Annotated in this window: 94 protein-coding genes and 2 pseudogenes (2 of these 96 cut by a window edge); 41 read left to right on the forward strand and 55 right to left on the reverse strand. The window is 60.3% G+C overall.

Annotated elements, in window-relative coordinates; genetic code table 11:
* A protein-coding gene (locus tag H8K11_13935) for a Slp family lipoprotein (protein ID MCS6264851.1) crosses the window boundary here: on the forward strand, nucleotides 1–441 show its 3' portion. It extends 111 nt beyond the left edge of the window; 441 of the gene's 552 nt are visible here — the last part of the coding sequence; its start codon lies off the left edge, out of view; it ends in the stop codon at nucleotides 439–441.
* 109 nt (nucleotides 442–550) lie between these two features.
* Here H8K11_13935 and H8K11_13940 read toward each other — a convergent pair whose 3' ends face one another.
* The 20 genes and pseudogenes from H8K11_13940 to H8K11_14035 form a co-directional block, all read right to left on the reverse strand.
* Nucleotides 551–1,030 (reverse strand): hypothetical protein, encoded by a 480-nt coding sequence (locus H8K11_13940; GenBank protein MCS6264852.1) that lies wholly within the window; start codon nucleotides 1,028–1,030, stop codon nucleotides 551–553.
* Nucleotides 1,031–1,046: 16 nt separating this feature from the next.
* Nucleotides 1,047–1,391 carry a hypothetical protein gene (locus H8K11_13945; GenBank protein ID MCS6264853.1) on the reverse strand — a complete coding sequence of 115 codons (345 nt, stop codon included), beginning with the start codon at nucleotides 1,389–1,391 and terminating at the stop codon, nucleotides 1,047–1,049.
* 256 nt (nucleotides 1,392–1,647) lie between these two features.
* A complete protein-coding gene (locus H8K11_13950; protein MCS6264854.1) occupies nucleotides 1,648–1,953 on the reverse strand; it encodes a hypothetical protein in 306 nt (101 codons plus the stop codon).
* Between the two features lie 222 nt (nucleotides 1,954–2,175).
* The gene (locus H8K11_13955) at nucleotides 2,176–2,703 is read right to left on the reverse strand and encodes a hypothetical protein (GenBank protein MCS6264855.1); all 528 of its coding nucleotides are present in this window, start codon (nucleotides 2,701–2,703) and stop codon (nucleotides 2,176–2,178) included.
* A gap of 29 nt (nucleotides 2,704–2,732) precedes the next feature.
* Nucleotides 2,733–3,887, reverse strand: a complete 1,155-nt coding sequence (locus H8K11_13960; GenBank protein ID MCS6264856.1) for a tetratricopeptide repeat protein — start codon at nucleotides 3,885–3,887, stop codon at nucleotides 2,733–2,735.
* A 303-nt stretch (nucleotides 3,888–4,190) separates the two neighbouring features.
* Nucleotides 4,191–4,742 carry a cytochrome P460 family protein gene (locus tag H8K11_13965; GenBank protein MCS6264857.1) on the reverse strand — a complete coding sequence of 184 codons (552 nt, stop codon included), beginning with the start codon at nucleotides 4,740–4,742 and terminating at the stop codon, nucleotides 4,191–4,193.
* Between the two features lie 130 nt (nucleotides 4,743–4,872).
* Nucleotides 4,873–5,118, reverse strand: a complete 246-nt coding sequence (locus tag H8K11_13970; protein MCS6264858.1) for a helix-turn-helix domain-containing protein — start codon at nucleotides 5,116–5,118, stop codon at nucleotides 4,873–4,875.
* A 375-nt stretch (nucleotides 5,119–5,493) separates the two neighbouring features.
* Complete coding sequence (locus H8K11_13975; GenBank protein ID MCS6264859.1) at nucleotides 5,494–5,826, reverse strand: hypothetical protein; 333 nt, start codon at nucleotides 5,824–5,826, stop codon at nucleotides 5,494–5,496.
* A 150-nt stretch (nucleotides 5,827–5,976) separates the two neighbouring features.
* Nucleotides 5,977–7,146 (reverse strand): ABC transporter permease, encoded by a 1,170-nt coding sequence (locus tag H8K11_13980; GenBank protein ID MCS6264860.1) that lies wholly within the window; start codon nucleotides 7,144–7,146, stop codon nucleotides 5,977–5,979.
* Between the two features lie 17 nt (nucleotides 7,147–7,163).
* Nucleotides 7,164–8,330 (reverse strand): ABC transporter permease, encoded by a 1,167-nt coding sequence (locus tag H8K11_13985; protein ID MCS6264861.1) that lies wholly within the window; start codon nucleotides 8,328–8,330, stop codon nucleotides 7,164–7,166.
* Nucleotides 8,327–9,010: an ABC transporter ATP-binding protein gene (locus tag H8K11_13990; protein ID MCS6264862.1), complete on the reverse strand. Its 684-nt coding sequence runs from the start codon at nucleotides 9,008–9,010 to the stop codon at nucleotides 8,327–8,329. Before H8K11_13990 ends, H8K11_13985 begins: the two co-directional genes overlap by 4 nt.
* Before the next feature lie 9 nt (nucleotides 9,011–9,019).
* A complete protein-coding gene (locus H8K11_13995) occupies nucleotides 9,020–10,294 on the reverse strand; it encodes an efflux RND transporter periplasmic adaptor subunit (protein MCS6264863.1) in 1,275 nt (424 codons plus the stop codon).
* Nucleotides 10,295–10,359: 65 nt separating this feature from the next.
* Entirely contained in the window at nucleotides 10,360–11,577 is a 1,218-nt protein-coding gene (locus H8K11_14000; GenBank protein MCS6264864.1) for a PepSY domain-containing protein, read from the reverse strand.
* 182 nt (nucleotides 11,578–11,759) lie between these two features.
* Entirely contained in the window at nucleotides 11,760–12,137 is a 378-nt protein-coding gene (locus H8K11_14005; GenBank protein ID MCS6264865.1) for a hypothetical protein, read from the reverse strand.
* 224 nt (nucleotides 12,138–12,361) lie between these two features.
* Nucleotides 12,362–14,734 carry a TonB-dependent siderophore receptor gene (locus H8K11_14010; protein MCS6264866.1) on the reverse strand — a complete coding sequence of 791 codons (2,373 nt, stop codon included), beginning with the start codon at nucleotides 14,732–14,734 and terminating at the stop codon, nucleotides 12,362–12,364.
* 166 nt (nucleotides 14,735–14,900) lie between these two features.
* Nucleotides 14,901–15,290, reverse strand: coding sequence for a hypothetical protein (locus tag H8K11_14015; GenBank protein MCS6264867.1), 390 nt, complete (start codon nucleotides 15,288–15,290; stop codon nucleotides 14,901–14,903).
* 220 nt (nucleotides 15,291–15,510) lie between these two features.
* On the reverse strand, nucleotides 15,511–17,886 hold the full coding sequence (locus tag H8K11_14020; GenBank protein ID MCS6264868.1) for a TonB-dependent siderophore receptor: 2,376 nt from the start codon (nucleotides 17,884–17,886) through the stop codon (nucleotides 15,511–15,513).
* Nucleotides 17,887–18,107: 221 nt separating this feature from the next.
* A complete protein-coding gene (locus tag H8K11_14025) occupies nucleotides 18,108–18,503 on the reverse strand; it encodes a hypothetical protein (GenBank protein ID MCS6264869.1) in 396 nt (131 codons plus the stop codon).
* Between the two features lie 309 nt (nucleotides 18,504–18,812).
* Nucleotides 18,813–20,855, reverse strand: a pseudogene (locus H8K11_14030) (TonB-dependent siderophore receptor).
* A gap of 512 nt (nucleotides 20,856–21,367) precedes the next feature.
* Entirely contained in the window at nucleotides 21,368–21,778 is a 411-nt protein-coding gene (locus tag H8K11_14035) for a hypothetical protein (GenBank protein MCS6264870.1), read from the reverse strand.
* A 271-nt stretch (nucleotides 21,779–22,049) separates the two neighbouring features.
* Between H8K11_14035 and H8K11_14040 the strand changes: the two genes are divergently transcribed.
* Nucleotides 22,050–22,559, forward strand: coding sequence for a DUF4188 domain-containing protein (locus H8K11_14040; GenBank protein ID MCS6264871.1), 510 nt, complete (start codon nucleotides 22,050–22,052; stop codon nucleotides 22,557–22,559).
* A gap of 317 nt (nucleotides 22,560–22,876) precedes the next feature.
* Here the strand turns inward: H8K11_14040 and H8K11_14045 are convergent, their stop codons facing one another.
* From H8K11_14045 to H8K11_14150, 22 genes are all read right to left on the reverse strand, one after another.
* Nucleotides 22,877–23,476, reverse strand: coding sequence for a YceI family protein (locus H8K11_14045; GenBank protein ID MCS6264872.1), 600 nt, complete (start codon nucleotides 23,474–23,476; stop codon nucleotides 22,877–22,879).
* A 389-nt stretch (nucleotides 23,477–23,865) separates the two neighbouring features.
* Nucleotides 23,866–25,224: a PepSY domain-containing protein gene (locus H8K11_14050; protein ID MCS6264873.1), complete on the reverse strand. Its 1,359-nt coding sequence runs from the start codon at nucleotides 25,222–25,224 to the stop codon at nucleotides 23,866–23,868.
* A 333-nt stretch (nucleotides 25,225–25,557) separates the two neighbouring features.
* Nucleotides 25,558–27,900 carry a TonB-dependent receptor gene (locus H8K11_14055; protein ID MCS6264874.1) on the reverse strand — a complete coding sequence of 781 codons (2,343 nt, stop codon included), beginning with the start codon at nucleotides 27,898–27,900 and terminating at the stop codon, nucleotides 25,558–25,560.
* Between the two features lie 44 nt (nucleotides 27,901–27,944).
* The gene (locus tag H8K11_14060) at nucleotides 27,945–28,319 is read right to left on the reverse strand and encodes a biopolymer transporter ExbD (protein ID MCS6264875.1); all 375 of its coding nucleotides are present in this window, start codon (nucleotides 28,317–28,319) and stop codon (nucleotides 27,945–27,947) included.
* Nucleotides 28,309–28,734, reverse strand: a complete 426-nt coding sequence (exbB, locus tag H8K11_14065) for a TonB-system energizer ExbB (protein ID MCS6264876.1) — start codon at nucleotides 28,732–28,734, stop codon at nucleotides 28,309–28,311. Before exbB ends, H8K11_14060 begins: the two co-directional genes overlap by 11 nt.
* 327 nt (nucleotides 28,735–29,061) lie before the next feature.
* Nucleotides 29,062–31,035 carry a S9 family peptidase gene (locus H8K11_14070; protein ID MCS6264877.1) on the reverse strand — a complete coding sequence of 658 codons (1,974 nt, stop codon included), beginning with the start codon at nucleotides 31,033–31,035 and terminating at the stop codon, nucleotides 29,062–29,064.
* 206 nt (nucleotides 31,036–31,241) lie between these two features.
* Nucleotides 31,242–33,503 carry a TonB-dependent receptor gene (locus H8K11_14075; protein MCS6264878.1) on the reverse strand — a complete coding sequence of 754 codons (2,262 nt, stop codon included), beginning with the start codon at nucleotides 33,501–33,503 and terminating at the stop codon, nucleotides 31,242–31,244.
* A gap of 74 nt (nucleotides 33,504–33,577) precedes the next feature.
* Nucleotides 33,578–34,987: an amidohydrolase family protein gene (locus H8K11_14080; protein MCS6264879.1), complete on the reverse strand. Its 1,410-nt coding sequence runs from the start codon at nucleotides 34,985–34,987 to the stop codon at nucleotides 33,578–33,580.
* Between the two features lie 74 nt (nucleotides 34,988–35,061).
* The gene (locus H8K11_14085) at nucleotides 35,062–35,256 is read right to left on the reverse strand and encodes a helix-turn-helix domain-containing protein (protein MCS6264880.1); all 195 of its coding nucleotides are present in this window, start codon (nucleotides 35,254–35,256) and stop codon (nucleotides 35,062–35,064) included.
* Between the two features lie 59 nt (nucleotides 35,257–35,315).
* The gene (locus H8K11_14090) at nucleotides 35,316–37,667 is read right to left on the reverse strand and encodes a TonB-dependent receptor (GenBank protein MCS6264881.1); all 2,352 of its coding nucleotides are present in this window, start codon (nucleotides 37,665–37,667) and stop codon (nucleotides 35,316–35,318) included.
* Between the two features lie 108 nt (nucleotides 37,668–37,775).
* A complete protein-coding gene (locus H8K11_14095) occupies nucleotides 37,776–38,096 on the reverse strand; it encodes a hypothetical protein (protein ID MCS6264882.1) in 321 nt (106 codons plus the stop codon).
* Entirely contained in the window at nucleotides 38,093–38,626 is a 534-nt protein-coding gene (locus H8K11_14100) for a TlpA family protein disulfide reductase (protein MCS6264883.1), read from the reverse strand. Before H8K11_14100 ends, H8K11_14095 begins: the two co-directional genes overlap by 4 nt.
* A gap of 24 nt (nucleotides 38,627–38,650) precedes the next feature.
* Nucleotides 38,651–39,940 carry an exo-alpha-sialidase gene (locus H8K11_14105; GenBank protein MCS6264884.1) on the reverse strand — a complete coding sequence of 430 codons (1,290 nt, stop codon included), beginning with the start codon at nucleotides 39,938–39,940 and terminating at the stop codon, nucleotides 38,651–38,653.
* A 63-nt stretch (nucleotides 39,941–40,003) separates the two neighbouring features.
* Complete coding sequence (locus H8K11_14110; GenBank protein MCS6264885.1) at nucleotides 40,004–41,092, reverse strand: hypothetical protein; 1,089 nt, start codon at nucleotides 41,090–41,092, stop codon at nucleotides 40,004–40,006.
* 145 nt (nucleotides 41,093–41,237) lie between these two features.
* Nucleotides 41,238–41,546 carry a hypothetical protein gene (locus H8K11_14115; protein MCS6264886.1) on the reverse strand — a complete coding sequence of 103 codons (309 nt, stop codon included), beginning with the start codon at nucleotides 41,544–41,546 and terminating at the stop codon, nucleotides 41,238–41,240.
* Between the two features lie 5 nt (nucleotides 41,547–41,551).
* A complete protein-coding gene (locus H8K11_14120; GenBank protein MCS6264887.1) occupies nucleotides 41,552–42,133 on the reverse strand; it encodes a redoxin domain-containing protein in 582 nt (193 codons plus the stop codon).
* A 26-nt stretch (nucleotides 42,134–42,159) separates the two neighbouring features.
* Nucleotides 42,160–42,528 (reverse strand): TonB-dependent receptor plug domain-containing protein, encoded by a 369-nt coding sequence (locus tag H8K11_14125; GenBank protein MCS6264888.1) that lies wholly within the window; start codon nucleotides 42,526–42,528, stop codon nucleotides 42,160–42,162.
* 66 nt (nucleotides 42,529–42,594) lie between these two features.
* Nucleotides 42,595–43,737, reverse strand: coding sequence for a TonB family protein (locus H8K11_14130; GenBank protein ID MCS6264889.1), 1,143 nt, complete (start codon nucleotides 43,735–43,737; stop codon nucleotides 42,595–42,597).
* 34 nt (nucleotides 43,738–43,771) lie between these two features.
* Nucleotides 43,772–44,230 carry a hypothetical protein gene (locus H8K11_14135; GenBank protein ID MCS6264890.1) on the reverse strand — a complete coding sequence of 153 codons (459 nt, stop codon included), beginning with the start codon at nucleotides 44,228–44,230 and terminating at the stop codon, nucleotides 43,772–43,774.
* Nucleotides 44,231–44,480: 250 nt separating this feature from the next.
* Nucleotides 44,481–45,755 carry a hypothetical protein gene (locus tag H8K11_14140; protein MCS6264891.1) on the reverse strand — a complete coding sequence of 425 codons (1,275 nt, stop codon included), beginning with the start codon at nucleotides 45,753–45,755 and terminating at the stop codon, nucleotides 44,481–44,483.
* Nucleotides 45,756–45,887: 132 nt separating this feature from the next.
* Nucleotides 45,888–46,160, reverse strand: coding sequence for a hypothetical protein (locus H8K11_14145; GenBank protein ID MCS6264892.1), 273 nt, complete (start codon nucleotides 46,158–46,160; stop codon nucleotides 45,888–45,890).
* Nucleotides 46,161–46,289: 129 nt separating this feature from the next.
* Entirely contained in the window at nucleotides 46,290–47,369 is a 1,080-nt protein-coding gene (locus H8K11_14150; GenBank protein ID MCS6264893.1) for a tetratricopeptide repeat protein, read from the reverse strand.
* A gap of 255 nt (nucleotides 47,370–47,624) precedes the next feature.
* Between H8K11_14150 and secA the strand changes: the two genes are divergently transcribed.
* From secA to H8K11_14230, 16 genes are all read left to right on the forward strand, one after another.
* Nucleotides 47,625–50,330 carry a preprotein translocase subunit SecA gene (secA, locus tag H8K11_14155; GenBank protein ID MCS6264894.1) on the forward strand — a complete coding sequence of 902 codons (2,706 nt, stop codon included), beginning with the start codon at nucleotides 47,625–47,627 and terminating at the stop codon, nucleotides 50,328–50,330.
* A gap of 216 nt (nucleotides 50,331–50,546) precedes the next feature.
* Nucleotides 50,547–51,722: an SAM-dependent methyltransferase gene (locus tag H8K11_14160; protein MCS6264895.1), complete on the forward strand. Its 1,176-nt coding sequence runs from the start codon at nucleotides 50,547–50,549 to the stop codon at nucleotides 51,720–51,722.
* A gap of 72 nt (nucleotides 51,723–51,794) precedes the next feature.
* Nucleotides 51,795–52,166 (forward strand): NADH-quinone oxidoreductase subunit A, encoded by a 372-nt coding sequence (gene ndhC, locus H8K11_14165; GenBank protein ID MCS6264896.1) that lies wholly within the window; start codon nucleotides 51,795–51,797, stop codon nucleotides 52,164–52,166.
* A 97-nt stretch (nucleotides 52,167–52,263) separates the two neighbouring features.
* Nucleotides 52,264–52,743: an NADH-quinone oxidoreductase subunit B gene (locus tag H8K11_14170; protein MCS6264897.1), complete on the forward strand. Its 480-nt coding sequence runs from the start codon at nucleotides 52,264–52,266 to the stop codon at nucleotides 52,741–52,743.
* 30 nt (nucleotides 52,744–52,773) lie between these two features.
* The gene (locus H8K11_14175) at nucleotides 52,774–54,525 is read left to right on the forward strand and encodes an NADH-quinone oxidoreductase subunit D (GenBank protein MCS6264898.1); all 1,752 of its coding nucleotides are present in this window, start codon (nucleotides 52,774–52,776) and stop codon (nucleotides 54,523–54,525) included.
* A 108-nt stretch (nucleotides 54,526–54,633) separates the two neighbouring features.
* Entirely contained in the window at nucleotides 54,634–55,173 is a 540-nt protein-coding gene (gene nuoE, locus H8K11_14180; GenBank protein MCS6264899.1) for an NADH-quinone oxidoreductase subunit NuoE, read from the forward strand.
* A 73-nt stretch (nucleotides 55,174–55,246) separates the two neighbouring features.
* The gene (gene nuoF / locus H8K11_14185) at nucleotides 55,247–56,554 is read left to right on the forward strand and encodes an NADH-quinone oxidoreductase subunit NuoF (protein MCS6264900.1); all 1,308 of its coding nucleotides are present in this window, start codon (nucleotides 55,247–55,249) and stop codon (nucleotides 56,552–56,554) included.
* 111 nt (nucleotides 56,555–56,665) lie between these two features.
* Nucleotides 56,666–59,335 (forward strand): NADH-quinone oxidoreductase subunit NuoG, encoded by a 2,670-nt coding sequence (gene nuoG / locus H8K11_14190; protein MCS6264901.1) that lies wholly within the window; start codon nucleotides 56,666–56,668, stop codon nucleotides 59,333–59,335.
* Between the two features lie 24 nt (nucleotides 59,336–59,359).
* Entirely contained in the window at nucleotides 59,360–60,427 is a 1,068-nt protein-coding gene (gene nuoH, locus H8K11_14195; GenBank protein MCS6264902.1) for an NADH-quinone oxidoreductase subunit NuoH, read from the forward strand.
* A 9-nt stretch (nucleotides 60,428–60,436) separates the two neighbouring features.
* Nucleotides 60,437–61,012, forward strand: coding sequence for an NADH-quinone oxidoreductase subunit NuoI (gene nuoI, locus H8K11_14200; protein ID MCS6264903.1), 576 nt, complete (start codon nucleotides 60,437–60,439; stop codon nucleotides 61,010–61,012).
* Nucleotides 61,013–61,143: 131 nt separating this feature from the next.
* A complete protein-coding gene (locus H8K11_14205; GenBank protein ID MCS6264904.1) occupies nucleotides 61,144–61,656 on the forward strand; it encodes an NADH-quinone oxidoreductase subunit J in 513 nt (170 codons plus the stop codon).
* Nucleotides 61,657–61,670: 14 nt separating this feature from the next.
* Nucleotides 61,671–61,976: an NADH-quinone oxidoreductase subunit NuoK gene (gene nuoK, locus H8K11_14210; protein MCS6264905.1), complete on the forward strand. Its 306-nt coding sequence runs from the start codon at nucleotides 61,671–61,673 to the stop codon at nucleotides 61,974–61,976.
* A 16-nt stretch (nucleotides 61,977–61,992) separates the two neighbouring features.
* The gene (gene nuoL, locus H8K11_14215; GenBank protein ID MCS6264906.1) at nucleotides 61,993–63,891 is read left to right on the forward strand and encodes an NADH-quinone oxidoreductase subunit L; all 1,899 of its coding nucleotides are present in this window, start codon (nucleotides 61,993–61,995) and stop codon (nucleotides 63,889–63,891) included.
* 30 nt (nucleotides 63,892–63,921) lie between these two features.
* Nucleotides 63,922–65,490 carry an NADH-quinone oxidoreductase subunit M gene (locus H8K11_14220; protein MCS6264907.1) on the forward strand — a complete coding sequence of 523 codons (1,569 nt, stop codon included), beginning with the start codon at nucleotides 63,922–63,924 and terminating at the stop codon, nucleotides 65,488–65,490.
* Nucleotides 65,487–66,962 (forward strand): NADH-quinone oxidoreductase subunit N, encoded by a 1,476-nt coding sequence (locus H8K11_14225; GenBank protein ID MCS6264908.1) that lies wholly within the window; start codon nucleotides 65,487–65,489, stop codon nucleotides 66,960–66,962. The genes H8K11_14220 and H8K11_14225 overlap by 4 nt, the downstream gene beginning before the upstream one ends.
* 133 nt (nucleotides 66,963–67,095) lie before the next feature.
* On the forward strand, nucleotides 67,096–67,956 hold the full coding sequence (locus H8K11_14230) for a YihY/virulence factor BrkB family protein (protein MCS6264909.1): 861 nt from the start codon (nucleotides 67,096–67,098) through the stop codon (nucleotides 67,954–67,956).
* Nucleotides 67,957–68,013: 57 nt separating this feature from the next.
* Here the strand turns inward: H8K11_14230 and H8K11_14235 are convergent, their stop codons facing one another.
* Nucleotides 68,014–69,186, reverse strand: coding sequence for a site-2 protease family protein (locus tag H8K11_14235; protein ID MCS6264910.1), 1,173 nt, complete (start codon nucleotides 69,184–69,186; stop codon nucleotides 68,014–68,016).
* A gap of 117 nt (nucleotides 69,187–69,303) precedes the next feature.
* Between H8K11_14235 and H8K11_14240 the strand changes: the two genes are divergently transcribed.
* The 18 genes and pseudogenes from H8K11_14240 (at nucleotide 69,304) to H8K11_14325 (ending at nucleotide 91,946) form a co-directional block, all read left to right on the forward strand.
* Nucleotides 69,304–69,981 (forward strand): polysaccharide deacetylase family protein, encoded by a 678-nt coding sequence (locus tag H8K11_14240; GenBank protein MCS6264911.1) that lies wholly within the window; start codon nucleotides 69,304–69,306, stop codon nucleotides 69,979–69,981.
* Complete coding sequence (locus tag H8K11_14245; protein ID MCS6264912.1) at nucleotides 69,948–70,439, forward strand: GNAT family N-acetyltransferase; 492 nt, start codon at nucleotides 69,948–69,950, stop codon at nucleotides 70,437–70,439. The genes H8K11_14240 and H8K11_14245 overlap by 34 nt, the downstream gene beginning before the upstream one ends.
* Before the next feature lie 90 nt (nucleotides 70,440–70,529).
* Nucleotides 70,530–70,928: a VOC family protein gene (locus H8K11_14250; GenBank protein MCS6264913.1), complete on the forward strand. Its 399-nt coding sequence runs from the start codon at nucleotides 70,530–70,532 to the stop codon at nucleotides 70,926–70,928.
* 160 nt (nucleotides 70,929–71,088) lie between these two features.
* Nucleotides 71,089–71,958, forward strand: coding sequence for a diaminopimelate epimerase (locus tag H8K11_14255; GenBank protein ID MCS6264914.1), 870 nt, complete (start codon nucleotides 71,089–71,091; stop codon nucleotides 71,956–71,958).
* Nucleotides 71,959–72,037: 79 nt separating this feature from the next.
* Complete coding sequence (uvrC, locus tag H8K11_14260) at nucleotides 72,038–73,846, forward strand: excinuclease ABC subunit UvrC (GenBank protein MCS6264915.1); 1,809 nt, start codon at nucleotides 72,038–72,040, stop codon at nucleotides 73,844–73,846.
* 361 nt (nucleotides 73,847–74,207) lie between these two features.
* A complete protein-coding gene (locus H8K11_14265) occupies nucleotides 74,208–74,840 on the forward strand; it encodes a hypothetical protein (protein ID MCS6264916.1) in 633 nt (210 codons plus the stop codon).
* On the forward strand, nucleotides 74,837–75,586 hold the full coding sequence (locus H8K11_14270; GenBank protein MCS6264917.1) for a hypothetical protein: 750 nt from the start codon (nucleotides 74,837–74,839) through the stop codon (nucleotides 75,584–75,586). Before H8K11_14265 ends, H8K11_14270 begins: the two co-directional genes overlap by 4 nt.
* 10 nt (nucleotides 75,587–75,596) lie before the next feature.
* A complete protein-coding gene (locus tag H8K11_14275; GenBank protein ID MCS6264918.1) occupies nucleotides 75,597–76,118 on the forward strand; it encodes a hypothetical protein in 522 nt (173 codons plus the stop codon).
* A gap of 23 nt (nucleotides 76,119–76,141) precedes the next feature.
* The gene (locus H8K11_14280) at nucleotides 76,142–76,909 is read left to right on the forward strand and encodes a hypothetical protein (protein ID MCS6264919.1); all 768 of its coding nucleotides are present in this window, start codon (nucleotides 76,142–76,144) and stop codon (nucleotides 76,907–76,909) included.
* 18 nt (nucleotides 76,910–76,927) lie between these two features.
* A complete protein-coding gene (locus H8K11_14285) occupies nucleotides 76,928–77,908 on the forward strand; it encodes a hypothetical protein (GenBank protein ID MCS6264920.1) in 981 nt (326 codons plus the stop codon).
* Nucleotides 77,909–78,160: 252 nt separating this feature from the next.
* Nucleotides 78,161–78,958: an autoinducer binding domain-containing protein gene (locus H8K11_14290; GenBank protein MCS6264921.1), complete on the forward strand. Its 798-nt coding sequence runs from the start codon at nucleotides 78,161–78,163 to the stop codon at nucleotides 78,956–78,958.
* A 222-nt stretch (nucleotides 78,959–79,180) separates the two neighbouring features.
* On the forward strand, nucleotides 79,181–80,452 hold the full coding sequence (locus H8K11_14295) for a hypothetical protein (GenBank protein ID MCS6264922.1): 1,272 nt from the start codon (nucleotides 79,181–79,183) through the stop codon (nucleotides 80,450–80,452).
* Between the two features lie 41 nt (nucleotides 80,453–80,493).
* Nucleotides 80,494–81,819 carry a beta-ketoacyl-[acyl-carrier-protein] synthase family protein gene (locus H8K11_14300; protein ID MCS6264923.1) on the forward strand — a complete coding sequence of 442 codons (1,326 nt, stop codon included), beginning with the start codon at nucleotides 80,494–80,496 and terminating at the stop codon, nucleotides 81,817–81,819.
* A 242-nt stretch (nucleotides 81,820–82,061) separates the two neighbouring features.
* On the forward strand, nucleotides 82,062–82,718 hold the full coding sequence (locus H8K11_14305; protein ID MCS6264924.1) for a response regulator transcription factor: 657 nt from the start codon (nucleotides 82,062–82,064) through the stop codon (nucleotides 82,716–82,718).
* 105 nt (nucleotides 82,719–82,823) lie between these two features.
* Complete coding sequence (locus H8K11_14310) at nucleotides 82,824–87,653, forward strand: PAS domain S-box protein (protein ID MCS6264925.1); 4,830 nt, start codon at nucleotides 82,824–82,826, stop codon at nucleotides 87,651–87,653.
* A gap of 191 nt (nucleotides 87,654–87,844) precedes the next feature.
* Entirely contained in the window at nucleotides 87,845–90,709 is a 2,865-nt protein-coding gene (locus H8K11_14315) for a PAS domain S-box protein (protein ID MCS6264926.1), read from the forward strand.
* A gap of 122 nt (nucleotides 90,710–90,831) precedes the next feature.
* A complete protein-coding gene (locus H8K11_14320; GenBank protein MCS6264927.1) occupies nucleotides 90,832–91,356 on the forward strand; it encodes a TIGR00645 family protein in 525 nt (174 codons plus the stop codon).
* Nucleotides 91,357–91,625: 269 nt separating this feature from the next.
* Nucleotides 91,626–91,946: pseudogene (locus H8K11_14325) on the forward strand (patatin-like phospholipase family protein).
* Between the two features lie 3,752 nt (nucleotides 91,947–95,698).
* Here H8K11_14325 and H8K11_14330 read toward each other — a convergent pair.
* The 5 genes from H8K11_14330 to H8K11_14350 all read right to left on the reverse strand — a co-directional run bounded on the left by H8K11_14330 (nucleotide 95,699) and on the right by H8K11_14350 (nucleotide 104,213).
* Nucleotides 95,699–96,082 (reverse strand): response regulator, encoded by a 384-nt coding sequence (locus H8K11_14330; protein ID MCS6264928.1) that lies wholly within the window; start codon nucleotides 96,080–96,082, stop codon nucleotides 95,699–95,701.
* Nucleotides 96,083–96,100: 18 nt separating this feature from the next.
* On the reverse strand, nucleotides 96,101–96,781 hold the full coding sequence (locus H8K11_14335) for a response regulator transcription factor (GenBank protein MCS6264929.1): 681 nt from the start codon (nucleotides 96,779–96,781) through the stop codon (nucleotides 96,101–96,103).
* A gap of 158 nt (nucleotides 96,782–96,939) precedes the next feature.
* The gene (locus tag H8K11_14340; GenBank protein MCS6264930.1) at nucleotides 96,940–97,578 is read right to left on the reverse strand and encodes a response regulator transcription factor; all 639 of its coding nucleotides are present in this window, start codon (nucleotides 97,576–97,578) and stop codon (nucleotides 96,940–96,942) included.
* Nucleotides 97,571–101,569: a PAS domain S-box protein gene (locus H8K11_14345; GenBank protein ID MCS6264931.1), complete on the reverse strand. Its 3,999-nt coding sequence runs from the start codon at nucleotides 101,567–101,569 to the stop codon at nucleotides 97,571–97,573. Before H8K11_14345 ends, H8K11_14340 begins: the two co-directional genes overlap by 8 nt.
* 148 nt (nucleotides 101,570–101,717) lie before the next feature.
* Nucleotides 101,718–104,213, reverse strand: coding sequence for an ATP-binding protein (locus H8K11_14350; GenBank protein MCS6264932.1), 2,496 nt, complete (start codon nucleotides 104,211–104,213; stop codon nucleotides 101,718–101,720).
* Nucleotides 104,214–104,417: 204 nt separating this feature from the next.
* On the opposite strand from H8K11_14350, the gene H8K11_14355 reads away from it, so the two are divergent.
* Nucleotides 104,418–105,305: a hypothetical protein gene (locus tag H8K11_14355; protein ID MCS6264933.1), complete on the forward strand. Its 888-nt coding sequence runs from the start codon at nucleotides 104,418–104,420 to the stop codon at nucleotides 105,303–105,305.
* 256 nt (nucleotides 105,306–105,561) lie between these two features.
* Here the strand turns inward: H8K11_14355 and H8K11_14360 are convergent, their stop codons facing one another.
* The 3 genes from H8K11_14360 to uvrA form a co-directional block, all read right to left on the reverse strand.
* Complete coding sequence (locus tag H8K11_14360; GenBank protein ID MCS6264934.1) at nucleotides 105,562–105,990, reverse strand: DUF3015 family protein; 429 nt, start codon at nucleotides 105,988–105,990, stop codon at nucleotides 105,562–105,564.
* Between the two features lie 270 nt (nucleotides 105,991–106,260).
* The gene (locus tag H8K11_14365; protein MCS6264935.1) at nucleotides 106,261–106,590 is read right to left on the reverse strand and encodes a DMT family protein; all 330 of its coding nucleotides are present in this window, start codon (nucleotides 106,588–106,590) and stop codon (nucleotides 106,261–106,263) included.
* 378 nt (nucleotides 106,591–106,968) lie between these two features.
* Complete coding sequence (gene uvrA / locus H8K11_14370) at nucleotides 106,969–109,476, reverse strand: excinuclease ABC subunit UvrA (GenBank protein ID MCS6264936.1); 2,508 nt, start codon at nucleotides 109,474–109,476, stop codon at nucleotides 106,969–106,971.
* A 205-nt stretch (nucleotides 109,477–109,681) separates the two neighbouring features.
* On the opposite strand from uvrA, the gene H8K11_14375 reads away from it, so the two are divergent.
* Nucleotides 109,682–110,473 carry a hypothetical protein gene (locus H8K11_14375; GenBank protein MCS6264937.1) on the forward strand — a complete coding sequence of 264 codons (792 nt, stop codon included), beginning with the start codon at nucleotides 109,682–109,684 and terminating at the stop codon, nucleotides 110,471–110,473.
* Entirely contained in the window at nucleotides 110,463–111,242 is a 780-nt protein-coding gene (locus tag H8K11_14380; protein ID MCS6264938.1) for an MBL fold metallo-hydrolase, read from the forward strand. The genes H8K11_14375 and H8K11_14380 overlap by 11 nt, the downstream gene beginning before the upstream one ends.
* A 58-nt stretch (nucleotides 111,243–111,300) precedes the next feature.
* Here H8K11_14380 and H8K11_14385 read toward each other — a convergent pair whose 3' ends face one another.
* The 4 genes from H8K11_14385 to H8K11_14400 all read right to left on the reverse strand — a co-directional run bounded on the left by H8K11_14385 (nucleotide 111,301) and on the right by H8K11_14400 (nucleotide 113,792).
* Complete coding sequence (locus H8K11_14385) at nucleotides 111,301–111,639, reverse strand: DUF86 domain-containing protein (GenBank protein ID MCS6264939.1); 339 nt, start codon at nucleotides 111,637–111,639, stop codon at nucleotides 111,301–111,303.
* Entirely contained in the window at nucleotides 111,623–111,922 is a 300-nt protein-coding gene (locus tag H8K11_14390) for a nucleotidyltransferase family protein (GenBank protein MCS6264940.1), read from the reverse strand. Before H8K11_14390 ends, H8K11_14385 begins: the two co-directional genes overlap by 17 nt.
* A 212-nt stretch (nucleotides 111,923–112,134) precedes the next feature.
* The gene (locus tag H8K11_14395; protein MCS6264941.1) at nucleotides 112,135–112,992 is read right to left on the reverse strand and encodes a hypothetical protein; all 858 of its coding nucleotides are present in this window, start codon (nucleotides 112,990–112,992) and stop codon (nucleotides 112,135–112,137) included.
* A gap of 20 nt (nucleotides 112,993–113,012) precedes the next feature.
* On the reverse strand, nucleotides 113,013–113,792 hold the full coding sequence (locus H8K11_14400) for a GIY-YIG nuclease family protein (protein MCS6264942.1): 780 nt from the start codon (nucleotides 113,790–113,792) through the stop codon (nucleotides 113,013–113,015).
* Nucleotides 113,793–113,980: 188 nt separating this feature from the next.
* On the opposite strand from H8K11_14400, the gene H8K11_14405 reads away from it, so the two are divergent.
* Nucleotides 113,981–114,757, forward strand: coding sequence for a class I SAM-dependent methyltransferase (locus H8K11_14405; protein ID MCS6264943.1), 777 nt, complete (start codon nucleotides 113,981–113,983; stop codon nucleotides 114,755–114,757).
* Nucleotides 114,758–114,853: 96 nt separating this feature from the next.
* A protein-coding gene (locus H8K11_14410; GenBank protein MCS6264944.1) for a radical SAM protein crosses the window boundary here: on the forward strand, nucleotides 114,854–115,343 show its beginning. 1,166 nt of this gene lie beyond the right edge of the window; only the first 490 of its 1,656 coding nucleotides appear in the window; its start codon is at nucleotides 114,854–114,856; its stop codon lies beyond the right edge, outside the window.

Here is a 115,343-nt window from a genome sequence, read left to right on the forward strand (position 1 = left end):
CCGCCGTTTTCTCAAATCAAAGCCGCACCGGACTCCTTCAAAGGACAGACCCTGGTGCTCGGCGGGCAGGTGCTCGCCGCGCGACGCATGAAAGACGGCACGCGGATCGAAGTGCTGCAGTTACCACTCAACGACTCGCAACAACCGACCCTCGATTTGATGAAATCCCAGGGGCGCTTTGTCGCGGTCCAACGGGACTTTCTGGATCCGGCCACCATTCCCCAGGGCACGTTCCTGACCATTACCGGTGAGCTCACCGGCTCCATCACCTTGCCGCTCGACGAGACCGACTATACGTATCCCGTGATCGACATCAAATCGTTCCGCACCTGGATTCCATCGCAAGACTCGAATCTGTCCCGTGTCCGCCCCTATCCGTACTACAGTCCGTTCTGGCATCCCTACTGGGGACCCTACGGGCGCTTTCCCTATTATTGGTAACCCCGGCCGTTTGTCGATCGTCGGTTCGACAGCGGTGAAGAAACGACAACGCCCCGTCCATCCACAAGGATGAACGGGGCGTGTCTACTCACCCAACAGACGGTGTCGGTTACTTGATCATCACCAACTTGCCGCCCGGCTGCTTCGGATTCAGATGGTCGTGGTAGCTCAGGGTGTTTCCCTGGGTGGCGTTAAACAAATCGCTGGTCGGCACGCCGATGTACTTCGTCTCGCCCGGCTTCAGCTTGACTTCGGCCTTGAAGACGAACGGCGACGCGGCATTGACCGTGTCGATCATTTGAAAGCCCCGCTCCGTCGCGGTGGTATTCGTCACCTTGATCAACAGCGGACGGCCCGGACGGACTTTGAAATCGATGACCGTGGTCGGCGGATACCAGGCCTTCAGCGTGCCCATTTCAATGGCATACAACTGCACATCCACTTCCAACTCCTTGAACGGCTGACCCACAACGGAACCGGTCTCAAGGTCACCGACCTCGACCCCGCCGGCCTGATGGGCCAACGCAGACGTTCCACTCGCCAATACGCTCAACACGCCCATGAAAAGAACCGCAATCCTGCTCAACATAGAACCTCCTGTCAGGTTAAAGAGATGAGGACGGACGATGCTCCTGTGCCAGGCACGGGGGAAGACCGGTGCCTTCCAACACCTGGCCACCGACAATGTGACCATCGATGATGAGAAACAGCACTTTCATACGTTTGGTATTGTCCGAAAATTTCCCGCTGGCCACCGCCAGCACTTCATGTGACCCGTCAGGCTGAGGCTGATCCGCCTCGATCCTGACGTAATACGAATCGAACCCCTCGAATTCCCGATTGAACGCCTGCGCCCGTAACAACCGCTCCAATGAATCGTCGGCGGCCCATACTCCTGACCCGCCGGCCAGCGTGAGGATCTGAACCACGGCCACGAAGAGTTTTCGCATGGGGGACCCCTCCTAGGGAGTCGAGTTATAGCCCCAGCACGCTCAACCGTCTACAGATGTACGCTCACGAATGCCTACCGATGCTACAGGATCGTGTCGTTGAAATGTGGCGTACGGAGGGGACCGGGATCTGGCCGGCTTTGCCCTGTCTCGCGAGGCCGAACACGTTCAACTCACGCAGGCAGAAGGCCCTTCGGCAGAGTTCCAAGGGGGAACGCCGGATGGGACTCGCCGCCCCCTTGGCACAGTGACCAGATTACTTGCCCTTGGCCTTGCCCTTGTGGCTCGAGGCCTGTTCCGCATGCGCCAGGGACTCTTCCGCATGTTTGACGGCTTCCTTCGCATGCTCCAACGCTTCCTTCGCATGCGGGTCGTTGCTCGCCTTGACCGACTCTTCCAGATGCTTGATCGCTTCCTTCTCGTGCTCCACGCCTTCCTTGGCGTGCTTGATCGTTTCCTTCACGTGCCCGCCGCCGTCGGCCAGCGCGTATCCCACCGGCGCAGTCGCCACCAGCGCGGACAGGGCGAACGCGAGCATACCTGAACGCAATACAGTCATCATGATTCCTCCTGTGTGATAAGTGGATGTGGCACTCGATTGGGCGGCATTGTACCGCATTTGTCGTGTCGTGTTCAGTAAGGAAAGAGGAGGCCGCACTGACCGTGAAGGCAACCCGGGACCGAGAAAAAGATGGTGGGAGAGGGAAGCGCATGGGCGTACGCTTCCCTCATCGGAGCTCACTGCGTGGTCAGCGCAGTCCAACCGTCGAGCCCCGTCCACCGATCATCGAACGTCGGCGGGCGTCAGCCAGGGCAGTCGGCAGACACCGCACCGGCCACGATCCGCCGTGGCCTGCTGAGCGGGCGAATCCCAGCTCGCATACAACCATGATTCATACTGGCGCGTCCCCGCGCCATTCATCGTGAGACCGGCGCACTTCTCCATCGCAAACAGGGACGGCCTGACCCGATAGGATCCGGGGCCTTCCGGATAGGGCTCGGACTCCACGACGAACGTGGTCCCCACGGGAAACGATTCATAGTCCGGCGTGAGCAGCGCCTTGGGGCAGACATAGAACCGGAGCCGTTTCCGCCCGCCGGGCGATTCCACCGCAGAGGTCACGCTCGGCCAATCCCGATACCCGAGCGGGATCAAGAGCGTGGCAGCGGGAGGCGCCGGGGACCAGCCCTCGCTGATATCGAGGGCGACCGCCAGCAATCGCACGACCGCCACGCTCAACCCCGCCCTTTCTTGAGCGCCCTGAGCCATCTCCGCACGACGCGGTGACGCCACCGCAGCACTAACCGGCATGGAGCACCTCCCTTCCTGTCGCCTTCTACTTATCGCGTGAGTTCTCCGACCGCAGGCCCCTGGCGCATGGCCGCACCCTGCCGCACGACTCCCGGCTGAATCCGCGCCCGGATCGATGCGGCCCGCGCAGCGAATAATCCGGCTTCAACCGGCTGCCCGAGAGTATCGAGCACGTGCGCATACCGCTCCACCAACAGCCCGACGGTGGGATGATGCACACCCAGTTGCGCCTGTTGAATGACGAGCGCGCGCTGATACAACAACTGCGCCTCCGTCCACAGTCCCTGCTCATCGGCGAGAAACGCCATATTGCCGACAATTGTGCCGGTCAAGGAGGCCTGGGGTCCGGATGTCCGTTCCGCAATGGCCAGTGCCTCATCGAAATATCGTTGCGCCGACGCGTAGAGTCCTTCAGCCTGGTAGAGGCAGGCGGCGTTATTCAAACTCATCGCCACCGCCGGATGTTCATCGCCGAATCGCAGGCGGCGCATCTTCAGCGCACGCAGGTAGAACGGTTCCGCCCAGGCATAGAGCCCGCGCCCCTTATACAGAACGGCAAGGTTGTTCAGCACGGGGCCCAGATCGGGGTGATCCGTGCCATGGGCTTCTTCCATGAGAATCAGGGCCAGGTGATACATCGATTCGGCCGCTGTCTCCCGTCCCTGCTTGCGGTACAGCTCGGCCAGGTTGTTCAGACTGATCGCCACATCGGGGTGCGCCGCGCCCAGGACCTTGCGCTCGATCGCCAGCACCCGTTCATACAGGGGCTCCGCGCGAGCCCAATCGCCTTCGGCATGGGCGATTTCCGCCAGGTTATTCAAGGCCGCCGCGACATCCTCATGTTCCGGTCCCACGTGTTGTTCCCAGATGGCGAGCGCACGGGTGTACAGCGATTGTGCCTCCTGGAGACGGCCCTGGTCGTGATACAGCAATCCGAGATTGTTGGCTGCCGTGGCGACGCGAGGGTCGTCGGGACCGACCTGCTCAGCCTCGCGGAGGGCGCGCTGCAAGAGTTGCTCAGCCTCGGCATAGTGCGCCGCTTCCCTGGCCTTCACACCGTCGGCGAACAACTGCTGCCAGGCATCGGGGCCGGCGGCCCGGCTCCCATCGACGCCGCACAAGGCCATACCGGCCACCAATGCCATGCGTAACCAGTACGGGGCTTTCTTCGTGCAATCAGCCATGTGCGCCGCTCCCTCTGCCGACTCCGTCGATTCTCTGTTCCGCATCCCTCGTGTCCGGCCTCTCCGCACTAACAGCCCGGAAAGCCCCGAAGGGCCGGGGTGGAGGGGGAGGCCATCCCGCTCACCCCGGGAGGCAGATCCTGAAGAAGGGTGCACAACCCCAGGATCCGAGGGACCTGTGACTCAATCGGCCGATGGGCGGGGAGCGGCCAACCACCGCTCCCCCATGGGACTCCTGCGAGGAGGTAGGTCAAGACCCGCACACAGGCCCCATCTATTTCCCCCCGATCCGGCCGCATCCTGCTAGTGCGCCTTATGGCCCTGCGCGCAAAACTCGTCATACCGGTGCACGAAATCTTTCTGTGCGAGCGGAGCATGGCAAGCCCGGCATTTTGTAAAATCTTCGGCCAGCGCCTTGCCGTCAGGCCCATAGGCTCCGAACACCCAGGCCCCGTTTCTCAAATTGTCCGGGACGTCCTGTCCCCACCCCTCGTTCTTCTCCATGACGAACACCTTCAGCAGGTCGCTTTTCACCAGCTTTCCGTCCGCCCCCTTGGCCAAGGCCTCGCCTTCCGCTTTGGCCTTGTACAACTCCATGACCAGTTGGGTGCCCTGAGGAAACGCCGCGGTCGGACAGGCCCTGGCGCCGGCGGGGCTGACGAACAATTCCCGTACCTGCTTGGCATCTTCACGCTGTACCTCGCTCAAAAACTTCGGCCAGCTTTTATAGTCGGCCGGGAGCGCGATGTCGCCGTCCTTGGGGGCCGCCCCCGCTTCAGCAACCGTCGTCACGATCCCGCCGTTCCACGCTACCCCCATCACCACAATGAGGCTTAGTATCTCTCTGACCATCATATTCATCTCCTTCCTCTCAGTCTTGCCGTCGGCCCCGAGGGGCCGGGGTGAAGGGGGAGGCCATCCCACTCACCCCGGGAGGCAGATCCTGAAGAAGGGTGCACAACCCCAGGATCCGTTTCCGACAGACCTATCGTTTCATCGCCCTGCGCCCACCGAGCGGCACCGCCTTCAGGTGCGGCGTCGGTTCAAGTGGACGCGGATCCGTTCGATTGCCTTCCACCAGCGCCGTCACGGAGACACGAAAAATGCGGAGGCTGCCTCCACCGATCTTCGTGGCATTGAGCCGTCCTTCATCGATCCACCGGTAGATCGTCCACTTACTGACTTGGAGCAATTGCGCGGCCTCTTTCACACGCAACAGCGGCTGTTCCACCATCTCGCTTACCCCTTCAACACCTTGGCGGTGGATAGGAGCGGTCCGTGACCGCTCCTCCCCCGACTGCAGGAAGGGGCACGAGCCTCCCGCACAACCGGGTCCACCATTCAGGACCGATGCAAAACACATCGCGGTTCCGTCGTGGGAACCGGCAGCGGAGGTCACAGGAAACGCGCCTGCGCTGCCGGGTGGTCCGGGATCGGAGGGCAATCCCATCCTCGGACTCAACATGCTTGAGTGAAATAGCTCGGGCCGAACGCCCGGACAAGGCGGAGCACAGGACCGACAGGACTCCCGCCTGGCACTTGGCCTGAACGACGGGATCGAATTTCTCTGTGCGATGAATCGGTGGCGACGCGCGCCCCGCCCGAACTATCCCCTCACGGGGATGGGCGGCGCACGGGCATGCAGGGACGAGGGATCCCCGGAAGTCAGAAGGAGCGGAGGGGCAATCAACGTGTGGGATTGAGCGACCCAGGCAGTCCCCACATCCCCCTGGGAAATCGGGCCGACATCCGATGTCGCCTGACAGGCCCAGGAGCAAAGGGTGGAATGGGATTCCGTGCCTGAATGCTGATGATGACTATCCGACGGGGTGGCATGGGCGAAAGAACAGCCCGGTGCCACGAGCGCCAATACCACATACACCCAGACGATTCCGAGTGCGAGGCCGGCAACTGTGGTTTGTGAAGTCCGTCGGATCATGGTCTGATAGCTCTCACCTGCCGTATCAAATACGCCGTTCCGCAGAAGTTGTCTACCGACGGATGCTCACGCGTGCTACAAAATGTGAGCCCTTGTTCAAACACCTGTCGATCGAGGGTGAAATATTCAAGCGATGCCCGCCCTCCCGCATCAGAGGGTGCGCTCACCCAGCGCCTGCACAATTTCGAGGCGAGAGGCCCGGGTGGCCGGAACGAGGCCGCCGACAATGCTCATGAGCATCGCAAACACGAGGGCGATCGCGATCATCTCGCCCGAGAGGTGAAAGCCGAAGACCAGTTCGGTGCCGGTGTCGAAGTTCATGGTGGAGATCGTCATAGACTGCAACCCCACCGCGGCGACGACTCCCAGCAAGCCCGCGATCGTGCCCAGCGCCATCGATTCCAGCAGAAACGCCTGCAGGATATCCATCCGCGTGAACCCGATGGTCCGCAGCGTGCCGATCTCGGTCGTCCGCTGCGCCACCGACGCCGACATCGTCATCGTCGCTCCGAGCACCGCGCCGACACTGAAAACCACGGTTAGAAACAGCCCCGTGACGCGAATCATTCTGGCGAGGCCTTCCGCCTTGCCTTCGTAATACTCCGGCTCGCGTTTCACCGAAAATTTAAACCGTGGATCCCGCTCGATCCGGTCCTTGAACGCAGGCAGCATCGCAGGCTGCACCAACCGGAGGGTCAGAGACGAAAAGGTGGTGCGATGGAACGTCGCCAGGAATTGTTCCGCATCGCCCCAGACCTCGGAGTCGAATCCGCTGCCGCCGGCCTCGAACACCCCGACCACAGTCCAGGCCCGATTCCCGAAGTGCAACACCCGATCGACGCGGGCGTCCGGAAACTGCCTGGCGATGGAGGCACCCACAACGATCTCGGTGGTGCCCGGCCTCCACAGTCGCCCCTGAATCAGGCGGATCGCCGGCCGCACCGCCAGCGCCTCGGGTGCCGTGCCCCGCAAGGTCACGCTGGTCAGACTGCCGCCCTGCCCCTTCCGCAGCGTCAATTGCAGTCCGACCTCAGCGACCGCCAGCGGCCGGCGATCCGCCGTCAGTCGAACCTCCGGCTGAGCTGCCACCGCGCGTATTTCCTCGCGGGACAGGCTGCTGCCGATTTCCGAGAGTGCGCCTTTGCGCAGAATGATCACGTTCTCCGGATCGCCCGTCTTCCCCAGTGTCCGCTCCAATCCATGGGCCAACATCAACACGGCCAACAACACGAACACCACCAGCCCCAAACCAACGACGGTCAACGCCGTCGTCACACGGCGAGCCCACAGATTTCTGAGGCTGTACAGACCCCACCGCACCATTTCCTTACCCCCGCCTATCCCGCATGCCGCAGCCCGTCCAACGTCGTCATCCGGATGAGACGGACCGCCGGCCAGATCGCCGCGCCCAAGGCCACCAGCACCATCATGCCCAGGCACAACCCCGCCGTCTCCAGCGACACCGCGTAGGCGGCCACGTACCCGTTCGATTGGGTCATCTGCGCGTAGAGCCGCGACGCGGGGACGAGCAGGCCCAATCCCAGGGCCCCGCCGCAGAGCGCCAGCAGCAACGACTCGCCCAACACCAGGACGCAAAAATGCCGCGGCTGAAATCCCAGCGTCTTGATCACGGCATATTCCCTGGTCCGTTCCCGGACCGCCATGGCCAGCGCGTTCAGCAGGACCAGGAGCGCGATCCCGTTGATGACTGCGGACACCGCTTCCAGGCCGTACAGCAGTGCGCTCGACCGCTCGACCCACCCGGCAATGAACGCCTGCTCCAGTTCCGTGCGTGTCTCGGCAAACGAGTTCGCAAACAGCGCATCGATCGCCAGGGCCACTGCCCGGGGATTACTCCCTTCGTTCACATCGATCGCGTACCACGACACCTGATCGGCGCGGTCGGGCTGGGTCGTCTTCACCTGTTCATTGAGATAGTCCCACTGCAGAAACAATTCCTGATCCGACCAGATCATGAGGTTGCTGCTGCGGTAAATGCCGCGCACGATCACTTCCCATTGCCCGGGATAGCTGGTCCCGGTCAGCGGAATGACATCGCCGAGTTTCCATCCGTACCGCTCGGCCAGGGACAGGCCGACGATGCACCCGCGGCGATCCTGCACAAAGGCCAGACGCTCCCCCTCGGAGAGCAGAATTTCCGGATATGTGGTCAGCAATGTCGCCGCCGGCTCGGCGAAGGAGGCCAACGGCTGCTTGGAATCCTTGTAGATCCCGCCGAACTCGACGCCATAGTGCACGGACCGCACCCCCGGCAGCACCGCCATGCGATCTCTGTATGCCAACGGAAGCGGCAAGGCCCCCGACATCGCATGGACCGTGATCAGCCGGTTCTTGCTGGCCGCTTTTGCCGCTCCCTGCCATTCGTCGAGCGTCAGACGGATGAGGCCGAACGCCAGCACGACCATGGCGAGCCCCCAGACCGTCAAGGCCAGCCGGACCGGGCGGCGCAGCGTATTGCGGAGCACGAGCCGGCCGAGCGTCATGGCGGAGATTCCAGGACGCCCTTTTCCAGATGACGAATCATCTGCGCACGCTCGGCGGCGCGGGGATCGTGCGTGACCATCACGATGGTTTTGCCCAGTTCCCGATTCAATCGACCGAACAGGGTCAGAATATCCTCGGCGGATTCACGATCGAGATTGCCCGTCGGCTCGTCCGCCAGAATCATGGTGGGGTCGCTGACGATGGCGCGGGCAAGACCGACGCGTTGCTCCTGCCCGCCCGAAAGCTGGCGCGGATAATGGTCCATCCGCTCCCCCAGGCCCACAAGCCGCAAGGCCGTCTTCACATGCTCCCTCCGTTCCTGCCGCGACAGATGTGTCAGCAGGAGCGGCAGTTCTACATTCTCCGAGGCGGTGAGCACCGGAATGAGATTGTACGATTGGAACACGTAGCCGATGTGCCGCGCCCGCCATCGCGCCATGTCGCCTTCCGAAAGATCGTCGAGTCGTGTGCCGGCCACGACGACCGACCCGCTGGTCGGCCGATCGATCCCCGCCATCACATTGAGCAAAGTACTTTTCCCGGACCCCGAGGGCCCCATGATGGCGAGGAACGTTCCCGCGGGAATCGTGAAGGAGAGATCGCGCAACACGGACACGTCCGTGCCTGCCCGCGAATAGGTTTTCGAGATCCGTTGGAGCGTAACGACGGGATCGTACACGGTGCAGCCTTACAATGTCCGCCGCCGGATGGTCACCGAGGCACCGGTCCGCAGATCGGCGGGCGGCGCCACGACGACCTCATCGGCCTGAGTCAACAGGCCGTGAACGGCTTGTATCGGCCCCGACGTCGAGACGGCCTCCACCACGCGTTCCGTCACCACCGCGTCTTTGACGACGAATACGATCTGACGGCCATCGCGACTCACGACGGCCGTCGGGGGAACGCCCCAGGATTCTCTGTCCTCCTCGACCGATCCGGGCTTCGGCCCGAACGTCACTTTTGCGCTGAGTTCGGCGCGGACCCGTTCATCCAATTCGAGGAATCGCACCCGCGTCAGAATCGTCGCCTTGGCCCGATCGGCAATGGGCATCACCTGGACCACTTCGCCGCGATACCGGTGTCCCGGAACGGAATCCAACTGAATCTCGGCGGACTGCCCGGCCTGGACGCGGTGGATCATGGCTTCCGACACCTCGGCATCGACCATCACGGACGCGGGATCGACGATGGTGACGACGGAGCCGCCGGAACGGACCGACGCGGTCATCGGAGAGACGACTTCGCCCAGTTCCGCCAGTTTCTTCACGACAATCCCGTCGAAGGGCGCGCGGATGTTCGTATTTTCAAGCTGAACCTCGGCCGCTTTCCGTTCTGCGTCCGCCGCCATCACGGACGCTTCGGCCGATCGGACCGCTGCGGCCGCGCGCCGGACTCGCGCCCCGGCGATATCGTATTCCGATTTGGTGATGAACGATTTCTCCAACAGCATCTTCACCCGTTCGAAGTGGAGCGTGGCGTCTTCCAGTTCCGGCTTCGCCGCACCCAGCTGCGCCCGCGCCACGTTGAGCTTCGCCACCATCTGCTGCAACAGCGCATCGATATCCGAATGTTCGAGCCGCGCAATGATCTGGCCTTCCTTCACCGGGTCGCCGACCTTGACCCCGAGATACTCCAGCCGGCCCGTGCCTTTGGAAGCGATCAACGCCTGGCGCTGCGCGACGACGTAGCCTGTGGCGGCGAGCCCTGAGACGCCGCCTGCCGGCATGCGCACCACCGGGGTCACCTCCACCGTGTCACCGGAGCCGGTGAGGCCTGATTTCCAGGCCAGAAACGCGCCGCCCGTCACCAGGATCAGCAGCAGGAGCCACAGCCACCACCGGCCCCGCCCGGTGCGCCGGGGCAGATGCGGTTCAGTTCGCCGGATGGCCAACCCGTCCAAGTCCGCGTCATGAATACTGGGCGTCCTCGGTTCCGGTTGTTCTATCGTCGGGTGTGCAGACACAAGACCTCCATTATCAGGCGGCTGAGAGTCTACCGCAGAGAAACGTCACTCCGCACACGCCCCCTTCAGGCCGGACGCATGCGGCGTGCTCGCCGCTTTCGCCACCACATCAGGACTCCGGTCCCATAGATGACCGGACAGGCCAATCCGCTCAGACAGACCATCAGTCGACCGGGCCATCCGAATGCCTGGCCGGAATGTAGCGGCCATTGCCAGTCGGCAAACGTCTCCCCGGCGCTTCGCCGGGTGGCGGGATCCCGCACATCCAGAATGGCGCCGCTGTACTGATCGATACTCACGGTTCGTTCAGACCAGAAAAGACTGAGGCCCGGCACCTCCTTCCGGCCCACCAGATAGATGCCCGCCGAATCCTCCGGCATCACGAGACTATTCAGCACCCCTTCAGGGTAACGAGCCGTCGCAATCGCCAGCGCCTGCGCGGGAGTGATCGATTGACGGCCTTCAAGGGAAATGGACACCGGAGCCTGCTCCGGTCCGCGGGTGGCAGGAGACAAGAGCCGGACCACCCACACGAACGGATCGTTCCAGTTCATCCAGATGCCCGAGAGCAAGACTGCACCGAGCACAAGACCGGTGTAGAGGGAGAAGGTCTTGTGCAGGTCGAAATTCAGGCGGACCGGAGTGCTGGGCCATCTCAAAGCGAAGGCCTGCCGCCACTGGCCGGTGAGCGGCCACCAGACCATCACTCCGCTGATCAACGACAGCAGCAAGAGTAATGCGCCCACGGCAACGATTATCAGCCCGTTCTCGCCCAGAAACAGCGCAAAATGAAGCTGAAAAACGACGTCCATCAGATAGTGCGGCACCCACTCATCGGCGCCGTAACTGCGGACGCCCGTCACAACGGCCCGGTAAGGATCGACATAGATTCGTTGCCAGGCTTTCGACGGATGCTCGGCATAGATCGCAAACACACCGGTACGATTCCGGGGGCCGTATAACTGCACGATCCGGCTCCCCGCGGTCGCCGCCTGCTGAGCCGCAGTCACAATGTCCTGCAGCGGACGAGCGGGAGCAGCCCCCGGCGACGGCACAGACACCGTCAGCAGGGCTGGATTCAGCCACTCATCGATCTCCTGGAAAAATACGAGGATACTGCCGGTCACGCCGAACACCACCAGCAAGGTCCCCACGGATAATCCCAAGTAGAGGTGCACCTGCACCCACCACGTGCGCCACACATATTTCCAGACAGGTCGCGCCTGCGTCTTCCCGGCCTGGTCTCCTGCCAGGGACGCCGGTGCGGCGATCTCTTGCGACATTGTTACTACTCCAACGAATCGAGCCGGAATGCGCCGCGAGGTTCCTGACACCGCCACGCGTCCACGCCCCGCCGACCCCGCAAGGAACGAGGTTGACGACAGTGAAACGACCCGGCACAGGACCGCAAGAAATGCGACCCGAGCCGGATTGGCGACGGTCCAAGAGCGTTGCGTAACTGAAATCAGGCGATGACAGGAGGGGGGCTACGGCCATGGGCCGCAATCAGCAGTCGGTTTCCATAGGACACCACGAGGAGCAACAGGGGAACAAACAGCGAGACCACGACCGGCAGCAGAGGAACATCGGGCAGGATGAACGCCGTGTCATCCTGCGTGACGGTGCAGGCCCAGTTGATGAGGGGACCGGCCTCGACCCGGCCATGGTGGCACGGATTCAGGTCTCCCCCGGCGTGGAGGTGAAAGCTGCGGCTGGTCGGCTTCTCGAAATCGGTAAAACAGGTCACACACACAAACCCGGCCGCCAATCGGATGGCAACCAGGAGACAGGCAAGTAAAAAGAGCAGCGACGGAGTTCGTCCCGTTCTCCCACGGAGGGACATGAGCCGGAAGATGTCGTTCACCCGATGAACCCCATATAGTTACAGGACTCTTACCATACGAAACTCCGATCCACATGTCTACCACTCGATGCTCATGGTTGCTACAGTCCGCACCGCGATTTCGCGGTGCAGACGGCATTCCTCGCCGGCAGCACGTGGAACGTCTTTTCCTCCGCACGTTTCACGTTTTACGTTTCATTTTTCACCTTTCACGCTTCACGCCGTCAGAACTCCATCCGGATCGACCCCATGAAGAAACGCGGGGTGCCGAACATGGCAGAGTTGAAACCATCGCTCCCCGCGAAATGGTTCGTGTCGAAAAGGTTGTTGACGTTCAGTTGCGCGGTGAGCCGCGTCATCCCGACATGCCACTGGTAGCTGGCCATCAGGTTGGCCGTCACGTACCCGGGCAACTGAAAGGTATTGGCGATATCGCCTTGCCGTTCGCCCACCGCCACCACACCGCCGCCGACTTTCAAGCCACGCAACGCCTCGTCTTGAAACTCGTAGGTGCTCCAGATGCTGCCGGAATCCTTGGCCGCCAGGAAGAGCCGATTGCCCGTGCCGCCGGCAGTCGGATTACCGGCACCGTCATCCGCCACATCGTGGGTAATCTTGGCAAATGGAAGGTACGAATAGGCGGCGATCACCTGCCAGCCGGGCAGGATCTCGCCCGTGATGTCCAGTTCGATGCCACGCGTTTGCGCCTCGCCGACCGGCCGCAAGCGCAACAGGTTCGTCGCGTCCGGAACCGCGATATTCTGCTTTGTCAGGTCAAAATAGGCGGCCGTCATGCGGAGGCGGCCGTCCCAGAATTCAGTTTTGACGCCGGCCTCCCACTGCTGCCCGCTTTGAGGTCGCATCTTGACCCCATCCGTTCGGAAAAAGACATTGGAGGGCCCTAAGCTCTGCGTATAACTTCCGTAGAGCGAGAGCCAGGACAGGGGCTGCCACAGCAACCCGCCGCGCGGGCTCAAGCGGTCTTCCGCATAGGTGGTCACGCCCAGCTGATTGTCCCTCCCCAACGCATAGTCGTATCGCGCCCCGGCCAGCAGATGCAGGTGATAGGGTAATTCGATCTGATCCTGCAGATACAGGCCGTGCCAGGTCTCCGCATTGCTGCCGTTGAAGGAGCCTTGATCGAAGACCGGCGCCGGATTGCTGAAGGTGGGCGCAAAGATGTTGAAGGGCGGAGCGGGCACCGCATTGTCGCCGGCGAACTTATTGAGAATATAGAAGAGGTCATAGCCGGCGAGGAGCGTATGCCTGGCGACTCCGGTGTTCAGGTGTCCGGTGAGGTTGAACGTCGCCTGGTAGTTCCGCTGTGTACTGGGTCCATTGAAATAAAACCGTTCGAGGTCGCCGTTGGCCTGCGCGAAGTTGAAGAACAGATTATTATCGACTGCCGTTTTCAGATGTGTGTACGAGAGGCGGAGACTGGCCTCCCAATCGGCACTCAATCGATGAGTTCCGTGAAGGCCGGCAAAATAGCGATCGCCCAGATTCTGGTTGAATCCAGGATCGATGACGGTATCATGGCGCCCGATCGGAGCCGGACGATTCCCGATCACCGGCGTGCCGAATTCCCGCGTCCGGTCGAAGTGTAGATATTCCAACTCGGCGGTGATCTGCGTCCGTGGGCTGATATTCCACTTCAGCACCGGCGCCACAAACAGGTTATCTTCCTTCATGAACCGCCGAAACGAGCCAGAGTCCTCGTAGGACACATTCACACGATAGAGCAGCGTGTCGTCCTTGGTCAGCGGCCCGGTCGCATCGGCCGTGGTGCGGTAGAAATTGTAGGAACCGAATTGTTGCTGAACGGAGTAATAGGGAGTCGCCAGCGGCTGTTTCGTCACGATGTTGACGATGCCGCCCGGCTCCGACCGTCCATACAGAATGGCCCCGGGCCCCTTGAGCACCTCGACCCGCTCCACATTGGCCATCTCGCGTTTGCCTTGCCCGTTGTTTCCCCCTCCTAACACCCCATTGCGATAGGTACGATCGACGTTGAACCCGCGAATCACGAACGAGTCGGACGTGTCGCCGTTGGCGCCGCGTTGCACGATGACGCCGCTGACGTTTTGCACGGCCGTCTCCAATCGGACCGCTTGTTGATCTCGAATGACTTGCTGCGGCACCACCTGGACAGAGAAGGGCGTCTGCATGATCGGCGTATCGGTCTTCGTAGCGGTGTTGGCCTGCGACACCTTGTACGCCTCGCTCTGTGCAAGCACCAGGACCGGTTTGACATCGACGACCGGCACCTCTGCCTGAGCGGATGGGGTGCCTGACGTTTCCACAGGAGTCCTGGCCATGGGCGGCGCAGGTAACGGAACGACCGGTACCGGTGCCGGCTCGGATCGAGCGGCCTCTCGATCCACTCGTTCCTGAGCAGGCTCGGCCTCTGTGGGAACCTGCGTACTCTGACTCCCCTGCGTCGGCACCGGCTTGTGCGGCCCGATACAGGCCGTAAAGGCCATGAGACAGAACAGCATGAGCAGAAACCTACTGGCGACGCGCCCGTTCCCGACGTATACCTTCGTGTCCGGACGGGTTCGATCACTCTGAATTCCTGGTAAGACTTCGAACGACATGACTCCCTCTCCCGCGCGCACCTGCCTTGGGCGCGCACAATCTGGCTGAGAGCCGGTAGCCGCGCGTGAACCGCCCCTGGCCTGTCGCCACCGGGCACTGCGCGCAAGCGAGATCGGATCGCGCGGGCGACCGGCTCGTGAATGTTCACCGACTGTCAGATTGACGTTACGGGCGCGGGACGGGAGGACTGCGGCCATGGGCCGCAATCAGCGAGAAACTACGGCAGGAAATCAGTAAGAAGACGAGCGGGGCAAACCACGAGACCAGAGGCGGCAGACGAGGGATCTCCGGAAGCGTAAACCCCGGCTCGTCTTGAGATGCCTCACAGCCCCATGCCGCCCAGGGATCGGGGGGAACCTGACCATGGTGGCAGCGATCGTGATCGCCCCCGCTATGGAGATAAAAGGAACGTGTCTGGGGTTTTTCCCAATCGAGATAACATGCGGCATGGATGACGCCCGCCGCCAATCGAATCCCGATCAGGAGCGAGGCGAGCAGTACCACCGCGCGTGACGCCTGCGCGGACCGTCGATGAGAGTGCAGATGGCGGAGCATGTCGCCTGAGACCTCACCCTTTCCGTAAGAACTCCGGCACTATATGAACGGGCCGGGCGACCTGTCTACGGATGCCTGCTCATGGATGCTACAGTCCGCACCGCGATTTCGCGGTGCGGACTGGGTTCTCCGCCGACGACTCGTGAAACGTAAGACGTGAAAGATAACTCGTTCGACGTGTTCTCTTCATTTCACGTTCATCGTTTCACCTTTCACGCCTCTAAAATTCCATGCGAATCGACCCCATGAAGAAACGCGGCATACCGGGCATGATGAAATACGGCCCGCCGATGGTGCCGGCATAGTAGGTCTTATCAAACAGATTGCTCACGTTGAGCTGAGCGGTCATTTTTGTCATGCCCATCCGCCATTCGTAGCTGGCCATGGCATTCGCGATGGCATATCCCGGGAGCTGAAAGATATTCCCGGCATCGCCTTGCCGTTCTCCAGCCGCCTGCATCCCCGCTCCGACCTTGAGGCCACGCAGCTTTACACCCCGGAGTTCCTCATCCTGAAACGCGTAGGTGGTCCAAAGACTGCCCATGTTCCTGGTCGTATTGAACAGCCGATTACCCGTATTGCCAGGGGTGGGATTGCCGCTCCCATCGTCGCCCACATCGTTGGTAACTTTGGCAAATGGCATATAGGTGTAGGACGCGATAGCGCTCCACCCCGGCAGAATTTCTCCGCTGACATCGAGTTCGATGCCGCGTGTCTGCGCCTCACCGATCGCGCGGGAGAAGAGCGTCCCTGGCACCGGCACGGCAATATTCTGTTTGGTCAGATCGAAATAGGCCACGGTCGCTCTCAAGCGGCCGTCAAAAAACTCCGTCTTGACGCCCGCTTCAAATTGCTGGGCCGTCTGAGGAGGCAGAGGCTGCCGACTTGCATCGAAGGCATTCTGGAGTCCGAAGTTCTCCGTGTAGCTACCATAGAGCGAGAGCCACGCCATCGGTTGCCACACCAGGCCAACCCTCGGAGACAGGCGATGATCCTTTCCGGTCTTCTCATTCAGCACGGTGTCATGCGACACGGCATCATCGTATCGAGCACCGGCGAGCGCATGCAGGTTGAAGGGCAACTTGACCTGATCCTGCACATAGACTCCGTGCCACGACCGGGACGACCCGAACGGGCCGTTGTCGGGGATTTGATCGAGACTCGGGATCCCCAGGCCATAGACCGGATTGAACACATTGATCGGGAAATTGGACGCCGGATCGGTATCACAGCATTTGGCCACACTATACTTGTCGGTCTGATACAGAAAATCGTACCCGACCAACAACGTGTGCTTGACCATGCCTGTATCGAAATGACCGGTCAGGTTGAAGGAACTTTGATAGCGATTTTCCTGCTGTCCCGGCGGAACGTCGGCCAGAAAACGCTGAACGGTGCCGTCCGGTTGAACGGAACTAAACGGCACGATCTCTCGATGGCCACGGCCGTGAATGAACTCCCCGGATAGCCGATGGGTGATTTTCCAGTCGTCATTAAATTCGTGCGACCAGTTGAGGCCCGTGAAGAACCGTTCATTGGCGCTTTTGCTGAAGCTCGGTTCATCCAAGTACCGACTGATCGGAATCGGAGCCGGACGGTTGCCGAGCGCCGGGAGGAGGCCATCCGATTTCGTATTGATGTTGTGATACTCCATCTCCGCCGTGATCTGCGTGCGGGGACTAATGTTCCATTTCACGACCGGGGCGAAAAAGATCGTCTTCCGATCGACGAAGTCTCGGAACGATTCCGAGTTCTCATAGGCCAGATTGAACCGGTAGAGGAGACTCCCGTCTTTGGTGAGTGGGCCGGTCGCATCACCGGTCGTCCGGAAGAAATTATACGACCCGATTTGCTGTTGAAACGAATAATAAGGCGTGGCCTGCGGTTGCTTCGTAACCACGTTGATGATGCCGCCTGGGTCTGCCCGGCCATAAAGAATCGACGCCGGTCCTTTCAACACTTCCACCCGCTCGATGTTCGAGGTTTCGACCATGCTGTTGGTCGGTCTCAATACACCGTTTCGATAATAGGCCAGCGAGTCGAATCCGCGGATCATGTAACTATCCGTTCCCTCAATCGAGCTTGGGAACACGCTGACGCCACTGACGTTCTTCAGCGCGGTCTCCAAGCGCACGGCCTGCTGGTCCCTCAAGACCTGTTGCGGCACCACCTGTACCGAATAGGGCGTTTCCATGATCGGCGTATCGGTCCTCGTCGCCGTGGTGGCACGGTCCACTTTGTAGGATTCGTGCTGCGCCACGACATAGACCGGTTTGACATCCACCACCGGAACGTCGCTGCCCGTCGGTGTCGATGCCTGAGCCGGCGCCTCCGCCATCGGCGGGACGGGAAGAGGCACAGGGGGCACTCCCGAGGGCGGCGCCTCAGCGGAAGCCGCATCGGGAGCTGGGGATGGTTCTGCAGTTCCGGCAGGGTGCGCTGCGGCCTCTTGGGTCCGTTGGGTCGGCACCGGTTTATGCGGCCCGATACAGGCCGTGAACGTCATCAGCATGGCGCAGGCAGCGGCGATCCGGCCGACCGGCCACAGACTTGGACAACATCGACGTACTTCTTGCACTGATTCGACTGACTTCATGACAAGACTCTCCTCCCTGTTCACGCCGGCATGCGGCAATGACAGGCTGACATAGCGGCGGCCGGTATCGAGTCCGTGACCGGGCCTGCAGGTGAACGGTGGCGATCTGAGAGCAGAACGCGCCCGCTCATATCGCAAGACATGAGCGCCACGGCACAGGCATGGCCCAAGACTCAACCGATGGCGGCTGGTGTTTCGTTGTGACGGTGTTACGTACCGGGCTAGCAGGCGCTGAGGGGAGGACCGCGGCCATTGGCCGCAATCAGTGCGAGGCTACGGTAGCTTGGCCACAAGAGCACGAGTGGCACGAGGAATGAGACCAGCACCGGCAGACGAGGAATGTCAGGCAAGATAAACGCCGATTCATCTTGCGTGACGGTACAGGCCCATTGCGCGATCGGCCCAGCTTGGGCCTGACCGTGGCTGCAGGGTTCGCGATCTCCTACAGCGTGAAGATGGGCAACCCGATCTTGCTGCACCTCCTCCGGCAGAATACAGGTCGAGCAGATGACACCGGCCACGAGCCTGATGCTCACGAGCAGGCAGGCGAGTGCACCCAGTCGGGACCTTCGACCGGAAGGCCGAGAGAGAAACATGTGGCGAATGATGGCGTTCACCGGCAGCGCTCTTGGAAAATTGAGGCCCTCACCGTACGAAACAGCAGGCGGAATTGTCTACCGACTCCTGCTCACAGTTGCTACAGTCCGCACCGCATTCTCGCGGTGCGGACTGCATTCACAGCCGACGTCGCCTGAGAGGTAAGACGTGAGACGAGTTCACGTCATGTCACGTTTGTCGTGTTTCCTTTCACACGTTACGCCCTCAGCTCACAATTGCCGGATGACCTCTTTCTTGCCACTGTTTACGTCTTACGTTTCACGCCTCACGTCCTACGTTTCACGTCTCACTTTTCACGTTTCACGCCCTCAGAATTCCATCTTCAGGGATCCCAGGAAGAAGCGCGGCGTTCCGATGTCGATCCGACCCCGGCCGAAGCCTGCGCTGCTCGGGAAGTACTCCTGGCCAAGCAGATTGTCCACATTCACTTGCGCGGTGAGTCGCGTGGCCCCGACATGCATCGTGTAACTTGCCATCAGATTGACCAGCACATACCCCGGCATCTGGTAGTCGTTCTCCCGATTCCCTTGCCGCTCTCCTCTGGCCACCAGCCCAGCCCCTACTTTCCATCCCTGGAGATGCGGCTCCTGGAACCGGTACGTCGTCCACAGACTGCCTGCATGTTTGGGGACATTCGGAAAGCGATTGCCGATCGTGCCGTCGTTCATCTGGGTGATTTCCGAATCGGTATACGCGTAGGTCGCAATCACATCCAGCCCCGGGAGCACTTCTCCAGCCACGTCCAGTTCGACGCCCTTGTTGCGCGCTTCGCCCGTTTGCACGGAGAACCCCAAAGCGGCGAGCACCGGATCGTGATGGCCCGTGGCCACATTCTGCTTGGTCAGGTCGAACCAGGACAGGGTCGCCGTCCACCGACCATCGAAGAGCTCGGTCTTGATACCCGCCTCCCACTGCTGGGACGTTTCCGCTCTCAGCGGCGCTCCGGTCACGCCCAGCGATCCGACATTCGGCACACCGAAGCCTTCGACATAGTTGCCGTACAAGGCGAGTTCCTTGATCGGTTGCCAGAGCAGGCCGACGCGCGGCGTGACGGCGGACTGTCGGCTGCTCGATACTGTCCGCACGCCGCCGAACGTATTGTCGGTCGTGATCTCGGCGCTGTCATACCGTAGGCCTGCCAACAGATGCAGGTGAAACGGCAATTCCACCTGATCCTGAAGATAGAGCCCGAACCATTTCTCGCGGAGATCGAACGCAAAATTGTCCGCCGGATCCGCAATAGGGTTCCCGCCATGGATCGGGTTAAAGATATTGATGGAGGGAAACGCGAAGTTGTCGACCAAGGTGGCAGTATTTTTGAACTGGTAATAGTCCGCTCCCGCCAACAACCGATGTTTGAGCCCGAAGGTGTCGAAGTGCCCGGTCAAGTCGAGACTGGTCGTATAGGTCTTGTGTTTGTTGCCTTGGAATCCGGCGAAGAAGCGATCCAGGGTTTCGTTGTCCGCTTGCAGGGCCAGCGGCAACACCACCTGGTCATCTTCCATCGTCGATTGCAGATAGGCCCGGTGCTGAATCTTCCACTGACTATTGAACTCATGCGACCAATTGAATCCGCCGAGCACGGCCGTATAGTCCGCCTTGGCAAACGACTCGCTCAAGTTGCGCTCGATCGGTAGAGAAGCCGGACGATTACCGAGAGCCACCGTGCCATAGTCCGGCCGCACTTTGCCTTTGCTGTATTCCCCGTCGAACGTGATCTGTGTGCGCTCGCTCAATTTCCATTGCACCACCGGCGCAAAGAACGCGCGGTCGTTCTGGACAAACTCCCGAAACGACCCGGAGTTCTCATAGGACATATTGAAACGATAGAGCAGCGACCCCGACTCATTGAGTTTGCTCGTCGCATCCAAGGCCGTGCGGTAGAAATCGTACGACCCGACCTGCTGTTGAATCGAATAGTAGGATTGCTCCAGCGGCTTCTTCGTGACGAGATTGATCATCCCGCCCGGTTGAATGCGGCCATAGAGAATCGATGCCGGTCCCTTCAGGACCTCGATCCGCTCCAGATTCGCCATTTCCCTCCGGCCGGTCTGCGTCAAGGCCGACTGAAACCGAGTCCCTTCCCGATAGTAGTCGAACGTTTCGAATCCCCGAATCGTAAAGGACTCGAAGAGACTGAGCGATTGATTGGCAAACACGCCGCTGACGTTGTTCAGCGCATTGTCCAGACGCGTCGTCTGTTGATCCTTCAACACCTGCTGCGGCACCACCTGGATGGAGAACGGGGTCTCCATGATCGGCGTGTCGGTCTTCGTGGCGGTGACGGCGTTCGTCATGTGATAAGACTCGGCCTGCGCCACCACATACACGGGTTTCACGTCTACCACCGGTGTGTCGCCTTTCTCCTCAATGACGGCCGCACGGTCGGCTCCGACTGCTGGTACCGGCAGCGGCGCGCCGACCGCGACGGGCGGCTCCGATGGTATCGGTTCGGTGGTCTGCTGAACTTCGGCTGGTTCGGAGGGCTGGGCCTCCGCCGCCTGGCGTGGCTGCGTCGGTACCGGTTGGTGCGGCCCAATGCAGCCCGCGAACACAATAAGACAGATAACTGCGCCTGTGGTCAGGCTGACGCCCGACCACACACTTCGAACGTGATCCTCGGCATTCTTGTTGCCTACGGCTGACTTCATGACAAGACTCCCCTCCTGGCTATTCCGGCATGTCGAAATAGCCAGGGTTGCATAACGCCGGTGGAACGGTGCCAAGACCGAGGCACAGCCTGTGAAAACAGGGCGGCGGTCCGAGATCAGACCGAGCCCACTCGCGTGGGACCACGCGAGTTCCACGACACAGACCTTGCCAAGGTTTCAACCGCCAGCGGCTGATGTTTTGTTGTGCGGAATTACGAGACGAACGAAACGGCGCTGAAGGGAGGGCCGCGGCCATTGGCCGTAATCGGTATGAGACTGCGATAACTGATCAACAGGAACACAAGCGGGACGAAGACCGACACCACCACCGGCAAGCGGGGAATCGCCGGCAGAACAAAGGCTGATTCATCTTCGTTGACGGAACAGGCCCAGAGGATCCACGGACTGGCGGGAACCAAACCATGGTGACACTGACTCCGATCCCACCCGCTGTGGAGATAGAAGGCCCGTGTCTTCGCCTGCTCCCAATCGGTGAAGCAGGTCGAGCAGACGATTCCCGCTGCGAAGCGAATCCCGATGAGCAGGCAGGCAAGCAGCGCAACCAGCCGAGGGGTCCGACCGGATCGGTCGGTCGCATGCATGGCGCGAAGAAACTCGTTCACGGAATAGTCCTACAGAAAAAGGAGAGTAGCCTACGACACCGCGCAGGAAATGGTCTACAGACGCTTGCTCACGGATGCTACAGTTCAGGCCGTGAAACGTCAGACGTGAAGGGTAAACCGTGAACCGTTGGATGTCCCGCACTCCTATCGTCGCCCGCGTCGTGGCCTCCTCGTTTCGTGTTCGACTTGTTCCTCAATTGACTCTCGCTAAGTTTGCCGATAGGATCTCCCCGATCCTGCCCCCACCGTGTCTGACCACAGGAGACCGGCCATGCCACCTCGTGTCGACCGGCGCACCGTCGATCTGTCCGCCTATCCTGACCTCGTCGTGATTTATCTAGGCATGCGGGTTAACCGGCTCACCGGCCTGAAAACCCTGTTTGGCTTCGGTCCGAAAATCGCGCAGTCGGTCGAGGCTCGGCCCGACGGACTGCTGCTGCACGAAAACCTGCTGTGGTCTCTCGCGCCCCCGCACGTCGGGATGCGCCAGTACTGGAGAGACTTCGCTTCACTGGAACGGTGGGCACGGTCCGATCCGCACCGCGCGTGGTGGCAGAGGTTTTTGCAAGATTCAGGGGGAACCGGTTTCTGGCACGAAACCTATTTCATGCGCGGAGGGATGGAAGCGATCTACGACGACATGGTACGCGATTTCGGATTCCTGCGATTCGCGCCCCAGCAACCGGCGCGCGGACCGATGTATTCGGCACGGGATCGAGCGCACCAGACCGGGGAAGCCGCCGCGCCGCTACCGGTGGATGAAACGCGCTACTATTCTTAGCCCGGACTATTCATGCACGCCCTCGCGCGGCGTTCGAGACCGGAATCCGTTGGGCTTCGCACACGCCAGGTCGGCGCAGGTGTACTGGCGGTCGCGGATGAAGGCGAACGAGAACCGGCCAGCCTGGCGGGAGGATCGGACGACGTGGAGGCATCCATGAATCGTCCGGATGTACCCTCGTGATGCATGCACAGGTCCGCGACAACCGCCGATCCGCGGCTCGAGAGCCGGCGTCGGTCGCGTGAAATCACGCGCTGTCCTCTCCGATCAAGGCGCCGTCCCCGCCGGGGTCGCCTCGCACATCACGGCAGTCGGTCCTACTGCTTGATGCATTCCACTTCCAACGTGATCTCCACCTCGTCGCCGACCGCCACGCCGCCGGTATCCAAGACCTTATTCCAGACCATACCGAAGTCTTTCCGGTTGATCTTTCCCTGGGCGGAAAATCCCGCCCGCGTGAGCCCCCGGGGATCTTTGGGCAAAATACCATTGAAGGTTCCGGTCAGCGCGATCTCCTTCGTGACACCCAAGAGGGTGAGATTGCCCTTGGCGACATACTGATCGCCCTCCTTAGCAAAGGAGGTCATGCGATAGGACAGCGTCGGATATTTTTCTACGTTGAAGAAGTCCGCGCTCCTCAGATGGGCGTCGCGCTTGTCATGATTCGTGGCGATCGACGCGGTCTTGATGTCGGCTTCGAGCGCCTTGACGGTCTTGACCTCGGGATCCATCTCGATGAACCCCGTGTAGTCCATGAACCGTCCCGTGGTCTTGGACACCACCATGTGGGCCACCTTGAATCCGACGATCGTGTGATCAGGATCAACATGATACCGTTCAGTGGCGGCCTGCAAAGGAACCGCCGCGAGCACACCGGTCACCATCAACGCGAACCGAAACCAAGATTGTGGGCGCATCACCTTCTCCTTCTTCAAGAGGGACCACGGTAGCCCCCATTCTCGCCTCTCACCGGAACGCTGTCTACCGATGCCTGCTCACAGACGCTACAGAACGGGTCCGGTGAGCTGCCACACGCCTGAATCGACTCACTTCATTCTCTATCCCCTGCTGTGCCCCGCGCGCGGCAAACGCCGGCGCGATGCCGCAGAACGATTCGGCCGTCGACCGGCTACTGCGAATGATTCATGACTGCCGTCGCGAGGCGTTCGAGACGGAAGCCCGCCGAGGCTGCTCGCACGTAAGGCCGACGCAGGCGTACTCGCAGTCCGTCGAGGAGGCCGAACGAGAGCAGCCACGCCGAGCGAGAGGATCGGACGCCGGAGCAGGGATGCGTGAAGAGTCCGGGCTAGGCCAGCCCGAGCCACTCCCTGACACCCGGGATACGGCGCAACAGCGCTCGTTCCACGAACAGCACCAGAATCAGCGAGGCGGCGAACAGTGGGAAACTGACCCCGAACAGCAGCATGAGGGCTCCGACACCCCAGGAGACACTCGCAGGGGATCGCGGCGGCGCGCCGAGCGATCCCCGCAGACGTCGACGCCACCACATGGTCACGCCACTCACAACGATGAGGAGCAACCCGCAGGCAGTCAGCAGCCCCAGCAGTTGGTTCGGCCAGCCGAAGAGCTGCCCTTCATGAGCCGCCACCCCGACCGCCACGATCCGGTCGAGCAGGTGTCGGTCGGTGAAGCCTTCCCGTTTCAGGACCGCGCCGGTCGCCCCATCCAGCGTGAGAGTGACGCGACGCGGACGATTTTGTGTCTCCGATTTGGCCGTCCAATGAACGGCACGTCCCGCCGGAGGCGAAATCAGCACGGGTGCGGCCAGATCAAGAGGGGCAACGGTACTGACCAACCGGTCGATCGTGGCGTAGTCCGGCGACCGGTCGAGCGGCACGTGTCCCGGCGCAGTGCCGTGCTCTCCATGCCCGCCGGTCGCGGCGGCCGGTATGACGGCGGCAGCCGCGCCGACCGGCCAATCCTGGTGGACCACAGCGGTGCCGGTCAGCCGCCGCACTTCTTTGAAATACTCCCCCCACACCTTGGCCCATGGCAGGCCGCTCACCAGCAGGAACAGCGTGAAGCACGAGATCCACACACCGGTGACGACGTGCAGATCGCGCCAGAACAGCCGTCCGCCGCCCGCGAGTCGCGGGTACAGGGTTCCGGCCAACCCACGGCCCTGCCGTGGCCACCACAGGTATAATCCCGTGACGATCATGATGATCGTCCACGAGGCCGCCAGTTCCACGATGGCCGACCCGAAATTCCCGATCAAAAGTTCGCCGTGGAGTCTGAACATCAGTCGCATGAACCGGTCATCTTCATGGACGATGTGGAGAACCTGCAGGGTCTCCGGATGAACGTACACCCGGGTCTTGTCACGACTACGTTGCACGATGACCCGTACCGCCGCGTTCGGCGAAAGCGGCACTTCATAAGCCGCGAGCGTGGTACCGGGCACGGCGGCCAACGCGGCCTTGACATGGGCATCAGCCCCGGCGGCGGGCCCGGCGATGGAAAGTCGGTCGTAGGGACGGTCGAGCCAGGCCTCAACTTGCGGCTTGAACAGATAGACGGCGCCGCTCACTGCCAGCACGACGATGAACGGAATGCAGAACAGGCCCGCATAAAAGTGCCACCGCCAGACGGTTGGATACGCGATACCGGGCCCACAGGATGCCGACTGGCTTCGTGTCGTCATAGTTCCTCCCTCCGCGCAACCGTCGCCCATCTTCGCGCCGTGAGAGCGCGACGCCCTCACCCGCATTCTTCATGCGCACTTTTGCTGCAATCGCCGATTCACTGCTGCGACGGGCCTTCGGCCGGCGGGCTCGCCCCTCGGACTCTCAACGTACTGCACGAGTACGCCTTGGGTCCTCCCAGCTCCGCGCGCCAAGACACGGCCGGCTCACCGCCTCGCCGGCGTCCGCAAGCGTGGCTCGACTTATTCGTCGAGCCGCGGACCTCGCAACGTGACTCGGCGATTTCGCGACGAACCGTCATGAATAATGCGGGCTAATCCGATTCGGATGGGTTAAAACAATCCCAACGTCACCCCGGCATACAACGCCCGGCCATAGCCGGCAAAAAACAGCGTCTTATTGGCATCCGGCGTGCTGTCGGCAATCACGCCGCCGGAGCCGACGTACCGCTTGTCAGCAATGTTGTCCAATTGCAGATAGAACTTCGCGAACCGGAACCACGAGGTGGGGCTGAACTCAATCGTCTTGTGAAGATTCGCGTTGAAAAGCCAATAGGCCGGGGCGCCGACGGTGTTACCGTTGTTGAGGAAATAGCTGTTCCAGTAAGTGGTTTCGAGCCATCCGCCCCAGCCCGAGGGATGGTCGTATTCTTCTTTAACATTCAACACGTCGCGCGCCACGTTGGGCACCCGCTTGCCGTCTTGCAACAGGCGGGTCACCGGCCCCACACCGCCCACTTGGAATTGATCGGCAAAATTGATGTAGTGCGCGTCGATGTGCGTGTACGCGCCGGAGAACCGCCAGCCCGGCAGCGGCCGCCAATCGTAGCTCGCCTCGATTCCCCGGTATTGCGAGGCATCGGCGTTGATCGCGAACGAGCCCGCCGTGGTCGAATTGACCTGCGTGATGATCTCGTCTTTCACAAAGACCCAGAAACCGACCAACTGCATGGCGAAGGTCTTGTGCAGTCGCGAGTCCGTGCCGATTTCAAAGTTGTAGTTCTTCTGCGGCTTGATCGAGAAATTCGTGCCGGCAAGCCCGTCCAAGCCGGTCGTTAAATTGGCGAACCCCGGAACCGAATAGCCGGTCGATGCGCGCATCCACTGACGAGTGGCGTCGGTCGGCCGCCAGGACAGCGAGACTTCCGGCGCCCAGTTGTAAAAGGTCCGGTCGGCCCCGGCGCGTGTATTCACGGCGCCGCCCGCATTGTAGTCGATGGTCTGCACGCTGACCTGCGACTGTTGAAACCCCACGCCCGCGGCCAGGGTCCACTTGGGCACGAACTCCAGTTCCTCGCGGAGACGGCCCCCGATATTCCGCATCGTTCCTCGGCTATTCTGCGCCAGCGTCCCGCGCGTCCCATTGAAGTCGCCGAGGTTTCGGAACGTTTGCGACTCCTGTTCCATATTGTTCGCAAAGAACCCGAGGTAACTTTTCAGCGGCATCTCGCCCAATCGACCGTCGTGCCGCAGGTCGGCATAGCCCTTGAAGTTGGGATAGAAGGCGTCGTTGATCTGCGTGAAGGTTTGATTGATGTCCCGCACGTCGTAGTCCGCTTCCAACGTAAACACGGTGTTGGCATCGATCTGCCGCTCGTACATGCCGCCGATCACCGTGCGACGATCAAGTCGCCGTTGTGCGAGTCTCGCCGCGTCGTTGCCGAGAGTGGTGCCGCCGGTCTGTCGCGAATCGGCATCGAATTGCGCCTGCGTCAGGCGCGTCGGCACGTTGGCATTGAGCGCGTTGGAGACCGCCTTCACGTAGAAATTGTCCTTATCGCCCAGCTTGAACCGGAAATTGAGATTGACCGTTTGGGTGTCGTAATTGCTTCGCCGGATGTAACCGTCCTCGGCCGCGTGACTGGCGAAAACCGCAATGTCCACGTCGTTGAATTCCCGACCGATCGCTACCGCATATTTTTGATATCCATAGGAGCCTCCACTCAAGAACGTTTCGACACCGTTGATATCGCCGCCGCGACGCGTCTTGAAATGAATCATGCCGCCGAGTGCAGCGTTATCGTAGAGCGACGACGAGGCCCCCCGGGTGATTTCCACACTTTGCATGAACCAGGGATCGTGCATGTCGAGGCGGGAGAATCCATCCGACTGTGTCTGCCCGATACCGTCTTCATAAAACTTCAGATCGCGAACCACGCCTGTCGTCTTCACCCCGGAACCACGGATGGAGACGCCAAAATCCCGCGGACCATTCGCTGAACGAAGCACGACGCCGGGCAAAGACTCCATCGATTCCTTCATGGTGCGTGTCGGCTGAGAATCGGTCTCCGATCTGGGGGTGGACGAGAACGCCAGCCCTTCCGGATGCTTCTGCACCCGTTTGCTGACAATGCTGATATCGGCTAACTCATACACCGGTGCTTCCTCGGGAGCCGCCGGCCCGCCGGCTTCGTGAGGCGTCTCTTTGTACAGTTGCGGCCGCTCGCCGGCCGGCAGCGCTTCGTCTCGCCGACGGCCGATTTCCTCCAACTCCTGCAGAAGTTTCTCTCGCTCCTGGACGTTCTGCTGCAACCGCTCGCGTAAGACCTGCTCCGATTGAGCCGGGCCCCCGACCGGAACCGAAGCTTCGCCCTGGGCCCACGCAGGAGAGCCGGTCAGCACACACACCAACACCGCTCCCCACACACCTGCGTCTACCGATCTTCGCACGACCATCTGACTCCTCCCTTCTCCGCAACCCACTATGTTCAGTCCAGGCCTTAGGTCCGCGTCACTTCCAAACTCACCTGTTGGAATCCAAGCCCACGGATGCGATCGACGACGGCGACAAATCGTTCCAGTCGGGTGACCTTGTCTGCCCGGACCAGCACCGGAGATTGGCGTGAATGGGTCGCCAGGGCGGTATCCAGTTGTTCGTCGGTGATGGCCCGGTCCTCCACGAAGACCGTGCCCTCTGCCGTGACCGTCACAACAATCGGCCGGTCCTGCCGGTCGCTCGACGTCGAGGCTTTGGCAAGATTGACCGGGATCTGTCCCGTCGTGATGAACGTCGCGGTGGTCAGCACGATCACGAGCAGCACCAGCATGATGTCGACCAGGGGAATCACATTGATTTGATCGACCTCACGCTCCACGGTGCGCCTTGTACTGCGCGAGCAACTCGCTGACGCGCCGCCGGAGCACGTTGTTCATGACGACGCAGGGAATCGCGACGACCAGCCCCGCCGCCGTCGCCTTCAGAGCGAGGCTCAGGCCGATCATGATCGTGGTGACCGCCATCGCGCCGGACGTGCCCATGGTGTGGAAGGTGAGCATGATGCCCAACACGGTCCCGAGCAGCCCGATATAGGGTGCATTCGCCGCGACGGTGCCGATTACCACCAGGCGTTTGGTCAACGCGATTTCACATTCCTCGATCGACGCGAAGGCCCGCACATCGATCCGCTGGTAGTACCACCAGCGCTCGATGGCCACGGCCACCGCCCACAGGCTCAACCCGACCAACAGTCCGATCACGCCGTACTCCACCAGTTCCTTGAGTCCTTCCATCCATCGCTCCTGCATCACATGCCATGTCGATTGCTGTACAACTAGCGCGCTTCCGACAAAGACAGACCGACGACCAGAGGCCGCAAATTGCGAATCTGAACGGGTGTCGGGACCGGCCTGACGGTCGCGCAGAAGCGCCGTGAGACTTCCCCGCTGCGATGATGACTCCCGGAATGGCAGGCGGAGGTAGGACGGCCTACTTCGGCAACTCAACGGCGACAAGTCTACGCTCGCCCAGACCCTTCCTGCATGACGGGACGGAAGTGTAGTGAGCCGAGGCCGGCCTGTCTACCGACGAATGCCTGTGGATGCTACAGCGGAGACGATTCAGTCGAGGTGGGAGGTGAGGAACTGTTCGAGTTCCTTCAAAACGTGAATCCTGTCCTGCTCTCGACTCAGCGCCTGATCGGCGAAGGGAAGTTCCACATATCGATAGGTCGTCACATTCGCCGACTTCAGTGCCTCAGCCATGTCTCGACCATGCGACACCGGCACCGCCCGGTCCATGGCGCCGTGCATCAGGAGCAGCGGTATGCGAATCTCCTTCGCATGAAAGACCGGCGAGGTGTCACGCAGCCGCTCACGGTCGGTCCACCAAGAGCCGACACGCATTTCGGCCATCGGTTTCTGACTCAAATACCACCGGCTGTCGGACACGACCTGCGGTAAGTCCGTCACCCCGCCCAGGCTGACGGCGCAGCGATAGAGATCCGGCGTCTTCACGGCGCCCATCAGCGCAGCGTACCCTCCATAGCCCGATCCGACGATACAGACACGGTTGGCATTAGCGATGCCGGAGCGGATGGCGTACTGCACGGCATCGGTCAGGTCGTCCTGCATCTCCAGGCCCCAGCGTTGAAATCCGACACGCAGGAATTCGTCTCCATACCCTTCGGTGCCTCGAAAGCGTGGCTCCAGCACGGCCCAACCGCGACTGACAAACCACTGCGTCCAATAGTTGTAGGCACCTGGCGATCGCGAGGCAGGGCCGCCATGAGGAAATACAATCATCGGAAGTTGGCGCGGGTCCCGATCCTTGGGAACGGTCAGGAAGACCTGCAGCTCCTTGCCGTCCCGCGCCGTCACATAGGTCGTGGTAGGAGCAGACAGCGCGGCCGTCTCAAGATCGGGGTACGACTTGCCAAGCAACACCATCCGTCCGTCGCGCTCATCGAAGACCGACCATCGCGGGGGATGCGCCGCACCGCTCGACTTCACGATATGCAGCCGCCCGTCGTCGCTGCTGCTGTGAATGACATTGACCGATCCCGGAAGCGCCCGGTCGATGCGCGCCTGCAAACGCTGGGCGTCGTAGTCCCAGAAAAGCACCCGCTCATCCGCCCTGCTGTAACGAACGCCGACCACCTTCTTGCGTCCCGGCGCATAGACCAACTCACCGGTCAGGTCATACTTCGGATCGGCCACCACGAGGATACGATCCGCCGCGCGGTCTACCACATTGATCTTAAAAATCGCTGCTTTGCCCCGATGCTGATCCCTCACATAGAGCCAGGCGGGATCGGCATCGAAGGCCAAGGGTACGAGCCCGGTTTCTTTTGCCAGGTCATACTCGGCCAATTCGCGCCAGAGATTGGACTCCGGCTGCTTGAAGATCGCATGCACGGTCGTCTGGAATTGGCCCACCCCCGCACGCACGTTCCCTGCCCGATCGGCAATCCACTGCAAAATCGCCCTGGTGTCCGGTTGAGAACTAGGATTCGCCTGGACCAATTGCCGATCGCCGGAATACACGTCCACCTTGTAGACATCCGGAGCATTGGGGTGCTCCAGATCGAGGGCGATCAATACGTGCTTGGGATCACCGGGAATCGTGCCGACCAGCTGATCTTGGAATTGAGGAAAATGTTTCTGTCCGAAAATCGATGAAAAAGCGCCCTGCTTGAACAAATTGGCGGTTTGTCCTGACCCATCGCGATTCACCGCCAACAACCGAGTCTCGATCGAGTCGATCGCATTCCGCGTTGCTCCGAACCGGATACTCACCAGCAGCCGCTCATCATTGACCCAGCGAAACCAAGTAATGATGTATTCACGATTGTCCGTCGAGACGGCACGGTGCACATCTTGTCCCGCAACGGTTTGGGTATCGAGAACCGTGTGCCCTTCATGATTGCGGAGCACCGCCAGATGCCGACCGGAGGGGGACAGTTGAATGGATTCAATGAGGGGAAGCGAGGCGAACGCCGCGGTGGGCGGTGATGCAGAACCGGACTCGGCGTAGACCGGCACCAGGCTCCAGACAAGTAGCAGAACAGTGACAAGTCCGTAGATGGCCGGCACGGTCTATCCCTACAGTTACCAGGACATGCCCATCCGGGGTCATACCCGACGGATTCAGTTATCACATGTTCGCGTGACGGTCGTCCATCCCATTTTTTAGGCAAGCGGATGTCGCAAAGGGTTACACCTGTATCGCAGGGGAAACTTTCTGCAGTCTGCGGGGCTCATCATCAGACGAGCCCCGCACTAGCGAAACGGACCGCGGTCTAAAACTTGTACTCGACGCCTGCAAACCCACTGATACCCAACGCCGCGTTGGCAAATCGATTGAACTGGTCGTTCACGACCACCGCCCCGGCATAGGTTTTATCGGTCAGGTTGCGCCCTTCGGCGAAGAGGATCCAATGATCGTTGATGGTATAGCCGGACCGCAGATTGACCACGAAGTAGGACGGATTCTTGATCGTGTTCAAATAATCTGTATAAAACCCGGACATGGACCACTCGATATTCGGCGCGATCCACCAACCAGCCGGATGATCGTAGCGAGCCTCCACGTTCAAGCTGTGCTCCGGCGCGCCGGCCACGGTATTTCCGGCTTTCGCAATGAGCACGTTGGGGCCGCCGATCCCGCCGCCGCGCACATCGTCGGTGAACTTGAAGCGCGACCAAGTGTAGGCCACCCTAGTCTGCAGACTATCCTCCTTCCCTGCTCCTCCCTGCACGAAGAGCCCCTTCTTCAGGACCATACCGCCGCCGGCCTCGACGCCGGTGTGCCTGGTGCCGTTGGCATTTTGAAAGGTCCCGGTATTATTGATGATCGTGGTCAGAAGTTCCTTTTGCATTTCTAGGTTGTAGACCGTCACGTCCCAACTGTACCGCTTGTCCGCGGACGTGCCCCGATGCCCTAATTCCAACTGCCAGGCGCGTTGCGCATCCAGATTCAGGAATCCGGTGTTCGGCGAGCCATTGGCATTGAACGAAGAAAGCAATTCGATGTTGATCGGTGCCTCATAGGCCCGGCTGGCGTTGAAATAGAGCTGCGAGGTCTGCGTCGTACGATAGACGAATCCGAGCTTCGGATTGATCGCATCGAAATGTTGCAACGGCCGCTGCGTACCGGTCAGTGTGGAGGGCGTCGCCGGATTGAACGGATTGCCGGCCGGCCCGTAGTTATCCACCGTCGCCTGGCGAGTCGTATAATCCCACCGACCGCCGACCACGATCGTGAAGTCCTTCGTGGCATCGAACGCATCTTCGGCGTAGGCTCCGAAATAGGTACTCTTCGCCCTAAAGCTATTCGTTAAAGCCCCGATACTCCCATTGATGTTCACATACCGATCTTGCCGCTGGTCGCCATAGCGCGGCTGGAAGCCCATGACGAACGAGTTGTTCTTGCCAAACAGTGAATTCGAATTCACATAGCGGAGTTCACCACCAACATTGTAAGAATGCATTCGGAGAGTCTGATAGATCGGGTGATCCTCGTATTGATTCGAGAAGTAGGGAATGATTTCAAAGTATTGATTGGACGCAAATTCATTGTGGTACGCGATGCCGATCCGTTGAAGGTTGTAATAGCGCCCCCAGGTACACGTTTGGTTGTTCGTGACACAGGCAAAAAACGGAGGCGCTCCGGGAGGGCTTTGACCTCCCGCCTGTCGGCGATTGAAAAACAGCTGCTCATTGGTCAGTGAGCCGGGCAGCCGTTCTGCGACGTTCGCCTGCAGAAAATACGCTCGGATTTCCTGATGGTTGCCGAGTTGCACACCGATGTTGGCATTAATGCGTTCGCGGGCCTGCTGACTGTTGTCCTGGAACCCGTCCTGCCGGTTCCCGGACACGCTGATGTAATAGTCCATCGTCGCATTCATACTGCCGACCTGGAAGGGCTGAGTGACTTTGCCGCTCGACACCTGCCCGCTCACCATGCCGAAGCTGCCGGCCAGCATCCGCATCTGCAACGTCGAGGCGCTATAACCGGTACGCGGCACAAAATTGATGGCGCCGCCGATGCTGTTGGCACCGTACCGTAGCGCATTAGCGCCTTTATAGACTTCGATCCGTTCATAGGCCATGAGGTCGATCGATTCGAAGTCGGAAAATCCGTCCGCGTCGCCGAAGAAGATCCCGTTGATCAGAATATTGATGCCGCGATGATGGTAGTTGGTGCGGAGCGTCGTACCGCGGATCTGAAACTGGCCTTCATCGGCACCAAACCGTGATTGGAACCGGACGCCCGGCGCAAACTGCAGGACGTCTTGCAGATTGATAGCCCGCGACTCGGTAATCTGTTTCTCTTCGATCAGAATATTGCTGCCTGGTCGGCGAGCAAGTTCCTGCTTCACATCCTCGACATTTTCAATCCGCTTTCCCCTCACCTCCACGGGATCGACCACGACGACCGGGGCCTCCTGATCAGACGGCTCCTCGGTCGCCTGCGCGACAGACGGTTCGATCCCCACAATCAAAGCCGCGGCCAGACAGGCCGCCGCCGTTCCTCTTCCCCACCACACCACTGCCTTCATCGCTCGACTCCTCCTGCAAAAATAAATAAAAAGACACGATCATATTGACTGACCGGTCCAGGCCGCCTGACTTGTCAGTGAGCCCGGTGACCGGCTCCTGAAGGGGCGGCGTCATGACGGAAGGAACGATCGAGATTCACCCCCTGCTTGAATCGCCGCACGATGCGCTGCACCTGCGAAAAATCCTCGACGGGGTTGCCGGCCAGAGCGACAAAGCTGGCCTCGTACCCTTCGTCGAATCGCCCGATCCGACGGCCGGGGAAAATCGAAGCCGGCGTGTCCTCACACCACATCTTGAGCAGCGTCAGATTGTCGAAGAGATGAAACCTGTCCAGCTGCAACACTTCCGCCAGCGATGTCTCGGCATGGTCGCTGCCGACCACGACGCGCACGCCCGCGCGATGGAGTAACGCAATGTTGTCCTTGAGAATCTGTACCCGATCATCATCCGGCGCCGCCGGATGATGATCGGACATCCCGGATGCATGCCCGTCGTGATGCCCGTGCGGATGATGTCCCGGAACCGAGGGCATGGCGCTTCCCGCCACTGCGGTGGTCACGACCCGCACGTGACGTTCCAAGGCCAAGCGCGCATCCGCTTCCGTGAGTCGGGCGGACTCCCCATCGGCGGCACTGGTCACCAGCCACCCCGGCACATGCGCGATCTCATCCACTCCTGCACGAACCGCCTGTCGAAAGTCCGCCGCCGTTTCGACATGGGCCGTCACCTGCAGCCCCGCGGCATGGGCCTTGGCGACAATCTGTGACACGAGTCGCGGATGGAGACCGCTTCGTTGCGGGGAATGTCCGGACTTTCCGGTCGCGGCCTCGTCTTCGGAGTGCACGAGATAGACTTTCAGAAAGTCGGGTCGGCCGCTTGTGATCAACGGCCATTTCGTCTCCAGATCCGCGTCGGTGTCGAGCACGATGTACGACCGGTTCTCAAACCACCCCCGCTCGATGGTTCCGATCACCGGCTCGTATCGGCTCGTCCGCAAGACGTCCTCATACAACGCCACGGGATGGCCGCCCCGCCCCGTCAGTCCGGCATGGGCGAAGATCGCATCGATGCTTGTCGGTCGATTGATCGCGCTCCGAATCTGCAGGGCGAGGTCCCGGACGTTGTTCGGATTCTTCACGTAGAACACGCCGTCCTTGAGGTACCGCTCGGCCACCGCCTGAATATTCCACGAACCTTCCACGTTATGATTGTGCGCTTCCCCGAACGGCGGCACGACGAACAGGCCGGACAGATCCACCGTCTCGACTCGCCCCTGCGGCGGGGTGCGCGTCAAACGTCCCTGCACTGAATACCAGGTGGCGGCCTGAAACCCCTGGCCGTCGAACCATCGGCCGTTGATGAAGGCGTAGGAATCGCTCCCGGACGGCCCGGTCGGGTGCGACGCGTTCGACGATGAAGACAGGCCCGTCCCGCCCGCACAGCCGGCCAGGATCACAATCAGACACAACAGGATGCGACTCATACGTCCTCTCACCCGCTCACAACAGAGCGCATCGGCCTTCTCAGCGGCCGATCGCGCTCTCTGCAGCGCACACCTCAGACGGTCAGGTTCATTTCCTGCGTCTTATTGTTTTGCACCAACCGGTCCAGCGACGTGCGGAACACCCTGAGGCTCCCGCGGCCGATCTTGGTGCCCTCCAACCGCCCTTCCTCCACCCACCGATAAATCGTCCAGCGGCTCACGGCCAACACATCCGCCGCCTCACCGACCCGCAAGAGTTGCTTGTTCATGGCAATCTCCTTGTTAATCACGTCAGCCGGGGACATGAACCATGTCCCCGGCGCTTGTCCTAAAAGAATCCCAACGTCACCCCGATATACACCGACCGTCCATAGCCGGGCAGAAACGCCTGCTTGTTTGCGTCAGGCGTACTGTCCGCAATCGGCTGGGCCGCGGCCGCATATTTCTTGTCGAAAATGTTGTCGAGTTCGACATAGGTCTTCACAAACTTGATGAATCGGCTGTTATGCACCGGATAGGTGTAGTTCAGATTCGTGTTCACCAGCAGATAAGACGGCGAACCCAACGAGTTATTGTTGTTGATGAAGAAGCTGTCCGCCCAGGTGCCTTCAACCCACCCTCCGACGCCGGACTTCGCATGGTGGTACATGATCTTGCTGTTCAAGACGTTTTTCTCCACCGCCGGCACCTGATGACCGGCCTGATTGATCCGTGTAATCACACCGCCGGCCGAAAATTGATCGGTAAACTTCACGTACTTGCTTTCCATGTGCGTAAACGCGCCGGTCCAACTCAAGCCGGGCAGAACATCCGGGAGATACTTCCAGGCCAGCTCAACCCCACGATATTGGGACTCGTCGGCATTGGTGGCAAAGCTACCATTCGTCACGGCGGACAAGGGCACACTCTGATTGATGATTTCGTCTTTGAAGAAAATCCAGAACCCGACCAGCTCGATATTGAATTGTTTTGAGAGCCAGGAATTGGTTCCAAGCTCGACATTCAAATTCTTCTGCGGCTTCAGGTCTGGATTAAATCCCGGATTGCCATCCAATCCCGTGGTCAGATTGCCGAGCCCGGGGATCGCATAACCCGTCGAAGCGCGTGTCCAGATGCGCGTATCCTGAGTGGGCTTAAACGTGAGAGACACTTCCGGCGCAAAGTTATCATAGGTTTTGTCCACGGCGACTCGGTTGGCAAAGGTGCTGGTCGTCGCCGTCGTGGTGTAGTTGGTCACAAGGCCAGAGATCCGTGAATTCTCGTAATTGAAGCCCACCGCGGCAATCCATTTAGGAGCGAACTGCAACTCTTCCCGGAACCGCGCGCCGATATTTTTCTGCGTCAGCCTGGTCTGCTGCTGCAGCGGACCGAACGTCGCCGTGCCGTCGTTCTGGTTGCGATAACTTCCGCCTTCCTGTTCCATATAGTCGAAGAAGAAGCCCACCGTGCTTCTCAGCGGCATCCCCATCAGCTCCCCATCATGGATGAGGTTGGAATAGTGTTTGAAATTCGGATTGATGTTGGTGCTGACCGGCTGATTGATGTCCTTCACATCGTAGTCGCCTTCGATCTGGAGCAGCGTATTGGCATTGATCTGCCGCTCATAGAGTCCGCCGACAATCGTCCGTCGATCGCGCCGCTTAGAGTGGAGCGTTTCAGGATTCGTGGTGGCATTGGTAATGCCACCGAGTTGGCGTTCGTTTTGATCGAACTGGCGTTGCGTCAAACGTCCAGGGGAGCGGGCATCCAGGTCGTTATTGATCGCTTTGAAGTAAAAATTCTGTTTGTCGTCGATCTTGAACCGCAAATTTAGATTGACCGTCGCCGTATCGTACTCACTATGCGGCAGGAAGCCGTCTTCGCGGGCATAACTGGCGAACAACGAGGCGTCGAGGTTGGTGTATTCTTTCCCGATTGCGATCGCATATTTTTGATAGCCGTAGGACCCACCCGTCACGAAGGTTTCTACCCCGTTGATGTCCTTCCCGCGCCGGGTTTTGAAATGCACCGCCCCACCCAGTGCGTAGTTTCCGTACAGAGAAGAGGAGGCGCCTCTCACCACCTCCGTGCTTTCCATGAACCACGGGTCGTGGATATCCAGTCGAGACAACCCGTCCGACTGCGTCTGCCCGATGCCGTCCTCATAAAATTTGACATCACGCACTCCGAAACCATTTTTCGAACCCGACCCGCGAATGGAAACCTGAAAATCGCGAGGCCCGTTGCGCTGGCGCAGAATCACGCCGGGAATCGACTCCAACGATTCCCGCATGTTCCGGGTCGGTTGTGATTCCGTTTCGCTGCGCGGGGTCGCCGATAAGGTGATCCCCTCCGGACGCTTCAAGACCCGGTCGCTGATGATGCTGACATCGGCCAGCTCATACTGCGGGATCGGCTCGGCCGCCGCCGACGCGGAGGATTCCTGCACCGCCGTCGGTTGAACCGCTTGAACTGGCGTGACTACCGCGCCGCCGGCCGGTTTCTGTTGCAGTTCATCCAACTCGCGGAGAATGTTCTGTAACTGCTCACGCAAGTCACGCTCCCGCGCGCTCTTCTCGACCACGGCCCCGGTCACTGCTTCCTCCTGGGCGAACGAGGGAGATCCTCCAAAGGGTAACGCCATCACCAGAGCACAAAGACACAACACATACAGTCGGAATGAATGAACACGAGCCCACATAACTTCCTCCTGGCACAACTGTGCACACGACAGCAGAGACATACCCTTCCCGCCCCTGTCTGAACGGGCGAGAACAGCTGCTAGCACCGCTAGCGATGTAAAAAGGAATTACGAGAGAACGGGCGGCGCGCGAGAGGCGGCGTGGAAGCCCGCGCCGCCGGCGATGACGGTATGATCGCGCTCGACAACCAACGCGACCACAAGGAACGGATGAAGCACCAGCGCGGACGCCGCAGCATCCGACGTAGGATTGGCCTGACAGGCCCAGACACAGAAACTGGAGTGGGACACCGTCCCGCCATGATGATGGCCGACCGGCATGGGGTCGGCATGGTCGACGGCACAGGCCATGGAGAACAGGGCCAGGACCAGATAGATCCCCGCAAGTGCGGCCGCGAGTCCGACGGAGGGTGTCTTGAATCGACTCATGGCATCAGCCCCTGCAACGCCTGCACCACCTTGGGCGCATCCCACTCACGCGGTCCGACAGCACGGCCCAGCAAGGCTCCCTGCCGGTCGATGAACACCGTGGTCGGCAAGGCCCGCACCAGATAGGCTTGCGAGACATCCTGCTGTTCGTCGAACAGCACGGGGAGTTGCACGTTGAGATTAGCCAGGAACTGCTTGATGCCGGCGCGTTGCAAGTCGGTCGTGATGGTCAGCAACACGAAGCGGTCGGGGTCCAGCTGCCGTCGCAGACGCTCAAAGGCCGGCATTTCTTCTTTGCAGGGCCCGCACCAGGTGGCCCAGAAATTCACCACGACGACTTTCCCCTTCAAGTCCGCGAGTTGCACGGACCGGCCATCCAGCGACTGTAGCTCAAAGGCCGCAGCGGTAGTGCCCGGTGCAACCCGCGCGATTTTCAACGCGGCGAAAGGATCATCCGCCCATACAGGACCGGCCGTCGTGCTCAGCACAACCGTCAGCATGAGTCCCCTGAACAATCCCGTCAACTTCATCGTTCCAACCACAAGCCTGCCCGGTTATCGTACCGGTTCAGCCGCCACCTTCACTGAAGGGACCTTCATGGTCTGCACCACGATTTTATGACCGGGCATGCCATGCTCCATCCAGGCCAGGGCAAACAGGCCTTGACTATTCACGGCTACGACCGGAGTCTGGCTTTTTTTCTCGTTCACTTTGTGCGGCGCCGTAAAGGTTGCGCCACGATCCATCGAGACGCTCATCACCACATCCCGCTTGACCGGAGCCTGCTCCTCCCACACCACCACGATCCGTCCTTCCGGATCGACCGCAATCTGCGGATGGTCGGGAAAGGTGTTTTTCGAGATGTTCAACTTCCGCTTTTCAGAAAAGCTCTTCCCTCGGTCGTCCGAATAGGCGATGTAGACGGCGGGAATTTCGTCCGTTCCTTCGCTGTACCAGACGACGTAGAGACGTCCCTGACGGTCCACACCCATGGAGGCCGGACGATGCGGGCAGGCCGGGAACACCCACTGATCGTGCCCGACGATGACGGGCGCCTCGAAGGTCTCCCCGTGGTCCGTCGAACGCGCCACCACCGTTTCACGAACATTGCCTTCGAAAATCTTGCGCCAGGCTACGTAGACCATGCCCTCAGGACCACTCGTCATCGCCGTGCGGCAGCAGACACAGGTGCCCTCGTCTACCTTGAGATTCCTGGTGATCGTCGCGCCACGGTCCAACGAACGGGCCACGTAGGTGCCGGGCTCCTTCTTTCCTTCACGCCCGTCGATCCAGGAGAGGTGCAACCGTCCATCCGCATCACGATGCAGGGCATCGAAGGTATGTTGAATGACCCCCGGATCGTCGTTCACCGCGACGGAGGGCTGAAACGTCTTGCCCCCATCGATCGAGCGGCTCAATCGCAATTCCGTCGCGAAGGGCTGTTGCGGCGTGGCTTTCGGATGGGCCAGTCCCCAGGTGACAAACACGTCTTCCCCCTGCACGACCAGCGCCGGCGCTTCCTGACGCCAATAGGGCACGTCTTCCGGACGGTTGATACGTACCGGCGCTCCCATCGGCCCGCCCGGTTCTGCGCTGCGGGCGTACAGCACCGACCGCACGTCCTTATCCTCTTCCATCCACGACAAGGAGACCCGTCCCTGCTCGTCCACCTGCACGGACGGACCCACCAGGCTCTTCACCTTATGTTCGGTCGTCCACTTGGCGCCAAGCTGAAACCCGGTGAGCGGCTCTGCCCAGACCGGCCCCTCCGTCATCACACACCACAGACCGGTCGCGGCCATGAACGAACAGAGACCCGCTCTAACCCAGTTGTTGGAGCACATGGCAGATTCCTTTATTCCCCTTGGTTTCGTGAGCCATCCCCAGGAACGATGGTCCCGGTCGGCTCACGACTTCACCATTTGAAAGGACTTGGTGAGACCGAAAATGAAACTGGTCCCCTGCGCCAGGTTGTTGTTGGAATCCCGGGCAATGGGAATCTGCGAATAAAAATACACGGAGGTCATTCTCGTGAGCGGGGAATCAATCAACCCTTCCAAGCTGACCTGAAACCCCGGCGAGAACGCCAAGTACGTCGACCCGGTGCCGGGCACTCGACGATTCGCAATAAGCGCGTCGACTACCGCCGGATCGACCCCGCCGCCATTACCCGTCGGAGCAGACTGCTCGAGGGAAGCACTGATATTGTCATGCGTCAGGTACCGCCAGTTGACCTGTCCCATCAGCACCAACCACGGCAGCGTGACCAGATTGGCGCCGATATTCAAATTATACTCATCCCCGAATTGATAGCCGTCATTGTTCCGAAACGTATGGCGATAACTGGCGTAGGAAAATTGATTCAGCCGGTGAGGGATCAGTTCGTACGTCTGGTACAGCGACCCAATCAACCCCACATTGCCGCGCCCCAATTGCGTCGGCGACTCCATGACATGACCTTGACTGTCCTTAGTTTGCGTACTCCCGGTCGGAAGTTGAACGCCGAACCCTGCGACGAGCATGCTCCGCAGAGTCGGCAGAATGTTGTACTTCGCAGTCAGAATCATGTCGCCGACATTGTTGTCTCCGAAGTGTACCGGCTCGCCGTTTCCGTTATCTCCACCCTCCCCTAGGGCGTCCATGTGGCGATGCGTCCGCCAAAGATAGGGGATGGTGACCTGCACGGCGAATCGGTCCGTAATGCCGTAGTTCAAATCAAATGTCATCGTCTGAGTGATCGTGCGAGTTTCCTGATGATGATCTAAAATCAGCCGGCGCTGATCTTGGTTGATGGCTGGAATGATGCCCGACGTCCCGTCCAACAAACGCATGGGGGTATAGTTGTAGATTGAATTAAACGTCAGCAGGCCGGCTTGGGGCACCTGCTGCTGCGATCCGATCACCACAAAACACGTTACCGCACCGCAGGCGGCGTGAGCCGACGGCGACGCGGCGAGGCCGGCACTGAGCACACTTGCTGCACTCAACAGGGACACAAGAACTCTTCTACCAAGACACCACATCTCGCAGAATCCTTTCTCCGGTCAAGGCTGACGGTGAGAGATCCGGACGAACACCCAACCAGGGCCTCCGGCATGGACTCGCTCACAATGAATAAATCCGATGAATCGCTGACGCTGTTTAGGAAAGAGAGAAACGAGGAGGCCCCCGTGACGTCCGCGGGGCACGAGGTTCGGTCTGTAACGAATCGGTGGCTTCCTGATCGACCAGGCCGCTCAACCGAACATTGACTTCAAACAAACCCTGGACGGCGTCGAGGTCTTGCCCTGCCGCACACATCCAGGAACAGAGCACCGTGCTGTGGACGTCGGCCCCATGATGGGCATGGTGTGATACATGTTCCAACGCGTGGGGATAGACAAGCCCCTGGAGCGCCAGCAACGAGCAGGCGAGGAGGAGACTCACTGCAAGGTGACGGGTCCGGGTCATCAATCTCACCGAAGAGCCACCGTTTTGGCAGGCGTAGCGGCTTGAATCCGGCCGACAATGTCGTGAATTCTGGCCTCAGTCAACAGCCCACCCTTAATGTATTCCCGCACCACGCCGTTCTGATCGATGAAGACACTCACCGGCAAGCCGAACACGCCGTACTGGTTGGCCACTTTGTTTTCGTGATCGAGGAGCACAGGGAAGGTATGCTTATAGGCCACGATGTGCTCGCGCACCTTGCCTTCATCCTCCAATTCATTCACCGCCAACACGACAAACCCTTTTTCGCGCAGCTCATCGTACACGGTCTGCATCGCGGGCATTTCCGTTGTGCAGGGTTTGCACCAGGTCGCCCAGAAATTGAGAAGCACGACCTTGCCCCGGTATTGCTCAAGCTTATGCGACTTGCCGTCAAGATCCGTCAGCGAGAATTCACTGGCGGGCATCCCCGCAGCCGGCGGACGCGAGCCCATGGCCCACACCGTACCTGCCACTCCCACAAGCATCAAGACGGCAAGGACGATGCTGCCCTCCCACCAGCCTGTGCACGTTCGGTTCAAGAACGACCGGTTCCGCAATCTGTTCATGGCATCCCCTTCCTTTATGCGGCTGCTCACTTGCCCAACCCTCGAATGGAGAGATTGCTGTCCCGCCCGCCTTGCCCCGGCCTCACAATCACGCCCGGCACCGACTCCATGGATTCTTTCAGCGTCCGGGTGGGTTGGTCGCTCAGTTCGGTCCTCGGCACCGACGAGCGGCTGACCCCGTCCGGCTGCTGCTTCAATTGATTCAATTCCCGCTGAATGCGATCGCGATGCTTCTGAAGTTCCTCGATTCTCTGCTCCCGAGCAGAGTCGGAACCGACGGCCTGCCCGTCTCCAGCCCAAGCACAGCCCGCGGCAATCCACCAGGCCGCGAGAATCCCCGCACAGACAAGAATCGGGAAACCGGCCGGTCGCAGACCTTTGCTGACTCGATCCATGATCAGCGACTCACTCTTTCCCACACGGTCCGCCGGATGGTCACAATAGTCATCCAACGAGGCCGCCTAGCGATTCAGGCTGTAACTGACCGGCAGATGCAGCACGACCATCGGCGCGGTCAATTCATGCTTCATGTGCAGAGGACAGGCGCGCCGCACGGCTTCCATCGCCGCCTGATCCAACGACTCATGCCCGGAGCTTTTCACCACCTCGACATCTTTGAGTTGGCCGTCGTTGCGAATCGACACCTTCAGGACGACCTTGCCTTCCCAGCCGTTCAAGCGCGCAGTGCTGGGATAATGCCGGAGTTCGATGATGCGGCGATGCAGCGATTCGGCCAACCAGCCATAATCGGCTTTGGTGGCAGGTCTCGGCGTCGCCACGCGCGCCACGACTTGATGTTCTTGTAATGTCGCCGGATCCGGCTGCGCTGCGGCCACCGGCGCAGGGGCGGCAGCGACCGGTTCCGCCGGGGCAGGAGGAGCCGGTGCCGGCTCACTGACGGACGCGACGGCCTCCACGGCCGGTGCCGGACTTGGTGGAGCCGGTTCAGCCGCCGGGGCCGCCTGCACGACCGGCGCACTCGCCGTGACGATCGGTTCAGGCCTCGTCTCCATGACCGCCGGCGCACTCACCACTGCCTGGGCCTGATAGGTCTGCGCCGTCACCGGCGCCGCTTCCACCACGGTCTGCTCGACGGCCGCAGCAGTTTCCCGTACCACCTCAGCCGGCACCGCCGCTTGCATCAACGGTTCCGTTTTCTGGATTTCTTGCGGCTCAATGGGCTTGGCCTGTACCTGCACCACCTCCCTGGTCGGCTGAATCTGCTCCTGAGGACGAACCGTTTCAACGACCGGCTGCACCTCACGTTGGATCGCCTGCGGCACCACCCGGGTTTCGACCTGGCGTTGCACCGGCTGAGGCGGCGGTGGCACAGCACGCACCGGCTCGGGTCGCGGCTTCACGGGAGTCGGAGCGGGAGGCTGCACCTGCGGCACTGGAGCCGGCTCCTCCTGGCGCACCACTTCGCGCGGGGCCTCGACCAGCGCCACATCCCACTTGAACGGCTCCTTCTCCGCGATCATGGCCATCTTCGGCATCAGTCCGAATGCGGCGAGCGCGAGACAGGCGTGCAGCAGGAGCGATGCTCCCCACCCTGTCATCGATCGCTTGGGTTGCCACGATTGCGCCACGAGCACATTCTCCATGGGACACGTCCTTTCGAAACGATTCGCTCCGCCCTTACTTGAACATCACCTTGGATACGGATCCGATCGGCACTTCGACCTGGCCGAAATCCGACTCACCCTTAAAGCTGCCGCTGACGGCGGGCGTAAACTCCCCGTTCTTGCCGTTGATCAACGTCACCGTCATGGCCGGCGCAGTCTTGTCGGCCCCGGGCTTGATCTCAATCTGCTTGATCTGATCGAACTTGATATTGACCGTCGCCGTGCCGCGCTTGGCCGGCAGATGCCGTAACTCATGCGGGACGAACGAAGTCTCACTCATTTTTTCTTCCCAATAGAAGATGCCGTTCTTGAGCTCGGTCTCGACTCCCTGCTGGTCGGTCACGGCGATGGTGAAGGACTTCTCCGCCTTTCCATCGGCGGCGAACACACCCGGCGCCCAGAGCATGAGCGCCAATCCCACCAACCCGAACAGCCCCATCCGTCCCACCCGCTGATTCACCTGCGTCCTCATGACTCCTCCCCTTGCTCCTGCAGAATGCTGAAAAAGTCCACCAGCTTCGTTCTCGCAGCGCTCAGAGGCCCACCGTGCGGGAACAGGACGCTTCGCCCCTTCGCTTGCTGCGGCCTTGCTGAACGGCCTTTGTGAGCATTCTGCGAATGATTCCATCGTGGTCGTCGCGCTTCAGATAACGACGGCTACGGCTATTGAACGATCCCTGAGTAGTTCCACAACCTGCTAGAAAATTGCACATCGGACCGCGCTAGGGTGTCACCACGCGCGACAATTGCCCTTGTTGTACGATAACTCTGTTATGCGGAAAGGCATGTTCGGTCCAGCCCAACGCCACCGTTCCACTGTCGTGGATGGCCACGGTCGGATGCTCGGCCTTGGAGCCGCGGCTCAAGGTCTGCATCGGGCCGAATGTCTGCCCGCGATCGTCAGAAACCCGCATGACCACCCGCTTCCGCACCCCCGTCACTTCCTCCCACACCACCACGACCCGGCCATCCGGATGGACGGCCATGTGAAGATTGTCCGGCAGAGAGGTTGTGGCATTGTGTAGCGCCACCGGCGCGGAAAACGTCGCGCCCTGATCGTCCGATGTTGAAATGAACAGGCGCGGCTGTTCGTCCTTGCCCTCGGTGTACCACCCGATGTAGAGGCGTCCCCGGCCATCGAATGCGATCGAGGGGCCCCGATGGGGACAGGCGTCAAAGACCCATCCGTCCCGACTGACGACGGTCGGCGGAGAAAAGGTCCGGCCCTGGTCGGTCGAACGCGCAACCACAATGTCCCGCACATTGCCCTCGAAGGTCTTGCGCCAGGCGACCCACAACGACCCATCAGGCGCCTGCGCGAGCATCGGACGACAACAGGGACAGGCCATCCCGTCGAGAACGAGATTCTTGCCGACCGTGGCGCCATGGCCCTGGGAGCACGCGAACATGATGCCCGCCCCGCTCCGGTCCTTGTTCCGTCCATCCAGCCATGCGACATAGACCTCGCCATTATTTCCGGCAATCACATGCTCGAAGGTATGCGAGATGGCCAAGCCATCGTCATTGACCTGCACCGGCGGCTGAACAGGCATGCCCCCCGCGTCCAATCGCGCGAGGCGGAGATCCGACGCAAATAGTGCTCCGGGGGTCTTATTGGCAGAGGACCAGGTGACGAACTGCTCTCCGTCACCACCTATGGCGAAACCCGGTGATTGATGCACGGCTTCCGGCCCGGCACCCGGCGGATTGACGGACACCTGGGCGATCGCCGGATGATCAGCGGGAATAGCTGCCGTCTTCACCTCCCCCTGCACTCCGTTTTTTTCGATCCAGGCCGCATGCAAGAGGCCGTCGCGCTGAAACCGAAGTGTGGGGGGGGAAAGCGCCGCCGTGGACTGGACGAGTGTAAGCGGCACCCCAAGCATCGTGACAGACTGGGATTCATTGCGGGCAGAGGCTCCGCTGCTGAAGCCGACGAGGGCCAGCAGGGTCGCAGCACCACACACGGCAACGCCGATCTCACGCACAGGGACCATCACAGTGTCCTCGTATTCCGACGATCTGAAAGAAGGAATGCACCCACAGCATGCGAGACACCTCGCCGAACTGTTTCCTCAGGCCCTGCGACAGTGAGTCGCGGAGCGAGACAGGCACAACGGAGACTTGGATTAGGCAAACAGGGGTGGAGCGCGGGGACGACTCGGAGCGAGTAACTGAGGCAAGAGCACGGTGTCAGAGCGGAACGAAGCGTCACCGGCCACGGTGAACAGGTGCGTCGAGTGAACAGGGGTCACCACATGCACCCCGGCCGTCGCACACATCCAGGCACAAATGCCTGACCCATGCATCCCGGCATCGTGATGCGCAGCATGGTGAAGTTCGTGCGCGACCGCGCTCCCGGTCGTCACCGCCAATAAGGCAATGACGGCGAATGCGACCACCCAGACGATGCTTCTAAAACGGGAACTTCGCATAAGAAAAAGCCCAAAATCTGGCCCGCATGCTAACAAACTGACCGACGGAGCGTCAACGCAACTTTTAGCCCCCAAGGGCCATTCGGCCGGGGCCGGTTACGGTCCGCCCATGCCGATGATGCGCTCGACCCGCTCGTCACGGCCGCCGAGGTCCCGATAGCGCCGGTATTGCGCCAGCGCCCGCCCCATGTCCTTACGATGGAGCTCGTAAAAGACCCCGAGGTTGTAGTGAGCCTCCGCCGATTGAGGTTTGAGGGCTACCGCTCGTTCGTGCTCCTTCTCCGCCTCCTCCAGCCGGTTCAAGCTGGTGTAGACCATGCCCAGATTCAAGTGCGCTTCCGCATATTCGGGACGATACCGGATCACTTCCAGGAATTCCCGCTCCGCCTCGGCCAGCAGGCCCTGACTCCGATAGACAAACCCCAGGTTGTAATGGGCATCGACCAGGTCGGCCTTGACCGCAATGGCTTCCTTGAATGCGGCGGCGGCGGCGTTGAGGTCGTTGCCGCGCTCGGCCAGTCGCCCGAGGAGATACCAGGCATCCGCATGCCCGGGGTTCGCCTGAGTGAGACGGGACAAATACTCGCGAGCCAGCTTGAGGTCTCCCTGACTGTCATAGAGACTCGCCAAATGATACAGGGCATCGGCATGGTCCGGACGCACCCGCAGGAGGGACTGATACATCTTCAAGGCATTCGCACGATCATGCCGTGCTTCATAGAGGCGCGCCAGATCCAGATGGGCTTCTTCATTTCCGGGTGCGATATCCAGCGCCTGCCGCAACACCCCCTCCGCGTCGCTGCCGCGTCCTTGCGCCAGATACACATCGGCGAGATCGTTCAGAATCTCCGCGGAAGCCGGCCCCAATTTCAGCGACTGCTTGTAGGCCTGAATCGCCTCGTCGGGGTTGCGCTTACTCTGAAAATACACCAGCCCCAACACATGGTAGGCCTCGGCCAGCTTGGGATTCTGTGCCAAGGCTTTCTTCAATGCCTCGATCGCGCCGTCGGCATTGCCTTCACGAAACAACGTGACGCCCCGCTCGTAACTGCGCCGCGCTGAGTCGGACGACGCGGATGAAGCGGCCGATACTTCGACGGGTGATACGAAAACAACCAGGTAGAAGAGCGGAACGCTCGTGATGAGACTGAGAGAGAAGATGGCCCCTTGCCGCATCGAAGTCCGCAGTGGAATCCGTGGGTGACCTTCGCCTAAACAGCCGGCGAAGCGGTGAGCCCCACTATAGATCGCAGCGCATGCGAAAGCAACGAGAGGAGCACCGTCGGCTCCGTTCATTGCAAGGCAGTTGAGACCTCCGGCGCTGTTTGGGTAGGATTCCCCTATGGATTCCTGTATACTCCGCCGCCGAGCCCATGCTCAAAGGGTGAGTCTCGCCCGTGAGAAGGTTCATGTGAATAAAGGTACGTCTGCATGTTGACCCAAGTCCTGAACATCATTTTCGGAAGCAAAAACGACCGCGAGATCAAAGCGTTGCGCCCGATCGTCGAGCGTATCAACGGACTCGAATCCAGCCTCACGCCCTTGTCCGACCAGGCATTGGCCGAGAAGACGCAAGAGTTCAAGAAGCGTCTCGAAGACGGAGAAACGCTGGAAGATATTCTGCCCGAAGCGTTCGCCGTGTGCCGGGAGATGTCCCGCCGCCGCTTGAATATGCGGCATTTCGACGTGCAGCTCATCGGCGGCATGATTCTGAATAAAGGCCGGATCGCCGAAATGAAGACCGGTGAGGGGAAAACTCTGGTCGCTACCCTCCCGCTCTATCTCAATGCGCTGGAAGGCAAAGGCGCCCACCTGGTCACCGTCAACGATTACCTGGCCAAACGCGACGCCCAATGGATGGCACAGCTCTATCACGCGCTCGGCCTCTCCGTCGGCATCATCCAGCACGATGCGTCCTTTTTGTATGATCCGACCTATGAAGCGTCGGACAAGCGCCTGCAGCACCTGCGGCCCTGCACCAGGCATGAGGCCTATCGCGCCGAGATCACTTACGGCACCAACAACGAATACGGGTTCGATTACCTGCGCGACAACCTGATCGTCAGCGATTTGAGCCAATGCGTCCAGCGGCCGCTGAACTTCGCCATCGTGGACGAAGTGGACAGCATTCTGATCGACGAAGCGCGCACGCCATTGATCATCTCCGGTCCCACCGATCAAACGACCGATCTGTACTATCGCATCAATTCGATCATCCCGCAGCTCAAGGCGGAGCACGACTATACGATCGAAGAGAAGACTAAAACCGCCTCGCTCACGGAAGAGGGCAACGTCCGTGTGGAGAAACTGCTGGGCGTGGACAATCTCTACGACCTGCAGCACATGGACCTGGTCCACCACGTCGTCAAGGCGCTCCAGGCCTATTCGCTCTATAAGCGCGATGTCGATTATGTGGTCAAGGACGGCGAAGTCATCATTGTCGATGAGTTTACCGGCCGGTTGATGCCGGGCCGCCGGTGGAGCGACGGGTTACACCAGGCCGTGGAAGCCAAAGAAGGCGTCAAGATCGCCAACGAGAACCAAACCCTGGCCTCCGTCACGTTCCAGAACTACTTCCGCATGTACAAGAAGCTGGCCGGCATGACGGGTACGGCCGATACGGAAGCCGGAGAGTTCGCCAAGATCTACAATCTGGATGTCAACGTCGTGCCGACCAACCGGTCCATGGTCCGCAAGGATTACGCCGACGTCGTCTTCCGCACGGAAAAAGAAAAGTTCACGGCGATCGTCGAGGAAATCAAGGACTGCAACCAGCGTGGGCAGCCGGTCCTGGTCGGCACCGTCTCCATTGAAAAATCCGAGCGGCTATCGGGCTACCTGAGTCGAAACGGCGTGAAGCACAATGTCCTGAACGCCAAATTCCACGAGAAAGAAGCGGAGATCATCGCGCAAGCGGGACGCAAGGGCGCCGTCACCATCGCCACCAACATGGCGGGCCGCGGCACCGACATTCTCCTGGGCGGCAACGCCGACTTCCTGTTCAAACGCATCCTGTACCAGGACGAAAACCTGACGGACGAGCGCAAACAGGAAATTTACAGCGAAATCAAGGCCGATTGCGAAAAGGACAAGCAGGAAGTGGTCGTCGCCGGCGGCCTGCACATCCTCGGCACCGAGCGGCACGAAAGCCGCCGCATCGACAACCAGCTTCGCGGCCGGGCCGGCCGTCAGGGCGATCCCGGCTCCTCGCGCTTCTATCTGTCGCTCGAAGACGATCTGATGCGCATTTTCGCCTCCGAGCGCGTGTCCCAGCTGATGCTCAAGCTCGGCATGGAAGAAGGCGTGCCGATCGAACACGGAATGGTCACCAGAGCGATCGCCAACGCGCAGAAAAAAGTCGAGGCGCATAACTTCGAAATCCGCAAACAGCTCCTCGAATACGACGACGTGATGAACAAGCAGCGGGAAGTGATCTATCAGCACCGCCATGCCGTGCTGGCCGGTGAACACATCCAGCAGGACATTCACGACATGATGCGGGACATCGTGAACAACTTCGTGGAGACCTACTGCCCGGCCGATCAATACCAGGAAGAATGGGACTTCAACGGCCTCGGGGAGGCCCTGCAGGGCCAGTTCGCTCTCGACATCACACAAGGCAAGGGCAGCGTCGCCGATCATTTCAAAGACGTCGGCCGGGATGCGCTGATCGAGGACATTCAGAACCAGGTCCGGAAAGCCTACGACCACAAAGAACAGGAACTCGGCTCCGAGCTGATGCGGTATCTTGAAAAGATGCTGCTGCTCCAGGTGATCGACCACCACTGGAAAGATCACTTGCTGGGGATGGACCATCTACGGGACGGCATCGGCCTGCGCGGGTATGGGCAGAAGGACCCGCTGATCGAGTACAAGCGCGAAGGATTCGACATGTTCTCGTCCATGATGGACCGGATCAAGTCGGATGTGCTTGAGCGGATGTTCCGCGTCCAGGCCGTGCGGGGCGAGCAACCGCCCCCTCCCGCACCCGAGCCGACCCCGCCGCCGCGCATGGTGCTCAATCGCAGCGACGAACCAGTCACGCAAACGGTCCAGAGCCAGGCGGACAAGACCGGTCGCAACGATCCCTGCCCCTGCGGGAGCGGGAAAAAATTCAAGAAGTGCCACGGGGCGTAGCAGGGGACAGACCATCTCCTTCCACTCACGGCATATCGAGCAAACACTCCGCCGAACATCGAGATTCTCCTGCCGGATCGGGTCTTTTCGCCTTGACTTGCCGTTGAGGCAGCGGCTAATCTAACCCCCTCTTTTCCCTAGAGAATCCGGTAGAAGTGCTGTTTCCAGCGATGGCGCGTGAAACGGGAGGCGACTACCGACAAGGGTGGTGTCACTTTGAGCACTGGGCATCCACAACTCCTGGCGGAAATCAGGGCTGAAATCGCAGCCACTGGTCCGATTCCGTTCGCCCGCTTCATGGACCTCGCCCTGTATCATCCGCAGTACGGCTACTATGTTCGGCCCGTCGACGATCCCGCCAAGGAACGCATCGGATGGTCGGGCGATTTTTATACGAGTGCCGACGTGCATCCGATCCTCGGCCAGGCATTAGCCAGACAGGCGCAACAGCTCGATGCTCTGCTCGGGCATCCGGACCCCTTCACCGTGGTGGAGATGGGAGCGGGCAAGGGACTGTTGGCGCGGGATTTCCTGGCCGCTTGCCGGAACGCGCCCGAGAACCTCGGCGAACGTCTTCGGTACATCCTGATCGAGCGCAGCGCCGCGATGCGCACCCAGCAGCAACACAATCTGGCTCCCTGGGTGGGACAGGCCGGGCGCGTGGCCTGGCTCGACCGTCTGGACGATCTGCCGCCGAACAGCGTCACCGGACTCTTTTTTTCGAATGAGCTCGTCGATGCCTTTCCTGTTCATCGCCTCGTGGTGGTGGACGGCCGGCCGCAGGAAATCTATGTCGACTCGCGCGACGATCGATTCAGCGAAGTCTACCGCCCCCTCTCCAATGCACTTGCCGCCTACCTGCGAGAGGGCGGGATCAGCTTACCGGACGGCTATCGGGCGGAAATCAATCTCGACGCAGTCCACTGGATGACGCAGGTGGCGCAGGTGATGGCGCGCGGCGCCGTGCTGACGATCGACTACGGCCACACCGCCGAAGACCTCTATGGCCCGGACCGCAAGAACGGCACGTTCCTCTGCTACTACCACCAGACCACCTCCGAGGATGCGTACGACCGGGTGGGAGAGCAGGACATGACCGCCCACGTGGACTTCACCGCCCTGGCGCAAACGGGACAACAGGCCGGATTGGACGTCACCGGATTTACGAACCAGATGAGTTTCTTGATCGGTTTGGGCGCCGAACAATTGCTGGAATCGCTCCAGCCGGAATCGCCTGAGTTTTACGCGGCGATACACCTGCTGCGACCGGACGGCATGGGTCGCACATTCAAAGTGCTGATACAGCACAAGGGCATGGCCAAGCCCGAATTGGACGGACTGAAATTCCAGCCGTTCTTCGGATCGATTTTGACGGCGCGCTCGGCTGCATGACAGGAACAGGGATGGGCATGATCGTGGCAACCGTCGTTTTACGTTTCGCCTTTCACGACTCACGGATGAACCATGGGTAGCGAAGCCGCACCGCTGAACTACATCCCGATCCTGATTTTTATCGTGATCGCGTTTGCGTTCGGCGCCGTCCAGATTCTCCTGGGACGCATCGTTCGTCCGAGCCGTCCCTATCGCGCCAAACTCGCGCCGTACGAGAGCGGCAGCCCCTTGTTCTCCGACGCCCGTGTGCAGTTCCCGATCCGGTATTACATCATTGCGATGCTGTTCGTGATCTTCGATATCGAAATCGTCTTCATGTTTCCCTGGGCCGTGGCGTTCAAGAAGTTGGGGCTGGTGGGGCTCGTCGAAATGGTCGTGTTTATCGCCATTCTGATCGTCGGGTTCTGGTACGCCTGGAAAAAGGGAGCGCTCGAATGGGACTAACGGCCGTAAAACGAGAGAAGTTAAACGTGCATAGTGCGGACAATGCTCTGCCGTCCTTCCTTTCACGTTTCACCTTTTACGTTTCGCAAGGTCATATATGAGCTTTTTAGAGCGGCAACTGGATGCAAATATTCTGACGACGAATCTGGACGCCTTCGTCGGATGGGCGCGGAAATCGTCGTTATGGCCGATGACGTTCGGGCTGGCCTGTTGCGCCATCGAAATGATCGCCAGCGTGTCGTCGCGCTACGACATCGATCGCTTCGGCGCCGGCGTGTTCCGTGCGTCGCCGCGCCAGTCCGACTTGATGATCGTAGCCGGCACGGTGTCGCGCAAGATGGCCCCGGTCATCCGCCGCATCTACGATCAGATGGCCGAACCCCGGTATGTGATTTCCATGGGCTCCTGCGCGACCTCCGGCAATCACTACAATAGTTACGCCGTCGTGCAGGGGGTAGACCAGATCGTACCGGTCGATGTGTATATCGCCGGCTGTCCGCCGCGTCCTGAAGCGCTGCTGGACGGGTTGTTGAAATTGCAGGAAAAGATTCAGCGCGAAAAGATCTTCGTCAAGTAAATCGACACCGAACCGTACGTGCCGAGGCACATGCAACCGCTGCTTGAACGACTCATGACCACCTTTCCCGACGCCGTCCGCGGCGTGGAGGTGGATACCGCCCGAAACGAGATCACGGCCCGCGTGGCCGCCGCTCGAATCGTCGATGTCGCGCGGTGGCTGCACGACACGCCGGAGGCGTCCTTCGACCATATCACCGACATCTGTTCGGTGGACTACCCCAACGACCCGGAACGGTTTGAGGTGGTCTATCAGCTCCTCTCACTGGCTCATCGCCGGCGCATCCGCTTAAAGGCGCGCGTCACCGAAGACGCGCCGCAGATCGCCTCGGTGACCGGCATCTGGAAGGGCGCCGAGTTCATGGAGCGTGAGGTCTACGACCTGATGGGCATCACCTTCGTCGGCCATCCCGATCTTCGGCGCATTCTTCTGCCGGAGGATTACGAAGAGGGCCATCCCCTGCGGAAGGATTTCCCGGCTGAAGGACGCGGCTGGCGCAGCTCGTTCCCGTTCATTCCTCGCCTGGACGAAGCTCCTGAAGAACAAACAGAAGGGGAAGTTCCGGAACGGGAGAAGCAGGCCTACCTCGTCGCCGAACACCAGGGCGGCACACGTCGCCGTGAAGAATTGCTGCTGAACATGGGCCCGCAACACCCCAGTACCCACGGCGTGCTCAGAGTGGTGCTGGAACTGGACGGTGAACGGATCGTGAAGGCCACGCCGGACCTCGGTTATTTACATCGCGGCGTCGAAAAGCTGGCGGAAGGCCTCCACTACATGCAGGTCATCCCGCATACCGACCGGCTCGATTATGTCTGCGCGATGACGAACAACTATGCCTACGTCCGCGCCGTGGAGAAGCTGCTCGACATCACCGTGCCGGAACGGGCGGAATACGTCCGCACCATCGTCGCCGAGATGCAGCGCATCATCGGCCACCTCTTCTGGCTCGGCACCCAGGCCCTCGACATCGGCGCCATGACCGTCTTCTTCTGGACGTTTCGCGAACGCGAAGTGCTCTTGGACATGTTCGAAAAGCTCTGCGGCGCGCGGCTCACGTTGAATTACTATCGCATCGGCGGGGTAGACAGCGATTTTACCCCGGATCTCGTGGTCCGACTGAAAGCGTTCCTGCAGACCTTTCCCGAGAAGGTCAATGAATACAACCAACTGCTCATGTCCAACCGGATCTGGGTCGGGCGGACCAAAGACATCGCCGTGATTTCCGCGGAAGATGCGATCAATTTCGGGCTCACCGGGCCGACGCTCCGAGGATCGGGCGTCGACTACGATGTGCGCAAATACGAGCCCTACGGTGTGTACGACAAGGTGGAATGGGAAGTGCCGGTCGGCAAACGCGGCGACACCTACGATCGCTACTGGGTACGCATGGAGGAAATGCGGCAGAGCGCGCGGATCATCGCCCAATGCCTCGACCAGATGCCGGAGGGACCGATCATGGCGGACGTGCCGCATGTGATTCCCCCGCCCAAGGCGAAGGTCATGCGCGACATGGAGAGCCTGATTCACCACTTTATTATTTTCACGCAGGGGTTCAAGCCGCCCAAAGGCGAAACCTATTGCGGCACCGAAGCGCCCAAAGGAGAGCTCGGGTTCTTTCTCGTCAGCGACGGAAGCCCGCGGCCTTACCGGTTGAAGATTCGCGCCCCCTCGTTCATTCACATGGGCGCATTCGACCACATGGCCCGCGGCTACCTGATCTCGGACATCATCACCATCTTCGGAACCTACGACATCGTGATGGGAGAATGTGATAGATGAGAGTCGCAAACCAGATGTTCGCTGTGCTCGCGCAACGCGCGCCTCAGAAGGCCTCGTTGGACGCGCGCACGTTGGAACACCATGGCTCGCTCCTTGGGTAGAAAAGATATGTTGAAGGATAAATACAAAAACGAAATAGACGACATCCTGGCTCGTTATCCGGTGAAACGGTCGGCATTGCTGCCTCTGCTGTACATGGCGCAGCGGGAACAGGGCTACGTCACCGAGGCGGCGATGCAGGAAATCGCCGGGATCTTGAGGCTGACTCCACCGCAGGTGTACGAGACGGCCACGTTTTATACGATGCTGAATCTGAAGCCGGTGGGGAAATTCCACCTGCAGGTCTGCAAGTCGCTCATGTGCGCGCTGGTCGGCTCGGATACGGTCATCGGCTGGATCAGCGCAAAACTCGGCATCAAGCCGGGCGAAACGACCCCGGACAAACTCTTCACCTTGAGTATCGTGGAATGTCTGGCGGCATGCGGAACCGGCCCGATGATGCAGGTGAACGACGACTATTACGAGCGGCTGACGGAAGAGAAGCTGGATCGCATTCTGGCCGACTTGCGGCAGACCGGCACCTGTTCGCTGAAGACCGGCCCCTTCATGTGGCCGGAACCGGCGAATACCGTGAAACGTGAGGCGTAAAACGTGAGACGACGCAACACTATACCGGGCCTCAACCTTTCACCTTTCACTTTTTTCGTTTCCCGCTGAAGCTATGTCGAAGTACGAACCCATTCTGCTGAAGAACATGCTGCAACCCGGCTATGCGGGTTCGCTGGCGGAGTATGAACGCGCCGGCGGTTACCAGGCCATCCGGAAGGTGCTGGGCAAGATCACCCCTGCGGAAGTAACCGCGGTGGTGATGAAGTCCGGCTTGCGCGGGCGCGGCGGCGCCGGTTTCCCGACCGGAGTCAAATGGGGATTCCTGCCCAAGGACTACCAGGGCCCGCGTTACCTCTGCTGCAACGCCGATGAAAGCGAACCGGGCACCTTTAAAGATCGGCAGCTCATCGAACGTGACCCGCACCAATTGCTCGAAGGCATGTTGCTCGCCTGCTACGCCATCGGCGCGGCCAGCTCCTACATCTATATTCGCGGGGAATTCGTCCTGGGGGCCAAGATTCTCGAACAGGCCATCAACGAGGCGCGCGCCGCCGGATATGTCGGCAAGAATATTTTCGGCTCGAACACCACGATCGACATCTGGGTGCATCGGGGAGCCGGCGCGTATATTTGCGGTGAAGAAACGGCGCTCCTGGAATCGCTCGAAGGCAAGCGCGGCCTTCCGCGCGTCAAGCCGCCGTTCCCCGCCACGCACGGGCTCTACAACAAACCGACCGTCGTGAACAATGTGGAAACCCTGGCTAATCTACCGCACATTCTGAATCGCGGCGCCGAATGGTTTGCCTCGATCGGATCACCCCCGAAGAGCACCGGCACCAGAGTCTTCTGCGTCAGCGGGCATGTCGCGAGGCCCGGCAATTACGAAGTGCCCATGGGCATCACCTTTCGCGAACTGATCTACGAACAGGCCGGCGGGATGCGGTCGGACAAGAAATTGAAGGCCTTCATTCCCGGAGGCGCCTCCGCGCCCTTTCTGACGCCCGATCACCTCGACGTGAAGCTGGATTTCGAATCCGTCGCATTGGCCGGGTCCATGCTGGGGTCGGGCGGTGTGACGGTCATGGAAGAAGGCACCGACATGGTGTGGGCTGCCCTGCGGCTGATGGAGTTTTTCTATCACGAGTCCTGCGGCAAGTGCAGTCCCTGCCGCGAAGGCAGCTCCTGGCTCGTGCAGATCATGCGCCGGATCGTCAACAAGCGGGGCCAGATGTCGGACCTTGAAACCCTGACCGACCTGTGTAAAAACATTGCCGGTCGAACGGTCTGCGCCTTCGGCGATGCCGAGGTGTCGCCGATCCTGAGCACGCTCAAACATTGGCGGCATGAGTATGTCGCCATGATCCACGCGGCCGAGGCGGCAAACTTAATACGGCCGGAACCGGCGGGAGCCAAACATTGACGTATCTCGCGAAGCGTCTCTCGTCGTTCGAGAATATTGACAACGAGGCGGGCGACGGCTTCCCACCGTTCACGGCGTTTCACGTTTCACGTTTCACGAATGACGGCCAGTATGCCTGATCAAAAACCAGAAACAGTCCGGCTCACCATCGACGGCACCACGGTCGCGGTTCCCAAGGGAACCCTGGTGATCGAAGCCGCGCGACGCGTCGGGGTGATGATTCCGCATTTTTGTTACCACCCCAAGCTGAAACCGGACGCGAATTGCCGGATGTGTTTGGTCGAAGTCGAGAAGATGCCGAAGCTCCAGACCGCCTGCAGCACGCCGGTCGCCGAAGGCATGGCCGTGCGCACCGCCACCACCACGGTGGACGACGCCCACAAGTCGGTTCTGGAATTCATCCTGGCTAACCATCCACTGGATTGTCCGGTCTGCGACCAGGGCGGGAAATGCGACCTCCAGGATTTCTCGCATCAATACACTCCGACGACCAGCCGGTTTACCGAAACCAAACGCATCTTCCAGAAAGAGTACTTCAGCCCCCTCATCGAAACGCAAATGAACCGCTGCGTGCAGTGTTTGCGCTGCGTCCGGTATTGCGATGAAATCATGGACGTGAAGGCGCTAGCTCCGGTGGGGCGCGGCACCATGACCGAGATCAAACACTTCGGTCCGCATGAGCTCGATTGCGAATTCTGCGGCGGCTGTATTCAGATCTGTCCGGTCGGCGCCATTACGAGCCGGCTCTCCATGTATGAGTATCGGCCCTGGATGCTCAAGCGGGCCGACACGATCTGCACCTTCTGCGGCGATGGCTGCCGGATCACTGTGCAGACCAAGGGCAATGAACTGATCGAGGTGAATTCCGCACACGGAGCCGGACGGAATAACGGCGACCTCTGTGCCCGGGGCTTCTTCGGCTTCCATGCCAGCAGCCACGCCGACCGCCTCACCCATCCGCTGATCCGCCGCGAAGGCAGGTTGGTCGAAGCCACCTGGGAAGACGCGCTGGAATATGTCGCCGAACAGGCGCTCCGCCTGAAGCTGGCGCACGGCGCGGATGCGTTCGGCGGACTCATCAGCTCCCGTTGCACCAACGAAGACCTCTACGTGTTCCAAAAGTTCATGCGCCAGGTGATCGGCACCAACCGGATCGACAGCAGCGCGCGGTATGGGCACCTCAATGGAGTGCAGGCGCTCCGACGCGTGCAGGGAACCCATCGCTGGACCATCACGTTTGAAGACATCGTCGCCGCAAACGCATTGCTCCTGGTCGGCACGAACATCACCGAAACCAGCCCGATCACCGGCCTCAAGGTGAAGGAAGCCGTCAAGAAACGGCAGGCCGGTCTCATTACGATGGAAGCCTTGCAGCCGGCCATCGATACCCTGAGCAACATCACGAATCTGGCCCTGCAGCACTTCCCGACGCATCCCGCGCAATTCGGCAATACCGTGTTAGGCCTCATCAAGGCCGTCATCGAAGGGAATCTGGTCGATGCCACCCTCGCGCAGCAGGCACCGGCCTTCGTGCAGCGGCTGACCTCCGCCCTACAGGGCATCTCATGGGAAAACCTGGAGGCCGCTACCGGTCAGACCCGCACACAGTGGACGGAGACTGCGAAAATCCTGGCTGGAGCCAACCGGCTCGTCATCCTGGTCGGCAACGGTGTGCTACGCCATCCGGGCGGAGACGCGACGGTCACGAATCTCCTGGATCTGCTGATTTTGCTCGGAAAACTCGACAAGCCCGGCTGCGGACTCGGCCCGCTCGCCGAAGAAAACAATGATCAAGGTGCCGTGGAGATGGGTGCAGTTGCCGAATTTATTCCCGGGCCCGCTCCGCTTAACGACCAGCCGGTCCGCGATCGCATCGCGACAGTGTGGCGAGAAGAATTGCCGCGCACTCCGGGTGCCTCGCTCACCGAGATGCTTGCCGCCGCCAACAAGGGCGCGCTCAAGGCCCTGTTCGTGGTCGGAGAAAACCCGGTCGGCACCCTGCCTGCCGCGGCCCAGGCCAAGGAAGCCCTCGGAAAGCTGGACCTGTTGGTCTGTCAGGAACTGTTCCTCACCGAGACGGCGGCGATGGCCCATGTGGTGCTCCCCGCCTGTTCTTATATGGAAAAGGACGGCACCTTCACAAATTCCGAAGGCCATGTTCAGGGGGTTCGACAAGCGATCAATCCCGTGGGCGACAGCCGCCCGGACTGGGAAATGTTCTCGGCACTCTCTGTTCTGATGGGCTCACCGCTTGAATATGGCGATGCGCGGGAGATCCTGAAAGAGATTCGGACGGTCATCCCCGGGTATGGCCTGTTAGGACCGACTCCGACACCACCCAAACTGGATCAGGCGATCCTGAGCCGTTACCTGACAGAAGGCTTTGCAGGCGATGCGGCGACACGGTATGCCGTGAGCCAGCCCAGACAGACCGGCGACAGCCCGTTTACCCTGATGTTCGTGCAAACACTGTTTCACTCCGGGAAACTGTCCACACGCTCCAAAGGACTCCTCCAATTGCAGCAGGAAGGGTTCCTCTCCATTAATCCGGCGGATGCCGCCAGGTTAGGGCTGGCGGACGGCGGGCAGGTGAAGGTCTCGAACTCACGCGGCGCCATCACCACACCGGTGAAGATTCGCGAACGGGTGCCGGCCGGCCTGTTGTGGTTCCCCGAGCATTTCGACGGCGAGGCCAAACAGCTCGCTGAATGGACGATTGATCCCCGGACTCAAATCCCCTATTTTAAGCTCGCGCACGTGTCTCTCGCGAAGGTCTCGTAGGACGGGACGAGGAGTATTGCTGTTATGGAAATCGGATTACGACTGGCGGTGTCGTTAGCTCAAATCGCCGCGGTAATGGGAGTGGTGATGCTGACCGTCATGGTCCTCACCCTCGCAGAACGGAAAGTCCTCGGCTGGATGCAGGATCGCATGGGCCCGATGGAAGTCGGCCCCTACGGGGTGCTGCAACCGATCGCCGACGGACTCAAACTGTTCTTCAAAGAAGACATCATCCCGGCGGGAGCTAATAAGTTCCTGTTTACCCTTGCCCCGATCCTGGCCCTGGTGCCGGCCATGATCGGGTTTGCGGTCATTCCCTTCGGCCCGAGCATGACCATCGAACTGTTCGGGATGCAGATCAAGCCGTTCGTGATCAGCGACATCAACATCGGCATTCTGTACATCCTGGCCTTTGCCTCGATCGGCGCGTACGGCATCATTCTGGGTGGCTGGTCCTCGAACAGTAAATACTCCCTCCTCGGCGGACTCCGCTCTGCCGCGCAGGTGATCAGCTACGAATTGTGCGTTGGCCTGGCGATCGTCGGAGTCATTCTCCTGTCCGGCTCGCTCAGCCTGGTGAAGATCACGGAAGCGCAGGCCGGCGGGTTCTGGAACTGGTTCGTCATCGCCATGCCCTTCCCGCAGATTTTCGCCTTCGTGGTCTACGTCATTTCAGCGGTCGCTGAAACGAACCGGGTGCCGTTCGACCTGCCGGAGGCGGAGAGCGAACTCGTCGCGGGATTTTTCACCGAATACAGCGGCATGCGCTTCGCCTTCTTCTTCATCGCGGAATACGCCAACATGATCCTGGTGTCCTGCGTCGCGGCGGCGCTCTTCCTCGGTGGATGGAACGCGCCCTACCCGGGCACCATCCTGGGACACCTCGGGCTGGACAGCCTGGCCTGGATTGAAAATGTCGTGTGGTTTGCCGCGAAGGTCTACTTCTTCCTATTCCTGTTCTTCTGGCTGCGGGCGACGCTGCCCCGCCTGCGGTATGACCAATTGATGCGCTTCGGCTGGAAAGTGATGCTCCCGATCGCGCTGGGCAATATCGTCCTGACGGCCATTGCCACCTATTTCTTCCCGCGGTAACGGAGCGAAATGAACGTCGCCGTCACAACGCAACCCAAGCGGAAACCGTCGTTCAGCGACTGGCTGAAGACGCTGACCTTCTATGAGCTCCTGGTGGGCATGAAGGCGACACTGACGCATCTGCTCAACTACAAACCGATTACGCTCCAATACCCGCATGAGAAGCGGCTGCTGCCCGACAACTACCGGGGTATGCTGGCCCTGCTGCGGTATGACGACGGGACGGAAAAATGCGTGGGCTGCGACCTGTGCGAAGCGGCCTGTCCCTCGCGGGTCATCCGGGTCGTCAGCGGCGAAGTCCCCGGGGAACCGACCAAACGGTATTCGAAGGAATACTACATGGATATGACGCGCTGTCTGTTCTGCGGCCTCTGCGTCGACGCCTGTCCCGTGGATGCCCTGGGCATGACTCGCGAGTTTGAATGGGCCGTCTACGATAAGCGCCAGCTGCATCTCAACAAGCAACAACTGCTTGCCATCGGCGACCGTTCGTTTCCCGTCCGGGAAAAACGCCTCGAGCTGCAGCATCCGAACGTGGCGTTTTTCAACGTCACCTTCAAGCATCTCCCGCAAAAGGAGAACTAGGCCACCCGCCTCGTCCTCCGTGCTGGCCCCCCACACCGAGACGACCGAGGCGGAACAGGCTGCCACCGGGCAGGGCGCAAGGGCAACAAGGGGGAAGGACCTTCAGCTGATTCGGAAGAGACGACGGACGCATGGACCACATTTTCTTCTTCTATTTCGCCGCAGTCATCGTAGCCACCTCTCTGCTGGTGGTCGCCTTGCGAAATCCGGTCTACAGCGCGTTGTCCCTGCTGATCATGTTTTTTCATGTGGCGGGGCTCTACGTGACCCTGCATGCGGAGTTCCTGGCAGCGGTGCAGATCGTCGTCTATGCCGGCGCGATCCTGGTGCTCTACCTCTTCGTGGTCATGCTGCTGAGCATCAAGTCGGAGGAGCGCTACCATAACCAGCTCCCGGTGGCGGGATTGCTCGGGGTCATGTTGTGCACCGAAGTGATCCTGCTGTTCATCAAGTCGCAGACCGGCGGGATGGCTCCGGCAGCTGCAGCCGATCCCGTCGCAGGACCAGGCAATACGGAAATGATCGGGGAAGCCTTGTACTCGACCTATTTGTTCCCCTTCGAGGTCGCGTCGTTGATCCTGCTGGTGGCCATGATCGGGGCCATCATCCTGGCGAAGAAAGACATCAATGAACCCGTGCAGTAACAACCGGTAATCCCATGGCTGTACCCTTATCCTACTATCTGATCCTGAGCGGGTTCGTGTTTCTCACCGGTGTTGTAGGCGTGTTGATCCGGCGTAACATCATCGTGATTCTGCTGTCGGTCGAATTGATGCTGAATGCCACGAATATCAATTTCGTGGCCTTTTCCGAATACTTTCACAATGTGGCGGGGCAGGTGTTCGTCTTTTTCGCGTTGACCGTGGCCGCGGCTGAAGTGGCCGTGGGCCTGGCCATCATCATTGCCCTGCACCGGTCGCATTCATCCATTTACGTCGACGACCTGAACCTATTGAAACGTTAGACCGACTACGCCGACCATGCTCTATGCGTTGATTCCATTTCTGCCGTTGTTCGCCTTTCTGATCGTCGGTATCGGCGAACAGTGGATCAAGGACCGTGCGCACCTGGTAGCGGTTCCGGCCATGGTGGGCTCGTTTCTGCTTTCGCTCCTGGCGTTGCATGACGTGGCCACAGGCCAGGCCATCAACGTGCCCCTCTACACCTGGTTGACCTCCGGCAACCTGGACATTCACATCGGGATTTCCATCGATCGCCTCACCGCCGTCATGTTGATTCTGGTCACCACCGTCAGCACGCTGGTGCACATCTATACGATCGGCTACATGCATGGCGAACCGGGCTACGCCCGTTTCTTTGCCTATATCGCCCTGTTTACCTTCTCCATGCTCATGCTGGTGATGGCGGACAATCTGCTGCAACTGTTCGTGTTCTGGGAGGCGGTGGGACTCTGCTCCTACCTGCTGATCGGCCACTGGTACGACCGGGCGAGCGCCTGCGCCGCCGCCACAAAGGCGTTCCTGGTCAATCGCGTCGGCGACTTCGGCTTCATCCTCGGCCTGTTCCTCGTCTGGTACTCCTTCGGCTCGCTCGATTACGCCACGGTATTCGCGCACGCGCAGGACCTGGCCTCCAAGACCACGAATATTCTCGGGCCGTTCGGCGGCAGCTGGGATGTCTCGGTCATGACCATGATCTGCCTCCTGCTCTTTACCGGAGCGGTGGGGAAATCCGCGCAGGTCCCGCTGCACGTCTGGCTCCCCGATGCCATGGAAGGGCCGACGCCGATCTCGGCCTTGATCCACGCCGCTACCATGGTCACCGCCGGCGTCTTCATGGTCGCGCGTCTCTCGCCGCTCTATAACCTGTCTCCCACAGCCATGACCGTCGTGGCGCTGGTCGGCGGGCTGACCATGATGCTGGGCGCCACCATCGCCCTGACCCAGACCGACATCAAACGCGTGGTGGCCTATTCGACGATGAGCCAGCTCGGCTATATGGTGATGGCCTGCGGTTTGGGCGCCTACAGCGCCGGCATGTACCACCTGCTCACCCACGGCGCCTTCAAAGCGCTCCTGTTCCTCGGTTGCGGGTCGGTCATCATCGCCTTGCACCACGAGCAGGACATGCGTCACATGGGCGGCCTGAAAGATACACTCCCGGTCACCTATTGGACGTTCCTGGTGGGGTCACTTGCGCTGGCGGGGTTTCCGCTCACCGCCGGGTTCTTCAGCAAGGACGACCTGCTGGTCTCTTCCTGGTCATCCGGTCCCTTGGGCCAGGTGCTGACGATCTGTGGGCTGCTGACGGCAGGATTGACCGCCTTCTATAGTTTCCGTCTAGTCTTTGTCACCTTCTGGGGGAAATCCCGCGTCGATCCGCATCACGCAGGCCATGTCCACGAGCCCTCGACCACGATGACCGCTCCCCTTCTGGTACTGGCTGTCCTGAGCATCGTTGCCGGGTATCTGGGCATTCCAGCGTTCCTGGAACCGGTCTTCCATGGGGACGGGGCAGCCGCGCATCACGAAGGATCAGTCGCCTACGGGATCATGGCAGTCGCCACGTTGATGGGGCTCACGGGAATCGGCGCGGCCTATTATCTGTATGTGCTGAATCCCGGCTTGCCGGACCGGCTCGCGCAGCAGTGGCGCGCAGCCTATGAGTTGTCGCTTCACAAGTGGTATATCGATGAAGCCTACGACCGCTCGCTGGTCCGCCCAACCCTATCGGCGGCGCAGGGGCTCTGGAAACATGTCGATGTCGCGATTATTGACGGAGCGGTCAACGGAGTCGCTCGCGCCATTGCCTGGGGCGGCTGGCTCATCCGCCTGACACAGAGCGGACAGACGCAGCATTACGCGCTCGGTATGACGCTGGGCGCCGTGGTCATCCTAACGGTCTATTTGCTGTTCTAGTAGCACGAGAAACTTAAAGGGTAGAACTTCGTGAGCTCCTTTCCCTGGCTGAGTCTGATCGTCTTCCTGCCGTTGGCAGGAGCCCTGTTGTGCCTGCTGGTCAAGGCGGAGTCCGCCCGCTGGCTGGCGCTCGGCGTGACCGTCGCCGACTTTGTACTCTCCCTGCCGCTCTGGTGGCTCTTTGATTCCTCGACCGCCGGAATGCAGTTCGTGGAGCGGGCCTCCTGGATCACCTCTCCGCCGGTGCAATACAGCCTCGGCCTCGACGGTATCAGTTTCCCTCTGGTGTTGATGACGACGTTCCTCATGCCCTTTTGCGTCACCGTGTCCTGGACGGCGATCGACAAGCGCGTTCAGCTGTTCATGTCGATGCTGCTGGTCATGGAAACGGCCATGCTGGGAGTGTTCGTCGCCCTGGACTTCGTGCTGTTCTACGTGTTCTGGGAAGCCATGCTCATCCCGATGTATCTGCTCATCGGCGTCTGGGGCGGTCCCAACCGCCTCTATGCCGCGATCAAGTTTTTCCTCTACACCCTGGCCGGCAGCGTTCTGCTCCTGGTCGCGATCCTCGCCCTGTACTTCCAGGGCGGACATACCTTCGACATCCTGGCGTTGAGCCGCGGCACCTACGGCGCCTCGCTCCAGATGTGGTTGTTCCTCGCCTTCTTCGCCGCCTTCGCGGTGAAGGTGCCGATGTTCCCGTTCCATACCTGGTTGCCCGATGCACACGTGGAGGCGCCGACCGCAGGCAGCGTGATTCTCGCCAGCGTCTTGTTGAAAATGGGCACGTACGGCTTCCTTCGTTTCACCCTGCCGATGTTGCCGGATGCCACCGTGAGCTTCACCAAGCCGATGATCGCGCTCTCGATCATCGCCATCATTTACGGCGCCTACATGGCCCTGGCCCAGACGGACATCAAGAAACTCATCGCCTACTCCAGCGTCAGCCACATGGGATTCGTCACCCTGGGGATCTTTGTCCTGAACATCCAAGGCATCGAAGGGGCGGTCATGCAGATGGTGAATCACGGCATCACCACCGGGGGACTCTTCTTGTGCGTCGGAATTATCTACGAACGCACCCACAGCCGCCAGATTCAGGACAATACGGGCCTGGCCGGGCCGATGCCCCGTTATGCCATCTTCCTGATGATTTTCGCCCTGTCGTCCTTGGGACTTCCCGGCACCAACAGCTTCGTCGGCGAATTTCTCGTCCTGGCCGGCACGTTCGTCTGGAGTCAATTTGCGACGGCCCTGGCCGCACTGGGGGTCATCCTGGCCGCGTCCTACATTCTCTGGCTGATGCAGCGAGTGGTCTTCGGGACCCCGGCCGCCGCCCATCGCGCGCACCTGCTGGATCTGAATGCCCGCGAAACGGCGACCCTCGTCCCGCTGATCGTCCTCGTGTTCGCACTGGGCATTTTTCCAAACCCGTTGTTGAGCCGCATGCATGCGAGCGTGACGCAGCTCCTGGCCGGCCACAAGGCTCCGGCCGTTGCGGTCAAGCCTCAGCAGACCCCGGTCGCAACAGACAAGCCGACGGCCACGATCGCGGCGATGCTTTCTCCCTCATCCTCTGAACAGGCAGCAGCACGATGACCTTTCCACTCCAGGACCTCCTCACGATCCTTCCGGAACTCATCGTCATCGGGACGGCCTGCCTCATTCTGGCGCTGGATCCCATCCTCGAAGCCTCCAAGAAGGACGTCCTCGCCTGGCTGACATTAGGCGCGCTGGCCATGTGCATCGGCCTGACCTCCTCTCAGATGACGGGTCGTGTGTCCGCGTTCAGCGGCATGGTCGTGATCGATGCCTATGCGGCATTCTGGAAATTGTTGCTGTACATCGTCACCGGACTCACCGTGTTACTGTCTCTCGCGTATCTCAAGGCTGAACGCCTGAGTATCGGCGAGTACTACGGTTTCATCCTGCTCGCACTGGCCGGAATGATGGTGATGGTGTCCGGCGCCGATCTCCTGACCATCTACCTCGGGACGGAGCTGATGTCCCTCTCGCTCTATGTGATGGCCGGATTGAAACGCACGGAAGCCCGATCACTGGAAGCATCGGCCAAATATTTCGTGTTGGGCGCCTTCTCGTCCGGGATTTTGTTGTACGGCATCTCGCTGTTGTTCGGCCTGACCGGCAGCACAGGCCTCTCCGCCATTGCCGCCGCGATCACCACCCATGGCACCGGAGACCCGCTCCTCTCCCTGGCGCTGGTACTGCTCGCGGTCGGATTCGGATTCAAAATGGCTGTGGTGCCCTTTCACATGTGGACCCCGGACGTCTATCAAGGTGCGCCGACTTCCGTCACTGCCTTTATGGCCGTCGCCTCGAAAGCCGCCAGTTTCGGCGCCTTCCTCCGGGTGTTCGTGGAGGGCCTGGGAGCAGCCAGCGCCGATTGGTCGATTCTATTTACGGTGATCTGTCTGGCCACCCTTGCCTTGGGCAATCTCGTGGCGATCGTCCAGACCAACATCAAACGCATGCTGGCCTATTCCAGCATCGCCCATGCCGGGTATGCCCTGATCGGAGTCGTGGTGGCAGGCGGTCACAGCGGCGAAGGAGCCTCGACCGGGTTCGCGAGCGTGTTGCTGTATATCGCCATCTATTCGTTCATGACGCTCGGAGCATTTGCCCTGATCGGCATGTTGCGCAAAGAAGGGCAGGAGAGCGAGCAGATCGAGGATTATGCCGGGCTGGCCAAACGCGAACCGCTCGCCGCGTTTTTCATGCTGGTGTTTCTGGTGTCACTGGCCGGCATTCCCCCGACCGCAGGCTTTATCGGCAAGTTCTACATTTTTATGGCCGCGGTGAACGGGGGCATGACATGGCTGGCCATCGTGGCGGTCATCTTCGCTGCAATTTCAGCCTTCTACTATCTGCGTGTCGTGATGGTCATGTATATGCGCGAGGCCGAGGGCTCCATAGCCACCCATTCACGGCTGGAAACCTCTCCGGCCCTGTCGCTGGTTCTGGCCTGCGCCCTCGCCGGCGTGGTGCTTCTGGGTCTGTTCCCCAATGGCCTGTGGTCGTTGGCCAGCCAGGCTGCGCCGCTCTTGAAGTAGCATCCCGAACCGTTCCTCATGCGGTGGCGTCCGCATTCCTGCGACGACGTCGCGCAGGCCCTCCTCATACCGCGCTCCGCACCGGACCGGGCCATGGGTCGCAGCACACCGAGTCCACACCATCCAGGATGGCATGACTGAACTGTCGTTTCTCACCAACGTCTTCGACACCTTTCGACGGCGAGGCTGTCTCAGCTTGGCCGCCTCCCTGGCCTTCTTCTCCTTGCTGTCTCTCTTTCCCATGGTCTTCCTGCTGCTCTACGGCATCAGCTTCATCGTCAGCCAGGATGTGATCGGGTATCAATTCCTCCTGGGGTTTCTGAAAGGCTTTCTTCCCAGCATGGGGGAACGACTGGCCAGGGATATTCGGCGCGTGGCGGAACAGGAAGAGGTCCGGTGGGCGGTGTTTCTCGCGTTCGGCTGGTTCAGCGCACTCGTGTTCTACGAATTGGACTATGCCATGAACACCGTGTTCGGCACAGCGGCCAAACGGCATCCGCTGATTTCCACGCTGGTGGCGGTCGCGTTGATCTGGATGTTGGGTTTCTTGACGTTGATCTCCTTCGTCGCCACCCAGGCGATCGAGCTCTTGACGGCCTATGCGCCTCGCTTCCTCGGCATGAACCTGGTCGCCATCGCCGCCCATGATTTTCTGATCGCCTATTCACTCCCGTTCCTGCTCGCCTTTGCCTCCGTCACCTGTCTCTATCGATTTCTTCCTCATCAGCGGCCCACGTGGCGGGAGGCGACGATCGGAGGGGCGGTGTTCAGCCTCTTGTGGGTATCAGCCAAAGCCCTGTTCGTGACCTATCTGGAAGATGCCGCCGTCTACACCCAACTCTACGGCTCATTACTCGAAGTGGTGCTCCTCATGCTCTGGGTCTACTATTCCTCGGCGCTGGTGCTCCTCGGCGCCGTCGTGACCCACGAATGCCAATGCAGACGGCCGTCGTACGGCACAGAAGCCTCTTCTGATCGGGCAGAAGTTGTCTGATGCGTTGGAAGAATCAGAGAGAAAGGAAGACCAAGACTGAACGGGGTCCCGATCCTGTTACGATGAGGATCCCATGCCGGAAGGGTGTCGCTGCTCAATGAAATGCCCGATGGAGGCGCGCGTCACCAGGCCCAACAGTTGCCCGTCTTGAACGACCACGAGCCGTTCAGCCCCCGTCGCGATCATCTGCTCCAACGCCTGCATCGCCGAGAGATCCGGCGACACCACCATGTCATCGCTGGAGGTTTGCATGATATCGGCCACCCGGCGGAACGCCCAGAGCCCATTGCTCACCGTCTGCACATCGCGCACCCCCACGACGCCGACCAGCCGGCCGTCCTGCACCACAGGGAATCCTCCATACCCGTAGGGGAGAAAATACTGGTTCACGGCCTCCTCCAACGTGGTGTCGGGAGAAATGGCCACGACATTGCTGACCATCAACTCGCGGACCGGCACCGACGCCAATGACCCGCGGATAGCGGCCTGCTTCCGGCTCCCTCGCGCGGCGGCGAACAGGAACGCCCCCAGCAACACGATCCAGCCCCCGCTGCTCGCCAGAGCACCGGAGACGGTACCGGAAAGGGCCCCGACGAGAAGAAAGGCCCCGAAGAGGCCGAAGCTCACGCCGAACAACAATCCGACCAATGCCGCCTGGCTTGTCGCGCGATAATAGTCCTTGCTCCAGGCCCACAACCCGGCCCGCAAGGCGCGACCGCCGTCCAGCGGAAAACCAGGGAGCAGATTAAACAGGCCCAATTGAGTGTTGACCATTCCGAGCAGCGTCCCCAACGCGACCAACCCGTGCACGGAGGATCCGGTCGGAAGGAACTCCAACAGCGTGACCAGGCCGATGCACAGACCGGCGAGCAGAAAGCTCACGATCGGACCGGCAATCGCAATCAAGAACTCAGCCAGGGGATGCGGCGGTTCCTTTCGCATCTGGGCCACACCACCGAAGATAAACAGTGTGATCTGACTGATCGGAATCCGATACCGAAGGGCCACCAGGGAATGGCCGAGCTCATGCAGGAGGACGGATGCAAACAGAAGGATGGCCGCCACACCGCCCATCGCCCAATATCGCGGCTCGGTGAGACCGGGCAGCACGTCGGGCAAATAGCCCGTCGCCAACGACCAGGTCACAAAGAAAAAGACTAAGAGCCACGAGGCGTGCACGTGGATGGGAATCCCGAACATCCGGCCGATTTTCCAGTCTGGGCCCTGCATGGTTTCACCGTAGCAGCCACCCGGACAGAGCGTCAACTATCGCCGCTGCGTGCCTTCGGGTATACTGCGCCCATGCGTGGCACGCAGTTCTGGATCAGACTGTGGGCGATCTGCGGAATGGCACTCGCCCTGGAGGCCCTTCCTGTGGAAGCACAAGTCATCACGGCAGGCCCGGCTTCATGCCCTGCCGTGGCTTTGACCTATGATCTCTGCCCCGTGCGCACGGCCTCCGGATTCGACCGGGAGCTGATCGACTTCCTCATCGAGCACAAGGTGCCGGCGACGTTTTTCATGTCCGGCCGCTGGATGGCTAAACACGATGCCGAGGTCAAGAAGCTGCTTGCCGTGCCGTTTTTCGAAATCGGCACCCACGGCGAGGTACATGCCCATTTACCGATGCACGAGGTCGAGGAACAGCAACAGGAAATTATGGGGCCGGTGCGCCTGCTCAAGACCAAATACGGTCGCCCTGCCGCCCTGTTCCGGCCGCCCTATGGAGAATATAACGACCAAACGGTCGAAGCCGTGAAAGCCCTGGGCCTGAAGTTTATCCTGTGGAATATCGAATCCGGCGATCCCGACCCGACGCTGACGGCAGAAGCGATCGTGACCCGTGTGCAGAAACGAATGAAGCCGGGCAGCGTGATCGTCATGCACGCCAACGGCAAGGGCAAACATACCCGCGAAGTGAGCGAAACCCTCGCCGCCACCCTGTTGCCGGCCAAAGGCCTGACCCCGATGACCGTGTCGGACCTCTTACGATGCAACCAATCGACAGCCACCCCCACACCATAATTCGCGACATGCGGGAGGACGATCGCGACCCGGTGATCGAGATCCTCACCGGCTCCGATCCCTGGAAGCGACTCGGCTTCACCGCCGTCGATTGGAACCGTATCTTTGCACCGCTGCCCGCCGGGCGAGAGACGTTTGTGTTGGAAATCGACGGGACCGTGTTGGGCATTGCCATCGTGCGCAAGAAATTCCTGTTCGGAGATTATCTGGAGCTACTCGGGATCTCCCCGTCGGCGATCGGCCAGGGACTCGGCGGCCGGTTGTTGTCCCATGTCGAATCGCTCACGTTCGCGCGGGCCAACAATATGTTTGCCTGCGTGTCGGACTTTAACGATGGAGCCCGGGCCTTCTACCGCAAGCAGGGCTATAAGGAAATCGGTCCCATGCCGAACTTTCTCATTCCCGGCTACGCCGAAATTCTGCTGCGCAAGACGACCGGCCCGGCACGAAAGAGCTAACGGCTACGAGCCTCTGGCAAGAGAACAGAGCAGCACTTCTCATTTCTTCTCTTGCCATCAGCTATACGCCATCTGCTATAAGCTCCTCGTATGAAAGTCACAAAACTCCTCCATACCCGCATGCGGGTCAGCGACATGGATCAGACGATCCGCTTCTACCAGCACATATTGGGGCTGGAGGTCCTGGAGCGCAAGGTCTCGCCGCGGGGGTCCCACCTCGCGTTTCTCAAAGTTCCTAACAGTGAAGAACTTATCGAACTGTGCAGTTTTCCCGCGAGCGGACCGGTGACCGTGCAGGAAGATCTGGTGCACCTCGCCTTTCAGGTCGAGAACCTGGACGACACGATCCGGGCACTGGAAGCCAAGCAGGTGAACATCACCGACGGCCCGACCAAGACCTCCTCCGGCAGTCGCTTCATTTTTATCGACGCGCCGGACGGCTACGAAGTGGAACTCATCGAACGCCCGCCGGGCACCGCACTGGTGTAAGGCACGTCGTTCGGGAAACGTCGCTCGTCCGACACAGGCCGGTGCGCGCATTCCCCCTTCCGCACCGACGGCCTGCCCCCATTGACGAATCCGAATCCGTCCAAGTATTGTCTCCTCGCTTCACGTTTCACGAGCGACGAACGATGAGAAGGAGACGCAGATGAAGAACGGGTTTTTCCGCGGACACGGACTCGGCAACGACTATGTGGTGATGGATCCCACGGACCTGACGTTCAAACTCACCCCCGGCAGAATCCGCGGCATCTGCGATCGCCATTGGGGACTGGGCAGCGACGGGATCCTGGCGCTGGTCCCCTCGAAGAAAGCCGACTTCGGCCTGCGCATCTACAATCCGGACGGCAGCGAGGCGGAAAAATCCGGTAATGGCCTGCGCATCTTCGCCCGCTACCTGCACGCCACCGGCAAAACCAAAAAGCGAGCCTTCACGGTCGAAACCAAAGGGGGCTTGGTCTCCATTGCTCTCCATCTCGATCGCCACGGCGACGCCGCTGCCGCCACGGTCGAGATGGGCCGGGCGACGTTTCAACCGAGCGCCCTTCCTTGTACACTCACGGTCGATGAGCTGATCCGGCAGCCCATCGAAGCCGCCGGGCGGTCGTTGCAATTCACCGGGGTCAGCGTCGGCAATCCTCACTGCGTGATATTCAAACAGCCGGGTGAGACCTGGACGAGAGAGGACCTCCTCACCCTGGGGCCTGTGCTCGAAAACCATGCTCTCTTCCCGAAACGGACCAACGTCCAACTCGCGGTGCCCACCGGCCCGAAAGAAATCTTCATTCTGATCTGGGAACGCGGCGCCGGGGAAACGCAGGCTTCCGGATCGTCGTCCTGTGCGGCTGCCAGCGCCGCCGTCCGCCTCGGACTGGTGAAGGGACCGGTCACGGTCAAGATGCCCGGCGGCACGCTCAACATCGAAGTCGCCCAGGACTTCAGCCTCACAATGAAAGGCCCGGTCGCAGAGGTCGCCCGAGGTGCCCTGAGTCCGTCGTTTGTGCGCGGACTCAAATAACTTCTCGTCAACCGTCCATGGTCACTCGTGAGGAAATTCAGGACCCCGTCCTGGTATCCTTACGCCTGACGGATGACCTATGACGACTGACGCGCTGCAATCCAAACTCGATCACCTGCCCGTGCAACCGGGTTGCTACCTCTTTCGAAATGCAAAGCGGGAGATCCTCTACGTCGGAAAAGCCGCCGTGCTGGCGGACCGCGTCCGCTCCTATTTCCAGAAGGGCAGCGACCAGACCCCGAAGACCGCCCTGCTCGTCAACGAGATTGCCGACCTCGAAACCATCGTCACCCGCTCCGAGCTGGAAGCGCTGATCCTCGAGAGCAATCTGATTAAGCGCCACCGCCCGCGCTTCAACATCGTCCTGCGTGACGACAAACAGTACCCCTATCTCCGTCTGCCGATCAAAGAGAACTTTCCCCGCCTCTCCATCGTCCGGCGGGTGCAGAAAGACGGGGCGCTCTACTACGGTCCCTACACGCCGGCCGGGGCGCTCCGCGAAACACTGAAAGTGATCCGCAAAGCGTTTCCATTGGCCACCTGCGAAATCGACATCGACGGCCGGGCCGACCGGGCCTGCATCGAGTTCGAGATCAAACGCTGCATGGCCCCCTGCACCGGCAACCAGTCGCGGGACGAATACCACCAGATCGTCAAACAGGTTCGCCAGTTTCTCGAAGGGCGGGACCGGGAGCTACTGGACAGCCTGCGCGAGGACATGGAGCAGGCGGCGGAACGGGAAGCGTTCGAAGAGGCCGCCCGGCTGCGGGATCGCCTGTTTAGCGTCGAACGCACGTTGGAAAAGCAGCGCATCACCCAGATCAGCACGACCGACCAGGATGTGATCGGGCTGGCCCGTCAGGGCACTGCGGCGGATCTCCAGCTCCTGTTCGTGCGCGGAGGCCTGTTGATCGGACGTAAGGATTTCTTCTGGCCTCAATCCGCCGACTCAAGCGACGAGGAACTCGTCCGTTCGGCCATCGAGCAGTTCTACAACAAAGAAGGGCAACCGCCCAAGGAACTGTTGGTCCCCACGACCCTCGACGAGGCTCCGTTGATCGAACAGTGGTTGAGCGAGAAACGCGGCGACACCGTGCGTCTCCTGGCTCCCGAACGGGGCACCAAGCATCAACTGGTCCTACTCGCGGAGGAGAACGCCGCGGCGGCCATTGCCGATCATCTCCGCAACGAGGCCCTGGACCGGCAGGCGACGGCCGAACTCAAACGGCTGCTGCGCCTCGACGCAATCCCCCGCCGCATCGAAGGGTTCGATATCTCGAACATCATGGGCAATCAGTCGGTCGCCTCGCTGGTCGTGTGGGAAGACGGGCAGGCCAAGAAATCCGACTATCGCAAATTCAGGATTCAGACGGTGGAGGGAGCCAACGACTTTGCGAGTATGCAGGAAACCGTGATGAGGCGGTATGGCGCGACCGAAGATCTTGCCCGTCCTGACCTGATCCTCATCGATGGCGGGTTAGGCCAGTTGAGCGCTGCGCTCGAAGGATTGAAACAGGTCGGACAGGAGCAGATTCCGATCATGGGCCTCGCCAAGGCCCGCGGCGAGAAAGACGAACGGATTTTTCTCCCCGGCCGGAAAAACCCCATCGTCCTGCGGCCGACCTCTCCGGCTACCCACCTGCTCCAGCGCATTCGCGACGAAGCCCATCGCTTCGCCCTGACCTATCACCGGAATTTGCGCGGCAAGGCCTTGTTGTCATCCGAACTCGACCAGATCGCCGGCATCGGCACCATTCGCCGCAAGCGGCTCCTGAAGCAATTCGGGAGCCTCCAACGAGTCGCCGCCGCCACCGACGAGGAACTCCGGTCCGCCGGCCTCGATACTTCCACCGTCGCCGCCCTACGTAAAGCCCTCACCCCGTCCTAGCACATAGTGTTCATGAGCGCTTCTGCTGCAATCGTCGATCCGCTGCGGCGACGAGCCTTCGTCCGACGGGCTCGCGACGTGGCTCGGCGATTTCGCGACGAACCGTCATGACTGATGCGGGCTAACCCAATACCGAGAGAGAACTTCACAGAAACTGTATTGGGTTCGATACACCCGTATCTGAATAGGTACGCTTGATTCCCCTCACCGGCGATGCCTCACAGTGGAACAGGCACGCTTTCTCCTTTAATATGCGACTTCTGCCCCGGTTCCGTGCGGGACGGCACGAATACTTGTCAGGTACGTAGTTTGCGTATCCCTCCGGGTATCCGACGTAAGTTGATAATGGGGAGGCATCCCGATGAGGATGTTGCGCATCGCTTCCATACTGGCCTTCGCATCGCTCGCCGCCTGCACCACCCCGCCGGAGGTTAAGCAGGCGCTGGTGGCCAAGGATCAGGCCTATACCGAGAATGACCGGCTCATGCAGCAGTATCGGGAACTGGTCGGCAATATCAACAGCCGCCACGTACAGTGGTTCCGCTATGTTCAGACCCGCCTCAAACTGGATCTGGCCTTGCAGTGGGCCACGACCAATCCCCGCCTGACCGACATCCCGGACGCCACCCTCGCCGACGACGATGCCGAGGTGCTGGGGCCCGATGTCCTGGCTGTGATCAATGCCATGCGCCTCAAATCTCTCCCCGAACGCAAGGGCGGGAACGGGCAGCCTGTTTTTCTCGCCGGCTCCGGGGACATGAGTCATCTCATCCAGCAAATTCCCGAACTGATCTCGCGGATCGAGCAGCGCGTGACCTCCGATTCCAAGGCCCCGCAGGCCCTCGATCTCACGGCATTCGACCAGTACCGGAATAATGTCGAAGCACTACGCCGGATCAACGGCATCATCAAGCAGTACCTGGACATCGACGTCACCCTCAGCCGGAACGACACCCAGTCGCTTGCCGACGCGCTCCGCACGGTGCGCCGATGACCCGCCGCACAGCCGGCCGGAAGAAGGAGCCCTCCATGGTCACGCGAGGCGTGAGGCTACTGTCCGTCGTCATACTGTTCCTCATGGCCACCGGTTGCCACTCGATCCACAGCCGTTCGGTGCGCGACCTCATTCAACTGGAAGGCACCAAGATCGACGCCGCGCAGACCAACATCGACCTCTTCCAGAAGGAAACCGAGGCCCGCATCAAGTTCCTCGAACAGGCGCGCAGTTCGCTGCACGAGAGCTTCAAATCGCTCCAAATACAGGAAACCAAACACCGGTTCGCCCTCGCCTCATTCCGGAATCTCACCACGAAGAAGGGAGACGCCGCCTACGCTGCTGCCTACCTCACCAGCCTCATCTACATGGCCGATGCGCAGGGACTCGAGAAGGCGGTCTGGAATCAATTTGAAGAAGATTTCTGCGGTCTGCGCGATACCGCCAATGCCCTGAACGACTCATGGAAACGGACGGCGACGCTGCATGCTCAGGTGCATCGATTTGCCAAGCAAACGGCCTTCGCATCCGTCGATCCTGAGTTCGTCACGGCCGTCCTTGACCAGGCCCCCAACCGGTCCGGCCAGATCATGGAGATCCTGGATCACTCGCGTACCGTCAATGATGCGCTGGAAGAAGTGGTCGGCGCACGAATCCTGCGCATCGGCGGGCTGGATCGTGCCCAACTGTTTACCGCCGACCTGGTGGAACTCCTCGATCGATTGAAGAAAGACGACGGACAGTAACGGAGGCTCTATGAACCGCAGCATCGAGGGGGTGGTCACTTTCCTCCGAGACAACGACAATCTGATCAAGCAGCTGATGGAAACCGCCGAAAGCGCCACCAATGAAATCGAACAACTGGCCGATCGCGTGGGTAACGCCCGCGAGGAAGCGCAAGTGCTGGTCGATCAGTTGGGCGCGGTGGAATTCAGCGTCGGCCGCCAGGACGGTACGAAGGTCCGGCAAGCAGCCCTGCTGGAGGCCGTCGCCGCCCTGCGGAAGAAGTTTGAGACCTACAAGAACGACCCGCTGCGACGAGGCATCTATGCCGCAGAGATCTCCAATCTTTACCTGCAACTGGCCAACACCTTCAACAACGAGACCGTGGCCCAAATCGTCCCCTTCGGCGCCGACGAAATCAGCGGCTATAAAGACTTGATGAAGAAGGCCGTGTTGGATGCCGCCTCGCGAAAGAAACGCGCAGCCGTCATTAAAGCGGGCGCGCAGATTTCGCGCTTGGCACTTGGCGTGGCCGGCAAGCTGGCATTGGTGTGAGAGGTATGGGAACTCGACCGGTCATGCGAACATCCGCCGCGTTGACGCTGCTCCTTCTCGCCACAGGCTGCAGTCTCGATGCCGCCTCACGCGGTCCCTTCGGTCCGGAAGATCCGGAAACCGCCGTGCCGAAGAAGCCGCTCCCCGCACAGCTCCCGACCAGACATATCCTGGAATTCTCGTCCGATGAATCTCCCGAGCATATCAAACCCAAAATGGCCGGAAGCGCTCTCGATGCCGGGATCTCTCGTTCACCCAATCACGAGGCGGTGCTCTCAGCGACGGACATTGTAACGCTGCGGAAAGCGGCGGAAGCCGATCCTCGAGTCGTGGCCCTCCTCGGTGAACGATGGGGATTCATCGACGCGGACCGCATACCGCCGAGAGGGAAGGTGTCGTTCGGTTGCTGCCGGACAACCGCGCGCTTCGCCAGACTCACCTACTTCAGCTACAGCCATAACGTCGCCGTGGACGTGCGACTGAAAGATTCGACCGTTCTGGACGCCTCGCGCGCGGAAGGGTATCTGCCCCCCGAAGGCCCCCGGGACGTCCAACGGGGCATCGAGTTGGCTCGCGCCGATCGCCGCCTCGCCGGCAAGGTGCAAGGGATGCAAGGACATGGGCTGTTGATGCAGCCGGATCGCGGATTCTTCAGAAACGACCCCGGGTATGGACATCGGGTGATTTGGATCACCTTCTCCCCCGGTCCGGGCGGCGACCCCAAATACTGGGCGCAAGTCGATCTCACGGAAGACCGTGTGCTGGATGCAGGAGATGAACCGCCCCGTTAGGCGGTGAAAGGATACGGGATGAGACGCCTCGCGGTGAGTGCTTGGTTACTGCTCTGCAGCCTCGGTCTGCCGCTGCCCGGCTCGGCCGACACAGCATCGGAGCATGTCCAGTGGGGTGCGTGGAGTTTCGACTACGAAGTCCGGGACAATACCGGCCTGGCCCTTCGCAACGTCACCTACGGCGGTGAACAGGTGCTGGCCAAAGCCAGCATGCCGGTCCTGCGCGTGAAATACGTGAAGGAACGCATCTGGTGGAACCCCTTTACCTGGTTCGGCTCCCGCGCCGACAGCGGACGCTGCGGCCCCTTTCAAGATCGACTGCGCTGGCAGGACCTCGTCCCGATTGTGAACTGCGGCAACCAGAAGGTGTGCGTCGAAAGCTCCACGGTGAAAGGCATGAAATGGCTGGAACTGGGCATCTATGCCCGAATCGGCGAGTATCACATTTACCAATCCTGGCATTTGTCCGAAGACGGTGAATTGCGGCCGGTCGTCCAGAGCCGGGGGTTGTCCTGCAATACCGATCACGTCCACCATCCCTATTGGCGCTTCGATTTCGACATCAACGGCAACGGAATGGATCAGGTGTTTGTGCGCGACGATGGGGGCCCGGACAGCGGCTGGGGGCCGGGATGGAAAAAATATACCAACGAACGCAATGACGTGAAGAATACGGCCACTCACCGGTCCTGGTTTATTCGCGACCAACTCACCGGACATGGGGTATGGGTGCTTCCCGGTGACGGCTACGCGCCCCTGAAGGACGACGGAGAACGCGATTCATTTGCCGACCTCGACGTGGCCATTCGCCGGGCCAACCCGGACGAAGATCTCCCGTGGGTCTTCGGAGCCCGTGGCCAGCTCGGTTACGACGAAGATAACCAGGGTGTCCAGGAGCAGGATGTGGTGTTCTGGTACGTGGCCCATCTGCCGCATATGGCCGCCCTCGGCCCCACGAAGTGGCTGACGCTCGGACCGACCTTGAAGATTCACCGCTAGTCTTGCCACATTCGAGCTTCCCGCTTTCTCCATGTCAATCTTCCGGCCCCTCTTCTTCCCCGTTGCGGTTCAAACCTTAGGCACTCTATACTAGGTGCAGGTTGCCCTAGATACCGGGCTCAAGCGGTCGGTACAATGAGCTGTCTCATCAGGATACAATTGCCTCACTATGAACCAGATCGGCGCTTCCGAGCCTTCATGGCGTCCGGGGCTCCCACCCGAGCCAGGCCCAGCTGATCGGGAAGAATCGGCATGAGTCAGCCAGCATTTTCCGCCAAGGAATTTCAACGGCTCGGCGCGATCATGCAGGATGCCCGCTCCGTCGATCGCAGCGACAGAGTGTGGCGACTCGTCTCGGCCGTACAGAACGTGATTCCCTATGAATTCTCCGGATGCGGCGCCGTCGATCTCCTGCACGGCATCGATCCTTCCCTGGGACATTCCACCTATCCCCGCGAATTCTGCCAACTGTATATGGGACAAGGCTTGAAGGTCGATCCGGCCCTGCGCCGGCTCATCACGTCCGGCCAAACCGTCACCTCCAGCGCCGATGAACCGACCCCCAACGAGCCCAAGGACATCACCTCGCTCAAACTCGACTTCGGCATCAAGACCTGCCTCTCGGCCGGAGTGCGAGGAGCCAACGGAGCTTGTTCGTACTTCGCCTTCAGCAATTTCGATGCAAAACAGGCCGACAAACTCCGTCTTCTGCTCGATATTTTAACCCCGCATTTTCATCTGAGTTATATGCGATGCCACTCCGCGTGGAATCCGGAACGACCTGCCCCGCCGCCAACCATACTGAGCAAACGGGAAGAAGAAATTCTCCGATGGGTTGCGGCAGGCAAGACCAATTGGGAAATCTCCGTCATTCTGAAAGTCAGTTTGAACACCGTCAAATTTCATCTCAAGAACGTCTTTCAGAAAATCGGCGTCGAGAATCGATGGAGCGCCATTGCCTATTGGCAAACCGGCGAACAACATCGCATCGTTCCATCCGCACCGCCCAGTGACGACCGTCCGCCCTCCGGGGCCAACGCACCCAAGTAAATAGCCCGATGCATGTCGACTCGCGCTCCACCCCGTCCGTCACGAGCTGACCGACCCCGGGGTAGAGAGCCCGCCTACCCCGATGGGTAGGTGACGACAGACCGCACCTCTCGTACAGTCGACCCACACAACGTCATGCCACGCGTGACGGACCAGCACCACCGTTATTCACACATCCGGCCAGGGCAAAACTGCCCTAGGATGCCGGAAAGGAGAGGCCCTATGAAGCAGCTTGCCGCACATCCTGCAGCAATGGACGCCACATGTACTCTGCTCGACCTCCTGCAACAACGCAAGACGCGCCGCTTCGGCCGCGGCATGACCCTGCCCGGCGGCCCGCTGCAATTCACGAGTCAACATGATCCCCTCCCGCTGAGCCGGGAAGAAGAACGATATCTGATCTATGCGGCGATCGGCCGATCCGGGCGCAACCTTGGCGACATGCAGTTTGTCGGACGCCCGGGCACGAGTGCCGGCCAGGGCCACGCGCTGATGAATTTCAAAAGCCGTACGGTTCCCAGCCCCTGCTCCGCGCAGAGCACGCAACTCTTTTACACCAACGATGACGGCGTGTTTTTTGTCGCCGACGCGGCAGGCCCCGACCATCCCTGGGATCTGGAGGTTGTGCAACTCCAATCGTCCCGGCTGGAGATCCCGCGCGAAGCCCCGTTCATGTTGCCGTTCAATCAGTGGTATACGAACCGGCCCGGCACAACACTGTTCATGCCCGTCACCAATATCGCGCTCCTGTATCTGAATCTCCTGCTGACGATGTTCAGCGAAGACACGGGATACTTCATCGTCGATACGGACAACGGCAACGCCGCCTGCGGCCTCGATGCCTTCCGCAAGAGCGCAGGCGGGCACCTGCACGACAATCTCGCCTCACGCAAAATGTTCAGCCTGCGCGAGCTCGACGCCGGCATTTGCGAAACCGCCATTCAAGAGCAGGGGATCATCTGCGAACATCTCTCGCTGATGCAGCAGGCCATGGGACTGGGCGGCGGCATCCAGAGCGTGGGGAGCGGCCGCCACCTCCTCGGTATGGAACCGCACATCTACCCCGGCCTCGGGTTCCACTTCGTCGTCCCGCCGGGCAAACCCCTGCGCGCCAATCCGGTCGGCATTCCGCAGGTGTGGGAAGGCCCCACCCCGCCGTTCGTGCCGTCGATGAAAGATGCCGTGACCAGCCTGGTGGTCAGCAAGTTCGGGGCGAACGGCACCTACGGAAAATCCGGCGAGCAGCCTTGGACCAATCCCAGCGCAGCGCGGCAGGTACCGCAGCATTCCGAGCGCGCCATCGACGCCACCATCGCGTTTGCCGACTACGTGCTCGGCACCTACGGACGGTTTCCGGCGCACGCCGATGCCTGCAAGTCCATCGTGGCCTGTCAGACGCATCATCTGGACGAAGAGTTCTATGCGACGTTTTATCCCGATTCCACGTTACCGGACGCGCATCGCGAGCACATGCATGTATGGCACAGCCACTGACGACACACATTTTCACGCTCCTCGGAGCACAGGAGGGCACCATGACACCACAGACCTCTCGTCGAGTCGTCATCACCGGAATGGGAGTGATTTCCCCGCTGGGTTGTACCGTCGACCTGTTTTGGCATTTATTGAGCAAAGGTGAAAGCGCCGTGAAACCGGTCAGCTCGTTCGATACCACACCGTTCCAGGCCTGTCTCGCCGCTGAAGTCCGGGACTTCGACCCCGAAGATTTCCTCCATCGCAAGCAGGCCCGTCGTATGGGACGAGCGACTCAGTTCGCCGTCGCCTCCGCCATGATGGCGACTCGCGATTCCGGCATGGACCTGGACCAGGAAGATCGCGGCTCCATCGGCATCAGCATCGGCACCTCCATCGGCGGCATGAAGGAAGCGTTCGAGTTCCACGATGCGGCCAAACTCAACGCCTATGAGCGTGTCAACCCGTTCACAATGGGCATGACCTTCCCGAATGCGATTTCATCGGAAGTGGCCATCGTGCTGGGACTCCACGGTCCCTGCGAAACCTACTCCATCGGCTGTTCTTCGACGGCCAATGCCATCGGACGCGCCTACGAATGGATCAAATCAGGCCAGTCGTCGCTCGTCATCGCGGGTGGAACCGAAGCGCCGCTCCACCCGAGCGTTTACGCCGCCATGAACGCCGGACGTGCGCTGGCCCCGGACGAACGCGGCGCCATTCGCAACCTCCCCCGTCCCTTCGACAAAACCCGATGCGGCATGGTGTTAGGCGAAGGCGCCGGCTGCTTCATTCTGGAGGACTACGAGCACGCCCGGGCGCGCGGCGCGAAAATGTATGCCGAGTTGGAAGGATGGGGCTTTACCTGTGATGCCCATTCCATGGTGAAGGCGGATCACACGGGCCACGAGCAGCAACGGGCGGCCAGGCTGGCCCTCTCGACGGCCCATTGGTTCCCGGAGGAAGTGGACTACGTGAACGCCTGCGGGCTCGGCACCATGGAGTTGGATGCGCTCGAAACGAACACGGTCAAACAGGTCCTGGGGGAGCACGCATATCGGGTTCCCGTCAGTTCGTTTAAAGCGGCACTCGGTCACGCCTTCGCCGCCAGCGGCGCCTTCCAAGTCATCGGCACCGCAAAGGCCATGGAGCACCAGTTCATCCCGCCCACGCTGAATCTGACGACGCCGGATCCGACATGCGATCTGGATTATGTCTCAGGACAGGGGCGGGCGGCGCATCTCGATCGTGCCTTGATCAACAGCTTTGGATTCGGCGGCAAGAATATCGTGCTCGCGCTGTCGCGGATGAATGCCGGCATCGCTACCACCCGCCCGATGGCGGCGACGCCGGGCTATGGCGTGACCCATCTGGTGGGAGTCTCGTAGGACCGCACCATGAGCAACCCGAGCCGGAAATCATGCGCATCGACTGCGCGGCCGCGCGCGGGTCGGCCTCCGACAGGCCGGCCCGCCGCAGGGCCGTTCGATCGCGGAGGTATTCCGGTTCGAGCAGGATGGACGCCGATCATCATCCGACGGGCCGCCCTTGTCGAAGGGCACCCGCCGCCTCGGCACAGACAGAGAAACAGTTCACCAGTCATCCATCCACATTTAGCTGAGAGTCGAATATGAACGAATTACAGAACACACCGGCGCGCGTGTTCATCATCAATCCTCAGGAATTAGTCAGAGTCGGCATGCGAACGCTGCTGAACTCGGTACCGGACTTTATGGTGATCGGCGAGGCCTCGTCGAAAGAGGAGGCGCTCCCCCTGGTGCTCCACCACAAACCCGACATCGTCGTGCTCGATCTGCGCGTGCAGGACGGCACGGGTATCGAAACGGCCAAGGACATCCTCGCGCATCTTCCGGAGACGCGCGTGCTCTTTCTGGCCGATGCGCTGACTGATTCCACCCTGCTCTCCGCCGTCGCAACGGGCGCTCACGGATATGTCCTCCAGGAGGCCGGGGCGGAGACGCTGTTGCACGCCATGCGCAGCCTGACCAAGGGTCAATCCTACCTGGACCCGGGGGTAACCCGTCACACATTTGCCTACCTCCGCAAAGTCGCCGATCGGGAACCTGAACGAGGCCGTCATCTGCTGTCGCCGCAGGAGCGACGCCTCCTCCCCCTCATTGCCCAGGGAAAAACCAACAAGGAAATCGCCGCCGAGCTCGGGCTGAGCGATAAAACAGTCAAAAACTATCTGGCCAACGTGTATTCGAAACTTCACCTGAGCAGGAGGTCTCAAGCCGCCGCGTTTTACCTGAAGACCATTCCCTGATCACCGCCGAACCGTGCGCACGACGGCAGAAGACTCAAGTTCTTCGATCCGCAGGCCGAGAGAGTATCGACACCTAGTCTCTACCTTCGCGGAATCGCGAGTCGTATGCACCATTTGCGATCGTTCCAGCTCCGGGACATGACCGCCTGCGGCGCGGCGTTGCGCCGGCTCGGCACAGATGCCACCAGCCTTGAGCAGGTCGCCGATCGCCTCGTTCGTCATCTCTACAGATCCTTGACCATGGGCCATCTCCGGGAGCCGGCCTGCAGCCTGGTCCGCCTCTTCAAGACGACACCCTATAGCCGGCTGACACCGGACCTTCGTGCACTGGCTGACGCTCGGCTCGGAAATACGCCCCCGCCCCCCTCTCTGACCTGCCTCACCCTGTTGGCCAGCGCTGGAGCGGTCCCCGGGTGGAATGACCCGGCGCGTTCGAGTCGCTTCCGCGTGATCCCGTTCGATACCCTGGAGGCCGTGGAACGGTTACCCATGTTCAGTCAACTCTTCCGGCAGCTGGGAGTCTCGCTCCCCTCGTTGACACAGCCGGGCCCGAGCGTGTTGCTGGACCAGCACGAACAATCGTTCAACGTCTTTCACATCCCCGAAGCCGAAGGAAGCCCCTACGTCCCGGGACAGGAAGAGTTCGTGCGCAAGTACGGGATCCGGTCGGTCTTGGGATTCGGCGCACCGCTGCCGGACGGTGAACTGTTTTCCATCATTCTCTTCAGCAAGGACTTTATCCCTGAAAGCACGGCAACCCTCTTCAAACCCCTCGCGCTGTGCGCGCAGATTGCACTGGCGCCCTATACCACGACGGCGGCCTCTCACTCGCACCACACCTCCATGCCCAAACAGGCCGGCGACGACCCAACGCCCGTCCACGACGCGCACCTGCAGACCAGGATCGCCGACCTCGAACGCCTTCTCGCCGTGCATGAACAGACCGTGGACGAGCAGGCCGACCGGATGGAGCTGATCGTGCAAGGTTCCCAAATGGGCACCTGGGACTGGGAAATCCCCACCGGGCGAGTGACCTTTAACGAACGATGGGCGAGTATGCTCGGCTACCGTCTCGACGAGATCGAGCCGCATGTCCGGACCTGGGAGCAATTGGTGCACCCGGATGACCTTCACCAGGTGATGGCGACGGTTTCTGCGCATCTTCGTGGAGAAACGCCCACCTATTCCAGCGAGCATCGCCTGCGAACCAAGTCCGGCGCCTGGTGCTGGGTCTTCGACAGCGGACGCGTGGTCAAGCGGGACGCTAAGGGTGCCCCCTTGCGGGCCGCCGGCATCCATCTCGACATTTCCGACCGTAAGGCACTCGAAGCGGCGCAGGCACTGGCACAATGCGATCTGCAAGCCAAGCAACAAGCTCTGGACGAAGCCCAAACGCAGGCTCACCTTGGTTCGTGGCACTGGAATATTGCGACCGGTCAGGAAGCCTGGTCCGAAGAGCAGTGCCGGATCTTCGGCCATACTCCAGACCAGAGCCTCCCGACCTATGCGACCTTCCTCTCCGCGCTGCATCCGGACGACGTCGAGCGCGTGCAGCAAGCGGTCGATGCGGCGCTGAAATACGACTCGCCCTACAACGTCGATTGCCGGATTCGACGCCCCGACGGCGAAGTCCGGCACATCAATTGCCGCGGAGTCGTCCAGCGCGATCCCGACGGACGACCGGTGAGTATGGCCGGAACCGTGCTGGACATCACCGACTACAAACGCGCCGAATTTGCCTGGCGAGACAGCGAAACCAGAATGCGTTCGATCTTCGAGAGCGCGATCGAAGGCATTGTGGTCATCGACGAACGCGGCCGGATCGAAAGCGCCAACACCGCCCTGCTGAATTTACTGGGATACCAGGCGCACGAACTGATCGGGCAGAACATTTCCCTACTCATGCCCTCTCCCTATCGTGAACACCACAATGAGTACCTGGCAAACTACCTGGCGACCGGGAAACGCACCATCATCGGCAGCGGCCGCGACGTGCCGGCTGTGCGCAAAGACGGGACTCGGATCGACGTGCATGTGTCGGTCAGCGAGATGCAGATCGGAACGGAGAAGAAGTATACGGGCATGCTTCGCGACATTTCCGAGCGGAAGCGCATGGAAGCGACCCTTCGGGAGAGTGAAGAGCGATTCCGGCAACTGGCTGAGCACATCGATGCCGTCTTCTGGCTCACCTCGCCGGATAAGAGCGAGGTCCTCTATGTCAGCCCCGCCTTTGAGACCATCTGGGAACTCCCTAGAGATCTACTCTATGTGAATCCGGCGTTCTGGCTCGATCACATCCATCCGGAAGACCGCACACGCGTTGCCACCGCGGCAGCCTGTCAGGGCCATCTCCCCTATGACGAGGAATATCGAATTGTCACGCCAGGCGGACAGGTGCGCTGGGTTCGAGATCGCAGCTTTCCAATTAGAAACGCCCAGGGGGATACCTATCGCATTGCGGGCATCACCGCGGACATCACCGCGGCCAAACAGATGGAGGCACAGACTCGTTCCAGTGAGCTGCGGCATCGCGCACTCGTAGAACTGTCGCCCCATGCCATCTTCGTGAATTGCGAAGACAAAATCGTGTTTGCCAATCAGGCCTGCGTGAGGTTACTGGGAGCGATCGCCCCGTCACAGCTGTTCGGCAAGACGGTTCTCGAGTTTATCCATCCGGAATCCCACTCCAAGGTACGACAGAGAATCGCGAAAATACGCGAGACGAATCAACCGGTCCCGCCCACCGAGGATCGGTTTGTCGGTCTCGCCGGCTCCATCATCGATGTCGAAGTGGCGGCAGCCCCGGTTATGTTCGAGGGGAAACCGGCCATCCAGGTCATTGCCACCGACATACGGGCTCGCAAAGACCTGGAACGGGCCCTGCTCGCCACCAACCTGCAACTGCACACCATCCTCGCCAGCGCGACCAATGTCTCCATCGTCGCCACCAACACCGAGGGGACGATCACGACCTTCAACACCGGCGCGGAAGAGTTGCTGGGGTATACCGCCGTCGAGATGATCGGACAACAGTCGCTCATATTGCTGCACGTGCCCGAGGAGATCGAGCGCCATGCCAAGGAGCTCGGCGACTTGTACGAGCGCCCGATTCATGGTGTTGCCGCCTTGGTCGAAAATGCCAGACGAGGCGGGTTCGATGAACGGGAATGGACGTACCAGCGAAAAGACGGCAGCCGGCTGACTGTCCTATTGACTATCACCGCACTCCGGGACAGTGACGGAGTCGTGACCGGATTCCTGGCGATTGGAAAAGACATCACCAGCCGAAAAGCCGCAGAAAATGCCCTCGCGCAGGCGCGGGATGAAGCCCTTCGAGCCGCCCAGGCCAAGGCCGACTTCCTCGCCACCATGAGCCATGAAATCCGCACCCCGATGAATGCCATCATCGGCATGACGGGTCTCCTGCTCGATACCGCCCTTACGAAAGAACAACATGAGTTTGCCGACTCGGTCCGCCGTTCGAGCGACGGCTTGCTGACGCTCCTCAACGACATTCTCGATTTCTCCAAAATCGAGGCGGGAAAACTTCATTTCGAAGAACTCCCGTTCGACCTCCGGATGACGGTGGAGGATACGGTGGAGCTGCTCGCGGAACAGGCGCAGAGCAAAGGCCTGGAGTTGATCGGGTTAGTCGATGCCGCCGTGCCGACCGCCGTCGTAGGCGATCCCGGCCGGCTCCGGCAGATTCTGGTCAATCTGGTCGGCAATGCCATCAAGTTTACCTCCGCGGGCGAAGTGTTCCTCCACGTGACGCGTGAGACTCAAGACGGCGTGGGCCTTCTGCGGTTTACCATCAAAGATACCGGGATCGGTATTCCAGAGGCAGTGCAGGGACGACTGTTTAGCGCCTTCGTGCAAGCCGACAGCTCCACCACCAGACGATTCGGCGGCACCGGACTAGGGCTCGCTATTTGCCAACGCCTCGTCAGCCAGATGCATGGCCGGATCGGGGTCGAAAGCCATCCCGGGCAGGGCAGCACGTTCTGGTTCACCGTGCAATTTCCGGAGACGACACTCGCCACTTCCCCGTCGCCCTTTTCCTGGAGCCGGCTGCATGGCCGGCGCATTCTCCTCGTGGACCATTGCGACACCGTCCGGCAAGCCATGCGCCAGGAGCTCACGTCGCATGGAATGACTTGCACGGTGGCACAGAGCGGTCCGGAGGCCGTGGAGTTAGCCCGTACGGCGGCGGCCAGTCGGAATCCCTTCGACCTGGCCCTCATCGAATTGCATCTCTCCGACATGGACGGATTCGAAACGGCCGCCTTGCTGAAACAAGACCCCGCAACCGCCGGCATACGCCTGGTCATCCTCACCACGGTCGGCCGGCGGGGCGACGGCCAGACTGCGCGATCCATCGGTATCGACGCCTATCTCACGAAACCGCTCCGTCAGACACAATTGCTCGAATGCCTGTGTCTCCTACTGTCCCCGGAAACCGCGGCCGGGACGCCGTCGAACGCCGAACCGCCGCCGTTGATCACACGACACACCCTGAGCGAATCCCAGGCAGGGCCGAAGCCTCGCCTGCTCCTGGCGGAAGATAATCCCGTGAACCAGAAAGTCGCCTGCAAGATGCTGGAGAAACTCGGCTACCGGGTCGATGTCGCGGGAAACGGACAGGAAGCCGTGGCCGCCCATGAGCGTGCCCGTTATCCGCTGATTTTTATGGACTGCCAGATGCCGGAAGTGGACGGGTTTGAAGCGACCGCACTGATCCGCAAAATGGAAGGCCGGTCGGCCCATACCCCGATCGTCGCCATGACGGCCAACGCCATGCAAGGCGACCGCGAACGCTGCCTGGCCGCCGGGATGGACGATTACATCGCCAAACCGGTCCGCCCCAAAGAGCTTCAGGCAGTACTCGACACCTGGCTCGGAACCGACGGCGCTGCAACCGGCACCAACGGCTAACGCGGATTATTCATGCATGCCGTCGCGAGTCGTTTGAGACCGAAGCCCGCCGGGGCTTCTCACAAGTAGGGCCGACGCAGAGTACTTGCGCTCCGTCGAGGAGGCCGAACGAGAGCAGCCCAGCCGGGCGAGAGGATCGAACGACGGAGCAGGGATTCGTGAATAGTCCGGGCTAGAGAGGGGTCGCTTTCATGTCTGTCCACCAACATCGCGCCAGACGTCGTCGGGACCATAGACTCGACCCTAGCATCATCAACGTGCTGCCGGCCAATATCGCCGTGCTCGACGCGCAGGGCACGATTCTCGCGGTCAACGAGTCCTGGGAACGGTTCGCAGCCGCGAACGGCTTTACCGGCGAGGGCTACGGCGTCGGCCTCAACTATCTCCACATCTGCGATGCGGCGGGAACTCAGCCCGACGCCCTGCACGTGGCCCAGGGGATCCGGCACATTCTGGACGGCACCATCCGCGCCTTCTCCTACGAATACGAGAGCTCGAGTCCTACACTCCGACGCTGGTTCCGGGTCATCGTCACCCCGATGCAGGGCAGCCGGAGCTACGGCGCCGTGGTCATGCACATCAACGTATCGGACCTCAAACAGGCGGAAGCCGCCATGCATCAGAGCGAGGTCCGGTTGCGGGCGATCGTCGACACCGCGGTGGACGGTATCGTCGTCATCAACGAACGGGGCAGCATCGAATCGATCAATCCCGCCGTCACGCGCATGTTCGGGTACACCTCGAACCAGCTCCTGGGACAGAACGTGAAACTCCTCATGCCCGACCCCTACCACACGGAACACGACCGGTACCTGACCAATTATTTGCAGTCGGGCCAGAAAAAGGTCATCGGCATCGGTCGTGAAGTGCTGGGACTTCGCAATGACGGCGTGTCATTTCCCATTGAGTTGGCCGTGAGTGAAATGCTCGTCGACGGCGCCAGAAAGTTTACCGGTATCGTGCGCGACATTTCCTCCCGCAAACAGGCCGAGGCCCAGTTCCGTCAAGTAGTGGAATCCGCGCCGAACGGCATGTTGATGATCGATCCCCTCGGCAACATCACGCTGGTCAACAAGCAGGTCGAAACCATGTTCGGCTACAGCCGCGAGGAGATGCTCGGCCGGCCGGTCGAAATGCTGATTCCGGAGCGGTTTCGCCCCAACCATCCGGCGCATCGCGTCGGATACTTCTCCGCCCCGTCGTCACGCGCCATGGGAGCCGGCCGGGAACTCTTCGGCCTGCATAAGAACGGGCAGGAGTTTCCCGTCGAGCTCGGACTCAATCCGATCGATACGCCGAACGGGAAACTGGCGCTGGCATCCATCGTCGACATCACCATGCGAAAACGCACCGAAAGCGCGCTGTCGAAAGCGGCCCAGGATCTCGAATGGAAGAACTGGGAGATCTCGGAAGCCCGCGATCAGGCCGTCAAAGCCGGGCAGGCCAAGACCGATTTCCTGGCCACGATGAGCCACGAAATCCGCACCCCGATGAACGGGGTACTCGGCATGACGACCTTGCTGCTCGATACCGCCCTGAGCACCGAACAGCGTGATTATTTGCAGACCCTCCGGCATTCCAGCGAATCGCTGCTGAGGATCATCAACGACATTCTGGACTTTTCGAAAATCGAGGCCGGGAAATTTACCATCGAACAGATCCCGTTCGACCTCCGCATGACCATCGAAGATACGTTGGACATGCTGGCGCCCGCCTCCCAGGACCGTCATTTGGAGCTCGTCGGACTCATCGACGCCCAAACACCGCGGACCGTCATCGGCGATCCGGGGCGTATTCGACAGGTCCTGACCAACCTGCTGGGCAACGCGATCAAATTCACCGAACAGGGCGAAGTGTTGATCCAAGTTCTCCCGCTGGATGAAGATCCGACCTTCGTCATGCTCCGTTTCGAAGTGATCGATACCGGCATCGGCCTCAGCCCGGAAGCCCAGGCGAGAATGTTTCAGGCGTTTACCCAGGCCGACAGTTCGACCGCCCGCAAGTACGGCGGAACGGGTCTCGGCCTGACGATCTGCAAACGGTTGGTCGAGCTGATGGGCGGAGAAATCGGGCTGCAATCGATGCCGGGGCTCGGAACCCGCATCTGGTTTACCGTACGTTTCGCCCTGCAAGCGGACGCAGCTCCGCCCGTGATGCCCCCGCTGACGTCGAACGATTTCGCCGGCCGTCGCGTCTGCCTCGTCGACGACAACCCGACGAACCGCAGCCTGCTCCAATACCATGTGTCGGCCTGGAACATGCACCACGAAAGCGCCGTGGATGCCCCCTCGGCACTGGCCCTCTTGCGCCAGGCCGCGGCCGACGGCACGCCGTTCGACCTCGCCATCATCGACATGCACATGCCCGACATCGGCGGACTTGAGCTCTGCCGGTTGATCAAAGACGATCCGTCGATTCGCTCGACACACCTGATCGTACTGACGGCGTTCGGTCAACGAGGAGACAGCATCGCGGCGAAGGAAGCCGGTGCGAGTGCTTACCTGCCCAAACCGGTTCGCGAACGCCAACTGGCCGACTGTATTCGCCTGATCCTCGGACGAACGGACACCGGCGAGAGTTCGACCCCGCTGATCACGCGGCATACCATGTCCGAGGCTCAGGCACAGGCAGCGCAACGACTGCTCGTCGTCGACGACAATCCGGTGAATCAAAAAGTCGCGTTGAAGATGCTGGAAAAACTCGGGTACCGCGTGGATGTGGCCGGCAACGGCATGGAAGCGCTCGCGGCCGTCTGCCGGCATCAATATCCATTGGTGTTTATGGACTGTCAGATGCCGGAGCTCGACGGGCTCGAAACGACTCGGTTGATCCGGTCTCAGGAACAGGCAGGCACGCATCTGCCGATCATCGCCATGACCGCCAATGCCATGGCAGGCGATCGTGAGAACTGCCTCAAGGCCGGCATGGACGATTTCATCAGCAAACCGATCGTCCCCGACCAATTACGAGAGATTTTGTCCCGATGGCTTCCATCGGCCAGGCTGACTCCCCCTCAGAAGTCCTTCGCACCTCCGGATACCGGTAACGCGGCATAGTGAGGGCCTGTATCTAAACCCATCCGACGATTGACAGAACTCCACGCGCCGACTAGGATACGCCCTCACCAAGGAGAGTGAGCGAACGCGTGAGTCATCCGTCCCCGTCCGGTCCTGCAGCATTGCCTCCAACATCACACAACCGCGTTGAGCAGGCCTTTGAATTCCTGGTCTTCAGCAGCCGCTGGATTCAGGCGCCGCTGTATGGCGGCCTCATCATTGCCGAGTTGCTCTATGCCAGCAAGTTCATCCTCGAACTCTGGGAGATGGCGAAACACTTCAAGCAACTCGAAGAAACCAAATTCATGCTGGGCGTGCTCGGACTGATCGATGTGACGATGGTGGCCAATCTGCTGACCATGGTCATCATCGGCGGCTACGCCACCTTCGTCAGTAAACTCGACCTGGAAACCCACCCCGACCGGCCCGAGTGGCTCACGCATGTGGATCCCGGCACGATCAAAATCAAACTGGCCGCCTCGCTGGTCGGCATCTCCAGCATTCATCTCCTGAAATCCTTCGTGGACATCGCGAACGAGAACCCCGAACACGTCAAGTGGAAGATCTTCATTCACCTCACCTTCCTGGGCTCCGCCATCCTCCTGGCCTACACCGACAAGCTGATGCAACGGGACCGCAAGCATTGACCATAGCGACGCCAGGGTGCCGTATCACTTGAGATACGCGCTGTATCCGATTCGATAATCTCCACAACATACCTGCCCTACGCATTCGCGTCTATTTCCGCGGCTGCAGACGGCGCGGAACGCATCGACACGGTGGCCAGGCCGCGTTCTGTTCAAGCGTCCTCACGGGGCATGTGGTTTGCCTTTTCCAATCGTGGTATGACAGGCGCCGACACGGGCGCTTTCCGTCGAGACAGCGTCCCCCTCACCATGTTCCCCTTGGAGTCACGATGACTACTCCCGCTTCGCCGGACGACCCGCTGACACTCGCAACGATTCTGGAGGAAGAAACCGAACTGCTGCACGGCCCCCTGCCCAAGGATCATCCGGTGGGGGCCCCCGATGCGGTGCGCACGGCCGCGCTCTTCCGGCACATCCACGCCTGCCACCCGAAACGCGCGGGACTCTGCTTCTCCGGCGGAGGCATACGCAGCGCGACCTTCGGACTCGGCGTCTTGCAGTCTCTCGCGCGCCTGCAACTCCTGAACAAGTTCGACTATCTTTCGACCGTCTCCGGCGGAGGCTACATCGGCAGCTGGCTCACCGCCTGGATCCATCGCCATCCGCAGGGATTGGACGGCGTCATTGAGGATCTGCGGGTCACGCCGAAAGCAGGCGCCACCGAAGTGCCGCCGCCGGTCCAATGGCTGCGGAACTATAGCAATTACCTGAGTCCGCACCTGGGATTCCTCTCGGCCGACTCATGGACGCTCTTCGGCATTTACTTGCGCAACCTGCACCTGAACTGGATGGTGCTGCTGCCGTTGCTGATGGTACCCCTGCTCGTGCCACGCTGGACCATCGCCCTGGCCCAGCTGAATACCCCCGGACTGACCTTGCCCGTCTGGCTACTCCAAGCCGTGTTTATGGTCGGTCTCGGTCTGGCCGTCATGGCATTGATTTATCTGCACCTCTGCCGTCCTACGCTCAGCGAGTATCGTCGCAATACCCGATGGCAGACCTTGGAACGCCAACACTGGTTTCTGGTCGCCTGCCTCGGCCCCTTGATCACATCGGTGCTCTTCCTCACCACCGCCTGGGCCTGGTTTCGCAACGGAGGCGGTACGCTGGAGCAACTCAGCCTCTCCCACGTCATGTTCGGCGGCGTCTTCCTCCACACAGGGAGCTGGCTCTTTTCCGTCCTCGTGCTCAAACGATTCAAAGCCTTCTCCCCCTGGCTGCTCTGGGAAACCGCCGCCGTTGCCGCCACCGGCGCGCTGGGCGGATTGTTACTCCGATCTCTACTGATAAAGACTCCCGATCAGCTGGTCGTCGCCACATTTGCCGAGTGCTTCGCCACCTTCGCCGTTCCGGGCGTCCTCGCGATATTTTTGCTCACAGCAACCGTCTTCATCGGCCTGGCCAGCCGATTCACCGAAGAACAGGACCGCGAGTGGTGGGGGCGCACCGGTTCCTGGGTATTGATCGTCATGGTCGTCTGGTCGGGGCTCTCCGCCATCGTCGCCTTCGGTCCGGGGCTCATTGCCTGGACACCGAAAGTCGCCGCTTCCCTCGGCGGACTCTCCGGATTGCTGACCCTCGTGCTTGGATTCGGTTCACGCACCACCGCGCAACAGCAGGAGGAACGCTCACAGACCACCGTGATCACCGACTTCGCGGTACGATCGGCCGCGCCGCTCTTCATGCTCTGCGTTCTCATCGCGCTGTCATTGGGCACCAGTTGGCAATTAGACCTCTTCGCCCATCACTACGAGATGCACCTCAACCATCTCACGGGGCCTATGCAGACCGGATTAGGAATCTGGCCGGATCCTTGGGGGCACGATCAGGTCCTCCACAACACCCCCCTCTGGATGCTCGTCCTGTTCACCGTCGCCGTGACGTCATTGGGCCTGCTCATGTCCGGGCTGATTAACATCAACCGGTTCTCGCTGCATGCGATGTATCGCAACCGGCTCATCCGCGCCTATCTCGGAGCCTCGCGCATTCAGACCGAACGCGAACGGAGCTTCAATCCCTTCACCGGATTCGACAATCTTGACAACCCGGCCATGAGCGACGTGCGATTCGACGACGTGCGCCTGGCGCGTCGGCTGTATACCCGGGAGTTTTCCGCCAACACCCACGCGCAGCTCGAATCGTTCCACGCCCTGCCGGACCCGCCGCCGGTTCAATTGCAAACCATGCTCTACCGTCTCACACAGGAATTGTCTGGCCTGCTGCAACGAGATACGTTGTCGCAGGTCGCCACTGAGCTACAGGTCGGGCCGGCCTGCGCCGCCAAGATGACGACGCTGTACGAATGGACGAAAGGGACGGCCGCCGGACGGGAGGCCGCGACGTGGTTCGTCAAACTGTTCCTCAACCGGCTCTATGCCCAGAGCCCGCGCCCGCTGCATCTCATCAATATCGCGCTTAATCTGGTCAAGGGCGACAACCTCGCCTGGCAACAACGCAAAGCCCAATCGTTCACGATCAGCGCGCTCCACAGCGGCAGTTGGAATCTGGGGTATCGCCGCTCGGAGGAGTACGGATGCAACCATTACCTCGCCCAGCCCCTTTCTCTCGGGACCGCTCTGGCCATCTCCGGCGCCGCCGCGAGCCCCAACATGGGGTACCACTCATCTTCAGCCGTGACGTTTCTGCTCGCGCTCTTCAACATTCGCCTGGGCTGGTGGCTCGGGAATCCAGGCCGGGCAGGCGCCGACACCTATCGCAAAGCGTCACCCAACGTCTCGGTCGGCCCTTTGTTGTCCGAAGCCTTCGGCCTCACGGATTCCTGTCATCCCTACGTCTACCTCTCCGACGGCGGGCATTTCGAAAATCTCGGCTTGTACGAAATGGTCTTGCGCCGCTGTCACTGCATCCTCGTGGTGGATGCCGGGTGTGACCCGCAGCTCAACTTTGAAGATCTCGGCAACGCCATCCGGAAGATCCGCATCGATCTGGGAATCGACATCGAACTGAATCTCGACCAGATCAAGCGGGCCGCCGACGCCAAGACCAGCAGTCGGCACCACGCCATCGGCATGATTCGCTACGACAAAGTGGATGCCAACGCCACCGCCGGCACCCTGATCTATCTCAAACCCTCGCTGACCGGGAACGAGCCGTCGGACGTCCAGGACTACGCCGCGCGTCACCCCTCCTTTCCCCACGAACCGACCTCGGACCAGTTCTTCGACGAAGCCCAGTTCGAATCCTACCGCCGCCTCGGCGAACATGTCGCCCAACAGGTGCTGCGCCCCGCCATTCAACGAAGCGAGCAGGACTTTTCCTCCCTCTGCCATGCGCTCCGCTCCTACTGGCTGACCACCCCGCCGGGCATGCGTGAATCCTTCCTCGGCGAAACCGACGACCTGAAGGACCTTGAGCGTCTCCTGCGCGACGATCCGGATCTGCTTCGTTACGACCTGGAAATCTATCCCGAACTCCGCTCGGTGTTCGGGATCGACCCCGGCGCCATCGCGGTCAATCCGCGGGCCGCGCTGCACACCTGTAACCTGCAGATTCAGCTCATGGAGCAGGTCTACCTGGCCGTGAACCTCGAAGAGTTCCACAATCACGCCCTCAATCGCGGCTGGATGAACCTGTTCCGGCGCTGGACCTCAGCCGAAACCTTCCGTCTCTTCTGGCCGACGCTCTGCGGCATGTACAGCCAACAATTCGTCCGCTTCGCCGAGCAACACTTGAATTTACGTATCGATGAAGTGGTCGTGTTGGAAGCGATGGGGCCGACCAGTGATCTCTCGTCGCTCGCCAGAGACCTGTCGATTGAGTGGGATTCCGTCCCGGATTACGCGGAGACGTTCATGCAGGCTCTCCACAAACCGTTGCCGTTGGAGGAACCGACCGGCGACCACACGCGGCAAGCGGCTTGGCACATGCGACTGAAAGCCAGGCCCTCACCGGACGATTCGGCCGGGCCGGGAGAAATCCTGGCCGTCGTGGCCGCGACCCGTCTTTCGGTGGCCGGACACCGGCTCGCGCTGCATGGCTGGGTACGACCGGCCTATCGAGGCTTGGGTTTGGGACACCGCCTGTTCAGACGTGCCATCGAGGAATTAACGGGGGCGTACTCCGGGCACAATCTGATCGTCGATTTGGGGCCGGACAATCCGGCCTGGGCCGGCACGTCCATCCGCAACGTCGGCTGGCTCCGTTTCTACGAACAACTCGGGTTTACGCGGGATCGTTCAGATCCGGCCCGCTTCCAGATGACCCGGATCTTGAGGTAACACAGGTAGACCCGGCCGGCTGAGGATGGACGAATTCATTCTCAACGTTACGCAGTGGCCCTGCTTGACCGGTCTGTCAGGGATGTGGGGGATGGCAGACAGCGTCACGCCACACGGGGATGCGCGGGTCCGATGAGCGCCCGCACTCCGAGCAGCAACCGGTCCACACTGAAGGGTTTTTCCAGCGTGCCATGCGCGCCGAAGATCGCCGCTATTTTGAGAATATCGTAGCCCTGCACCGCTTGCCCGGAGATGGCCAAGACCTTCACGGGCATGTGCCGGCTATGCACTCGAAGAATGGTTTCCAACCTGTCCTGAACCGGCAGGTGGACATCGAGAATGACGAGATCGGGAGACTGACGCTGAATGGTGTGGAGAGCCTGCCGTCCATCCGCGGCTTCGATGACCCGATACCCTTCCAGTTCGAGTACGGTTCGCAGCCACCGACACACTTTCTCATCGTCGTCTGCAACCAGAATCAGCGCCACCGGCTCCTCGCTTCCGCATCAGGCACAGTCTTCGGCAGAAATCCCCCCGCTCGGCAACGTCCTCGCATACAGCGTCGCCACCTGCGAACGCCGCGTAACCCCTAACTTGGAATACATATTGGAGATATAGTTTTTGACCGTTTTATCGGAGAGCGACAGGGCTACGGCAATCTCCTTGTTCGTCCGGCCTTCTGCGACCAAGGGCAAGAGGCGTCGCTCTTGCGGCGACAAGTCGACCATGCACGCCGTCGACAGCCCATTGGCCATCTCCCGCACTTCCATCAAGACCAGGCCGATCAACTGCGGCCCAAGGACCACTCCACTACCGGCCGCCCGTCGCATCGCATTCCGCCACATCGCCACCGGCGTATCTTTCAACACATACCCTTGGGCGCCCGCAGCGATCGCCTCCCGGATGACGACGGGGTCGTCGTACACGCTCAGAATGAGCACCCGCGTGTCCGGCCTTCCGGCGACCAGCCGGCCGCAGGCCTGCACACCAGACCCGTCCGGCAGACTGATATCCAGCAACACCAAATCGGGATTCAGCCGTTCGATCAGCTCAAGACCCTCCGCCATCGAGGCCGCCTCGCCGACGATACGGAACTCCGCCGTTTGATTCAGTTGTTCCCTCAAGCCAAGGCGGGCCATGCGGCTATCATCAATCAAAACAATACGATACAAATGCTGTGCGTCCATCGCCGCTCCTCGCTCGCCAATCGCATAGCGATTTTTCCGGGCATAGTCTCGGCGGAGGGCGCACGTAGGAGTATAGGCAGAAGGTGGATTTACCTGTCAGCATTCGACTGACAGAACGGAGGCAACTTGCTCAGGGCGAGGCAACGAAGGCGTCGCGTCTAGTCGATGAGTCGCGCTTCGATGGCGTAGCGGATCAGCTCCCCGGTACTCTCACACGACAGTTTTTCGAGAATCCTGGCCCGATAGGTACTAATGGTTTTCACACTGAGGCGGAGCTCCTCCGCAATCACGGATACCGATTTACCCTGCCCCAGCAATCGAAGCACTTGCAGTTCACGATCCGACAGTCTGGCATGCAATGATCCGTCCACGCCGGTTTCGATCACGCTCGCCATTTGCTCGGCCAACGCCGCAGTAATGTACCGGCCTCCCTGCAAGACCCGCATCACGGCCGCCAGTAACTCGGAGGGCGCACTCTGCTTGGTCAAATACCCCGACGCTCCGGCTTTGATCGCCCGCATCGCAAATTCTTTTTCCGGATAGAGACTCAACATGAGCACCGGCAGGCTTGGCTGCAGAAGTTTGGTCTCCTTCAACACCTCCAACCCGTGCTTATCAGGAAGGGCGATATCCAGAATCATCAGATCCCAGGGTTGACGACGAACGGCCTCTAATGCCTCCTCGCCGGTGCGCACTTCACAGATCTCGGAGCAGAGCTGCTCCTCCTCCAACAGTTCGCGCACTCCCCTTCGCACAATCGGATGATCATCCGTGATCAGACACCGACATTTATTCATGAACCGGTTTCCTCCGTCGTGAAGCCGGACCTGGCGACACGCGGCCTTCAGCAGAGCGGTCGGGCGTGGAACTGACCGGAATGCGCACCTGAACCGTCGTGCCGACATCGACCCCGGAGCTGATCTCCACCTGACCGGCGAGAATCTCCGCGCGTTCGCGTATGCCCCGCAGTCCGAATCCACCTAACGGGGACAGGGCGCCGACATCGAACCCGACACCATCGTCGGTGACCGTCAACCGCCATTCCCGCCGATTCCTCTGAACCAGAATGGACACGGTTGTGGCGTGCGCATGGCGGATGACATTCGTCAGCAACTCCTGGACGATCCGATAGAAGGCCGTTTCCAGCGTGGGAAGACGCTCACCGCGACGGTGTGACTGCTCGAACACCAGCGAACAACGCAAGCCGGTTCGAGCCTGCACGTCTGCGATCAGCGCCTCCAAGCCGGCCTTTAATCCCAGCTGTTCCAGGACCGGGGGGCGAAGGACCCGGACGATCTGACGCAGCCGCGCAAACAACAGATCCGTCGTCTCCAGAGCACGAGCCAGACGCTCCTGACTGCGCCCGCCCGCCACGCTTGATCGCGCAGCGACTCGCTTCACCGATGCCAGATCAAACTTGAGCGAGGTCAGTAACTGACCGAATTCATCGTGTAATTCGCGGGACAACCGGCGGCGTTCATTGGATTCAACCGTGTGCAGTTCCTGCGACATGGCCTGAAATCGTCGATAGGCTTCCTCCAGGGACGCATACGCGCGCCGGGGCGCCGTGACATCGATCATAGCCCCGATCATTCGTATGGCACCTCCGGCCTCGTTCCGCACGATATAGGCCCGATCCAGGAAGTAGCCATAGGTGCCGTCGGCCAGTTGAAAGCGATACTCTGCAAAGAAGGTCCTGACATCCGTTTGGATGGCCTGACTCACCATGTCGAGAACCCGTTCTTTGTCCTCCGGGTGCAACCGGTTGCTCCACGCGTCGACGCTCGGCTCCGTTCGTGGATCATACCCGAACTTGTCGCACGCATTGGGGCTCCACCAATGATCGCCCGTGAGCAGATCCCAATCCCACAAGATGTCGTTGGTGGCCTGAGCCACCAGTCGGAACCGCTCCTCGCTGGACCGGAGGAGCGCTTCGGTCTGCTTTCGTTCGGTGATGTCGCGGCCGACCCCGGTAATCCCGACAACCCGGCCGTGCAAATCCGTGAAGGGTGTGCCATTCCAATGATAGAGAATCGTGCGGCCGTCCTTCGTCAGCAGATGGCCCTCCAACTCCGCATACCCGGCCTCGAACGCCTGTCGGATGGCCGCACTGGTTGCGTCAGCCTCCGTGCGCGGCACCATCTCGAGGGCCGACTTTCCCAACAACTCGTCGTGCGTATACCCGGTGACCGTCTCCAGTCGAAGATTCCATTTGCTGAGACACCCCTCCAGATCCAGCACAAAGATCACATCGGGAACGGTTTCCATGATGGTCTGCAGAGTACTCAACGCTTCCGCCCGTTCCCGCTCCGCCTGCTTGCGCTCGGTGATATCAGTGATCGTCCCGACCATGCGCAGGGGTTGCCCATAGGGATCTCTGGCCACGACTTTGCCGCGGTCGAGATACCATCGGTATTCGCCGGACTGATGGCGCAATCGAACCTCGAGTTCCTTCGTCGGCGTGCGGCCGTCAAGATGCGCTTGCAGTACTTCTTTCATACGGGGGGCGTCTTCCGGATGCAGGATCTCGAAGAAGAATGCCGTCGACCCGGTGACCTCCTCGGATCGATACCCGAGGAGCCGGATCCACTGCGGACTGAAGTAGACGGCATCCGTCCGGACGTTCCAGTCCCATAGCCCCTCGTTAGTCGCCTCGATGGCGAGGTGGAATCGTTCCTCACTGGCGCGTAACGCACCTTCGGCTCGTTTGCGTTCGGTCACATCGCGGACGAAGGCGCAGTGACATTCTCTTCCGTTGTAGTACATGACATTCACATGCACTTCGATCGGAATGAGCCGGCCGTCCTTGGTTCGGTGACTCGTCTCGAACGATACGCTCCCCTTCTCCCTGGTCTCCTGCCAATAGCCCGGCCAGGTCTCGGCTGGAAAGGAGGGGTTCAGATCATGGACCGTCATCCCGAGAAATTCCTCCCGCGAATACCCCAGCATCACCGTCGCGGCGTTATTGACATCCAACAGCTCGGCGTCGGACCCGACCCAGTAAATCGCCTCCGTCGCGTGATCGACGGTGTACTTCGCCAACTGCAGCGCCTCCTCGGTCTGCTTTCGTCCGGTGATGTCGGTCGTCGCCCCGACCATGCGATAGGGGCGGCCCTGTTCATCCCACAGCGCCTGCGCACGCGATTGAATCCACCGATAGCTCCCATCCTTGTGACGCACCCGGCATTGCACATCAAACGACTCTCTGCGTTCGAAATGGTTCCGGGTCTCCGCCCGCACATGCGCCAGGTCATCCGGATGCACCCGGTCGAAGAACGAGGAGGCGAGATCCGGCAATTCATCCTCGGCGAACCCCAGCAAGGCCTTCCACCCGGCGGAATGCACCGCCTCTCCGGTGACCACATTCCAATCCCAGATACCGTCAGAGGTGCCTCGAAGGGCCAGGGCATACCGCTCTTCACTTGCTTGAAGTTGCTGCTCGGCGAGAGACCGCCCCAATTCACTGCCGGCGCGGCCGGCGGCCATGCGCAGTAACGATTCCACCCACTCGGGCTCCTTCAACGGTGTCCTGGCGAGCACGGCAATCCAGCCGATGGCCTCCCCGGCCGGCGAGGGAAGCATCAGGGCCATATAGGACTCGATGGAGAGCTGTCGAAGCATCTCATCCTGTGGAAACGCGGCTTGCACGGCGTCCGGATAGTGACAGAATCCCTCGCTCAAGACATGCTCGCACGGCGTCCCGGCCAAGTCATACTCCACCTGTTCCAGCGGCCCATCCGGTCCATGACCGGCGATCACCTTCGCGCGCAGCTGTCCAGGGAGGGGTCGAATACAGAACGCATATTCCGCCCCGATCGAGCGCGCCAGCGTTTCGACGAGTTCCCGCAGAAATGCCACACCCGTCGCGCGGGTGGTGCCGGCGAGCACGCCCAAGGCTTCTTCATTGCGCTGCTGCGTCGTGAGATCCCGTACCGAGACGAGTCCGCCGACCCACTCGCCCCTGCGAATGAGCGGCGCCGCAATCCAGCTGACCTGCACGGTTGAACCATTGTTTCTGGCAAACACGTCATGAGGGCTCTGCGTCTTCCCACGCAGGGCGGCGGCACTCACGAGCCCGCACGGCTCACCCGAGCCGAGTGCAGCTCCGCGCTCATGACGATGCACACAGTCGTGCAGCAGCCGGCCGGTGAGGTCGGAAGCGGTCTGGCCAAGAAGCGCTTCTGCCTCGTGGTTGGCACCCAGCACGCGCCCGCTGCGATCCGTCACGAACACTGCGTCCGCCATACCCGCCATAATCTCCTCCAGCGATTCTTCATCGAGGGGCGAGCGGTCGAACGTCAACCTCCGCAGCTCCAACTGCGCCGCGGCCTGACGGGCCAGCCGGCGTAGCCCTTGACACTGCTCGTCGGTGGGGATACGAGGCGCAGTATCCATCACGGCGATCGTACCCACTGCATACCCGTCCGGGCTCAGAATCGGCGCGCCACAATAAAATCTGACTCCCGGATCCGCCGCGACCAACGGATGGAACGAGAAACGCAGATCGGCCCGCGCATCCTCAATCGCCATGAGTGTCTTGTTTTGGACAGCCTGCGCACAGAGCCCGGACGAGCGGACGGTCTGGGTCATGGTCAGGCCGACCTTGGCTTTGAACCACTGCCGGTCCTGGTCGATGAACGTGATGGCCGCAATCGGAGCACGACACAGGGCCGCAGCCAGATGCGCCAAGTCATCGAAGGCGGTGTCGGGGAGGGTGTCCAAAATCCGGTAGCGCGACAACGCGGCTACGCGGGCAATTTCGTCGGAAAGCGGGGCGTGCGTCGCCATACGTGCAGTCCCTCGCGCGAACCACCGAGGGCTTTGGGTGTACCGATTTCGCCCAGAGTCTTACCACAAATGCCCCGCATCGAATAGGGCCATCTGGAACGGGGGCGACGCCTGCCGCTTCCCTCCGTTGGCCTACTTGCGGGCGACGCTATGACCAGGCAGGGAGTGACGTTCCATCGGCCGCGCGCCAATGGGGCACCCAGGCGAGTGCCACGAGCTTGATCGAGATGTTCGATTTGCTAGGTTTCAACGACAGGGTTTCCAATTTTTCCGTGAGCGGATCGGTCGCCGCCGCCAGGGCATCGGCTTCCGCTTTGAACTCGGCCTCGAGCGCCGCCAGCTGTTGCTGCAGCGCCGCCACGTTGTCTTCCGCCTGACTCACGTCTTTCGATTCTTTCATCGCCCGGCCGGCGCCGCGGATCGCCGTCGTCGCCTTGCCGATATTGCCGGCGCTGATCGTTTTCCGCCCGAGAAACGCCCCCAGGATCGTGGCGCCGACCGAAATGGCCGCCTGGATCTGACTGCTGCGGGACTCGGCCTGCTGCCGTTCCACCATCTGCTCCGCGCGCCGGATACGATCCTGCAATGCGGCGATCTTGGGTGAATACTTCTTCCGCAATACCTCACTCTGTTGGTCGCGCTGCTCCCGCCCCGCCTGTTGCAGCCGCACACGAAAGTCACGCTCCGGCTCCCCTGGCATCGACAGCGCCTTCGTGCTCGGACTACGGAATAGCTCAACTTTTTGCGTCCGGAATAACCAGCCCGACAAGTCGGTCTTCCAACCGTCATACTGCTTAGCCTTGCCGGCGGCGGCCGGAAGCGTGGCGAAGTGAGCCTCGCCTGCAGGATCGCGCTCCAAGTCCGCGACGGTCAGATCCACGATCGCCGCATGATCCCACTCTACCGGCACGGCACCCTCGGTCAGCGGAGTCAGTAGGGTGAGGGGTTCGGTCACATCGACCGCAGCCTTGTTGTCCACCACCCGCACCTGTGCCACCCCCAAGACCATCGGTTGATAGACGAGTGCGTGCCCCTCCGGCCGGCGTCCCCGTAGCGGCACAAAGTATTGCGGCACCTCCGGCGGCAACATGGGGCGTTGCGCATGGGGCGTCCCATGGGCAGGCGTCGATGCCACGGGTGTGCCTGCCGACTGGCCCGTTTCGGCTGGTCTCTCCCGCTTAACGGGATCCATCAATTGTTTGATTTGTGTCCGCGTGAGCGGCCCGCGCAGATAGGACAGCGTCCATCGGGTCTGGAAAACTTCCGGCGCATCTTCGTGCACGTTATTCAGCAGGAACACTCGATTCCCGAGCCCGGCAAGAATTTGCTCCATTTGTTGGCGATCGAATTTCTTGCCGCTGCTGGCAGCCGCGCCCTCCAACCCCTCCATCACGCGCGCCTTGTCGCGCTCCGTCTGCAGCCGACCGATGAACCAGGTGCCGGTGTTGGCCAGGCCTTTGTAGTCCAGATCGACCGGGTTCTGCGTGGCCAGCACCACTCCCAATCCAAAGGCGCGCGCCTGCTTCAGCAAGGTGAGCAAGGGAGCTTTGGACGGCGGGTTGGCGACCGGCGGGAAGTAGCCGAAAATCTCATCCATATAGAGAATAGCCCGCAGGCTCGTGGTGCCGGATTGGCCGCGGACCCACCCCAACGTCTGGTTCAGAAGCAGGGACACAAAGAACATGCGCTCGGCATCGTTCAAATGGGCGATCGAAAAAATGGCGATGCGGGGTTTGCCCGAGGGGCCGTAGAGCATACGCCCGACATCCAACGCCTCCCCTTCCATCCATGCGGCGAAACCCGGCGCGGCCAGCAGATTGTTCAGCTGCATGGCCAGGGCGAACCGTTCCTTCGAGGGGAAGAACGACTCCACATCGAGCACACCCACCTTCGTCATGGGAGGCGTTTGGATCTGATGAATGAGCCCGGGCAGATCGAGATCCCGTCCCGCTCGCCAGGCGCTGTCGAGAATCGACGAGAGCAGAATGTGCTCGCGGCTCTTGATCGGATCGGCCTCGACGCCGATCAGGCCCAACAGGCTGGTGACGGTCGTGCCGATGCGCTCGCGGAGGAGTTCGGCATCGTCGAGTAATTCTGCCGACGGAGCGGCGAAGGATTTCAGAATCGACACCGGAAGACCGGCGTTGCTTCCCGGTGTGTACACCGCGAAGTCCGCCGCATCACGCAACTTTTTGATACGCTCGCCGCTCTGACCCCAGTCGCCAAGCCCCTTCTGCCACAGGGTCGCCTGCTGCGCGGCGAAGTCGGCGGCGGACAGGCCCTTCTTGCGGGCGTCGTCTTCATTAATCCACGGCGCGAAATCTTCGCCGCGAAGCTGAGGAAAGGTGAGCAGGAGATTGGCCAGATCGCCCTTCGGATCAATGACGATGGCCGGGATGCCGTCGATGGCCGCTTCTTCCAGTAAACCGACACAGAGACCGGTCTTGCCGCTTCCTGTCATACCGACGCAGACCGCGTGAGTGACCAGATCCTTCGAATCGTAGAGCAGCCAGCCAGGCTTGGCCTGTTTGGCGGCGAGATCATAAGGCCGCCCGAGATAAAACGCGCCGAGCTTTTCGAACTCGGCTGCGTCGTCCGTCGATGAGACGGTACCGGTCGTGGTCTGTTTTTTCTTCGGCGGCATAATTCCCCGCAATGGAGATGAAGAGCACCAATTCAAATCGACCGAATTCGACGGGCATTCTAGTAAGCACAGGCCGCGACTGCAAGCCCGCGGGCACAGTCGACCGGTGCGATCTTGCGGTGCGATTACGTACCGGCTACTTGCGAAATGAAATCGACACAGGCACTATGCGCCCCGATGTATCGTCGAAGGATCTTCTCCCTCGTGCTCGCCGTCTGCGCGATCCCGGGACTCGCCCTGGCCGAAGCGCCCCCGCATAGCGTCCACTGGGGCGCCATCGCCTTCCCCGATCACGACCCTACCTTGACCCTGAGCGCCGCACTCCTGGATCGGTTTACCGAGTTCGACGGGGAAGGCAGACGCTACAACGATATGCGGGAAACCATGGGGCTGAATTTCTTCACCTTGAGCTGGACCAAGCCCCTGGCCCAATTGCCGGGATGGAATCTTAATCTCACGGCAGGCGGCGGACCCACGCGCGACGGGCCAAGCCGGTTTCTTCAAAACGATGTGGTGCACAAGTTTCGAGGGCTCACCGAGGTCCCGGTCGGGAACAAACGCGAAGCGAACGACTTCATGCTCAGCGGGTCGCTGACCCGCTGGTTTAGCCTCTTGGGATCGAACGATGCGTTCTTTGCCGGTCTGGGCGGCGCCGGTGGGTCGTTGTATTATGAGCCCTATGTGCAGGCAGGATTTCGCCGGTTGGCCCTCTTCGCCCCGGTACCGCTGCTGGGCGACTACCTTCGCGTTTCAGCCCTCGCGCGATACGGCCGCCCGTTCAGCGGTGCCGCGTTCCACCAGGTCGCGCCCCAGTCCTACATGGCTCAGGGCTCTGTCGGCCTCGGGAACTATCGCCACTGGGCCGATTCGACTCCATGGGAAATCGAACTGGCGGTGACCGTCGATTCAGGTCTGTTCGTGGATCATCAGGGAGATGCGCTGGAAGAACGATTCGTCTCAGTCGCAGTGCGCTACTCGGCCTTCACGTTCGAAACGTGGAACGATCTCATCAACCAGAAAGATTACGGTCCGACCTTCGGCGCCCGCCTGACGCTCGACTTGTTCTATATGTACGACCGCTGGTTCAAGTAAAACCCCGGCCCGCTGCCATTCGGGCGGGCAAGACAGCAGGGGTTGGATTCCCATGCTCTGCGCCAGCATGAGTCGCACTGACTCCTTCGGTACAGACAGCTTGTCCCCCCGCAACCCGATCTCCGCTGTAGAGATCGGGTTACTTGAGAATGCCGAGAAACCACAGCAAGACCAGCAGGCTTGCCGGGACACCGAGCAACCAGAGGATGAATCCTTTTCCCATCGTTCCCATACAGTCCTCCTGATTAACCGCAGATTATGGTAGTAGCGATGCTGCCACCAGCTCACGATTCAGCGCGCTGACCATCTTCAGATGCGCCGTGCGATCTTCTTCCAATCCCGCCGCAAATAAGTCGGCGTGCTTGCGTTGCAACACCAGGCCAAAATCCTCTTGTTTGCCGGCCGGGATTTCATACAGCGAGGCCAAGGCACTCACGTACTGGCCCCCACCAGCCGCAGCCTCCTGACGGAGGTTCTCATACGCGACCCCTGCAAAGAGATTGATCTTCTGCTCTTTTAGCACCATGCCGTCCGCTGAAAAGAGCCCATTGGGGCTCGTGCTGGAGAAGAAATTGACGGTCGTGTCGACCGTAGCTTTCGTTGTGTTACAGCCCCCGACCATGATGCCGGCGGCCACAACACATAGGCCCAATCCCAGGTTTTTCATTGATGGTGACGTCTTCATGTATGCCTCCTTCTGGGGGCTGTCAGCGTTAGATCATTTCCCAATCAAGCCTTCTACTCACGTTGTAACCGAGAAACATCCAGGGCGACCCTAGTCATTACCCTGGAGAGACGGAAGAAAGGTGCTAGCAAAGCGGCTATCGCTGGCGCCTGTCAGGTGCGAGAACGGAGGCTACGAGGGGAAATCGATAGCGGCGCCGAAGGATCGGGGGAAGCTGGAAAGGCTTGTCTGACAGTAAGAAGAATCGGAAGCGCTGCCGAATGACCGCGATCACCATTCCTTAAAGACAAAAAACACGGCACCGATCATCATTCCGAAGCCGACCAAGTAGTTCCATTTCAGATCTTCCTTCAGATACAGGACTGAGAAGACGCAGAACACGATGAGCGTGATCACTTCCTGTATCGTCTTGAGCTGCGCCGCAGTGAACTCATAATGGCCGATACGATTGGCCGGCACCTGGAAGCAGTACTCCACGAACGCAATGCCCCAACTGGCAAGAATCGCAATCCACAGCGGCGACTCCTTGTATTTTAGATGCCCATACCAGGCGAACGTCATGAAGATGTTGGAGATGGTGAGTAGCAGGATGGTGTGCATGAGCCTCCCTTCTTACAAGCATTCAACTGATCGCAACGGTTACGATCGGCCGCATGAAAGCTTCATCCTGTATGCAGGCGAGCACAAAATAAAACCAGGAATGGCAACAAACAAGCAGTCGAAGGTGTAACCGAGAAATATGGCTCAATAGTTACTTGCCTTGCCGCTGTAACCCTCACGTAGCGGAGTGTGCGGGGGGCACTTCGGGTGTTGTCAGGGCGACACGGCAAGACAGTAGCGGCCACCATGCAGCGGGGCAACGGCATGCGACCTTCGGTCGCGAATTAGAGTCGCACGCGGGCAAGTGGGCATGTAAGCAGGGGGCGCCTCCATCTGAGCGCATTCTGACAATACCGAAGTGCCCCCCGCACACCCCGCTCACACTCCCGCCTCTTTCAACACCTGTCCCGTATACGACCTCTTCACCTTGGCGATTTCTTTCGGCGGGCCTTCCGCGACGATCTCGCCGCCGCGATCGCCGCCTTCAGGACCGAGGTCGATGATCCAATCGGCATTGCGGATCATGTCGAGATTGTGTTCGATCACGAGGACGGTATTGCCGCTCTCGACAAGACGGTCGAGCACGTCCAGCAGTCGTTGAATGTCGGCGAAGTGCAGGCCGGTGGTGGGTTCATCCAGAATATACATGGTGCGGCCGGTGGGACGTTTGGAGAGTTCACGAGAGAGCTTCACGCGTTGGGCTTCGCCGCCCGACAATGTAGTGGCCGACTGCCCTAGCTTGACGTAATGCAGCCCCACGTCGTGGAGCGTCTGCAACTTCGTCTTGATGTAGGGAATGTTCTCGAAGAACTCCAAGGCGTCGTCCACGGTCATGTTGAGGATGTCGGCGATGCTCCGGCCCTTGTATTGAATCTCCAGAGTCTCGCGGTTGTACCGCTGCCCCTTGCAGACCTCGCAGGTGACATAGACGTCGGGCAGGAAATGCATCTCGATCTTGATAAGGCCGTCGCCCTGGCAGGCTTCGCAACGCCCGCCCTTCACATTGAAGCTATAGCGGCCCGGTTTGTACCCGCGCACGCGCGACTCCGGCAGGTTGGAGAACAAATCTCGGATGAATGTAAAGAGCCCGGTGTAGGTCGCCGGATTCGATCGGGGCGTGCGGCCGATCGGCGATTGGTCGATGTCGATGATTTTATCCAGCGCATCGACGCCTTTGAGTTCTTTACACCCGTCGATTTTCGGTTTCTTGTGATAGAGCAACTGCGACAGCGAATGGAACAGCACTTCGAGCACCAGAGTGCTCTTGCCTGAACCCGACACGCCGGTCACGCAGGTCAACAGGCCCAACGGGATGTTCACGGTCACGCCCTTGAGATTGTGCTTCTTCGCCCCCACAACGGTTACAAAGCCCTTGGGCTTCCGGGTACGCGGCGGGAGCGAGACCATCTGCTCGCCGCGCAGGTACATTCCGGTGAGCGAGTCGGGATTCGCCATCACCTGCTTGGGCGTACCCTGGGCAATGATTCGGCCGCCATGCGTACCGGCGCCCGGCCCCAGGTCGAGAATGTAGTCGGCCGCTTCCATGGTCTCCGCATCGTGTTCGACCACGATGACGGTGTTGCCGAGATCACGGAGGCGCAGCAGGGTTTGCAGCAGGCGGCGATTGTCCCGCTGATGGAGGCCGATCGACGGTTCGTCCAGGATGTACAACACGCCGACCAGGCCGGACCCGATTTGGGTGGCGAGACGAATGCGCTGACCCTCGCCGCCTGAAAGCGTGGCCGCAGGACGATCCAGCGTCAAATAATCCAAGCCAACATTCACCAGGAAGCCCAGCCGTTCACGAATCTCTTTCAGGATACGATGGGCGATGACGAGTTCGCGTTCGGTAAATTTGAGTGACGTGAAAAAATCCACCGCTGCCCGCACCGACAACATCGTGACTTCAGCAATCGATTTCTTAGCGATCTTCACCGCCAGACTTTCCGGCTTGAGCCGCGCCCCGTCGCAGGTTTCGCACCGTTCCAGCAGCGTAAAGTCCTCTTCTTCCGACGCGCCCGGCGTCATGGCATATCCGATACCGTCGCAGGCCGGACAGGCTCCATGCGGGCTATTGAACGAGAAGATGCGCGGCGTGATCTCCGGGTAACTGACTCCACATTTAATACAAGCCAGCTTTTCACTATAGAGATGCACCTTGCCGGTTTCGGACAGAACGCCGACCAAGCCCCCGGCCAGTTTCATGGAAGTTTCGACGGAGTCCGCCACCCGCCGCATCAACGCGTCACCCGGCTTCATGACCAGTCGATCCACCACGATCTCTATATTGTGTTTCTTCTGCTTATCGAGCGTGATGTCCTCACCGAGATCGACGATCTCCCCGTTGATCCGGGCCCGCACATAGCCGGCCTTCCGCATCTCCAGCAATTCTTTCCGGTATTCACCCTTCCGCCCGCGCACGATAGGCGAGAGAATCTGGAATTTCGTCCCTTCCGGTAGTTCACAGATGGCATCCACCATCTGCTGGACGGTCTGCGCGGTGATTTCCTGGCCGCATTGAAAACAGTAGGGATGGCCGACACGGGCATAGAGGAGCCGCAGGTAGTCGTAGATTTCAGTGACGGTCCCGACAGTTGAACGGGGATTGTGGCTGGTGCTCTTCTGTTCGATGGAAATGGCCGGCGAGAGCCCCTCAATGGAGTCCACGTCGGGCTTCCCCATCTGTTCGAGAAACTGCCGGGCATAGGCGGAGAGGGACTCGACGTACCTCCGCTGGCCTTCCGCATAGATCGTGTCGAACGCCAGGGAGGACTTCCCCGACCCGCTCAAGCCGGTCATGACAACTAGCTTATCCCGCGGAATCTCGACATCGAGATTCTTCAGATTGTGCTCACGCGCCCCTTTGATGAGGATGGAATTGCTCATAAGCGCGGGATTATACCACGCCGTCGCGCGAGTCTCGGCATTCAACCACCGTGACGTTGACGCCGATGCCGGCAAGACCGTCAAAATATCGACGCGCCCTTACAGCACAGACCGGAAGGGATTTCAGTTTTCCAGAGATGTGCCGATAGGGAACTGCGGGAGCCTTCACCCCGACCCACAACCACCCACGATTTCGACGGCCGCTATGCATGACGTGCTGAGCCTCTTTAAGCGGAACATCAATCAACTGTTCGGGATTACGGTCGATATCCTCAACGTCGGCCGCTCTCTCCAGCAGCTGTCGCTGTCCATGCAAATTCTTGCCAATAACGGCGTGGTCCAAGCGGCCAAAATCCCCGGTGGAAAAGGCCGGCCCATGCTGGCACTGGTCGAAATCCTCAACAACACCCCCAAAGAAATCCGGCCGGAAGTGGAAGCCCTGGAGCATCTCTGTGCGGGACTGGCCAAGGTCACCGCCAGCAGTTCGAATATTGTCTGGCGCTACCACCAATTGATTGCGAGCCTCCTCTCGGCGATGGCGCATGCGCAACCGACCGCAGCCTCGAAACATCTGGAGACTTTGTCTCACCTCCGGTTTACCACGGCGGCGGATGTGACGCAGTTGATGCACCATCCGGCCTTTGCGGACGCCGGGGCACTCGAACGTGACAATCGTGCTTACATCGTCAACCTGTGCCAGACCAACCTCACCGAACTGCATGAGCGGCTCAAAGAGGCGCTGCGCTGTCTGGGTGAAACCCAGCAGGCCCTAGGCGGGCTGAAAACGATCGGACTTACCGCGCGCTATATGGCCTTCTGTATCTCCTCGGAAGCGGCCGGATTGGCCGAAGCAGAAGCCAACTTCAAGAACCTGGCAACGGAAATTACCCATGTCGTGGACGATCTGGATGCGAAAACCCGCTCCATGAAAGAAGCCATCGAGCACGGGCAGGAGCTCTTAGAACTGCTGCTGAAAGGGCACACCTATGCAAAGTAAAGTCTTGTATAACCAGGACGGACACCAGTGGATCGTGATCGGCCGCGATCCCGAAAAGGACAGTCACGTCATCGATACGAATGAGTACGTGATCATCAATCGCGGCCATGCCATGCTGCTGGACCCGGGCGGCATTCAGATCTTCCCCCAAGTCCTCTCGGAACTCGCCAAATATGTGCGCATGCAGGACATCCGCGTCATCTTTGCCAGCCACCAGGACCCGGATATCTGTTCGTCGCTGGCCATGTGGCTGGATCTGAACCCCGCGATCAAGACCTATTGCTCCTGGCTCTGGACAGGATTTGTCAGCCATTTCAGCACCGGCGAGGTCATCACGTTGAACCCGATTCCCGACCAGGGGATGCGCATCAGGATCGGCGATCAAGGACCGGAAGTTGAAGCCGTTCCGGCCCACTACTGCCACTCCTCAGGCAATTTTTCTCTCTACGATCCGACTGCGGGTATCCTGTTCTCAGGGGACATCGGCGGCGCCCTGGTCCCGGATCACCATGCCAGCCTGGTCGTCACCGATTTCGAGCAGCACGTCCAATATATGCGCGGGTTTCACCTGCGCTGGATGCCGTCCACCGTCGCCCTGCGCGGGTGGACACAACGGGTCCGCGCCATCAAGCCCCGCATGATCTGTCCGCAGCACGGCTCGATCTTCGAAGGCGAGATGGTCGGCAAGCTGCTGAACTGGCTGGACAGCCTGGAAGTGGGTCAGTGGAAGGACAGTGCCGCCAAGACCGACACGTGCGCGGCGGCCTGATCGCGAATAGCGCACCGATCTCAGCGAAAGCTGAGATCGGTGCACAGAGGGTTGAATTTCAGTGGTCTGCCAAAATCTGTCTCATCTGACGTTCCAGTGGAGACAGCTTCTGCTGGAGAATATCCCAGACAATCTCGACATCGATTCCGAAGTATTCATGAACAAGAATGTCTCTGACACCCGCAATTTTCTTCCATTCCACTAAAGGGTAGCGGGTTCGGACTTCTTCTGGAATCTTCTTGACCGCCTCACCGATTACTTCGAGATTACGAATCACCGCATCGAACGTCTTCTCGTCCTGAGAAAACGTTTCCCGATCAAGGCCCACCGTAAATCGCTTAATCTTCTCGATCGCCCCAATGATGTCATCAGCGTAAACTTTATAATCCCGCGGCATGAACTGCCTCTCGTAAGATCGCTCCTCGCAGCCGAGGCTTAATTGTGCTCTCAAGCACCAGATCTACGCGACACCCGAAAAGACTCTCCAGAAAGGCCTTCACGTTCATATATCCATCGAAGGATTTCTTGTCGAACTGAACGACGAAATCAAGATCGCTTGCTGACGTGGCATCCCCACGGGCGACGGACCCGAACAAACCCAGGCTTCGGACACCGTAGGCATGGAGGGCGTGGCGATTCGCTTCCAGTACTTTCAGCACTTCATCCCGTGTGGTCTTCATGCCTGGCCTCGTATCTTCAACATCAACTAAGTGAGCTTCATTGTAGCGGCGAACCGCTCCTTAGAGAAAGCCTAATCCTGAATCAACACAACCACTTCTTGCCAGGGATCTCGATATTGATGTTCTTCAGATAGTGATCACGCGTCCCTTTTGATGATGGAATGGCTGATAAGGGGCGGGCTGTTCAAATAAAGACCGACTTATTTGTTCGATCACCGCAATGCAGTCACCGCCTCAAGCTCATCAACCAGTTCGTCAACCTGAGGTCGGTAATACACCTTCGGCCGATGGCCCTGCCAGGGGAGGTTCTCCACACGCCGCTTCCAGTGTTTATCCAGCGTGATCAGGCTGCCATAGGCAGAGGCCAACACCGCATGGCAAAAGTCCAACCCATCGTTTTTCTTGCATTGAAATGCTTTTGCTTGGAGAACGAGCATGCGGAGAAGCTGGGTCAGAACGAACGTTGCCGGTCGCCGATGGTCAAGGGGCAAAGATGGGGCTTCACGGGCTAGCGCTGACGGATTCTTATCGTAGTCGTCGCGAAGCTGTTTCAGAAGGCTGCAAAACATGCGATCTATCTCGACCGCATTGCGGCGAATATCATCACGATGTTCCTGTACCCAGTCCAGCACCGAGCCTAAACGAAAAAACGAGTCGGCAGACAAGTTCAAGACTGTGCGGCCCTCCGGTGAGAGATCATAGGTGCGCTCGCGAAAGTATGCCTCCATGAAAGTTTCGGAAACCGCAGCTTGGTCGGAAATTCCGGCAGCTTCTCGCCGGACAACTTTCCAAGGGTTCAGCTCCAACGGAGTCCAATGCGGCCCTACCCCATCAAGAAAATTCCTGATCGCTGCTGCGGTGTCTCCTGCAGTTCCAGCTATTTCTAGAGCATTGGTCAAAGAAAATAGGAGATCGCCTCCCTCCCGAAGGGCGCGCAGAAACCGTTGTCGACGACATTCTGATCCCTTGGCAAGGTCGATCAGTGAGTCAGTGTCCAGATACACCCCGAATCGACCGTTCAATTCGGCAACGCAAAGCACTGAACCGTTCTCTACAGTAACCTTAATCATGCACCAGGCCCATTGGATACTCAGCTTTGGTGAGAAAACTCTGTCCGGCAAGCCGGACATTTAACCATTAACTTTTTCCCTCTCGGGATTCGAAGGTTCTGGCCACACTTCTGGCAAGAAACCACGAGATAACTCCTGACTGCTGAGAGTTCTTCGTCTCGCTGCTTCAGGATTGCACGATAGCCATCAGAAGATCTCTGATAGTCCCGATGCCATGTCCTACCCATTAGCCCTCCTATGGTGCCAACGACGAGGGACCAGAAGGCAGTCGCACTATCCGAAAGTTTCGGAGCAAACCCGGCCAAGACAAACAGAGAAACCACCATTCCTGCAGTGATGTAGCCCCAAGCTGACTGTTCCGGAAACGCCTGTTGCAATCGTTGTTCGTATGTAGCCGAAATCTGCTGTTCCCGATCTTGCCACATAACCTCGGTACGCTCTTGATTCCTCCGTTCCTCGTCTTGTTGTCGACGGAATTGTTCGGCCTTTTGACGATCAGCACGCTTAAAGGACTCAAGGATCGCCCTATCTCCCACAATTCGCTGAATTGCCGAAATTGCGAACTCAGGAGTACATCGAAACCACTCCCTCCCCTCACGGTATTCAGAAAGTTCTCTGTGAACTTGCTGCTCCACCACCCTCGGCTGCTCAACCAAGACTTCGTAATCAACAACGTAAGGATGCGGAGCTCCTGTGTGTTTGAGCTCGGATGCCCTCAGATCTGGGTCTTTAGTGGAAAACCCAACCTTGACCACCTCAGGCATAGCTTGGTTGGAGATGATGTAGACCCAGCCTTTCACAATGCATGACTCCAGATGTCGCACCCAGCTTGGTCTTGTTCAACTCTGTGCTTCAGGCTTACCATCTTTTTTGGCCTCAGAGTCGACAATTTCTTTCATTTCGGTATTTGTTGCAAGCCTCCTTCTCCTCATCCACTACCCTGCCGCCGACCTTGACAACAGGCAAAAGCGGGTGCTACCACCCTCCCATGGTGCGGGCGGAACGATCTTCCATACATGATCAGCCGGAAGGGGCGGCAAAGGCCGTCTCAACGTGGTCCGGGCAGGCGCGTGAACAGGCCGTCCAACGGATGTTCACCGCGATCGCGGGCGTCTATGATCTCAACAACACCCTGCTGAGTTTCGGCCTCCATCACCATTGGAAGCGCCTCACGGCTTCGTATGTGCCCACCGTGACGAACGGACGCGCACTTGATATCGGCGCCGGCACGGCGGATCTCGCCCTCTTGATTGAACCCAAAATGGGCGAACAGGGCCACGTCATCGCCTCCGATTTGAACCATGCGATGTTGGCGGAAGGACTGAGGAAAGTCACCGGACGCGGGCTCCGCGACCGGATTACCTGCCTGCAGGCCAATGCCGAGCAGCTGGGCTTCCCTGATGAGACCTTCCATGCCGTGACCACCGGCTTCTGCATGCGCAACGTGGGCAACCTGACGCAGGCGTTCACGGAAATCCGTCGGGTGCTACGGCCGGGCGGTCGATTCGTCTGCCTGGAGTTTTCACGACCGGCCTATGGCTGGCTGCGCGGCCTCTATGATTGGTATTCGTTTCGTCTACTTCCCTGGATCGGCACCAAGGTCGCACGAGACCGGACTGGGGTCTACGAATACCTCCCGGCGTCGATCCGCACCTTTCCCGATCAGGAGCGGCTGGCCACCCTGCTACGCGAAGCCGGATTTCGCCAGGTGGAGTACCGGAACCTCACCGGGGGCATTGTCGCCATCCACGTAGCCACCAAATAGAAGGAGCCGATGGCTAATGGCGTATAGCGTATAGTTCAGAGTACCCACGATTTAATGCCATCAGCTATTTGCCATACGCTATAAGCTCTTCGCTCCATGGAATCCATTCTCTATATTTTTCTCCCCTGCAAGAAGGTCTACCCGATCGGGGTCACCTATCTGGCCGACTTCATCCATCGCCGGAAACCGGAGGTGCGGCAACGCATTCTCGACCTCTCGTTGTTTTCAGAGTCACAGCGTAGCCAGGCGATTCGGGATGCGGCACTTGACTTCAAGCCGGACCTCGTCTGCTTTTCATGGCGGGACATTCAGATTTTCTCCCCCCATGAAGGCGATGCCTCGCTGGAACATGCCTTCAATTTCTATTTCGCCGGGAACCCCATCAAGCGGGTGGCGGCGTCGTTCGCCGGGCTGAAGCAGCTCTATCGCTACTACAGCCACATTCGCGCCAACCTGTCGTACCCCTGGCTGATCCGGAAGGAATTCCCTAACACGCAGATCATGATCGGTGGCGGCGCCTTTACGGCCTTTGCCGACCAGTTGATCGAAAAGCTGCCGGAAGGGACCATCGGCATTTTAGGCGAAG

The sequence above is a fragment of the Nitrospira sp. genome (assembly GCA_024998565.1).
Classification (GTDB): Bacteria; Nitrospirota; Nitrospiria; order Nitrospirales; family Nitrospiraceae; genus Nitrospira_A.

Coding starts and splice junctions, on each gene's coding strand:
- H8K11_14405 (MCS6264943.1), top strand. CDS start 113,981: ATGGTGCGGGCGGAACGATCTTCCATACATGATCAGCCGGAAGGGGCG.
- H8K11_13985 (MCS6264861.1), bottom strand. CDS start 8,330: ATGACGCTCGGCCGGCTCGTGCTCCGCAATACGCTGCGCCGCCCGGTC.
- H8K11_13955 (MCS6264855.1), bottom strand. CDS start 2,703: ATGCCGGTTAGTGCTGCGGTGGCGTCACCGCGTCGTGCGGAGATGGCT.
- H8K11_14020 (MCS6264868.1), bottom strand. CDS start 17,886: ATGAAGTCAGTCGAATCAGTGCAAGAAGTACGTCGATGTTGTCCAAGT.
- nuoG (MCS6264901.1), top strand. CDS start 56,666: ATGCCTGATCAAAAACCAGAAACAGTCCGGCTCACCATCGACGGCACC.
- nuoH (MCS6264902.1), top strand. CDS start 59,360: ATGGAAATCGGATTACGACTGGCGGTGTCGTTAGCTCAAATCGCCGCG.
- H8K11_14310 (MCS6264925.1), top strand. CDS start 82,824: ATGCACCATTTGCGATCGTTCCAGCTCCGGGACATGACCGCCTGCGGC.
- H8K11_14360 (MCS6264934.1), bottom strand. CDS start 105,990: ATGAAGACGTCACCATCAATGAAAAACCTGGGATTGGGCCTATGTGTT.
- H8K11_14265 (MCS6264916.1), top strand. CDS start 74,208: ATGAGGATGTTGCGCATCGCTTCCATACTGGCCTTCGCATCGCTCGCC.
- H8K11_14280 (MCS6264919.1), top strand. CDS start 76,142: ATGCGAACATCCGCCGCGTTGACGCTGCTCCTTCTCGCCACAGGCTGC.
- H8K11_14245 (MCS6264912.1), top strand. CDS start 69,948: ATGCAACCAATCGACAGCCACCCCCACACCATAATTCGCGACATGCGG.
- H8K11_14270 (MCS6264917.1), top strand. CDS start 74,837: ATGACCCGCCGCACAGCCGGCCGGAAGAAGGAGCCCTCCATGGTCACG.
- H8K11_14350 (MCS6264932.1), bottom strand. CDS start 104,213: ATGCCGCCGAAGAAAAAACAGACCACGACCGGTACCGTCTCATCGACG.
- H8K11_14345 (MCS6264931.1), bottom strand. CDS start 101,569: ATGGCGACGCACGCCCCGCTTTCCGACGAAATTGCCCGCGTAGCCGCG.
- H8K11_14135 (MCS6264890.1), bottom strand. CDS start 44,230: ATGAGGACGCAGGTGAATCAGCGGGTGGGACGGATGGGGCTGTTCGGG.
- H8K11_14120 (MCS6264887.1), bottom strand. CDS start 42,133: ATGAACAGATTGCGGAACCGGTCGTTCTTGAACCGAACGTGCACAGGC.
- H8K11_14075 (MCS6264878.1), bottom strand. CDS start 33,503: ATGAAGGCAGTGGTGTGGTGGGGAAGAGGAACGGCGGCGGCCTGTCTG.
- uvrC (MCS6264915.1), top strand. CDS start 72,038: ATGACGACTGACGCGCTGCAATCCAAACTCGATCACCTGCCCGTGCAA.
- H8K11_14010 (MCS6264866.1), bottom strand. CDS start 14,734: ATGTCGTTCGAAGTCTTACCAGGAATTCAGAGTGATCGAACCCGTCCG.
- H8K11_14055 (MCS6264874.1), bottom strand. CDS start 27,900: ATGGTCGTGCGAAGATCGGTAGACGCAGGTGTGTGGGGAGCGGTGTTG.
- uvrA (MCS6264936.1), bottom strand. CDS start 109,476: ATGAGCAATTCCATCCTCATCAAAGGGGCGCGTGAGCACAATCTGAAG.
- H8K11_14050 (MCS6264873.1), bottom strand. CDS start 25,224: ATGACGACACGAAGCCAGTCGGCATCCTGTGGGCCCGGTATCGCGTAT.
- H8K11_14095 (MCS6264882.1), bottom strand. CDS start 38,096: ATGAGTCGATTCAAGACACCCTCCGTCGGACTCGCGGCCGCACTTGCG.
- H8K11_14040 (MCS6264871.1), top strand. CDS start 22,050: ATGCCACCTCGTGTCGACCGGCGCACCGTCGATCTGTCCGCCTATCCT.
- nuoL (MCS6264906.1), top strand. CDS start 61,993: ATGCTCTATGCGTTGATTCCATTTCTGCCGTTGTTCGCCTTTCTGATC.
- H8K11_14150 (MCS6264893.1), bottom strand. CDS start 47,369: ATGCGGCAAGGGGCCATCTTCTCTCTCAGTCTCATCACGAGCGTTCCG.
- H8K11_13945 (MCS6264853.1), bottom strand. CDS start 1,391: ATGCGAAAACTCTTCGTGGCCGTGGTTCAGATCCTCACGCTGGCCGGC.
- H8K11_14255 (MCS6264914.1), top strand. CDS start 71,089: ATGAAGAACGGGTTTTTCCGCGGACACGGACTCGGCAACGACTATGTG.
- nuoI (MCS6264903.1), top strand. CDS start 60,437: ATGAACGTCGCCGTCACAACGCAACCCAAGCGGAAACCGTCGTTCAGC.
- H8K11_14365 (MCS6264935.1), bottom strand. CDS start 106,590: ATGCACACCATCCTGCTACTCACCATCTCCAACATCTTCATGACGTTC.
- nuoF (MCS6264900.1), top strand. CDS start 55,247: ATGTCGAAGTACGAACCCATTCTGCTGAAGAACATGCTGCAACCCGGC.
- H8K11_14390 (MCS6264940.1), bottom strand. CDS start 111,922: ATGAAGACCACACGGGATGAAGTGCTGAAAGTACTGGAAGCGAATCGC.
- nuoK (MCS6264905.1), top strand. CDS start 61,671: ATGGCTGTACCCTTATCCTACTATCTGATCCTGAGCGGGTTCGTGTTT.
- ndhC (MCS6264896.1), top strand. CDS start 51,795: ATGGGTAGCGAAGCCGCACCGCTGAACTACATCCCGATCCTGATTTTT.
- H8K11_14235 (MCS6264910.1), bottom strand. CDS start 69,186: ATGCAGGGCCCAGACTGGAAAATCGGCCGGATGTTCGGGATTCCCATC.
- H8K11_14080 (MCS6264879.1), bottom strand. CDS start 34,987: ATGAGTCGCATCCTGTTGTGTCTGATTGTGATCCTGGCCGGCTGTGCG.
- H8K11_14230 (MCS6264909.1), top strand. CDS start 67,096: ATGACTGAACTGTCGTTTCTCACCAACGTCTTCGACACCTTTCGACGG.
- H8K11_14090 (MCS6264881.1), bottom strand. CDS start 37,667: ATGTGGGCTCGTGTTCATTCATTCCGACTGTATGTGTTGTGTCTTTGT.
- H8K11_14045 (MCS6264872.1), bottom strand. CDS start 23,476: ATGCGCCCACAATCTTGGTTTCGGTTCGCGTTGATGGTGACCGGTGTG.
- H8K11_14315 (MCS6264926.1), top strand. CDS start 87,845: ATGTCTGTCCACCAACATCGCGCCAGACGTCGTCGGGACCATAGACTC.
- H8K11_14140 (MCS6264891.1), bottom strand. CDS start 45,755: ATGGTCCCTGTGCGTGAGATCGGCGTTGCCGTGTGTGGTGCTGCGACC.
- H8K11_14015 (MCS6264867.1), bottom strand. CDS start 15,290: ATGCTCCGCCATCTGCACTCTCATCGACGGTCCGCGCAGGCGTCACGC.
- H8K11_13975 (MCS6264859.1), bottom strand. CDS start 5,826: ATGATCCGACGGACTTCACAAACCACAGTTGCCGGCCTCGCACTCGGA.
- H8K11_14000 (MCS6264864.1), bottom strand. CDS start 11,577: ATGTCGCAAGAGATCGCCGCACCGGCGTCCCTGGCAGGAGACCAGGCC.
- H8K11_14250 (MCS6264913.1), top strand. CDS start 70,530: ATGAAAGTCACAAAACTCCTCCATACCCGCATGCGGGTCAGCGACATG.
- H8K11_14395 (MCS6264941.1), bottom strand. CDS start 112,992: ATGATTAAGGTTACTGTAGAGAACGGTTCAGTGCTTTGCGTTGCCGAA.
- H8K11_14225 (MCS6264908.1), top strand. CDS start 65,487: ATGACCTTTCCACTCCAGGACCTCCTCACGATCCTTCCGGAACTCATC.
- H8K11_14005 (MCS6264865.1), bottom strand. CDS start 12,137: ATGTCCCTCCGTGGGAGAACGGGACGAACTCCGTCGCTGCTCTTTTTA.
- exbB (MCS6264876.1), bottom strand. CDS start 28,734: ATGGAAGGACTCAAGGAACTGGTGGAGTACGGCGTGATCGGACTGTTG.
- H8K11_14335 (MCS6264929.1), bottom strand. CDS start 96,781: ATGGACGCACAGCATTTGTATCGTATTGTTTTGATTGATGATAGCCGC.
- H8K11_14125 (MCS6264888.1), bottom strand. CDS start 42,528: ATGGATCGAGTCAGCAAAGGTCTGCGACCGGCCGGTTTCCCGATTCTT.
- H8K11_14130 (MCS6264889.1), bottom strand. CDS start 43,737: ATGGAGAATGTGCTCGTGGCGCAATCGTGGCAACCCAAGCGATCGATG.
- H8K11_14175 (MCS6264898.1), top strand. CDS start 52,774: ATGCAACCGCTGCTTGAACGACTCATGACCACCTTTCCCGACGCCGTC.
- H8K11_14115 (MCS6264886.1), bottom strand. CDS start 41,546: ATGACCCGGACCCGTCACCTTGCAGTGAGTCTCCTCCTCGCCTGCTCG.
- H8K11_14305 (MCS6264924.1), top strand. CDS start 82,062: ATGAACGAATTACAGAACACACCGGCGCGCGTGTTCATCATCAATCCT.
- H8K11_14285 (MCS6264920.1), top strand. CDS start 76,928: ATGAGACGCCTCGCGGTGAGTGCTTGGTTACTGCTCTGCAGCCTCGGT.
- H8K11_13965 (MCS6264857.1), bottom strand. CDS start 4,742: ATGATGGTCAGAGAGATACTAAGCCTCATTGTGGTGATGGGGGTAGCG.
- H8K11_14105 (MCS6264884.1), bottom strand. CDS start 39,940: ATGTGCTCCAACAACTGGGTTAGAGCGGGTCTCTGTTCGTTCATGGCC.
- H8K11_14100 (MCS6264883.1), bottom strand. CDS start 38,626: ATGAAGTTGACGGGATTGTTCAGGGGACTCATGCTGACGGTTGTGCTG.
- H8K11_14085 (MCS6264880.1), bottom strand. CDS start 35,256: ATGAACAAGCAACTCTTGCGGGTCGGTGAGGCGGCGGATGTGTTGGCC.
- H8K11_14170 (MCS6264897.1), top strand. CDS start 52,264: ATGAGCTTTTTAGAGCGGCAACTGGATGCAAATATTCTGACGACGAAT.
- H8K11_14275 (MCS6264918.1), top strand. CDS start 75,597: ATGAACCGCAGCATCGAGGGGGTGGTCACTTTCCTCCGAGACAACGAC.
- secA (MCS6264894.1), top strand. CDS start 47,625: ATGTTGACCCAAGTCCTGAACATCATTTTCGGAAGCAAAAACGACCGC.
- H8K11_14295 (MCS6264922.1), top strand. CDS start 79,181: ATGAAGCAGCTTGCCGCACATCCTGCAGCAATGGACGCCACATGTACT.
- H8K11_14340 (MCS6264930.1), bottom strand. CDS start 97,578: ATGAATAAATGTCGGTGTCTGATCACGGATGATCATCCGATTGTGCGA.
- H8K11_13940 (MCS6264852.1), bottom strand. CDS start 1,030: ATGTTGAGCAGGATTGCGGTTCTTTTCATGGGCGTGTTGAGCGTATTG.
- H8K11_13950 (MCS6264854.1), bottom strand. CDS start 1,953: ATGATGACTGTATTGCGTTCAGGTATGCTCGCGTTCGCCCTGTCCGCG.
- H8K11_14385 (MCS6264939.1), bottom strand. CDS start 111,639: ATGCCGCGGGATTATAAAGTTTACGCTGATGACATCATTGGGGCGATC.
- H8K11_14205 (MCS6264904.1), top strand. CDS start 61,144: ATGGACCACATTTTCTTCTTCTATTTCGCCGCAGTCATCGTAGCCACC.
- nuoE (MCS6264899.1), top strand. CDS start 54,634: ATGTTGAAGGATAAATACAAAAACGAAATAGACGACATCCTGGCTCGT.
- H8K11_14300 (MCS6264923.1), top strand. CDS start 80,494: ATGACACCACAGACCTCTCGTCGAGTCGTCATCACCGGAATGGGAGTG.
- H8K11_14290 (MCS6264921.1), top strand. CDS start 78,161: ATGAGTCAGCCAGCATTTTCCGCCAAGGAATTTCAACGGCTCGGCGCG.
- H8K11_14380 (MCS6264938.1), top strand. CDS start 110,463: ATGCAAAGTAAAGTCTTGTATAACCAGGACGGACACCAGTGGATCGTG.
- H8K11_13960 (MCS6264856.1), bottom strand. CDS start 3,887: ATGGCTGATTGCACGAAGAAAGCCCCGTACTGGTTACGCATGGCATTG.
- H8K11_14375 (MCS6264937.1), top strand. CDS start 109,682: ATGCATGACGTGCTGAGCCTCTTTAAGCGGAACATCAATCAACTGTTC.
- H8K11_14240 (MCS6264911.1), top strand. CDS start 69,304: ATGGCACTCGCCCTGGAGGCCCTTCCTGTGGAAGCACAAGTCATCACG.